105 protein-coding genes and 1 pseudogene (2 of these 106 cut by a window edge) are annotated in these 115,343 nt (G+C 48.8%); 16 read left to right on the top strand and 90 right to left on the bottom strand.

The genetic code is table 11. From position 1 onward, the window contains the following. Both NO352_RS03620 and hppD read right to left on the bottom strand, forming a co-directional pair. A protein-coding gene (locus tag NO352_RS03620; RefSeq protein ID WP_005547723.1) for a flavin reductase family protein crosses the window boundary here: on the bottom strand, nt 1–298 show its 5' portion. 314 nt of this gene lie to the left of the window's left edge; only the first 298 of its 612 coding nucleotides appear in the window; the start codon lies at nt 296–298; its stop codon lies off the left edge, out of view. Nucleotides 299–328: 30 nt separating this feature from the next. Beyond that, entirely contained in the window at nt 329–1,441 is a 1,113-nt protein-coding gene (hppD, locus tag NO352_RS03615; RefSeq protein ID WP_005547721.1) for a 4-hydroxyphenylpyruvate dioxygenase, read from the bottom strand. 319 nt (nt 1,442–1,760) lie between these two features. Between hppD and NO352_RS03610 the strand changes: the two genes are divergently transcribed. Continuing rightward, nucleotides 1,761–2,054 carry a YerC/YecD family TrpR-related protein gene (locus NO352_RS03610; RefSeq protein ID WP_005547719.1) on the top strand — a complete coding sequence of 98 codons (294 nt, stop codon included), beginning with the start codon at nt 1,761–1,763 and terminating at the stop codon, nt 2,052–2,054. 213 nt (nt 2,055–2,267) lie between these two features. Here the strand turns inward: NO352_RS03610 and NO352_RS03605 are convergent, their stop codons facing one another. The 16 genes and pseudogenes from NO352_RS03605 to NO352_RS03530 all read right to left on the bottom strand — a co-directional run bounded on the left by NO352_RS03605 (nt 2,268) and on the right by NO352_RS03530 (nt 18,919). Continuing rightward, entirely contained in the window at nt 2,268–2,732 is a 465-nt protein-coding gene (locus tag NO352_RS03605; protein ID WP_005547717.1) for a GNAT family N-acetyltransferase, read from the bottom strand. A gap of 155 nt (nt 2,733–2,887) precedes the next feature. Next, the gene (pckA, locus tag NO352_RS03600) at nt 2,888–4,468 is read right to left on the bottom strand and encodes a phosphoenolpyruvate carboxykinase (ATP) (protein ID WP_005547715.1); all 1,581 of its coding nucleotides are present in this window, start codon (nt 4,466–4,468) and stop codon (nt 2,888–2,890) included. A gap of 333 nt (nt 4,469–4,801) precedes the next feature. Further along, complete coding sequence (locus NO352_RS03595) at nt 4,802–5,566, bottom strand: LamB/YcsF family protein (RefSeq protein ID WP_289354916.1); 765 nt, start codon at nt 5,564–5,566, stop codon at nt 4,802–4,804. Between the two features lie 15 nt (nt 5,567–5,581). Continuing rightward, nucleotides 5,582–6,559, bottom strand: a complete 978-nt coding sequence (locus NO352_RS03590) for a 5-oxoprolinase subunit C family protein (protein ID WP_289354915.1) — start codon at nt 6,557–6,559, stop codon at nt 5,582–5,584. Next, nucleotides 6,544–7,239, bottom strand: a complete 696-nt coding sequence (gene pxpB, locus NO352_RS03585) for a 5-oxoprolinase subunit PxpB (protein WP_289354914.1) — start codon at nt 7,237–7,239, stop codon at nt 6,544–6,546. The genes NO352_RS03590 and pxpB overlap by 16 nt, the downstream gene beginning before the upstream one ends. 200 nt (nt 7,240–7,439) lie before the next feature. Then, nucleotides 7,440–8,741 (bottom strand): pyrimidine-nucleoside phosphorylase, encoded by a 1,302-nt coding sequence (locus NO352_RS03580; RefSeq protein WP_289354913.1) that lies wholly within the window; start codon nt 8,739–8,741, stop codon nt 7,440–7,442. A gap of 150 nt (nt 8,742–8,891) precedes the next feature. Continuing rightward, nucleotides 8,892–9,599 (bottom strand): purine-nucleoside phosphorylase, encoded by a 708-nt coding sequence (gene deoD, locus NO352_RS03575; protein ID WP_005547680.1) that lies wholly within the window; start codon nt 9,597–9,599, stop codon nt 8,892–8,894. Between the two features lie 25 nt (nt 9,600–9,624). Next, the gene (deoB, locus tag NO352_RS03570) at nt 9,625–10,806 is read right to left on the bottom strand and encodes a phosphopentomutase (protein ID WP_289355168.1); all 1,182 of its coding nucleotides are present in this window, start codon (nt 10,804–10,806) and stop codon (nt 9,625–9,627) included. An 80-nt stretch (nt 10,807–10,886) separates the two neighbouring features. Next, complete coding sequence (locus NO352_RS03565; protein ID WP_005547676.1) at nt 10,887–12,065, bottom strand: NupC/NupG family nucleoside CNT transporter; 1,179 nt, start codon at nt 12,063–12,065, stop codon at nt 10,887–10,889. Between the two features lie 91 nt (nt 12,066–12,156). Next, nucleotides 12,157–12,573 (bottom strand): annotated as a pseudogene (locus NO352_RS03560) (cytidine deaminase); the annotation flags it as partial. A gap of 64 nt (nt 12,574–12,637) precedes the next feature. Then, the gene (gene deoC, locus NO352_RS03555; protein ID WP_005547674.1) at nt 12,638–13,303 is read right to left on the bottom strand and encodes a deoxyribose-phosphate aldolase; all 666 of its coding nucleotides are present in this window, start codon (nt 13,301–13,303) and stop codon (nt 12,638–12,640) included. A gap of 254 nt (nt 13,304–13,557) precedes the next feature. Continuing rightward, on the bottom strand, nt 13,558–14,490 hold the full coding sequence (locus NO352_RS03550; RefSeq protein ID WP_040735988.1) for a DNA-binding transcriptional repressor DeoR: 933 nt from the start codon (nt 14,488–14,490) through the stop codon (nt 13,558–13,560). Nucleotides 14,491–14,800: 310 nt separating this feature from the next. After that, complete coding sequence (locus NO352_RS03545; RefSeq protein WP_289354912.1) at nt 14,801–15,400, bottom strand: TetR/AcrR family transcriptional regulator; 600 nt, start codon at nt 15,398–15,400, stop codon at nt 14,801–14,803. A gap of 83 nt (nt 15,401–15,483) precedes the next feature. After that, nucleotides 15,484–17,022: a DHA2 family efflux MFS transporter permease subunit gene (locus NO352_RS03540; protein WP_289354911.1), complete on the bottom strand. Its 1,539-nt coding sequence runs from the start codon at nt 17,020–17,022 to the stop codon at nt 15,484–15,486. Nucleotides 17,023–17,210: 188 nt separating this feature from the next. Beyond that, on the bottom strand, nt 17,211–18,056 hold the full coding sequence (locus tag NO352_RS03535; protein ID WP_268620163.1) for a DUF4097 family beta strand repeat-containing protein: 846 nt from the start codon (nt 18,054–18,056) through the stop codon (nt 17,211–17,213). 152 nt (nt 18,057–18,208) lie between these two features. Continuing rightward, the gene (locus NO352_RS03530; protein WP_005547661.1) at nt 18,209–18,919 is read right to left on the bottom strand and encodes a 4'-phosphopantetheinyl transferase family protein; all 711 of its coding nucleotides are present in this window, start codon (nt 18,917–18,919) and stop codon (nt 18,209–18,211) included. Nucleotides 18,920–19,350: 431 nt separating this feature from the next. On the opposite strand from NO352_RS03530, the gene NO352_RS03525 reads away from it, so the two are divergent. Continuing rightward, nucleotides 19,351–19,965: a TetR-like C-terminal domain-containing protein gene (locus tag NO352_RS03525; protein WP_289354910.1), complete on the top strand. Its 615-nt coding sequence runs from the start codon at nt 19,351–19,353 to the stop codon at nt 19,963–19,965. 223 nt (nt 19,966–20,188) lie between these two features. Here NO352_RS03525 and NO352_RS03520 read toward each other — a convergent pair whose 3' ends face one another. From NO352_RS03520 to NO352_RS03385, 28 genes are all read right to left on the bottom strand, one after another. Further along, entirely contained in the window at nt 20,189–20,956 is a 768-nt protein-coding gene (locus NO352_RS03520) for a DODA-type extradiol aromatic ring-opening family dioxygenase (protein WP_005547657.1), read from the bottom strand. A 144-nt stretch (nt 20,957–21,100) separates the two neighbouring features. After that, a complete protein-coding gene (locus tag NO352_RS03515; RefSeq protein WP_005547655.1) occupies nt 21,101–21,736 on the bottom strand; it encodes an NAD(P)-dependent oxidoreductase in 636 nt (211 codons plus the stop codon). Nucleotides 21,737–21,919: 183 nt separating this feature from the next. Then, the gene (locus tag NO352_RS03510) at nt 21,920–22,357 is read right to left on the bottom strand and encodes an Rrf2 family transcriptional regulator (RefSeq protein ID WP_005547654.1); all 438 of its coding nucleotides are present in this window, start codon (nt 22,355–22,357) and stop codon (nt 21,920–21,922) included. A gap of 715 nt (nt 22,358–23,072) precedes the next feature. Next, nucleotides 23,073–23,927 (bottom strand): phenylacetic acid degradation operon negative regulatory protein PaaX, encoded by an 855-nt coding sequence (paaX, locus tag NO352_RS03505; protein WP_289354909.1) that lies wholly within the window; start codon nt 23,925–23,927, stop codon nt 23,073–23,075. Between the two features lie 125 nt (nt 23,928–24,052). Beyond that, a complete protein-coding gene (locus tag NO352_RS03500) occupies nt 24,053–24,475 on the bottom strand; it encodes a thioesterase family protein (RefSeq protein ID WP_005547650.1) in 423 nt (140 codons plus the stop codon). Between the two features lie 52 nt (nt 24,476–24,527). Further along, the gene (locus NO352_RS03495) at nt 24,528–25,727 is read right to left on the bottom strand and encodes a thiolase family protein (protein ID WP_005547648.1); all 1,200 of its coding nucleotides are present in this window, start codon (nt 25,725–25,727) and stop codon (nt 24,528–24,530) included. Continuing rightward, nucleotides 25,705–26,475 carry a 3-hydroxyacyl-CoA dehydrogenase family protein gene (locus NO352_RS03490; RefSeq protein WP_005547646.1) on the bottom strand — a complete coding sequence of 257 codons (771 nt, stop codon included), beginning with the start codon at nt 26,473–26,475 and terminating at the stop codon, nt 25,705–25,707. The genes NO352_RS03495 and NO352_RS03490 overlap by 23 nt, the downstream gene beginning before the upstream one ends. After that, on the bottom strand, nt 26,465–27,343 hold the full coding sequence (locus NO352_RS03485; protein WP_005547645.1) for a 3-hydroxyacyl-CoA dehydrogenase family protein: 879 nt from the start codon (nt 27,341–27,343) through the stop codon (nt 26,465–26,467). Before NO352_RS03485 ends, NO352_RS03490 begins: the two co-directional genes overlap by 11 nt. A 3-nt stretch (nt 27,344–27,346) precedes the next feature. After that, nucleotides 27,347–28,153 carry an enoyl-CoA hydratase-related protein gene (locus NO352_RS03480; RefSeq protein WP_040736060.1) on the bottom strand — a complete coding sequence of 269 codons (807 nt, stop codon included), beginning with the start codon at nt 28,151–28,153 and terminating at the stop codon, nt 27,347–27,349. Nucleotides 28,154–28,167: 14 nt separating this feature from the next. Beyond that, entirely contained in the window at nt 28,168–28,950 is a 783-nt protein-coding gene (locus tag NO352_RS03475) for an enoyl-CoA hydratase-related protein (RefSeq protein ID WP_005547642.1), read from the bottom strand. Further along, nucleotides 28,947–30,302 (bottom strand): phenylacetate--CoA ligase family protein, encoded by a 1,356-nt coding sequence (locus NO352_RS03470; RefSeq protein WP_289354908.1) that lies wholly within the window; start codon nt 30,300–30,302, stop codon nt 28,947–28,949. Before NO352_RS03470 ends, NO352_RS03475 begins: the two co-directional genes overlap by 4 nt. A gap of 11 nt (nt 30,303–30,313) precedes the next feature. After that, complete coding sequence (locus NO352_RS03465; RefSeq protein ID WP_157266909.1) at nt 30,314–31,126, bottom strand: enoyl-CoA hydratase-related protein; 813 nt, start codon at nt 31,124–31,126, stop codon at nt 30,314–30,316. Nucleotides 31,127–31,298: 172 nt separating this feature from the next. Continuing rightward, nucleotides 31,299–31,730: a PaaI family thioesterase gene (locus tag NO352_RS03460; protein ID WP_005547636.1), complete on the bottom strand. Its 432-nt coding sequence runs from the start codon at nt 31,728–31,730 to the stop codon at nt 31,299–31,301. Beyond that, nucleotides 31,727–32,029, bottom strand: coding sequence for an EthD family reductase (locus NO352_RS03455; protein WP_005547634.1), 303 nt, complete (start codon nt 32,027–32,029; stop codon nt 31,727–31,729). The genes NO352_RS03460 and NO352_RS03455 overlap by 4 nt, the downstream gene beginning before the upstream one ends. A 66-nt stretch (nt 32,030–32,095) precedes the next feature. Then, nucleotides 32,096–33,556 carry an NAD-dependent succinate-semialdehyde dehydrogenase gene (locus NO352_RS03450; RefSeq protein WP_005547633.1) on the bottom strand — a complete coding sequence of 487 codons (1,461 nt, stop codon included), beginning with the start codon at nt 33,554–33,556 and terminating at the stop codon, nt 32,096–32,098. Nucleotides 33,557–33,862: 306 nt separating this feature from the next. Continuing rightward, a complete protein-coding gene (paaD, locus tag NO352_RS03445) occupies nt 33,863–34,351 on the bottom strand; it encodes a 1,2-phenylacetyl-CoA epoxidase subunit PaaD (RefSeq protein WP_289355167.1) in 489 nt (162 codons plus the stop codon). A 27-nt stretch (nt 34,352–34,378) separates the two neighbouring features. Next, nucleotides 34,379–35,212, bottom strand: coding sequence for a 1,2-phenylacetyl-CoA epoxidase subunit PaaC (gene paaC / locus NO352_RS03440; RefSeq protein ID WP_005547631.1), 834 nt, complete (start codon nt 35,210–35,212; stop codon nt 34,379–34,381). A 1-nt stretch (nt 35,213) separates the two neighbouring features. Beyond that, nucleotides 35,214–35,555, bottom strand: coding sequence for a 1,2-phenylacetyl-CoA epoxidase subunit PaaB (gene paaB / locus NO352_RS03435; protein ID WP_289354907.1), 342 nt, complete (start codon nt 35,553–35,555; stop codon nt 35,214–35,216). Then, the gene (gene paaA, locus NO352_RS03430) at nt 35,552–36,535 is read right to left on the bottom strand and encodes a 1,2-phenylacetyl-CoA epoxidase subunit PaaA (RefSeq protein WP_268620172.1); all 984 of its coding nucleotides are present in this window, start codon (nt 36,533–36,535) and stop codon (nt 35,552–35,554) included. Before paaA ends, paaB begins: the two co-directional genes overlap by 4 nt. After that, a complete protein-coding gene (gene lpdA / locus NO352_RS03425) occupies nt 36,528–37,970 on the bottom strand; it encodes a dihydrolipoyl dehydrogenase (protein ID WP_289354906.1) in 1,443 nt (480 codons plus the stop codon). Before lpdA ends, paaA begins: the two co-directional genes overlap by 8 nt. Further along, entirely contained in the window at nt 37,971–39,299 is a 1,329-nt protein-coding gene (locus tag NO352_RS03420; protein WP_289354905.1) for a dihydrolipoamide acetyltransferase family protein, read from the bottom strand. Nucleotides 39,300–39,321: 22 nt separating this feature from the next. After that, complete coding sequence (locus tag NO352_RS03415; protein WP_005547621.1) at nt 39,322–40,305, bottom strand: alpha-ketoacid dehydrogenase subunit beta; 984 nt, start codon at nt 40,303–40,305, stop codon at nt 39,322–39,324. Further along, entirely contained in the window at nt 40,302–41,393 is a 1,092-nt protein-coding gene (pdhA, locus tag NO352_RS03410) for a pyruvate dehydrogenase (acetyl-transferring) E1 component subunit alpha (protein ID WP_241752119.1), read from the bottom strand. Before pdhA ends, NO352_RS03415 begins: the two co-directional genes overlap by 4 nt. A 101-nt stretch (nt 41,394–41,494) precedes the next feature. Further along, on the bottom strand, nt 41,495–42,283 hold the full coding sequence (locus tag NO352_RS03405; RefSeq protein ID WP_005547619.1) for an ABC transporter ATP-binding protein: 789 nt from the start codon (nt 42,281–42,283) through the stop codon (nt 41,495–41,497). Beyond that, nucleotides 42,270–43,220 (bottom strand): ABC transporter permease, encoded by a 951-nt coding sequence (locus NO352_RS03400; protein ID WP_289354904.1) that lies wholly within the window; start codon nt 43,218–43,220, stop codon nt 42,270–42,272. Before NO352_RS03400 ends, NO352_RS03405 begins: the two co-directional genes overlap by 14 nt. A 27-nt stretch (nt 43,221–43,247) precedes the next feature. Further along, nucleotides 43,248–44,249 carry an ABC transporter substrate-binding protein gene (locus tag NO352_RS03395; protein WP_289354903.1) on the bottom strand — a complete coding sequence of 334 codons (1,002 nt, stop codon included), beginning with the start codon at nt 44,247–44,249 and terminating at the stop codon, nt 43,248–43,250. Nucleotides 44,250–44,927: 678 nt separating this feature from the next. Beyond that, nucleotides 44,928–45,452 carry a hypothetical protein gene (locus tag NO352_RS03390; protein ID WP_289354902.1) on the bottom strand — a complete coding sequence of 175 codons (525 nt, stop codon included), beginning with the start codon at nt 45,450–45,452 and terminating at the stop codon, nt 44,928–44,930. 107 nt (nt 45,453–45,559) lie between these two features. Then, nucleotides 45,560–46,321: a DUF3891 family protein gene (locus tag NO352_RS03385; protein ID WP_289354901.1), complete on the bottom strand. Its 762-nt coding sequence runs from the start codon at nt 46,319–46,321 to the stop codon at nt 45,560–45,562. 140 nt (nt 46,322–46,461) lie between these two features. On the opposite strand from NO352_RS03385, the gene NO352_RS03380 reads away from it, so the two are divergent. Together NO352_RS03380 and trhA are read left to right on the top strand one after the other, a co-directional pair. After that, nucleotides 46,462–46,638, top strand: coding sequence for a hypothetical protein (locus NO352_RS03380; RefSeq protein WP_005547609.1), 177 nt, complete (start codon nt 46,462–46,464; stop codon nt 46,636–46,638). Nucleotides 46,639–46,772: 134 nt separating this feature from the next. After that, nucleotides 46,773–47,420: a PAQR family membrane homeostasis protein TrhA gene (gene trhA / locus NO352_RS03375; protein WP_005547608.1), complete on the top strand. Its 648-nt coding sequence runs from the start codon at nt 46,773–46,775 to the stop codon at nt 47,418–47,420. A gap of 88 nt (nt 47,421–47,508) precedes the next feature. On the opposite strand, the gene NO352_RS03370 is transcribed toward trhA, so the two are convergent. Then, the gene (locus tag NO352_RS03370; RefSeq protein WP_262866985.1) at nt 47,509–48,708 is read right to left on the bottom strand and encodes a GntR family transcriptional regulator; all 1,200 of its coding nucleotides are present in this window, start codon (nt 48,706–48,708) and stop codon (nt 47,509–47,511) included. A 199-nt stretch (nt 48,709–48,907) separates the two neighbouring features. Continuing rightward, nucleotides 48,908–49,465, bottom strand: coding sequence for a GbsR/MarR family transcriptional regulator (locus NO352_RS03365; protein WP_289354900.1), 558 nt, complete (start codon nt 49,463–49,465; stop codon nt 48,908–48,910). A 325-nt stretch (nt 49,466–49,790) separates the two neighbouring features. On the opposite strand from NO352_RS03365, the gene NO352_RS03360 reads away from it, so the two are divergent. The 3 genes from NO352_RS03360 to NO352_RS03350 are packed head-to-tail and all read left to right on the top strand — an operon-like array spanning nt 49,791 to nt 52,835. Further along, on the top strand, nt 49,791–51,074 hold the full coding sequence (locus tag NO352_RS03360; RefSeq protein WP_289355166.1) for a quaternary amine ABC transporter ATP-binding protein: 1,284 nt from the start codon (nt 49,791–49,793) through the stop codon (nt 51,072–51,074). Further along, nucleotides 51,055–51,894 carry an ABC transporter permease gene (locus NO352_RS03355; RefSeq protein ID WP_005547600.1) on the top strand — a complete coding sequence of 280 codons (840 nt, stop codon included), beginning with the start codon at nt 51,055–51,057 and terminating at the stop codon, nt 51,892–51,894. The genes NO352_RS03360 and NO352_RS03355 overlap by 20 nt, the downstream gene beginning before the upstream one ends. A 5-nt stretch (nt 51,895–51,899) precedes the next feature. Then, complete coding sequence (locus tag NO352_RS03350) at nt 51,900–52,835, top strand: glycine betaine ABC transporter substrate-binding protein (protein WP_289354899.1); 936 nt, start codon at nt 51,900–51,902, stop codon at nt 52,833–52,835. Nucleotides 52,836–53,058: 223 nt separating this feature from the next. Here NO352_RS03350 and helD read toward each other — a convergent pair whose 3' ends face one another. After that, nucleotides 53,059–55,356, bottom strand: a complete 2,298-nt coding sequence (gene helD, locus NO352_RS03345) for an RNA polymerase recycling motor HelD (RefSeq protein ID WP_289354898.1) — start codon at nt 55,354–55,356, stop codon at nt 53,059–53,061. Nucleotides 55,357–55,435: 79 nt separating this feature from the next. After that, nucleotides 55,436–56,095: a pyroglutamyl-peptidase I gene (pcp, locus tag NO352_RS03340; protein WP_005547593.1), complete on the bottom strand. Its 660-nt coding sequence runs from the start codon at nt 56,093–56,095 to the stop codon at nt 55,436–55,438. Between the two features lie 84 nt (nt 56,096–56,179). On the opposite strand from pcp, the gene NO352_RS03335 reads away from it, so the two are divergent. The 3 genes from NO352_RS03335 (at nt 56,180) to NO352_RS03325 (ending at nt 61,179) form a co-directional block, all read left to right on the top strand. Beyond that, nucleotides 56,180–56,632, top strand: coding sequence for a DUF441 domain-containing protein (locus NO352_RS03335; RefSeq protein ID WP_005547591.1), 453 nt, complete (start codon nt 56,180–56,182; stop codon nt 56,630–56,632). A gap of 653 nt (nt 56,633–57,285) precedes the next feature. Continuing rightward, nucleotides 57,286–59,022: an ABC transporter ATP-binding protein gene (locus NO352_RS03330; protein ID WP_262866984.1), complete on the top strand. Its 1,737-nt coding sequence runs from the start codon at nt 57,286–57,288 to the stop codon at nt 59,020–59,022. Nucleotides 59,023–59,040: 18 nt separating this feature from the next. Next, complete coding sequence (locus NO352_RS03325; protein ID WP_289354897.1) at nt 59,041–61,179, top strand: ABC transporter ATP-binding protein; 2,139 nt, start codon at nt 59,041–59,043, stop codon at nt 61,177–61,179. Between the two features lie 77 nt (nt 61,180–61,256). On the opposite strand, the gene NO352_RS03320 is transcribed toward NO352_RS03325, so the two are convergent. The 12 genes from NO352_RS03320 to NO352_RS03265 form a co-directional block, all read right to left on the bottom strand. Next, on the bottom strand, nt 61,257–61,445 hold the full coding sequence (locus tag NO352_RS03320; protein ID WP_005547588.1) for a hypothetical protein: 189 nt from the start codon (nt 61,443–61,445) through the stop codon (nt 61,257–61,259). Nucleotides 61,446–61,777: 332 nt separating this feature from the next. Further along, nucleotides 61,778–61,915 (bottom strand): hypothetical protein, encoded by a 138-nt coding sequence (locus NO352_RS03315; protein WP_262866983.1) that lies wholly within the window; start codon nt 61,913–61,915, stop codon nt 61,778–61,780. A gap of 102 nt (nt 61,916–62,017) precedes the next feature. Beyond that, nucleotides 62,018–62,818 (bottom strand): ABC transporter ATP-binding protein, encoded by an 801-nt coding sequence (locus tag NO352_RS03310; protein ID WP_289355165.1) that lies wholly within the window; start codon nt 62,816–62,818, stop codon nt 62,018–62,020. Nucleotides 62,819–62,820: 2 nt separating this feature from the next. After that, on the bottom strand, nt 62,821–63,732 hold the full coding sequence (locus NO352_RS03305) for an ABC transporter permease (protein WP_005547583.1): 912 nt from the start codon (nt 63,730–63,732) through the stop codon (nt 62,821–62,823). Between the two features lie 217 nt (nt 63,733–63,949). Next, the gene (locus NO352_RS03300) at nt 63,950–65,005 is read right to left on the bottom strand and encodes an ABC transporter substrate-binding protein (protein ID WP_289354896.1); all 1,056 of its coding nucleotides are present in this window, start codon (nt 65,003–65,005) and stop codon (nt 63,950–63,952) included. A 395-nt stretch (nt 65,006–65,400) separates the two neighbouring features. Then, nucleotides 65,401–65,541, bottom strand: a complete 141-nt coding sequence (gene sda, locus NO352_RS03295) for a sporulation histidine kinase inhibitor Sda (protein ID WP_081505748.1) — start codon at nt 65,539–65,541, stop codon at nt 65,401–65,403. Between the two features lie 10 nt (nt 65,542–65,551). Beyond that, a complete protein-coding gene (locus NO352_RS03290) occupies nt 65,552–66,988 on the bottom strand; it encodes an NAD-dependent malic enzyme (RefSeq protein ID WP_005547579.1) in 1,437 nt (478 codons plus the stop codon). Nucleotides 66,989–67,027: 39 nt separating this feature from the next. Then, on the bottom strand, nt 67,028–68,164 hold the full coding sequence (locus NO352_RS03285; protein WP_268620183.1) for a M20 family metallopeptidase: 1,137 nt from the start codon (nt 68,162–68,164) through the stop codon (nt 67,028–67,030). Nucleotides 68,165–68,177: 13 nt separating this feature from the next. Beyond that, entirely contained in the window at nt 68,178–68,996 is an 819-nt protein-coding gene (locus tag NO352_RS03280; RefSeq protein WP_262866981.1) for an ABC transporter permease, read from the bottom strand. After that, a complete protein-coding gene (locus tag NO352_RS03275) occupies nt 68,993–69,856 on the bottom strand; it encodes an ABC transporter permease (RefSeq protein WP_289354895.1) in 864 nt (287 codons plus the stop codon). Before NO352_RS03275 ends, NO352_RS03280 begins: the two co-directional genes overlap by 4 nt. Before the next feature lie 3 nt (nt 69,857–69,859). Continuing rightward, a complete protein-coding gene (locus tag NO352_RS03270; RefSeq protein WP_268599135.1) occupies nt 69,860–70,969 on the bottom strand; it encodes an ABC transporter ATP-binding protein in 1,110 nt (369 codons plus the stop codon). Nucleotides 70,970–71,009: 40 nt separating this feature from the next. Continuing rightward, nucleotides 71,010–72,104 carry an extracellular solute-binding protein gene (locus NO352_RS03265; RefSeq protein WP_268620185.1) on the bottom strand — a complete coding sequence of 365 codons (1,095 nt, stop codon included), beginning with the start codon at nt 72,102–72,104 and terminating at the stop codon, nt 71,010–71,012. 234 nt (nt 72,105–72,338) lie between these two features. On the opposite strand from NO352_RS03265, the gene NO352_RS03260 reads away from it, so the two are divergent. Then, nucleotides 72,339–73,088, top strand: coding sequence for an IclR family transcriptional regulator (locus NO352_RS03260; RefSeq protein ID WP_005547569.1), 750 nt, complete (start codon nt 72,339–72,341; stop codon nt 73,086–73,088). Between the two features lie 137 nt (nt 73,089–73,225). Here NO352_RS03260 and NO352_RS03255 read toward each other — a convergent pair whose 3' ends face one another. The 5 genes from NO352_RS03255 to NO352_RS03235 all read right to left on the bottom strand — a co-directional run bounded on the left by NO352_RS03255 (nt 73,226) and on the right by NO352_RS03235 (nt 79,950). After that, nucleotides 73,226–74,758 carry a copper amine oxidase N-terminal domain-containing protein gene (locus NO352_RS03255; protein ID WP_289354894.1) on the bottom strand — a complete coding sequence of 511 codons (1,533 nt, stop codon included), beginning with the start codon at nt 74,756–74,758 and terminating at the stop codon, nt 73,226–73,228. 343 nt (nt 74,759–75,101) lie between these two features. After that, nucleotides 75,102–75,965, bottom strand: coding sequence for a hypothetical protein (locus tag NO352_RS03250; RefSeq protein WP_289354893.1), 864 nt, complete (start codon nt 75,963–75,965; stop codon nt 75,102–75,104). A gap of 152 nt (nt 75,966–76,117) precedes the next feature. After that, a complete protein-coding gene (locus NO352_RS03245) occupies nt 76,118–77,740 on the bottom strand; it encodes a UDP-glucose--hexose-1-phosphate uridylyltransferase (RefSeq protein WP_289354892.1) in 1,623 nt (540 codons plus the stop codon). Nucleotides 77,741–77,753: 13 nt separating this feature from the next. Beyond that, the gene (gene galE, locus NO352_RS03240) at nt 77,754–78,740 is read right to left on the bottom strand and encodes a UDP-glucose 4-epimerase GalE (RefSeq protein WP_289354891.1); all 987 of its coding nucleotides are present in this window, start codon (nt 78,738–78,740) and stop codon (nt 77,754–77,756) included. A 4-nt stretch (nt 78,741–78,744) separates the two neighbouring features. Beyond that, nucleotides 78,745–79,950, bottom strand: coding sequence for a galactokinase (locus NO352_RS03235; protein ID WP_289354890.1), 1,206 nt, complete (start codon nt 79,948–79,950; stop codon nt 78,745–78,747). Between the two features lie 181 nt (nt 79,951–80,131). Here NO352_RS03235 and NO352_RS03230 point away from each other — a divergent pair, with 181 nt between their 5' ends. Both NO352_RS03230 and NO352_RS03225 read left to right on the top strand, forming a co-directional pair. Further along, nucleotides 80,132–81,085, top strand: coding sequence for an AraC family transcriptional regulator (locus NO352_RS03230; protein ID WP_005547556.1), 954 nt, complete (start codon nt 80,132–80,134; stop codon nt 81,083–81,085). Between the two features lie 42 nt (nt 81,086–81,127). Then, complete coding sequence (locus NO352_RS03225; RefSeq protein ID WP_268599138.1) at nt 81,128–81,343, top strand: hypothetical protein; 216 nt, start codon at nt 81,128–81,130, stop codon at nt 81,341–81,343. A 90-nt stretch (nt 81,344–81,433) separates the two neighbouring features. Here NO352_RS03225 and NO352_RS03220 read toward each other — a convergent pair whose 3' ends face one another. The 4 genes from NO352_RS03220 to NO352_RS03205 all read right to left on the bottom strand — a co-directional run bounded on the left by NO352_RS03220 (nt 81,434) and on the right by NO352_RS03205 (nt 87,476). Then, nucleotides 81,434–82,918: an FGGY-family carbohydrate kinase gene (locus NO352_RS03220; RefSeq protein WP_005547553.1), complete on the bottom strand. Its 1,485-nt coding sequence runs from the start codon at nt 82,916–82,918 to the stop codon at nt 81,434–81,436. Between the two features lie 4 nt (nt 82,919–82,922). After that, a complete protein-coding gene (locus tag NO352_RS03215; RefSeq protein ID WP_262866980.1) occupies nt 82,923–83,702 on the bottom strand; it encodes an NAD-dependent protein deacylase in 780 nt (259 codons plus the stop codon). A 432-nt stretch (nt 83,703–84,134) separates the two neighbouring features. Further along, the gene (locus NO352_RS03210; RefSeq protein ID WP_005547546.1) at nt 84,135–86,441 is read right to left on the bottom strand and encodes a thiamine pyrophosphate-dependent enzyme; all 2,307 of its coding nucleotides are present in this window, start codon (nt 86,439–86,441) and stop codon (nt 84,135–84,137) included. Between the two features lie 24 nt (nt 86,442–86,465). Further along, entirely contained in the window at nt 86,466–87,476 is a 1,011-nt protein-coding gene (locus NO352_RS03205) for a 2-oxoacid:acceptor oxidoreductase family protein (RefSeq protein ID WP_289354889.1), read from the bottom strand. A 995-nt stretch (nt 87,477–88,471) separates the two neighbouring features. Here NO352_RS03205 and NO352_RS03200 point away from each other — a divergent pair. Both NO352_RS03200 and ilvD read left to right on the top strand, forming a co-directional pair. After that, nucleotides 88,472–89,563 carry an acyltransferase family protein gene (locus NO352_RS03200; RefSeq protein WP_289354888.1) on the top strand — a complete coding sequence of 364 codons (1,092 nt, stop codon included), beginning with the start codon at nt 88,472–88,474 and terminating at the stop codon, nt 89,561–89,563. A 296-nt stretch (nt 89,564–89,859) separates the two neighbouring features. Continuing rightward, entirely contained in the window at nt 89,860–91,545 is a 1,686-nt protein-coding gene (gene ilvD / locus NO352_RS03195; protein WP_005547541.1) for a dihydroxy-acid dehydratase, read from the top strand. Between the two features lie 174 nt (nt 91,546–91,719). Here the strand turns inward: ilvD and hcp are convergent, their stop codons facing one another. From hcp to NO352_RS03150, 9 genes are all read right to left on the bottom strand, one after another. Next, complete coding sequence (gene hcp / locus NO352_RS03190; protein ID WP_289354887.1) at nt 91,720–93,012, bottom strand: hydroxylamine reductase; 1,293 nt, start codon at nt 93,010–93,012, stop codon at nt 91,720–91,722. 165 nt (nt 93,013–93,177) lie between these two features. Next, on the bottom strand, nt 93,178–95,109 hold the full coding sequence (locus NO352_RS03185) for a fructose-1,6-bisphosphatase (RefSeq protein ID WP_289354886.1): 1,932 nt from the start codon (nt 95,107–95,109) through the stop codon (nt 93,178–93,180). A 340-nt stretch (nt 95,110–95,449) separates the two neighbouring features. Further along, nucleotides 95,450–96,001 carry a dihydrofolate reductase family protein gene (locus NO352_RS03180; RefSeq protein ID WP_268620188.1) on the bottom strand — a complete coding sequence of 184 codons (552 nt, stop codon included), beginning with the start codon at nt 95,999–96,001 and terminating at the stop codon, nt 95,450–95,452. 178 nt (nt 96,002–96,179) lie between these two features. Next, nucleotides 96,180–97,148, bottom strand: a complete 969-nt coding sequence (locus NO352_RS03175) for an ABC transporter ATP-binding protein (RefSeq protein WP_005547531.1) — start codon at nt 97,146–97,148, stop codon at nt 96,180–96,182. Beyond that, the gene (locus NO352_RS03170; RefSeq protein ID WP_005547529.1) at nt 97,145–98,128 is read right to left on the bottom strand and encodes an ABC transporter ATP-binding protein; all 984 of its coding nucleotides are present in this window, start codon (nt 98,126–98,128) and stop codon (nt 97,145–97,147) included. Before NO352_RS03170 ends, NO352_RS03175 begins: the two co-directional genes overlap by 4 nt. 9 nt (nt 98,129–98,137) lie before the next feature. Further along, on the bottom strand, nt 98,138–99,058 hold the full coding sequence (gene opp4C / locus NO352_RS03165) for an oligopeptide ABC transporter permease (RefSeq protein ID WP_005547527.1): 921 nt from the start codon (nt 99,056–99,058) through the stop codon (nt 98,138–98,140). 16 nt (nt 99,059–99,074) lie between these two features. Beyond that, nucleotides 99,075–100,031 (bottom strand): ABC transporter permease, encoded by a 957-nt coding sequence (locus NO352_RS03160; protein WP_005547525.1) that lies wholly within the window; start codon nt 100,029–100,031, stop codon nt 99,075–99,077. Between the two features lie 84 nt (nt 100,032–100,115). Continuing rightward, the gene (locus NO352_RS03155; protein ID WP_005547523.1) at nt 100,116–101,846 is read right to left on the bottom strand and encodes an ABC transporter substrate-binding protein; all 1,731 of its coding nucleotides are present in this window, start codon (nt 101,844–101,846) and stop codon (nt 100,116–100,118) included. 520 nt (nt 101,847–102,366) lie between these two features. After that, a complete protein-coding gene (locus NO352_RS03150) occupies nt 102,367–103,740 on the bottom strand; it encodes a polysaccharide deacetylase family protein (RefSeq protein WP_483311813.1) in 1,374 nt (457 codons plus the stop codon). 189 nt (nt 103,741–103,929) lie between these two features. On the opposite strand from NO352_RS03150, the gene ytvI reads away from it, so the two are divergent. After that, nucleotides 103,930–105,078 carry a sporulation integral membrane protein YtvI gene (gene ytvI, locus NO352_RS03145; RefSeq protein ID WP_005547519.1) on the top strand — a complete coding sequence of 383 codons (1,149 nt, stop codon included), beginning with the start codon at nt 103,930–103,932 and terminating at the stop codon, nt 105,076–105,078. A 42-nt stretch (nt 105,079–105,120) separates the two neighbouring features. Here ytvI and NO352_RS03140 read toward each other — a convergent pair whose 3' ends face one another. The 10 genes from NO352_RS03140 to NO352_RS03095 all read right to left on the bottom strand — a co-directional run. Continuing rightward, nucleotides 105,121–106,941, bottom strand: a complete 1,821-nt coding sequence (locus NO352_RS03140) for a peptidoglycan D,D-transpeptidase FtsI family protein (protein ID WP_289354884.1) — start codon at nt 106,939–106,941, stop codon at nt 105,121–105,123. A 228-nt stretch (nt 106,942–107,169) separates the two neighbouring features. Beyond that, nucleotides 107,170–108,510, bottom strand: a complete 1,341-nt coding sequence (locus NO352_RS03135) for a peptidase U32 family protein (protein WP_163977365.1) — start codon at nt 108,508–108,510, stop codon at nt 107,170–107,172. Between the two features lie 17 nt (nt 108,511–108,527). Next, nucleotides 108,528–109,463, bottom strand: a complete 936-nt coding sequence (locus NO352_RS03130; protein ID WP_289354883.1) for a peptidase U32 family protein — start codon at nt 109,461–109,463, stop codon at nt 108,528–108,530. A gap of 17 nt (nt 109,464–109,480) precedes the next feature. Beyond that, nucleotides 109,481–110,542, bottom strand: a complete 1,062-nt coding sequence (gene mltG, locus NO352_RS03125) for an endolytic transglycosylase MltG (RefSeq protein WP_289354882.1) — start codon at nt 110,540–110,542, stop codon at nt 109,481–109,483. A gap of 96 nt (nt 110,543–110,638) precedes the next feature. After that, nucleotides 110,639–110,938 (bottom strand): DUF1292 domain-containing protein, encoded by a 300-nt coding sequence (locus NO352_RS03120; protein ID WP_005547511.1) that lies wholly within the window; start codon nt 110,936–110,938, stop codon nt 110,639–110,641. Next, the gene (locus NO352_RS03115; protein WP_005547509.1) at nt 110,935–111,234 is read right to left on the bottom strand and encodes a DUF1292 domain-containing protein; all 300 of its coding nucleotides are present in this window, start codon (nt 111,232–111,234) and stop codon (nt 110,935–110,937) included. The genes NO352_RS03120 and NO352_RS03115 overlap by 4 nt, the downstream gene beginning before the upstream one ends. A 9-nt stretch (nt 111,235–111,243) precedes the next feature. Then, the gene (gene ruvX / locus NO352_RS03110) at nt 111,244–111,660 is read right to left on the bottom strand and encodes a Holliday junction resolvase RuvX (protein ID WP_005547506.1); all 417 of its coding nucleotides are present in this window, start codon (nt 111,658–111,660) and stop codon (nt 111,244–111,246) included. 56 nt (nt 111,661–111,716) lie between these two features. Continuing rightward, nucleotides 111,717–111,977: an IreB family regulatory phosphoprotein gene (locus NO352_RS03105; RefSeq protein WP_005547503.1), complete on the bottom strand. Its 261-nt coding sequence runs from the start codon at nt 111,975–111,977 to the stop codon at nt 111,717–111,719. Between the two features lie 156 nt (nt 111,978–112,133). Then, nucleotides 112,134–114,770, bottom strand: coding sequence for an alanine--tRNA ligase (alaS, locus tag NO352_RS03100; protein WP_005547501.1), 2,637 nt, complete (start codon nt 114,768–114,770; stop codon nt 112,134–112,136). A gap of 443 nt (nt 114,771–115,213) precedes the next feature. Further along, nucleotides 115,214–115,343 carry the 3' portion of a SwmB domain-containing protein gene (locus tag NO352_RS03095; RefSeq protein WP_289354881.1) on the bottom strand. 3,209 nt of this gene lie beyond the right edge of the window, so only the last 130 of its 3,339 coding nucleotides appear in the window; its start codon lies beyond the right edge, outside the window — the gene reads right to left on this strand; the stop codon is at nt 115,214–115,216.

Raw genomic sequence — 115,343 nt, 5'->3', positions numbered from 1 at the left:
CGGCCGTTTCATTCATCGGTTCGACGATCTGTTCTCCAACAATATTGACCACGAATTCGCCGGTCGCTTCAATATTGACAAGGGTGTCCTTCTTGCACCCGTCCGTCCCTCGGCGCATTGGGGCAAAGCAGATCAAGAGCGGCTCCGCGCATATTGCCGTGAAAAAGCTGAACGGCGCCAGATTCGCCGTTCCGTTCAGATCGATCGTGGACACAAAAGCAATTGGACGCGGCAGGATGGAGCCTATCATCAGTTTGTAAGCGTCTCTCCAGTGCAGCTCATGCGGTGTAATATCCATGCGGCTTCTACTCCTTCCTGCGGCGCTGGACTACAAGTTGCCGCGGCGTTCTTGCTCCCGTTCAATCGATTCGAACAAGGCCTTGAAATTGCCTTCGCCGAAGCCAATAGCTCCTTTTCGTTGAATGATTTCGAAAAACAACGTTGGTCTATCTACAAGCGGCTTCGTGAAGATTTGCAGCAAATATCCCTCATCATCGCGATCGACCAAAATTTTTAATTCCTGAAGCTTGGCAATATCTTCATCAATGCTTCCAACCCGGTCCGTCAGCATTTCGTAATAGGAATCCGGCGTACTTAGGAACTCGACACCGTTTTCGCGAAGCGCCGTCACGGTTGCAACAATATCGTTTGTCAGCAGAGCCAAATGCTGCACGCCCGGTCCTTTATAATATTCCAGATACTCCTGAATCTGCGATTTGCGCTTGGCAGTCGCCGGCTCGTTAATCGGGAATTTAATTCTGCCGCCATTATGCATCACTTTGGACATCAAGGCCGAATATTCCGTACTAATATCCTTGTCGTCGAAATGAATCATTTGCTTGAAGCCCATCACGTTTTCATAGTAAGCTACCCATTCTTCCATTTGTTCCACGTTGCCGACGACATGATCGATGCCGATCAGTCCGGCAGATTGATGCGGAAGAGTGTCTTCGATCGATTTGTAGCCCGGCAGGAACAATCCTTCGTAATTATCCCGCTCGATCAGCGTATGAATCGTATCGCCATATGTGCCGATGATTGCCTTTTTGACCTTACCGTGCTCATCCGAATATTCGGCCGGCTCCATAATGGCGATTCCGCCGCGTGAGACCGCATCCTTGTAAGCCTTTTCAACATTACTAACCCGCAATGCAACATCCTTGACCCCGTCCCCGTGCAATTTGACGAACTCGGCAATCGGATGGTCATCAGAGAGAGCGCCGGAGAGAACGAACCGAATTTTATTTTGTTCAAGAACATACGATACTTGCTCCCGGTTGCCGGTTTCCAGCCCAGAGTAGGCAATAGGGCGGAATCCGTACCCTTTGACGAAATAGTGCATCGCTTGCTTCGCGTTCCCTGTATAAATTTCAATGTAGTCGATTTCTTGGATCGGGAAAATCTCTTTCTCCGTTATTTCGAAAATCGCTTGTCTTTTCATTCCAACATCCTCCTACACTCGCATTGATTGCTTCCACTGAGAGTATAAGACGGATGCCAATATCTAGCAAAAACGTACTAAACCGCGCTTATGCTCCAACGCACGGTGGATGAACCGCGGCTGCACTGGCACGCACAACTTCAGCATAAAAGAACTGCATAAACGCACTATCGTAGTGAAGCAGCAGCGAGTGAAGCAATCTGAATTGAATTTGTGAATTTTTTTCGAACAAACAGGAGGAAATAGAAGGCCCCTTGTCAAAAAGTAAATGGAAGGCGCATTCATGGTATTCATTTCGGAATGGAGTTGATAGGACGATATGTGTGCCAAGCGTTCCGGCGACCCGGCAATTGAGCAATTGCTGGAGGCCATCATCAAGCTGCAAAGCATCGAGGAATGTTATGATTTTTTCGAAGATTTGACGACACCTAAGGAATTGCAGGCGCTGTCCCAACGGCTGGAAGTTGCCAAAATGCTGTTGAACGGCAGCACGTACATGGAAATCGAAGCGGAAACCGGCGCAAGCACGGCCATTATTTCGCGCGTCAAGCGAACCCTGCACTTTGGCAACGGAAGCTATCGACTCATGCTTGGCAGATTGGATCAGCAGTAGCAGCAATAACGGAAATCAAATATGCATCACTCCATTTTCTGCATAACACAAACAGAGGCCAATGATTAGATGGCCTCTGTCCATTTTCTATAATAAAGATTTCTAAACAGTGAAGTGCACGCGAAATGATATTATTTCTTAAGAAAATCGAAGCTATCTTTTTACCCTAGCAGACCTTTAGATAGCTTCGATTTAGATATACTATTTTTTCAACTATGCAGTGCCATCACTAGACTGTTCATACACCAAATTATAAAACCCATCTTCATCCGCTTCCTCTTCCTTACTCAAATAACCAAGAGACTTGAAGCAAGCCAGACATGGCATATTATCTTCTTCGATGCCTGCTACCCATGTCTTTACAGATTCCATTTCCGGGAGCGCCATCACTTCGCGCACCATCGCTTTGCCGATTCCTTGGGAGCGAAGAGCCGGCTCCGTCATGAGTCCAATATATGCCGTTCCATCCTCCAATTCGACAAAGATGGCTCCGACAGGCTGCTCCCCGCGATAAGCCATCCATGCAAAGTACATGACATTGTCCGTCATGTAATCGAACCATTCCTGTAATGGAAGCATCCCGTCCATGCGTTCGCGCACTTCCGAATCTTCAAACCATGCCTCTAGAATCGGCAAATGGCTGTGGTTAAAAACATCCAATCGTTCAATTGACGCCATCAAGACTACACCTCACTTCATTCCCATTTTAGACAATTTCAATCCTTTTCCATCATAATGAAATGCTTTTCTATAAATTATTCTTCGCGCCAAATGAAACGAGGCCGCCTCTGCGTTATATTCATAACACAAGGGCAGCCCCTTCTCACTTATAACTATAGACGCGGGCCGGCAAGCTTGATTGATTCCGCTACATCGCTGAATTTTTCGAAATTGTGAGCAAAAATCTGCGCCAACTGCTTCGCCTTACGATCATAGGCCGATTTATCCGCCCACATATTTCTCGGATCGAGCAGTTCATGGGGAATGAATGGCACCGCATCAGGGGTAAGCATGCCGAATATAGGATGAGGAATGAAGGACGCCTTCTCGATACTTCCATTTATAATCGCCTTGACCATCGCTCGTGTGTGCGACAGATTTATCCGCTCGCCTATCCCATAGGGACCGCCGCTCCATCCTGTATTGACCAAATAAACCTTTACACCGTATTTCGTGATCTTGTCGCCGAGCATCTCTGCGTACACATCCGGTCTCAATGGAAGGAACGGCCCCCCAAAGCACGCCGAGAATGTCGCTTCCGGCTCGGCTACGCCGCGTTCCGTACCCGCCAGCTTAGACGTATATCCGGACAGGAAGTGATACATTGCCTGCTCCTTCGTCAGCTTGGATACTGGAGGCAGCACACCAAAAGCATCTGCGGTCAAAAAGATAATGACATTCGGATGGCCTGCAGTACCGGGGATGATCGAATCTTGAATATAATCAATCGGATAAGCTGCCCGCGTATTCTCCGTCAGTGCATTACTATGGTAGTCAGCCACACCAGTTACGGCATCAATCCACACGTTTTCCAGAACAGAGCCGAACCGAATCGCATTCCAGATTTGCGGCTCTTTCTCCTGCGACAGTCCAATGCATTTCGCATAGCAGCCGCCTTCGAAATTGAATACACCCGCATCGGACCAGCCATGCTCATCATCGCCGATGAGGCGGCGTTCCGGGTCAGCCGACAATGTCGTCTTGCCTGTTCCCGATAATCCAAAAAACAGCGCCGTATCTCCATCCTCACCTACATTCGCCGAACAGTGCATCGGCATGACGCCGCGGAAGGGCAGCAAATAGTTTAAAACGCTGAAAATCGACTTCTTTATCTCGCCCGCGTAATGAGTACCGCCGATAAGCACAGTCTTTCTTTCGAAGGAAATGGCAATGAACGTCTCGGAATTCGTTCCGTCGACAGCCGGATCCGCCTTCATGCCTGGCATTGTAATCACAGTAAATTCAGGTTCATGCGTTAACAACTCATTCGTTGTTGGACGTATAAACAATTGCTGAACGAATAAATTTTGCCACGCGTATTCATTAATGAAGCGAACAGGCAAGCGATAAGCCAGGTCTGCCCCTGCATATCCATCGAACACAAAGAGCTTGCGGCTCTTCATGTAATTGATCGTTTTGTTATACAGCGAGTCGAATTGCTCTGAGGTGATAGCCTGATTCACCTCTCCCCAAGCGACATGGTCAGCCGTGCCCGACTCTCTGACGATGAACTTATCCTTCGGGGAACGCCCCGTATATTTGCCTGTTGTGACTTGCAAAGCGCCTGTCGAAGTTAAATGGCCTTCTCCATTGCGGAGAGCAGACTCCACAAGTTTGGCAACAGCCACGTTTCTTTGAGATTCATCTACATACAGACCAGCCAATTGAGTACTTTCCTTATTTTTCGCGATCACGGTTATCCTCCCTATTCCACTGTTACCGAGTTCTTGTTCTATCCCGACTCCAAACAACAAGAAAATGTATATTTTATCCTTTTCAATTAATGTATAATATAAATAAATAATACGCAATATATAAAAACATATTGACTGAATCTAATTATTTATTACGTCATTTTGAAAATGTTTTCACAAAATCGACAAATAAAAAAAGGTGTCAATGCTTTTCTAAGAGATGAACTCTCTAAAAGAGAAGCATAAACACCTTTTTCCCATTTAAGGCCAATTCGCCTGTCTCCTATAACACTATCTCTTCTAGAGTACAAGATAGATAAATTGAATAAACTCCTACTTTGCTAAAACGGATTGCATAACAATCCCTTCCTCACTCAATCGCTGCCGCAAGCTTTGGGCAAAAGCGAACGCGTGCGCACCGTCGCCATGAATGCATACTGTATCGGCTTGTATCGCCACATCAATACCCTGAACAGCGTAGACAACCCCTTCTTTTACCATGCGAATGACCTGCTGAACCGCTTCCTCGGTATCTGTAATCAGCGCATTGGCTTCCCGACGCGGCGTCAATGAACTGTCCCTTTGGTACGTCCGGTCTGCGAATACTTCATGCGCACAACGGAGTCCAACGGCTTGTCCAGCCTTTATGAGTTCACTACCCGACAGCCCGAACAACACCAGCTCTGGATTCAAATCATGGACAGCCCGGGCAATCGCCTCTGCCAGTGCATAGTCGCTTGCAGCCATATTGTATAACGCACCATGCGGCTTCACATGCTGCATCTGTCCACCGGCCGCCGTAACAAATCCGTACAGTGCCCCGACCTGATAGACAACCATATCATAAGCTTCCTCAGGAGTAATATCGAGGTTTCGCCTTCCGAATCCAGCTAGATCAGGCAGTCCTGGGTGGGCCCCAATCGCTGCCCCGCGCTCAAGTGCTGCCGCTACAGTCCGCCTCATGACGGTTGGATCGCCGGCATGGAAACCGCAAGCAATATTCACGGACGTCACGAACGGCAATATGGCCTCATCTGAGCCAAGCTGATATGCGCCAAAGCTCTCTCCCATATCGCAGTTTATATCGATTCGATGCATAATACCTCTCTCCTCCTAACGCATCCGCAGGGACAGCCCCTGCCGGAATTGGGCAATTTCTTGTTCCCGCTTCACATACAATTCTTGCGCTTCTTCTTGTGTTACCTCTGTAAATCGAATGCACCCGCCTGGTCTCACTTGGGCGATAAGCGGCAAATCCACACTAATTACATGAGCGATTCGAGGATATCCGCCGACCGTTTGCCGATCCGCCAACAACACGATCGGATTGCCTTCCGGCGGTATTTGAATCGTGCCCATGCTAACGGCAGACGATATCATTTCAACAGGTGCTGCCACAGCAAGCGGCACATCTGCGAGCCGATAGCCCATCCGATCCGACTGTGTCGTGACACGGAACGGTTCCGTCCATAAACGCTGCTTGCTCTCTGCACTGAATTTGTCAAACTCAGGACCACGGACGACGCGAATCACCGGATTCTCTTGGTATGCAGGCCGAATCGAATGACCTGCCCCCCACGGCATGACGACTGTTTTATCGGAGCATGTTTTGAACCATTCCACAGATTCACCTGTTTCCAGCACATCTCCAGCCTCAAGCGCTCGACCATGCACTCCGCCTATTCCTGCCCGCAAATAAGTGCTGCTGCTCCCCATTGCCTTCGGAACGGCAATCCCGCCGCTTATTGCCAGATAGGCTCTACAGCCCGATAAGACTCGCCCGAAATTCAGTGTGCTTCCCGCAGGAACATACACGGGGCGCCAGAGCGGAATGGCCATTCCATCAATGCTAGGAGACAGGTCGCCTCCCGCTAAAGCGATCACGGCTCCCTTTTCAAATTCAAGCTGTGGCCCAAGCAGCGTTATCTCCAAAGCCGCCTCGCCCTCTTCATTGCCTGCCAGCAAGTTCGCCATCCTTAGTGCCGCCGCATCCATTGCACCGCTTATAAGTACGCCATACTTTTGCAACCCAAAACGGCCGAGATCCTGAACCGTCGTCAACATGCCCGCCGCTTTTACCCGGATATACATGTCCCGTGCCCCTCCCATTTCTTGTATTCCTCTTCTGTAATCGGCAAAAAGCGTACACTATCCCCTGTCCTAAGCAAGGTTGGAGGATTCATGTCTGGACGAAATAGCGGCACTGGCGTGCGTCCGATCAATTGCCAGCCGCCAGGCGTAACGATTGGATACACTCCTGTTTGCATACCGGCAATCCCGACCGTTCCCGATGGAATCGCAAGCCTTGGTGTGGAGCGCCTTGGTGTGGAAATCCGCTCCGACATGCCGCCCAAAAACGGAAATCCTGGCGCAAATCCAAGCAAATAAACAACATATTCACCGCTGCTGTGAATACGAACAACTTCATCCGGTGATAGCTCGTTATGCGAAGCGACCTCCTCCAAATCGGGTCCAAAGCTCCCGCCATAACATACCGGAATGTCAACAGTTCGAACATTGCCTTCAAGCTTCATTTGTAACGATTGGGCTGCGGCGCTTTCTAACGCTTTTTGCGCCTTTGAATACCGCAGTAATACCGGATTATAAAATACCGTAACAGTCGTAAAAGCGGGAACATATTCAATCATTCCATACATCGGATGCTCATCAAGGTAAAGCGACAACAACCGAACTTGATCATGAGTGTCCGATCCGATGACGGTACCAAATTCAACGACGATCGCTGTATCTCCAAGCGGAAAAAATCTCATGCAGTTCCCCCTTACGATATTGATGAGTTCATCATAGCATGATTTCAATTCCACTATCCACGCTGGGTACATATTGGGAAAGGTGTTCAATGTTAAAGTTTTTAATAAAATGTACACGCAATTACACCAAAAAGCAGTATAAAAAAGAGCAGGCGGCAAGGCATCTGTGCCCGCATCCTGCTCTTTAATGAAACTTATATTTATTCCGTTACGATATTATGGACAAGCACCGGTGCCTCAGCATGATCGCTAATCCGAATGTTCTCGTAAATTTTTGCAATGACGTCATCCACATTTTCACGATTCGTATGGATTGTTACCAAAGACTCGCCTGCCTTAACAGCATCGCCAATCTTCTTGTTTAGCATTAAGCCTACTGCAAGATCGATTTCGGATTCCTTCGTTGCACGGCCTGCTCCCAGCAGCATTGCTGCTGTCCCGATCTCGTCAGCAATGATTTCAGCAACTACGCCGTCTTCACGCGCCGGAACTTCGATCTTGTATGCCGCTTGCGGCAGCTTGTTCGGATCGTCGACAACTTCTGGATTGCCGCCTTGGTTCGCAATGAACTCCTTGAACTTCTCCAATGCCTTGCCATTGTGAATAACTTCCTTCAGCTTCTCTTCTGCTTCTTCTAAAGAGGAAGCCTTGCCAGCCAAGAATACCATCTGTCTGCCGAGCGCAAGGCAAAGCTCTTCCAAATCCTCAGGTCCATGTCCGCGCAGTGTATCAATCGCTTCCTGTACCTCAAGCGAGTTGCCGATTGCCCGGCCAAGCGGCTGGCTCATATCGGAAATAACAGCCATTGTCTTACGGCCGACATTGTTACCGATGCTTACCATCGCGTGAGCTAGTTCCTTTGCATCCTCTGCTGTCTTCATGAATGCTCCTGCCCCAGTTTTCACATCAAGCACGATAGCGTCAGAGCCGGCAGCAATCTTCTTGCTCATAATTGAGCTGGCAATGAGCGGAATGGAGTTGACAGTCGCTGTTACATCACGCAGTGCATACAGCTTCTTGTCTGCAGGCGTAAGGTTGCCTGTCTGACCGATAACTGCAATTTTATGATGATTAACAAGGTTCACAAACTCATCCTTGGTAATTTCCACATGGAACCCTTCGATTGCCTCAAGCTTATCAATCGTGCCGCCTGTATGTCCAAGTCCGCGCCCGGACATTTTGGCAACTGGAATATCCAATGCAGCAACTAGCGGCGCCAGTACAAGCGTTGTCGTATCGCCGACACCACCAGTCGAGTGCTTATCCACCTTAACGCCTTCAATTGCGGAGAGATCAATGGTTTCTCCGGAGTTGACCATTGCCATCGTCAGATCTGCCCGTTCACGCTCCGACATATCCTGAAAATAAATGGCCATCGCAAAAGCACTGACTTGATAATCCGGGATATCCCCCTTTGTATAGCCTTCAATAACAAAGTTGATTTCCTCTGTTGTCAGTTCCTTGCCGTCACGCTTCTTCGCAATCAAATCCACCATTCTCATCGTTGAATCTCCTCGCTCTCCATTGGATATTGGTTAACTTGCTGATATCAGTAACGAAGACTATTCTCTTCCTTTGTAAACGAACTTACTCAGAACATGCAGCAATCTATTTCCTTTTACTGATTCCTAGTGACAATTTGAGATTCCTTCTTACAACGAAATAGCTGTCTCCAACGCTACTTCCATCATGTCGTTGAACGTTGTTTGACGCTCTTGCGATGTCGTTTCTTCACCTGTCAGCAAGTGATCACTCACGGTCAAAATTGTCAGTGCGTTGACACTGTATTTCGCAGCCAGCGTGTAAAGCGCCGTAGTTTCCATTTCTACCGCCAATACGCCATAGTCCATCAGCTTCTGAACTACGGACTTGTCGTCGCGATAGAACATATCGGATGTGAAAATGTTGCCGACATGTACATTCATGCCCTTCGCAACCGCATTGTCATAAGCGTTCTTCAACAATGAGAAGCTGGCAATTGGGGAGTAGTCGTATCCGCCAAATACGTGACGGTTCATGCTGGAATCCGTACAAGTTGCTTGAGCAAGCACGACGTCGCGCACATGAACGTCCTTCTGCATCGCGCCGCATGTGCCTACACGGAACAAATTCTTTACACCATACTCATTGATCAGCTCATTCACATAAATGCTTGTTGTCGGAATTCCCATGCCTGTACCTTGTACAGAGATGCGCTTGCCTTTATATGTCCCTGTAAAGCCGAGCATCCCGCGAACCTCGTTGTAGCAAGTAATATCCTCCAAGTACGTTTCTGCGATATATTTCGCGCGCAGCGGATCTCCTGGCAGCAATATCGTTTCTGCAATTTCGCCCTGTTTCGCTCCAATGTGTACACTCATAACTATGTTCCTCCAGTAAGATGAATTATTTCAAATCCGTTAAAAAGCTCTTGCCATAAGCAGGCGCTGCAACAGCAAAGTTTTCTGCCACCGTTGCCGCGATATCCGCAAACGTGCCGCGCAGCGGAAGTTCCTTACCTCCTGCTGCAAAGCGTGGAGAGTAGGCAATCAACGGAACATACTCTCGCGTGTGGTCTGTGCCCTTGTAAGTTGGGTCATTGCCATGATCCGCAGTAATAAGAAGCAGATCGTCGTCTGTCATCTTCGCGAATACCTCTGGCAAGCGCGCATCGAACTCTTCCAACGCGTGTCCATAGCCTTTTGGATCGCGGCGATGCCCGAACAATGCATCAAAGTCCACAAGATTCAGGAAGCATAATCCCGTGAAGGACTCATCCAATGTTGAAATAAATTTATCCATACCGTCCATATTAGACTTTGTTCGAATCGCCTTTGTAATTCCTTCACCATCATAAATATCCGAAATTTTACCCAATGCGATGACATCAAAGCCTTGATCCTGCAGTTCATTCATCGTTGTGCGGCCAAATGGCTTCAGCGCATAATCATGACGATTCGCTGTTCGCGTAAAGTTTCCAGGCTCTCCTACAAATGGACGAGCGATGATCCGTCCAAGCATGTATGGATCATCTCGGGTAATCTCGCGACAGAACTCACAAATCTCGTACAGTTCCTTCAATGGAACTACCTCTTCGTGTGCTGCAATTTGAAGGACAGAATCCGCAGATGTATAGATAATGAGTGCGCCTGTCTTTACATGCTCCTCGCCAAGCTCATCGATAATTTCGGTTCCGCTTGCCGGCTTATTGCCAATTACCTTGCGCCCTGTCTTCGCCTCAATACGCTCAATCAGCTCAGCGGGGAATCCATCAGGGAATACGCGGAACGGGGTATCAATATAGAGACCCATGATCTCCCAATGACCTGTCATCGTATCTTTGCCGCGGGAGGTTTCTTGCATTTTTCCATAATAGCCCAGGGGACGCTCGGCCACCTCTATGCCAGGAATCGAACGGATATTGGACAAGCCGAGTGCTGCCATGTTGGGCATGTTGAGCCCTCCGCATTCCTGTGCAATATGTCCTAATGTATCTGAGCCTACGTCATCAAATTGTGCAGCATCAGGAGCTTCTCCGATGCCTACAGAGTCCATTACGATAAGATGTATTCGTTTAAATGTTGTCATCATGTCGTTCTCCTTCCCCAAGGTACGATAATAGATGCTTACAACGTCCACTTAACCAGAAGTGGACGTTGTGAATACTTTTATAAGAAAATACCTGCAACAATCGCAGACAATACGCTTACCATCGTGGCGCCGTACAACAAACGCAGACCAAAGCGAGCTACAACGTTGCCCTGCTTCTCATGGAGTCCTTTCACCGCACCAGAAATGATGCCGATCGAGGAGAAGTTAGCGAATGATACTAAGAATACGGATACAATACCCGTAGTGCGCTCAGACAAAGTAAGCTTACCAAGATCAAGCATAGCGACGAATTCGTTTGCAACCATCTTCGTTGCCATAATACTTCCCGCATCGACCGCTTCCTTCCAAGGTACCCCCATTAGGAACGCGAACGGTGCGAACACATAGCCAAGCACTTCCTGGAATGAAATTCCGAAGATACTGCCAAAGATGCCATTGATAAGTGCAATCAAGGCGACGAAACCGATCAGCATTGCAGCAACTGTAATCGCTACTTTAAAGCCGTCCATTATATACTCGCCCAGCATTTCGAAGAACGACTGCTTATGCTCTTCCTGCACTTCCAAAATATCTTCTTCCTTCGTCACCTTATATGGATTCAAAATTGAAGCGATAATAAATCCGCCAAACAGGTTAAGCACGAGCGCGGTTACTACATATTTAGGCTGAATCATCGTCATATACGCACCGACAATGGACATCGACACAGTCGACATCGCAGAAGCACACAGTGTATATAAGCGGCGTTCCGGCAACAGACCAATTTGCTTTTTCACCGAAATAAATACTTCGGACTGACCTAGAATCGCGGATGCAACTGCGTTATACGATTCCAGCTTTCCCATACCGTTAACCTTGCTAAGTGCAAGACCGATGTACTTAATAATGAAAGGCAAGATTTTCGTGTATTGCAAAATTCCAATCAGCGCGGAAATAAATACAATCGGCAGCAACACGTTTAAGAAAAATTGAGTGCCTTGGCTATCATTCACGATTCCGCCAAATACAAAGTTGATGCCTTCGGCTGCATAACCTAGCAATGATTCAAATATAGAAGCAAACCCCCGGATTAAGGTTTCTCCTACCGTTGTATTCAATAACACAAATGCCAAAATAGCCTGCAACACAACCATAATGGCTAGTGGGCGATAACGAATGTTGCGACGATCCTTACTTGCGATATAAGTGAGTCCAAATACAGCTAGCAGACCAATGATCGCAATGACAAATTTCATGTAATGTTCCTCCCATGCTTAAGCATGTATAGATTTATTAAATTGGCAAGTTTTCTTGTTACCGCTTTCAAAATGAACGGAATGCTATAGCTTATTCACTGTCCTTTTCCATATCGGCACCAGAGAACGCGCCAGGAAGCAATTGGGACATTGTCCATTCCTCAATGTCGCCCTTGAGATTCGTCAAGTATATCTTCGTACCGCCATCGCAGAACTCTGCTAACACTTGGCGGCAAGCTCCGCACGGAGACACAGGCCCGTCCGTATCAGCAACTACTGCAACAGCTTCCACCTTCGTCTTGCCTTCCGATACAGCCTTGAATACCGCCGTTCGCTCTGCACAATTCGTTAAGCCATAAGATGCATTCTCTACGTTGCAGCCGCGATAGATAACTCCATCTGCCAATATAGCCGCTCCAACCTGGAAGTGAGAGTATGGTGCATACGCTTGCTTGCGGGCTTCCAACGCTTCTTGAATCAACTGATCTTTCATGGGCTGATCCTCCTCATTGAATGTTGAATCATTCCGTCATGAACGTAACGTACCCTGACGGAATGATTCCGTCTCTATTTTAATAAGAAGATGTTGATGTTAGGCCTTTCATGATGCTGACACCGGAACTCGCACCGATACGGGTTGCCCCTGCTTCAATCATGCTGTTCACATCTTCCAAGCTGCGCACGCCTCCAGATGCCTTCACACCTGTTTGTTGTCCTACCGTCTTGCGCATGAGGGCAACATCTTCACGTGTAGCACCGCCTGTCGAGAAGCCTGTAGATGTCTTAACAAAGTCGGCCCCTGCCTTAACAGCCAGTTCGCAAGCACGAACCTTCTGTTCATCTGTCAACAGGCACGTTTCAATAATGACCTTTACAAGCGCTTTTCCTGAAGCCGCTTTCACAACTGCCTCAATATCCTTTTGCACGAATTCATCGTTGCCTGCCTTCAGCTCTCCAATATTAATAACCATATCGACTTCGGTTGCACCATTGGCAATCGCATCTTGCGTTTCCAATGCCTTGACAGCAGAAGTAGATGCGCCGAGAGGAAATCCGATAACCGTGCATACCTTAACTTCTGTACCGGCTAGCTGCTCTGCACAGTAAGATACCCAAGTCGGGTTGACGCATACTGAAGCGAATTGATACTGCTTTGCTTCCTCAACCAGCTTGGCAATATCCGCTTGAACAGCGTCTGCCTTCAACATCGTATGGTCAATCATACGCGCTATGCTCATGCTGTACACCCCTTATATACTTGTGTCATTTGTATTTAGGTAATTCTAATATTGATTTCATGGGTATCATAACACGCGATCTGAACAGATGTAAAGTTAGCTTTGAAATTTTGTTCATTACAATATCGTGAACTGCTTTCTTACAATATTTTGAACAAAAAGGATATAAAAAATCCCCATCGAATAAGCCGTGAGACATGAACGCCACGTACTTACTCTAAGGGGAAAGCGGGTTTACCGCATGGCGGTAATTATTACATTAATGCTTGGGCTGTAAATTGATCCGTAACAAGTATATTTGCATACCTTCCTATAAGCGCAGCTCGGATCGCTTCTATCTTTCGCTGTCCACCGGCTACTAGTATTGACTTTTCCTTCTCCCGCAAATCTGATAGGTCGATGCCCACAGTGCGATCATTGATCCCTTCGCTGCATATATTTCCTTGTGCATCGAAGAATCGCGAACATATGTCTCCTACACCACGGCTCTGCAGCAGCTTCTTCTCTTCGTCGCTGAAATAACCCAGTCGAAACAAAAGTGCATCATCATTTACAGTACCTACAGTGAACATCGCAATATTGGCCTGCTTGCCAAGCTGAATAATCCGGCGAATATGCCGATCCTCCTCCACCATCTGCTTCAGAGCAACACTGTCGAATATTACGGGCAACGGCAAATAGCGGGCAATCGTATGGTATGCTGCCGCAAATAAATTCACGGTTTCCGCTGCATACGTATTTACATGAGAGTGGCTAATGCCTCCCTTGAGCTGTACAACCTCCACGCCCCGAATTTGCTTCTGCTGAAGCTGCAACGCTACGGCATGCATTGTTCGCCCCCATGTCACCCCGATAATATCCGAGTCTTGAACGGTTTCGTACAAATATTCGGCTGCACGCTTGCTAATATGCTTTTGGATTTCTTTATATTCATTGACAGGCGAATAACAGACGAGCGCCGTATCCAGTCCATATTTATGTCGGAGTCGTGCTCCCAATGCATCGAGATCCTCAAGCGGATCGACAATATCAATCCGGACATATCCTTGCTCCTTCGCATATTGCAGCAGCCGGGATACGGTCGGACGAGACACCCCTAGTTTGGAGGCAATATCCATTTGGCTATAATCCGATAAATAATACAGTCTTGCCGCTTCAATACTCAATCGCTGTTTTTCATGATCCATGTCTACAACCCACTTCTTGTGAAATGATTCTATGAACATGCTGTTATTGAAACATCTAGCTACTGCAGCATTTCGCACTTTAAGCCGCTGTTAGGAACGTACACATGATAAGGCTTACTCGCTTCCTTCTTTGAACCTATACTACCATATTATGAAGAGATGTAAACGCTCACGAATAAAATTAGAGACCCTCCTTAAACTGGGAACACAAACCTAATTACCTGCTGCAACACGGATTAGTCCCCCATCTAGGCCAAGTCTCTATCACTTATCTGCTATTCATTTTTATTTAGCTGTGAAACATGTCCAACTACTTGAACAGGCGAACAATCATATCTGTGTCAGGCATACTGAAATACTCCCCCGCTTCAATTTTCATGAGCGCTAGGCCTTGAATCATCGACCAATAAAGCGTCGCCAAACGCTTTGCATCCTCAAGTCGAATGATTCCGTCCCGTTGCCCGTCCTCGATGAATTGAAGCATATGCTTCATTGGGCTTGATATATCCTGCATTTGTGTCTTAACCGATTCCGGAATGGAAGCAAAGGTCGACGCTTGAAGCACAATATGGTGATAGTATACAGCTTCTTCGTTATGAATAAACGCTCGTAAAATTTCTTGCGTCATCCATTCAATTTTGTCCAAGCTGCTCCCTTGTTTCTCTGCGGCAAGCAGCGTCAATTGATTTGAAGATTGGAGCGCACGCTCCACTAATGTAGCAAAAATTTCATCCTTTGATTCAAAATAATGATAGACAAGGCCGTGACTGAATGAAGCTTCCTTGGCGATATCACTGATTTTGGTAGCTACGAAGCCACGATTTGAAAAAACCTTTAACGCGCTATTCAGAATCTGCTCTCTTCGTTCATCCCGAATTAACTTATTTTGATCCGCATTTCTAGGTGACATATGTATACAGCTCGCCGTACGGAGCTTCCTTTATCGCCCCGATAAAACTGAGCCTCCTCCTTTTTTCCAATATAGAAAGATGTCTATACGGTTGACTGATCCGTTTGTTGAGAACAACATACTTCCTTCGTTATGCGGAAGCGCTCGTTCCCCATGAAAAAGGCAAGAGGAACCGCCACTGCCGCTGCCAAAGCAAGAAAACAAAAGCCATAATGAATAGATTCTACAAGTGAAACCCGTACTGCCAGGGCTAGATGCTCAGGTATCATTCGATTCGCTCCAATAAGCGTTTCAGCCTTGCTGAATTTCTCTAGTAATGCTGGATCCAGCTTCAAAAAAGAAGCTTGGCGCAGAAGTTCAACAGCTAGACGTTGGTTCACCAAAGTACCCGTAATGGATGCGCCTATCACACCGCCAATTGTGCGAAAAAAGGAGACCATAGAAGTAGCCACCCCTTTGAACCGCTCAGGTGCAGCAAGAGTTGCTGCTGTCTGTGCATTCGGCATTAAGATTCCAATCCCAATACCTATTAAAGCAGTGTTCCCCCTAACATACCACATATTTACCCCAAGCGGCAGGGACGAAAATAAGAATGAACTTATCCCCATAAGGCATATAGCGAGCAGTACCGATCCTCTCCAACTCATTCGTTTCATAAGCATCGTTCCTATAACCGTTCCCACCATAACCGAGAACATCATTGGAGTTAGTGCATTTCCCGCATCTCCTATATCTCCTCCTAGTCCCGCCTGAATAAAAAAAGGAATGTAAAGCATAGCTCCGTACATGATCATCCCTTGTATAAAAGAAGCTGCCGAGACTCCGGCAATTGTACGATTGCAAAACAATTGCAGAGGGATAATTCCCTCGACTGCTAGAAGCTCTATGACAATAAAGAAAATAAGAGCTATCCCCCCGCTTGCCAGCATGAACACTACTTGCCACGAGGCCCAACTGTATTCTCCGCCTGCCAGTTTGAACGCTAATAAAAGAAAAACCGTTGTTAATATGAGAAGCACTGCACCCGCATAATCCACCTGTCTGCTGCTCTTCTCATTGCGGGATTCGACTAACGAACAGCTTACAATCAAAATAGACGCGATGCCAAAAGGGATATTAACGAAAAAGTTCCAGTGCCAGTTCAATTGTTCGGTTATAAATGCCCCAAGTGATGGCCCAACAACGGAGGAAAGTGCATAAACACCCATGAATAACGCCTGGAACTTGCCAGCTTTCCCTTGCGGAAGAATCGTGAAAATTAATGTAAATGTAATTGGCATAAGAAAACCCGCTCCCAATCCCTGAATTCCACGGAAAGCAATAAGCTGGGGTATTGATGCGGCAAAATCGCATAATAAGGAGCCTGCAGTAAAAAGAATCAACCCGGAAATAAAGAAGCATTTGCGCCCATACATATCGGACAACTTGCCTACCACCGGCATAATTGCTGTTGAAGCGAGCATGTAAATTGTAAAGACCCATGATACCGAATCAAGCCCCCCTATCTTCTGAACAATGGAGGGCAGAGCAGTAGATACAATCGTTTGATCCAAGGAGGAAAGAAAAATGCTTAACAGCAGCGCTCCTATCGTCCAATTTCGTTTATACGGATCCAACTCCATACGAATTTTCCTTTCTACAATGGGATAAATGCCTGCGATGTTTTTCTATTGACTAATTATTCAATCAAAGAAATTTTAATCTTACTATTACAAATAATCAAGCATAAATTTAATCTCTTTCCTTGTTTTGCAAATTCATAAAGACAACAAAAAAGCTTCAGCACGCAGCGCTGAAGCTTTTTCTAACTTTATTTTATTTTTTCTAAGATCATTTTCCCGGATGAAGTCGTTACATCCAACACAGGCGACTCAGAGGTTGCCTGATTGACGCTAGCTTCAAATTTGCGTTTTCCTTCTTTTTGCTCTAGCGTAACCGGAATGTTGAGATCCGCACGATCCAGCTTCGTATCCGCCACAATGCGGAACACAGCATCAGAACGTACCCGAATCGTGGCATTACCGGAGCTTGTATGTACGCGAACCGATTCATCAAAGGAATCAATCGCCATATCTACGTTGCCAGAGGAAGCCTCGACACTTCCTTTTCCCGTCATTTTTCCAAGGTGAATATTGCCGGAGCTTGCAGCCACTTGATATTCTTTGCCCGAATAGCCCTTCACATTGATATTCCCGGAAGAAGATTGAGCAGACAACTTGCCTGCTTCAACTTTGTCAGCTGTAATATTTCCGCTTGATGCCTCCAGCTTCAACTCATCATATACCTTCGCAGGAACTGCAACCTCTACAGTGAGAGACGTATTAGTCCATACTTTCCCCTCTACTGGCCCTACTTTGATCGCTAACTGTCCTTGCTCCAATGTCGTGTTAAGCAGTTCATCCATCTCATCCTCATTGCCGTCGAATTTGCCATTCACTTGCACTTGAATGTGCTCACCGCTGCCAGCTTTTAATTGTACATTAGCCGCTTTCGTCCGAACATCAATGCGAGACACCTCTGCTGCTGCAAATGACCGTTCAACATGAACTGGCGTGCCAGGTACAGAGACAACATTTGATATTCCTTGATTACATGCACTTAAACCGATTAACAGTGGAATCAATGAAAAAATTGTCAAGCAACGTTTTGTATTCACTTTATCCGATCCCCTTTATGCCATTTCATGATTGTGGAAACTTTTGAAAGTAAGACGTTTGTCTTCGCCCCTCTACTTCAATATATGAAATCTTGTATGCATAGAATTCTCACAAACACCGTCTTCCCACATATAGTAGTAAGATTCATTATCTAAACATGAATATACTGATCTCGGAATTGCTGCAAAAAATCTGAGGCTCTCATCACAGCACACACATCCGGCAATGCCTCATACGATGAACATGCCGTCAATTTATAATCAGGATGAATGGAATAGGACTTCCAATAAAAAGGCTTTTCGCTAGGTGACGCCAATTGCCAGGCAACCTCATCAGCGTGACACGAAGTGAAAGCGCATAAATCTATTGGCATAGATAATCCCATACCTGTTGTTTTTACATAGCTTTCCTTGTATGTCCACAGCTCAATGAAGCGCTCTTTCCTTTTGCTCGCTGGCAAAGAATCAAGCACCCGTTTCTCGTTTATAGACAAAATGCTTGCAAAGTTTCCTACTTCCAAATCCTCATCAATCTGTTCAATATCGATCCCAACGGGATGCCCCTTATCGTTCGCAATACCGACAACCCATATACCAGAATGAGAAACATTGAATTGAATATGCTTGTACGGTTCACTCACAATAGGCTTGCCGAACTGATCCGCTTGAATGGCAATCTGTTCAGTAGTGCAGCCTGTCATCTCTACTAGTAAACGCTTGGCGACGAGTTCACTTAACATGGAGCGAATGGAGTCCATCTCTCGATAGAAGCGTCCCACCTTCTCTCTTCGTTCCGGCGATAAATAAGGCAGCCACTCGTCCAATCTGATCATGCTGTCGATCCGAACGGCAATTGCTTTCATGATGTTCTCCTTCTAAATACTTCCTGTTATATGACAAAAATTATACACTCAGCCCTCTTAATCTACAATATTTTCCTGTTGGTCTCAACCTACATCTACGTTACTCCTAAAAAACCAACATTCATAGGTTAGGCACAAGTGCTCAAAGACGATGAATCAATCTTATTGATTCCCTATATACCTTAGCAGCCAATTCCCTACTAGAACTATGGAAAAGATTACAGCCAGCATATTTCAATACCAAGATGAATGTATCCAAATCCTCTCTCTCCATTTGGTTGTTTTTCTCGCAGCACAAAACAAACCCTATTATTGTATTAACTAATATTGTTAGTTATAATATAGCCAAAAGCAGGAATCTCTCTATAACGCAGACTCCATTTGCACGATAGCAATAATAAAAAAATTACGTACACAGAGGAGCAATGATCATGTCACCTAGAGTTGGTTTAAACTCCACAACAATACGAGAAGCCGCTACCTATATAGCAGATACCCAGGGCTTCGAAGCGGTTACGCTTGCTTCGCTTGCACAGCAGTTGAAGGTGCGCCCGCCCTCTCTCTACAATCATGTTGATGGCTTGCAGGGCATACGCCAATTATTATCCATTCATGGACTCGAACAATTAGAATACACCATGTCACGCGCAGCAATAGGACGAGCAGGAGATGAAGCTGTTCGCGCGATTGGTAAAGCATATGTCGCCTTCGTCCGCAATCATCCTGGTCTCTATGAAGCTACGCTTCATGCACCTGATCCGCATCATGAGAAAGTACAGCAGATCAGCAATGATATCGTCGATCTCGTTATTCAAGTCCTTCAAGCATATGAGCTATCTGGCAATGCCGCTATTCACGCCGCACGCGGCCTCCGAAGTTTGCTGCACGGGTTTGCATCCTTGGAGCAAAAAGGGGGCTTTGGCATTCCTCTTGATCTCAATGTCAGCATGGAAATACTTATCAATGCTTTTATCGCTGGCATTCATACGATCAAAGAAAATTCAGATTCAGAGCGATCAACAACAGTCACCGAAGATAATAAATAGAAAATATGTCCAACCCACAAGAGACGCACAAAAAAGAATGACAATAGCTCTTCGACAAATCAAGCTGGGGCAGCGGCAATAACTCCAATTCCTCGGGAGGATTGTCTTGGCCTTTGTTAGCAAAACATAATATGCTGCGCTCCCTAGACCATCCTTGCCTAACAAGAAAGAGAGCTATCTACCCGCATCATGCGCGGAGGATAGCTCTCTTTTGTGTCAGAAGTTAATTGAAGGACAAGCACATGTAACTTAGTGTCCCTAATTCATAACTGCGATGGATAACTTTCGGATTCAAGCCATCCCCTGCGCTCCCAAGTGCAATAAAGAGGGGAACAAAATGCTCTGCCCGTGGAACAGCTAGTGATGCATGAGGAGCATGTTCCTGATAGGAGGCCAACTCACTCCATTGCTTTTTCTCCAGCTTTTCAATTAGCCAGTCGTCGAACTGGACAGCCCAAGGTTCAGGCTCTGTCTGTTCCCATTTCAACATGCGCAAATTATGAACGCTCGCTCCGCTGCCTATTAGTAGAATGTCCTCATCCAGCTCACTAAGAGCCTCTCCGATTAGCAGTTGTTTCTCTGGAGAAAGGAATGGATTTACAGATATCTGTACAACTGGAATATCAGCATTCGGATACAAATGCTTCAGCAGCGACCATGAACCATGATCAAGACCACGTGATTCATCACGGTTTACAGAAATACCATGCGCAGCGAAACTGCGTTCTACTTCAGTTGCAATCTGTGTGGAGCCCTTCGCAGGATACTGTACCTGATACAATTCATCAGGGAATCCATAGAAGTCATAAATCGTCTCATACGTCCCATCATGGAAAGATACTGTTAACTCCTCGCTTTCCCAATGGGCACTGAACAGTACGATCGCCTTTGGCTTCATACTTGCTCCGAGCTTAGTTAAAAATCGAGTATATTCATTATCCAATACAGCAATCATCGGCGAACCGTGACTGAGAAAGATTGATTTTGGCATCGCGATTCTCCTTTATGTTCAACATAGCGGCTGTCCAAGCGATATCATGAGCAGCGCCATGCAGTGTGTCCATGAGATGTTCTTAAAGGATCACACAGAATGTACGAATGAATTGTTTCTATGCATTTGCAGCCAAAATCGTGATTAATAAGCTGCTGTAAAGCGGCGGCCCGAAAATTGCGGATTCTCCACTTCATCCAGAATTGCTACAGAGAAGTCCTCAGCTGAAATGCGGCTATTGCCTTCAGCATCCACAACCAATTGGTCTGTTCCAGTACGATATTGTCCAGTGCGCTCACCTGGCTCAATCAAAGCAGCAGGGCTCACGTTCGTCCATGCCAGCGTAGATTCATGGCGGTACACATCAAGCGCGTCGCGATGTGCTAGCGCGATTGGCTTCCAAGCATCAGGGAAGTCTGGTGTGTCCACAACTTGAACGCCTGGCGCCACTTCAAGGCTTCCTGCTCCGCCAACAGAGATCAAACGTCCTACTCCAGCCTGCTTTACACCAGCGATCAATGCTTGTGTTGCTTCCACAAGTGTAGATTCTTCTCCCATCTTAGGCCCAAAAGCACTAACGACAACATCATGACCCGCTGTACGCTCAGCCACGCTTGCGGAATCGAGAATATCGCCAGTCGCCACTGTCAAATTGTCATGAGACTGCGCTACGCGCGAAGCATCACGAACGATTGCCGTTACTTCATGACCTCTTGTCAAAGCTTCATTCACAATACGTTGTCCAATTGTACCTGTAGCACCATATACCGCGATTTTCATAATAAGTTCTTCCCTTCTATAGTAAAAAGTTTATTTATTATTTCCTTCTGGTAAGGACAGCAATCCACGCTTAGCAAATTACTTTAATGTAATAAAGAATGTTACAACTAGCGTACGAAAAACTCCATGAAACATTGGAGTCATTCTTATTCAAATTGTAGACCGCCTGCACTCTACTATGAATCACGCATCCTCCTGCATTCGATCCTTCAAATCTCCTGCTAACTGATCCAGCGTCACTTCTGCCAGCACCTTCTCCATCGCAGATTGTGCACGCAGCATAACAAGCTGTAATACAGATTCAATATTTGCGCCTATTGGACACTTGGGATTCGGATGTTCGTGAAATCCGAACAATTCCCCTTCCTCAACCGCCTCAACTGCGCGATATACATCAAGAAGATGAATATCACTAGCTGGCTTGCACAAGGTTGCTCCCCCTGTACCAGGACGGACATCTACGAGTCCAGCCTTCTTCAGTTGGGATGTTACCCGCCGAATGACAACAGGATTCGTGTTGACGCTGCCTGCCATCCACTCCGACGTATGATGGGCATTTGGTTCAAGCGCCAGCAAAGATAGAATGTGGACGGCTACACTAAAGCGGCTGCTTATCTTCATGCTGCTCACCCTTTCATGTAACCATTATAGTTACAACTAGATTGAATTGTCAAGCTTCCTTTTTCCACTTGCAAATGAATAGCGGTCACGCCGTTTGATTCATGGCGAATACCGCTATCTCGCCTAGTAATATTACACCTCGTTCACCCGCAATTCCCTATATGTCCAAGCTGCCTATGTAGAAATTCGCATTCTCTCGCTACCCAAACCATTTCACCGCATCATGATAAAAAAACACCTCGCACCGGGATAAAGTTACTATGATCACAGTACCGATAATGAAAAGAAGAATTCAAAAAGTGCGCAATGGAAAGATAGTACAAATCGTAAAAGCGAAGCGCTTATCTTTTATGTGCAAATTGAAATGAAGAGCTATTTGTACGTTTCCCCATCAATCAAATTCGAATTCAACGAAATGCTTCCGCAAGCGGGGAAGCTGTGACATCAGAATTTTTTACACAAACATACAAGATAAGATAAGGAAACAAGTATACGCACAGGATGAGACAAGTGATAAAAAGGCGCCTTGGAATCATTGAAATGCTGTGCACTCCATAGCTTATAACTCGCAAAAGCCTCCTCAAAAACACTCAACGGCAACACGACCCTACGTTAAAGCACAGAAGCAAAAATGCTATAAAGAGCCCTTAAAAATCAAATCCACCGCAGTTCATATGCCCCAAAATAAATACTTATCGCGAATGTTCCATAAGTGTTATGCATGCTCGATATTGCGAAGCGGAAGCGCATCAGGTGAAGGTTCATATACTTGTTCAAAAAAACGACTAGCTCCTGTATGAAGCAAATCATAGTAGTTCTGGAACAATTGATCCGCTTCCTTGCCTAACCACACATCTGGCAACAGCTCTTCAGGGAAGTCCGGATCAATGAATAAGAACTTCCGATACCAGTGAACCAGCTTGCTCTTCTCTACGAAGCAATAACCGTCAGGCATAGCATTCTCCTGCTGAATCATCGCGAGCAATTTTTCATAACTTGGACGGTATACCTCAATAAATTCAGCATAAGCAGCATTAATCTCATCGATGTTCCAGCATTTCTGTACCAACTGCTTAGATTTGCTCCAAGCAATATGATCCGCCTTGAAAATTTCCACATATCCGGAAATTCCGCGTGATTCCACGATGTCCCTCACCTTGTCAGTCAGATCGTTAGGACTGATCCAGGTGCTCGTCGTCAACATGCCGAAGCCGAGCCATGCCAGCTCCTTGCGCAATTGATCCCTTATGCCCCGTTCCTTTTCGGGAATGTTGTAGCTCGCAATGCACCATTTGCCGTCCCATGTATCCGACTCCTGTTTATAAATGCGGGCCGCCGCCTCATCCAAGCGCCGCTTGCCGCGCGAAGACATTGAATAATAGCTGCGATTCCCCACCTTGCGCGACTCCAGCCAGCCTTGGCGCAGCATGCGCGAGATTGCGGCCCGTACGGCCTGTTCAGTCAACCCGAATTCCCCCATCAGGGCGGTCAGGCTCCCAACCCAGATTTCGCTTCCATAATGACGTACATACTCGCCGTATATGGTAAACAGCATCGATTGCGGCCTCATGTTCACCACTCCTAGTCGATCATGTGATTTCCAAATGTTGCATCTCGTCAAATTGTATCACTTGCCTCTCCATAGCTCAAGCAAAATGGAGGACATGTCGGAGTGGAGGAACCGCCGCTCAATTGTCAGGACAGCTTCTGCTCTTCTTCCGTCTTGCAACGCAAAGCCGTAAGACGCTCTGCCATCGTTTTCTTATCGAAAATCGCCTGCGTAAACGTTCCTTTTCCGACTAGATTGATTCTCGTCTCCGCCGTCACCTCGCAGACAATGCGCTTCGCCCCCACCTCGGTACAAACAGCTCGGAACGTTACCTCCTGCCCGTCAACCGCAGGCCCTACGTGCTTGATATCGAGAGCGAACCCCGAACCCTCTTCCTCTTCCTCCAAAAAAGGAACGATCATCTTTCGTCCTGCTTTCTCCATATAGTAAATCATGGTGACGGTAGACATCACTTCGTGTATGGTTGTGCCGTCAAAAGCAGGATGCATATCCGGTGTAACAGTCACAGAAAAAGATATTTCGGCGCCCGGAGCCAATCCTGGCTTCACTTCGATTCCTCCTCGCCAGAAAAAATACCATGTCCTTCAAGATAGCGCCTGATCATATTCGCTCAATTACAGTGGCGATGCCTTGACCCACGCCAATACACATCGCGGCCAATCCGTATCGCACCTCCCGGCGCTCCATCTCATTGAGTAGTGTTGTTAATATGCGAGCCCCGCTGCACCCGAGCGGATGACCGATCGCGATTGCCCCACCGTTCACGTTCACTCGTTTCGGGTCGATGTTCAACTCTCGCATGCTAGCTATCGCCTGAGCGGCAAATGCTTCATTCAGCTCGACCAGATCGATGTCCCCGATACTTAACCCAGCCTGCTGGAGCGCCTTGCGCGCGGCCGGCACGGGGCCGATTCCCATCACGGACGGATCAACGCCTGCAGATGCAGCAGCAACCACGCGGGCGCGTGGCCGAAGACCGAGCGAATGAGCGGCCTCCTGTTCCATTATGAGCAGCGCCGCTGCTCCGTCGTTAAGACCCGATGAGTTCCCAGCCGTCACGGTTCCCCCATGCTTGAAAGCCGGCTTGAGCTTCTGCAGTTGGGCCAGGGTCGTCTCAGGACGAGGATGTTCATCCTGCTCGATCTTCGTGATCTGGCCCTTGCGCCCAGTCACCTCCACCGGAACAAGCTCTGCGTCAAACTTCCCGGCAGCCTGAGCCTCAGCATATCTCCGTTGGCTGGTGAACGCAAACTCATCCTGCTCTTCCCGGCTGACACCGTATTGCTCCGCCACGTTCTCTGCCGTCTCTCCTAGACTGATTGGCGGATATAGGGCAGCCAGCTTGTCATTAGTCATCCTCCAGCCCAAAGTCGTATCATAGATCTGCTGGTGCCCGCGCTGAAAAGCAGCCTCCGGCTTCATCATCACAAAAGGGGCACGCGTCATGCTTTCCGTCCCGCCGGCAATATACACTTGCCCTGCCCCTGCCATAATTGCATAGGCGCATTGCTGAACGGCTTCCATGCCGGATCCGCACAGACGATTTACCGTCACTCCCGGCACCTCGACCGGCATTCCCGCCAGCAGCAGCGACATGCGCGCCACATTGCGGCAATCCTCCCCCGCCTGATTCGCACAGCCGAAGATGACGCCGTCCACCCGCTCCGGGGCGACCGGATTCCGCTCCAGCAGGCTGCGAATAACGATCGCGCCCAGATCATCGGCGCGCACATCCTTGAGCGCTCCGCCGTAGCGTCCGATCGGCGTCCGTACTGCATCAATGATTACGGGTGTTGCCATCTTGTTTCCCCCCAATATCATAGGAATAGAAGCCTTGGCCGCTGCGGAAGCCTAACCGGCCTGCCAGCACGAGCTTGCGCAGCAGCGGAGCCGGGCGATACCGCTCTTCACCCAGATCTCGGTGGAGCCCGCTCAGTACCGCCAGCACATCATCCAGCCCGATTCTGTCTGCCCATTCGAGTGGGCCGTACGGATAACTAGTTCCCAGCTTCATAGCCGTATCGATATCCACAGCGGAAGCCGTCCCTTCCATTAGAGCGAAGGCGGCTTCATTTACGATTAAGGCGAGAATGCGCGGGAAGACGAGACCAGCTTCATCCTGCACGATTTCTACCTGCTTACTTAAAGAGCGGAACAGTTCCTCCATGCTTTGAAGGGTTTCCTTTGATGTCTGCAAGGCAGGAGCCACTTCAATCAACTCGCGTTCTTCCAAGGGTGCGAGTGTACCAAAGCCGCATATTCGCTTCGGCTGAGAAGCCCATGATGCGATCTCGGTGGCTGATAGAGCTAGCGAGGTAGCCGCGATTGGTGTTTCTGGCGGCAACAGCCGATCCATTTTTACGATGTTCGCCTGCTTTTCAACCACATCATCATTGGTTACTTCCACACCGTACCGAACTGAGAGGGCCGAACCGCATTCCTCCGCCTCTTCCAAGGAAATGATCTCAAATCCGCTGCGTTCCAGCAGCACATGAAGACCTTCGCGCAGCGGGCTGTTCCCAACCAATAGGATTGCGTTATTGGTCATATGAATAAAACCCCTCTCCTGTCTTCCTGCCCAAGCTTCCTGCCTGCACCATGCGCTGCTGTATCCGGCTCGGCTTGAAGCGGCTCTCATGATTGAACCGGGTATAGACCGATTCCGTTGTCGCCAGATTCACGTCGAGACCAATCATATCCTGCAGCTCGAACGGCCCCATTTTGAAACCGCCAGCCTGGTTCATAATGCGATCAATTTGCTCCGGTTTAGCTACCCGGTCGCTTATGATGCGCAGTGCTTCATTATAGTAAGGTCGGGCGACGCGGTTGACGATAAAGCCAGGCGAGTCCTCCGCCAGCACAGGCACCTTGCCCAGCTCCTCCGCAAACCTGCGAGCAGCAGCTACGCAGGCGTCTGCCGACTTGTGGCCGCGAATGACTTCCACGAGCGGCATAACCGGCGCAGGGTTGAAAAAATGAAAGCCTATGATGCGCTCCGGATGAGGCAAGCCCGCTGCAAGCTCCGTAATGGAAAGGGAAGACGTATTACTCAACAGCAGCGCATCACTCCCACAAAGCTCTGTTAAGCGAACGAACACAGAACGCTTCAACTCCAGCTTTTCGGGGATCGCCTCGATGACGATCGAGCACGAGCTTACTGCTGCCATGTCCTGCACCAGCTCAATAAGCTCATGTGTCGACCGCTGTTCCTCCACCGAGATTTTCCCCTTCGCAACGTCCTTCGAAAGAACCGAACCTATATAGGCTTGCGCAGCATCCAGCACCTCTGGCTTAATATCCTGCAATCGAACACGGCGGCCCCGCCGGGCGCATACAAGCGCGATCCCCGCTCCCATCGTGCCGGCACCGATAATACCGACCGTTCCGAGGCTTCCTCCGGAAATATAGTCTTCCATCGGCTATACCCCCTTGAACGTGGGCAGCCGCTTATCCAGAAAAGCCTGCATGCCTTCCCGGTGATCCTCCGTGCGTCCGGCGATCTCCTGGGCATATGCCTCCTGCTCCAGCGTCTCCGCCAGCCCCTTTTCCAGTCCCCGGTTCATTGTCTGCTTCATCAGCCATATCGCTCGCGTCGGAAGCTGAGCCAGCTTGGCTGCAAGCTCAGCTGCTTCCTCATCCAGCCGTTCGGCGGAGCATACGCGATTGACCAAGCCTATCCGATGCGCCTCTTTCGCCGTAACGCGATCCCGAATCGTGGCAATTTCCATCGCCTTGGCCAAGCCGACAAGGCGCGGCAGGAAGTAGCAGCCCCCAGAGTCGGGAACAAGCCCAATATTGATGAATGCGCTGACAAAATACGCCCGCTCGGACATCACACGCAGATCGCAAGCGAGGGCGAGGCTCATTCCTGCTCCTGCCGCTACGCCATTCACGGCTGCGATAACCGGCAGCTCCGTGTTGCGGATTTGCATAATGAGCGGATTGTAGCGCGAACGCAGCATGTCGCCATGATTTGCGGCTCCGGTCTGCCCGGCCACATCCTGCCCGCCAGCTCCCGCCACATCACCCAGATCCTGCCCTGCGTTGAATGCTTTGCCCGCTCCGGTCAGGACGATGCAGCGCGCCGCAGCATCTTTGCCTGCTTGGCGGAATGCATCGATCATCTCGGCGATCATCTTCCCGGTGAAGGCGTTGTACTTATCCGGCCGATTCATTGTAATCCGGGCTACGCCTGCTGATACTTCGTATAGAATCGTTTCGTACACAGCCATGGTTCCTCCTATCTGCCCTTGAATTGGGGACTTCGCTTTTCTTGAAAAGCAAGCATGCCTTCCTTCTGATCCTCGCTCGCGAACAGCAGATGGAAGTATTGCCGCTCAAAATCGAGTCCTTCGGCCAACGAGAGATCCTGCGCTTTGCGAACGGCCTGCTTAATAAGGGCAACAGCCAGTGGCGGCTGGTTGGCAATACGCCGCGCAAGCTTCAGTGCTTCCTCCAAATAGAGCTCAACTGGAGCTACCTTGTTAATTAGACCGCAGCGGAGAGCCTCTTCCGCGGGCATCGCATCCCCGGTCAGCAGCAGTTCCATCGCCTTGCGCTGCCCCACCGCCCTGGTCAACCGCTGCGTTCCTCCTGCGCCGGGCATAACGCCAATGCGAATTTCCGGCTGCCCGAAACGTGCCGTATCCGAAGCAACAACAAGATCACAGTTCATCATCAGCTCACAGCCTCCACCGAGCACATATCCGCTCACAGCAGCGATGATCGGTTTAGCGATGCCGCCGATACGATCCCAGACATCGAACTGCCGCTTCAACAGCAGCGATACAGCGGATTCATCCGCCATTTCCCTAATATCCGCTCCTGCGGCGAAGGCCTTATCATTCCCTGTAATAACAAGCACCTTCACAGCATCGTCCCGATCCATCCGTTCGAGTTCGGCCACAAGCTCCTGCATCAGCTCGCGATTCAAGGCATTCAACACGTCAGGCCGATTCAGGGTAAGCACACCTACCGCGCCGTCCACCGACACGGCCACATAACGACTGCCAATCTTCGTCATCCCGCCTCCACTCCTTCACTTGCTTGAACGGCTGCCGCTCGCTTGCGGTTATCGACAATGCGTACTGCTTTGCCCTCGCTGCGCGCAATCGAACCCGGCTCATTCACATGCAGCAAAACCGAGACGCCGAGCGAGCATTTAATCGCTTTGCCGATCTCCTTAACCAGTTCGGCCACCTCGTGGCTTTCCTGAACACTGTCTACCTGACTCCAGAATTCCGGTGTAATCTCGCAATGAATCTCGAAGCGGTCAAGTGCATTGTCCCGCTCAATGACGACTTGATAATGGGGCGCAAGCTGGGAGAAATTAAACAGCACGGCCTCCAGCTCGGTCGGGTAGACGTTGACACCGCGTATAATCAGCATGTCATCTACTCTTCCTTTAATTCGGGACATCCGCATCGTCGTTCGGCCGCATTTGCAGGTACCGGGGTAAAGCGACGCAATATCGCCCGTCCGGTATCGGATGACCGGGAACGCTTCCTTGGTCAGTGATGTAAACACCAGCTCGCCTTCCTGCCCATACGGCAGCGGTTCACCCGTCTCGCGATCGACCACCTCCGCCAGGAAATGATCCTCGGCAATGTGCAGACCATCCTGCGCTTCTTGGCATTCGATGGCGATACCTGGCCCAAGCACCTCACTCAAGCCATAAATATCAATCGCCTTAATGCCAAGAGCATCCTCCAAATGGCGGCGCATTTCCTCCGACCAAGGCTCTGCGCCGAAAATGCCATACTCCATGCTCGTTGCCCGCGTATCGATGCCCTGCTTGCGCATTTCCTCCACCAGATTCAAAATATAGGACGGCGTACCTGACAAACCGCGCGGCTTGAAATCCTGAATAAGTGTAATTTGGCGCGGGGTATTCCCTCCTGATACAGGCACAGCCACTGCGCCCAAACGCTCGATGCCATAATGAAGGCCCAACCCACCTGTAAACAAGCCATATCCATACGCATTATGGAAAATATCCCCGGGCTGACCGCCCGCGCAGCAAATGGCGCGTGCTACAATCTCTGCCCATGCTTCAACATCCCGCTTCGTATAGCCTACAACGATCGGTTTGCCTCTCGTGCCGGATGAGCCGTGGATACGTACAACTTCGCTCATCTCGGTCGCGAACAATCCGAAGGGGTAATAATCACGCAGATCGGATTTCTTCATAAACGGCAGGCGGCGGATATCCTCCAAACTGCGAATGTCCTCCTGAGCCAGGCCCGCCCGATCTAACGCAGAACGATGAAAAGGCACTCGGTCATATGCCCGCTTGATGGCGTGGCGGAGTCTCTCCAACTGGAGCGCTCGCATCCGTTCGTGCGGCATCGTTTCCATCTCGACATTAAATATCACGCGCTACCCTCCTACTCCCCGCGGAAGACAGGCTTTCGTTTGTCTGCAAAGGCTGCCAATGCCTCTACCCGATCCTTCGTTGGGATAATCATCTCATAGGCTTGTGCCTCAACCGCCAGTCCGGAGTACAAATCAACATGGCTGCCCCGGTTTATGGCATATTTGGCCTGATAAACCGCGAGCGGCGCATTAGCAGCAATTTCATTCGCCAAGTCAAACGTCATGATGCGAAGTTGGTCTGCGTCATCGGCTATTCCGTTCAGCAATCCGTATTGCAGCGCATCTTGGGCGTTAATTTTCCGCGCAGTCAGGATGAGCTCCTTCGCCCGCGCTGATCCGATAAGCCGCGGCAGCCGCTGCGTTCCACCCGCACCGGGAATGATGCCCAGACTCACCTCGGTAAGTCCCATACGAGCATCCCGAACAGCCAAGCGCAAATCGCAAGCCAGCATTAATTCGAAACCGCCGCCAAACGCAAATCCGTTCACCGCTGCTATCGTCGGCTGCGGAAGCTCCTCCACGGCGGTGAACACATCTCGGATCGCACGCACGTTGCGTCTCACCTGCTGCTCATTCAGCGTGCGCCGTTCCTTTAGATCGGCCCCTGCGCTGAAGGAGCGGCCCGCGCCCGTTACGATGACAGCTCGAATCTGATAACGATCTTCCCTGATCTCCGCGACGATTTCTCCCAAGCGCACCAGCGATTCATAATTAAGGGCATTTAAGTCGGCAGGCCGATTCAACGTAATGACGGCAACATTACCGTGACGATCCAGCTTCACTGACTGTCCCGAATCATGCTTCTGGAACGGTTCCTGCCCCATATTCAGATTCAGGCCTTGTTCCTGATTCTGTTCCGGTGCCTGATACTGTTTCGGTGCCTGAGCCTGCACCGGCGTCTCCCTCTGTTCCTGCCTCTCCATCGATTCGTTCAGCCCCCTCTTTTCCGCTGATTCAACGGCTCGACATCCTCCACTGCCATTTACTCCATTGACCTTACTCCTGATTCGTGGACGGCAATTCCTTACCTAGTCCCCTTCGTTCCGGGCTGACGCGCGCGTATGTCCCCAATGCGACGGCAACAAGCTTCCCATCGCAGGTAATGCGCGCATCCGTCACAATTAAATTGCGCCCGCGCTTCAGCACCCGGGACTCCGCAACGAGAAGTTCGCCGATGGCTGGAGATAAATAATTGATCTTGCTCTCTACGGTTACACACTGCTGCACCCCGTCAATCGGGGGTGCAGCCGCATGACCCATGGCGGCGTCAGCCAACGTGTTCGTCACGCCGCCATGCACGAAGCCTTCGATACTGTTATGAAGATTGGGGTGGGTATGCAATTGCATAACGCAGCCATCTTCGTCCAGCCGAACGACCTCGATTCCAAGCAAATCATTAAACCGGTTGCGATGCGTCGGCTTGCTCACTCATGAACCTCCGCCATATGCATGGATACCAATTTGCCGGCAAATCCCATCAAATCCTTACCTGACGCCTTGCCCTCAGCGGATGACATGGCTGCCTTCAAGGCCTCCTTCGATTCAAAATACATCTCGCAAATCAGGTGCAGATCGCTCTCGCCCATTGGCGTTCCATAGATCGTTCCTACCTCCATCTTCACGAGTCCAGGCATTTTCGCCGCCAATGGAGAATGGGTATTGAAATAATGCTCGTTGAACGCCTCGACATCTTCCGGCTTTCGATAGATCGCTATTAATTTGACCATGTAAAAAATCCTCCCTTATCTCTCAATATTCATTCTTAAAATCTATCAAACAATGATTACATCCCATTACACCCCAAACGAGACAAATTTCGTTTCCAAAAATGCATCCATTCCGTAACGTCCGCCCTCCAGGCCAAGTCCGCTTTCCTTCCAGCCGCCGAATGGCGCCTGAGTCTGTGTCGGCGCGCCGTCGTTAATACCTACGATGCCGTATTCCAGCGCCTCTGCCAGACGGAAACAGCGACTGCTGTCGCGCGTATAGGCATAGGCAGCCAAGCCATATGATGTGTCGTTCGCCATTTGGATTACGTCAGATTCATCCGTGAAGGTCATCATTGGCACAACTGGGCCGAATGTTTCTTCGCCTGCAATCTCCATCTCCTTAGTCACGCCCGTAATCACGGTCGGCTCGCAATAGAAGCCTTTGCCGTATTCCCCCTCTGTCAAACGCTTGCCACCGAATACAACTTCCCCGCCTTTTTCTTGTGCATCCTGAATATGGCGCAGCACTTTATCAAGCGCCCGTTGATTGACGAGCGGGCCAATTTCCGTCTCTTTGCTGCGGCCATCGCCTACCTTCGCCTTGCTCAACCGTTCGATCAGCTTGGCGCTGAATTCCTCCACCACAGACTCGTGGACGTACAGGCGGTTCGTGCAGATGCACATTTGCCCCGAATTGCGGAACTTGCTCTCGAACAGCCCCACAACCGCCGCGTCCAAATCCGCATCCTCGAACACAATAAACGGCGCATGGCCGCCTAATTCTAGGCTGACCCGTTTAACGTGCTTGGCTGCCCCTTCCATTAACAGCTTGCCGACACGCGTTGAGCCGGTGAAGGCAATTTTGCGAACCTTTGGATTGTCGAGCAATTCCTGGCCCACCGTCTCCGGCTGGCCGATGACCAGATTCACGACACCGGCTGGGAACCCGGCTTGTGCAATCAGCTCGAATAACTTAATTGCGCTTAGTGGCGTGCTCTCGGCTGGCTTCAAAACGACAGTGCACCCTGCGGCGAGCGCGGGCGCAATCTTCCGCGCGACCATATTAACCGGGAAGTTCCATGGCGTGATCGCTCCGACGACGCCGACCGGGTGGCGGCTGACCATAATCCGCTTGTTCGGCACGGAGGATGGAACCGTCTCGCCATACACCCGCTTCGCTTCCTCCGCATACCACATGAAGTTGTCGGCCGCTCCCAGTACCTCGCCTTTTGCCTCCCGCAGCGGTTTGCCCATTTCGGCCGAGATGATACCCGCCAGTTCATCACGATGGCTGCGCACCAATTCATATAATTGGTACAAATATTTTGAGCGCTCACGGGCAGTCAAGCGAGACCAGCCTGGGAATGCCTGGTGGGCCGCATCGACGGCCGCTCTTGCGTCCAAATGGTCACCATAGCTTACCGTCCCTACCTCTTCTCCAGTTGCCGGATTAACGACGCGGAGCATACCGCCGCCTTGTGCTTGCGTCCATTCTCCGTTGATGAACATCGACTTCAATTCAACAGTCTGCATGCTTTTTTCCATCGTAATCGGATACCCTCCCTTGGCCTCTGCAGCTTACTCCGCCCCCAAAGGCCGCACAAATGTGCATAATAGTTTTTCTTGCCTTCCTTGTCGCTGCTTGCAAAATGGCTTGATCAACCCTTACAGAACCTTGTAACACCATACAAAAAACGCAATGCAACAAACCAAACGTCTTACAACATCACAGTCTTGCAATGACTACAGGTATTAACCTTAGAGCCTTAGATAGAGCTTAAGCATTAAGTATTAAGTATTAAGTACTAGGAACTAGAGCATTAAAACATTACGAACCATACAATCCTAGCCTCACAACACTTTCAAGGCTTCGAACGGATTTTTACAGTGCCTGCAATATAAAATGCTGCGGCAAGCCGCCGGACCGAACATATTGTCCATGCGAGTGTACGGAGAATCGCAGTAGGGACACCGCACCTTCCACTCCTCGCCCGTCGTACAACCACGCGGCGGCGCAACGATGCCAAACGAACGCAGCTTCTCTCGGCCTTCGTCGCTAATCCGATCCGAGGTCCAGGCTGGCTCCCGCAGGAAGCGGACGATCACCTCGCACACTTTCTGGATGGAGAGCAGCTCCTCCTGAATTTTGCTCTTCATCAATTCCAGAGCAGGACAGCCAATGAAGGTCGGCAGTACCTCCACCTCAACTACACTCTCGCTTACAACCACCCTGTGAATCATCCCCATCTCAATCATGCTGATAACGGGGATTTCCGGATCCTTGACTTCCTGCAGCAGTGCCCAAATTCGTTCCTCAAGCCCCCTTGGCATCTGCCGCATAATCTGTGTCACGATGAACCACCTCCTTCACCAGCCCGCCGCCGGGTCAATCCGATACACCTCCGACAAGATGGCGACGACCTGCGCCAGATCGTCGGTATGCTGCCCGTCTCGTCCAGTCCCGATAGGACTTATCCAATCTCCCGGCCATGCGAGCCCGCTCGCTTCGAACAAGCTCTGCGCCGACATCTTCCAGCGCCGTGCCAATTCATCGCTGCCTATGCTCAGACCGAAGCGGACAATCGCTTCCTCCTCGCTGCCTAGCGGGAACAGGCTGCCGACATCGTTCCACGCCTGGGCTACGGCCGCATTCAATCGGGAACGAGCTTCGTTCGTGCCGCCTGCCAGCCGCGTGAACCAGGAGCGCCAATACCGGATATGGTACTGATGCTCGCGCAGCATTTTGCTGGCCTCCTGCGTCAGCGGCACATACGAAGAACGGGTCAACGCTTCCAGCCGGACTTCCTTGAATAGGCCGTACAGGCAGCAGCGGGCAATCGCGAAGGCCCAGTCATAATGCGGCTCATCCGCATATTCGCCTGGTCCGTTCGGTCGCTCGAGCAGAATGGCATTGCGGAACGCCTCTGGGCTGCGCAAATGCGCCAGGTCATCCGCCTTGCCGGCTCCTAGCTCCTCCAGCATCCCGTACAGCATCGCCGCATGCCCCATCATGTCCTGCGCCATCGAGGAGAAAGCGACATCTTCTTCGATGTGAGGGGCCAGCCCAAGCCATTCCGATCCCCGGTATGCCAAAATATAGTCATCGTCTGCAATCTGCAGCAAAAGCTCCTGCAGCGCCCGGGTATAATCGGGGCGGCGCTTGGCCTCTTCCGCAGCCGCTACTTCGATATGCTCCGACATTTCACCCCTCCTTCCGTGTGGTATCCGCCTTGCCCTCGTACGCTTCCTTGTGGCGCCGCCACCTCGATTGAATGTCGCCATATCCCTTTGTTTCGCGGTAGCTTTTGTTGTCCAGCCGTTCGAGACTCGCCCGTTCCTCCGGCGTCAGTCCGTGAATATCGTCACGGTTCACAACCCAGATATTGATGCAGGGCTCGCGGCGCATAAAGTTCTCCCGCGCCATCAGGAGCGCAGCTTCCGGATTGGGCGCAAGCAAGCTGAACTGGTGCATAAAGCCAGCAGACGGGCTTTTCTGGCTGAACACCTCATAGACGGAAAATTTCTCTTTCGACTCGCTGCTCATATGGCCCCTCCCGCCGCATAGGATGCGCAGGGCGCAAGCATCGCTTCCCGCACCCATTTCGCTTCTTCGTAGGATGTTTTCCGCAGCCGCAGCCGCTGGGCCGAGCAAGGTCCGTTTCCGCGCACAATTTGTACAAAGAGATCCCAATCGGGCTGCTGGTAATGCCAGACGCCCTCCGCCTCGTCGAAACGAATCGTATCGTCCGGAAGCGTCAAACCCAGATGATAGATCCGGTTCACGTATTTATGGAAAAAGACCTGCCGCAGCTCCTCGTTCGTCTGTGTGCGAATCTTGTACCGCATGTTCATTTGCTGGTTGCTGGATACAGTTCCGCCTTCTGGCGGACCAAAGAACATCAGCAAGGAAGGCCACCAGCGGTTTACGGCCTCCTGCAGCATCCGGCGCTGCGCCGGCGTTCCTTCGGCCAGCTCCAGTACGATGCTCTCGCCGTGCTGAGCATGGAATTTCTCTTCTGCGCATATGCGCTGGAGCGCGCGGGCATAGGGCGCGTAGGATGTCTCAAGCGACATGGACTGGGTAATGATTGCGGCGCCGTCGACGAGCCAGGCAATGACGCCAGCATCGGCCCAAGTGGGCGCCTCCATATGGAACACGTTGTGGAATTTCAGCTTCCCCGAGAACAGATTGCGCAGCAGATCCTCGCGAGTCTGGCCGAGCGGGGCCATTAAGTCCTCCGCGACCCGCAGCAGCAACTGTCCATGTCCCATCTCATCCTGCACCTTCGCCATAATCGCTAGTTTGCGCCGCAGCGTCGGCGCCTTCGGAACCCATTCCTTCTCCGGCAGCGCCCCCATTATTTCACTAACGCCGTGCATCGATATCAGCTTAATTAACTGGTTACGGTAATCGTCTGGCATCCAATCGTCCGCTTCAATCTTGTCTCCCCGGTCAATTCGGTGCAGAAAATGCGCCAAACGCTCGCTGTCCAGCGATCCATCCAGATCCTTCCGATTACTCATCTTCCATCCTCCTCTCATTCACAATGTGTATGGCATGCCCCAAAGCGGCGGCGGCTGCTTCCAGCCAGCCTTCACTAAGCGTCGGGTGCGGATGCACCATCATAGCCAAATCCTCCGCTCTCGCCGCCATTTCGAGGGCGAGGACGCCCTGGCCAATCAAGCTGCCGGCATCCGCCCCCACTGCATGCATGCCCAGCAACAAGCCGGAATCCTCTTCGACGACTACTTCCGCAAAACCGTCTGTCTTCCCGGCCGCCAGTGCGTATCCGTTGGCACGGAAAGGGAAGCGGCCCGTCTTCACCTTCATGCCCTGCCGCTCGGCTTCCGCCCGCGTCAATCCCACTCCAGCAATTTGCGGGTCAGAAAAAATAACGTACGGCACATAAGGCGAGTCGAAAGCGCTCGGCAGTCCGCCGATCACCTCCGCGGCGACCGTGCCCTGCTTCGCAGCGCGATGAGCGAGAGCAGGCCCTGGCGTAATATCACCAATGGCAAAAATGTGGCGCACATTGGTTCGGCATTCCGCATCAACTGGAACATAGCCGCGCTCATCCATTCGTATCCCCGCCTGACTGAGACCGAGTCCTGCCGTGTTCGGCATGCGTCCGACCGTCACAAGCACCTTGTCGCAGAGGACGCTTTCCTCCCCTTTCTGTTTCGATTCGAGTCGAAGCTCAACATAATTGTCATTCTCCATAACCGCGCGCACTTCCGTGCCCGTCTTGATGACCATCCCCAGCTTGCCGGCACGCCGCTTTACTTCCGCAGCGAGACTGCCTCCCACAAGCGGGAGAATCCGCTCCTCGCGCTCAATAAGCGTAACGCAACATCCAAGCTTGGCGAATGCCATGCCTAATTCGATGCCGATATAGCCGCTCCCGATAATTGCTAGGCGCTCCGGCATACTGTCCGATTCTAGCGCTTCCGTAGAAGTAAGGATGCGGGAACCACCTGCCGCTGCAAATGCCGGGAGATGTGGTCGCGATCCGGTCGCGATAATCGCCTGCTTGAACTTGTAGGTCTCGAAGCCGGATTCCGTCTCTACCCCGACGCGGTCGTCGGACAGGAAGACTGCGCTCCCCTTCACGACCGTAACCCCGTTGGCGGCGCAGAGCTGCGCCACTCCGCTTCCCAGCCTGCCGACAATGCCGGACTTCCACAGCTGCCATGCGGACATTTCGAAGGAAAGAGCCCCAGGCTCTATCCGCAATCCCAGCTTGGAGGCCGATCTGGCTTCGTCATACAATCCGGCCGCATGAATCAGTGCCTTGGACGGAATGCAGCCCGAATGAAGACAAACTCCTCCGAGCTCCTCTTTTTCCACCAACACGACCGATTTGCCTAACTGACCCAGTCGGATCGCCGACGTATAGCCGCCGGGCCCGCCACCAATGACAACAACATCCGTTTCTACTGCAATTTCACCGACGACCATCTATACCATCTCCGCCCATAATAAGTCAGGCTGCTCTAGCAGCCGCTTGATCCGATTCGTGAATCGAATCGCCTCCGCCCCATCGATAAGCCGATGGTCAAAGGAAAGCGCCATATTCATCATGAGGCGGATAACACCTTCCCCATTGCGGACGACCATGCGCGGCTCCATTTTGTGCAGCGCCAGGATGGCCGCCTCCGGATGGTTAATGATCGGCGTTGCGAGCAGGCTGCCAATCGGGCCGACGTTGCTGATCGTGAAGGTACCACCGGTAATTTCCTCAAGCTTCAGTTTTCCTTCTCGCGCCCGTTCCGACAGCTGCCCAATTTCTTCTGCCAGCTCAAAAACTGTCTTCCGGTCGGCATCCCGGATAACTGGGACGATAAGACCGTCCGGTGTGTCGGTCGCAATCCCGATGTGATAATAACGCTTCAATACAATTTCTTTCGTCTCGTCGTCAAGCGAAGCGTTGAAGAATGGGAATTCCTTAAGCGCGATGACAATTGCCTTTATGAAAAACGGCAAGTATGTCAGCTTCACCTGCCGTTCGGCCGCTAGCGGCCGAAGCCGCTCACGCAGGGCCTGCAAGGCATCGGCTTCCAGTTCATCCACCTGCGTGACATGCGGGATGGTGGTCACTGCCTTAACCAGCCTCTCGGCGATCTTCAAGCGAATGCCGCGCAGTGGAAGCCGTTCCTCTATGCAATCAGAAGCCGGTGCGGCTCCCCGCGGCCTGACAACACCCTCGCTTTTCTCCCTCGCAGGCGGAGCCGCCGTATTTATGCGCGGCAGGTCAGCCCCTTCCGCTTCCTTAGTCGTGTCCGCCGAAGCATAGCGCCGCACGTCCTCTTCGGTTATGCGCCCGGCGGCTCCACTTCCCTTCACCTGCTCGATGTCGACATTTAGCTGCCGCGCAAGCTGGCGAACATAGGGGGCTGCGCGCACTCTTCCCGCAGGTAATCCAGCAGACGCCGGCGGCGATGCCGTAACAGACAATGGTAAGGCCGCTGCAGGCGATGACGAAGGAGCATTGACAACCGCTGCCACTGAAGCCGCCTGTTCCGCCTTGCCCGCTTCCATCGCTGGAATGCGCCCCTCCGCTTCGAGAATGAACAATACCTCGCCTACTCGAACTCCGGCACCCTCGGCGAACATCAGCTTGCGCACTACGCCGGCCGTCGGAGCGGTCAGCTCGGCGTTCACTTTGTCCGTCTGCACCTCGACGATCGGCTGATCGCAGGCCACCCATTCCCCTTCCTTAATGAGCCATTTTCCGATCTCCCCTTCGTGGATGCCTTCTCCTACATCGGGAAGCTTGAACTCTATCATTCGCGTTCCTCCTTCTGAACGGTCAGAACTGTATCGCTGCAGCGATTCCTTCTCTTACCCGCCCGACCGTCGGAACATAGACATCCTCGAGCGAGAATTGCGGAACTGGAACATCAAAACCGGTAATCCGCTGAATCGGAGCCCGCAAATACATCAGCGCTTCGTCATTAATCAACGAGACAATTTCTGCACCGACGCCGGCCGTCTTCTGCGCCTCATGAACAATTAGCGCGCGGCCCGTTTTCTTCACGGATGCGGCAATGGCATCCCGATCAAGCGGATACAGCGAGCGGAGATCAATGACTTCACAGGACCAGCCTTTCTCCTGCTCCAACTGCCGCGCCGCTTCAAGCGCCACCCGCATCATGGCCCCCCATGAAATCAGCGTAACATCTGTTCCTTCCCGGACGATGTTCGCCTTGCCTAGCGGAATGCGGTACATCTCCTCCGGCACTTCTGCCTTGAAAGCACGGTAAATCCGGGCCGGTTCCAAAAATACGACCGGATCGGGATCCTCGATGGCGCTAACAAGCAGACCCTTGGCATCGTAAGGATTGCTCGGTACGACCACCTTAAGCCCAGGCGTATGAACGAAGAATGCTTCCACACTCTCTGAATGAAGCTCCGGCCCTCTAATTCCCGCGCCATATGGCGCGCGGATAACAAGCGGAACATTGTACTGTCCCCGCGTCCGATACCGCATGCGGGCTGCATGTGTGACGATCTGCTCGAAGCCTGGATAAATGAAGGCCAGAAACTGAATTTCAACGACCGGAATGAAACCATTCAGCGCCAGCCCGATTGCCGAGCCAATAATGCCGGCTTCAGCCAGCGGCGTATCCACAACCCGCTCCTTGCCGTACTTTTCGAACAGCCCTTCCGTTGCCCGGAATACGCCACCGTTGACGCCAATGTCTTCTCCTGTCAGCATGACGCGCTGATCGTCGGCCAGCTTCTGATCGAGCGCTTCGTTAATCGCTTGCAAGATCGTTAGGTTCCGACTCATGCTTCACCCTGCCTTTCCACATACAGGCCGCACTGTTCCCGCTGCTCAGCCACGGGCCACGGCATATCAGCGCTAACGTGCATGAACATATCTTCAGGCCGGGAATTCGGATAGCTCTCCGCCTCTGCAACCGCGGCCTCGATAAGGCCGCTGATCCGCTCCATCAGACATTCCTCATGCTCCTGGCCCCAAATTCCCCTATTTACAAGATACCGCTTCAAACGCTCTATCGGATCGCGCTGCTCCCTCCATTCGGCAGAGAGCCGGGCCTGATCCCGATATTTGCGCGGATCGTCACTGGTCGTATGCGGCCCATAACGGAACGTGACTGCCTCGATCAGCGTCGGTCCGCCGCCGTTCAAGCCGCGTTCAATCGCTTCACGCACAGTCAGCCAAACGGCGAACACATCGTTGCCATCCACCCTGACTCCTGGCATATCATAAGCCGCCGCACGCTGGGCGATCGTCCGAGAAGCAGACTGCGCATGGAACGGCACGCTGATCGCGTACCCGTTATTCTGGCAGAAGAATACAGTAGACGTCTGATATACCCCTGCAAAATTCAAAGCCTCATGGAAGTCGCCTTCCGAGGTTGCTCCTTCGCCGAAGTACACAATGCTCGCCTGCTTCTCACCCTTCAGCTTAGCGGCCCACGATGTGCCTACGGCATGCGTCAAATGCGTGGCTATCGGCACGCACGGCGGCATAATATGGCGGCCTTCCGGACTGATCGATCCTTCCATATGGCCCATCCAATAAAGCAGCACCCTGCTGAGCGCCTGCCCATGCGTAATCGCAGCAGCATGATCGCGATAGCTGGGAAACAGCCAATCATTGGGGGACAGCGCCAGTGCGCTCCCAACCTGGGAGGCTTCCTGGCCCTCATAAGGGGCGTACGTACCCATTCGGCCCTGCCGTTGCAGGTTGACAGCCTTCCGATCGAACATTCTTGCCAGCATCATGCTCTCGTACATTTTTATTGCCAGATCCTCGTCAATGGCTCCCTCTGTAGGATGGCGAAGCTCTCCGTCCGGCGCCAGCACCTGATAGGGCTCAAGCACTTGATACGGCTCTAGCAGCCCGCGCATATCTTCATACTGCGTTTTCTTTCCTGCCCTCTCTTTAACTGGCGAGGCAGACGGATGCCCCTGACTTTGAATCATCATTACCGCTCCCTTTCCTTTTTTAGCTATCCCAACAGCAAGCGGTCATCCGCGACTCCCTTCAACTGGGCGAATTTTTTCAACAATACCTCAATCGTCAAATGCTTCTTTTCCTCTTCCGGCACATCCAAAATAATCTGGCCTGCGTCCATCATAATCAGACGGTTGCCGAGCTCGATGGCTTGCTGCATATTGTGCGTTACCATCAGTGTCGTGAAATTGGAACGCTCGACGACTTCCTTCGTCAGCGCTGTAATCAACTGAGCCCGCGCCGGGTCAAGCGCGGCCGTATGTTCATCCAGCAGCAGCACCTTCGGCTGCGTGAAGGTCGCCATCAGCAGGCTAAGCGCCTGCCGTTCTCCGCCTGACAGCAGTCCGGCCTTAGCTGACAGCCGATTCTCGAGGCCTAGATGCAGCGAGGCCAGACTCTCACGGAACAGATCCTTCCGCTTCTTGTTCACACCCCGGTGCAGGGTGCGTCTTTTGTCGCGCGAGAAAGCGACCGCAAGATTCTCCTCAATCGTCATCGTCGGCGCCGTGCCAGCCATCGGGTCTTGGAACACGCGTCCAATCTTGCGCGAGCGCTCGAATTCAGAGAGGCTGGTCACGTTCTCGCCGTCGATTTCAATGGTGCCGCTATCTGGGGTCATCCCTCCCGAGATCATATTCATCAGCGTGGACTTGCCCGCCCCATTGGAGCCGATAATCGTTACGAAATCACCCTCGCGAAGCGTCAAATTTAGATTTTGCAGTGCAATTTTCTCACTCGCCGTCCTGCGGTTGAACACTTTCCGAATCCCCTCAAGTTTCAGCATGGCTTCCCCCCCTTGCTCCGTGGTCGATGGACAGGTGTGGAACATCATCTTGCAAGGACTTCATCCGCCTTTCTTTCCACGTTGCTACAATCCGCGTCATGACGAGGGCGGCAACCACAATGACAGCAGTTAGCAGCTTCAGGTCATTCGGATTCAACCCGATGCGGAGTGCCAGCATAATAATGAGGCGATAGACAATAGCTCCTCCGATTACGGCTAAGGTCGCTCGTCGAATGGAGGCATGGCCGAACACAGCTTCCCCCATAATGACGGAGGCCAAGCCGATGATAATAATGCCGATTCCCATCGAGACATCCGCAAATTCCTGATATTGGGCGATAAGCGCGCCGGATAGCGCTACCAATCCATTTGACAGGCTCAGCCCGACAATTTTCATATTGTCGGTATTCGCGGAAAGGCTGCGGATCATTTTCGCATTGTCGCCGGTTGCGCGAATCGCCAAGCCAATCTCTGTATCCAAAAACCTGTCAATGGCCCATTTGATGAGCAGAACGAATAGTCCAAAGGCCGCCAAAATCGCTAGCGGCTGCAGACTGGACAAGAAGGAGTTGATCTGCGTAAATAGAGTGCTTTCCCCCAGCAGCGACGTATTCGCCGTGCCCATAATCCGCAAATTGATCGAATATAATGCAATCATCGAAATAATGCCGGACAGCAGCGTATTAATTTTCCCTTTCGTATGGAGCAGTCCAGTTACGGTACCCGCCACGCATCCTGCCAGCAACGCGCCCAATGTAGCGAGCAGCGGGGAATAGCCGGACGTAATCATGACCGCCGCCACGGCTCCGCCGGTGGCAAAGCTGCCATCGACGGTCAAATCGGGAAAGTCGAGAATCCGAAACGTTACATAAACGCCCAGAGCCATCAACGCGTAAATGACCCCTGCTTCCAAAGAACCTGTCAGCGCATATAGCACGATAGCATCCTCCTAATTTGGAACGACTTATTTCTCTATCAGGATTGCGCCTTGTGTCATCTCTTCGGTCAATTTGATTCCTTGCGCCTCTGCCGCTTTCGGGTTGATCATCAGATCCAGCTTCTTGGAGACCTCAACGGGGATGTCTGCTGGAGATGTACCCTTCAGCACCTTTACAGCCATCTCGCCTGTCGCATATCCCAGATCGTAATACTTGAATCCGATCGATGCGAACGCGCCTTCTCCAACTGATTCACTGCTCTCGCAGAAAAGCGGAATGTCCTTGTTATTGGCTACAGATACGACCGAGCTCAATGCTGAAATGACTGTATTATCAGATGGGAGATAGATGATATCCGCGCGGCCTACCAGCGAATCAGCGGCCTGCTTCACCTCCGAACTGTTCGTAACGGTGGATTCAACCGTCTCCAATCCGCCTTCTTTCAGCACCTGCTTCACGTTGGCAATGTTGACGACAGAGTTCTGTTCCCCAGAATTGTAGATAACGCCTACCTTGCGGGCCTCAGGGAAAAACTTCTTAATCGTCTCCATTGTCTTCTTAATCGAGTCAGGATTCGTGTCGCGCGTGCCCGTCACATTGCCTCCAGGCTTTTCAAGACTGCCGACCAGCTTCGATGCAACCGGATCCGTCACAGCCGTGAACAGTACGGGAATGTCTTTCGTCGCCTTCACAACCGCCTGCGCGGTCGGTGTGGCGATTGCCAGAATGAGGTCATTTTTATCGCCTACCAGCTTTTGAGCGATCGTAAGATTGTTGTTCATATCCCCCTGCGCATTGTGGAAATCAACTTGCAAATTGATATTTTCCTTGTACCCAGCGTCCTTCAGTGCCTGCAAAAAGCCTTCTCGCGCCCCATCCAGCGAAGGATGATTCGCGTACTGCGCAATGCCGATTTTAACCATCTTATTGCCGTCGCCATCCTTGCCCATGTCCTTCGGCTCGCCCGAGTTCCCACATGCCGCCAGCAACAGTGAGCAAACCATAAAAATCGGAAAAAACAGTTTCATCCAACCTCGCTCCTTTGCAACAATAATTGGTATTGATTGCGCTTTCATTATAGTGATTAGATAAAAAGCGTATTGGCGAGTTGTTTGGCATAAGGTTTTCAAGGTTTTCTTGCGATATCGAGACATGTTATGTACTCACTCTGCTGCTTCATAGAAAATTCGTTCCTAGACTGTGTGATGTGTTCATCTGGAAGGATAATGTGAATGCGCTCGTCCTCGCGGTTTAGCGCTGCTGCCTGTTGGCTTAGATGTGGAGATTGTTGCGTATGCGTTGCAAAGATCGTGTAGATGCACAGTGCCGTGCTGAATGCTGGAGTTTTTCAATCCAAAATCAATGAGTTATTCCGGATTGTTGAGCATTTATAATACGTTTTTTTCATGGTGCGTTATTTTAACGTTATATTATCATATCGTCATAATCGATGTCAATATTTGGACACATTTTTAACTAAATTGTGTGATCTATGTTATATCTTATATCATAAAACAAACCGAAACCTAAAAGCACAAGGCCATTCAAGGTGGATGGAACACTTATGCGAGCCTTTCACTATTTTTTCCTGGTCAAAAAAATGAAGCGGTGACACCGTGATCATCAGATCATCAGCGTACACCGCTATCCTGTATTTAGGGATTCACTCCCCTATCTTTTATAAGCAAAACATTTTTATGTACATGTTAAAAATCCGAAATCTCCGGTTTTTTGTACAGCATCGCTGATCCACCCATAATAAGAAACGCTGCGAATGCAATCCCGATTAGGGAAGAGCTTGCAAACATACTCAAGGAAAAGACGGCAAAGAACAAAAGCGATACGCAGGTCAGAATACTAATCGGAATGAGAAGCCATTTATTACGGTTCCCCATGATATAAAATTCAAATAAGCCGAAGGCCACCGCAAGCGGAAATCCAGGCCATACCGTACCGAATGCATCGAACAGCATCCCGATTTGACATACCACACCGCTGACGATCAAAATTCCGCCAGGTATGAGCAGCCCCGCTGCGCGCCCCTTGGTAACAAAGAAGAACATAAAATGGAAAAATAATCCGAGTGGGATGACAAACAATGTCGGCCAAAAATAACCAAATATGCTTCCTGCAGTTGCAAACTTATCGGCGCCCCATCCGCTCCATGTAACCAGCATCAGCAAAATGCCTAAGCCGATTAAGGAGAGAGCCTTAATACTTCTGCTATTCAAGCTCCTCTACCTCCCTTTCCTTCCCCATAGTTTCCCCTATATCGTTCTCATACTCCGTATTCTAGGACGACACTCCCTACGCTCCCCCCTTCATCACTCATGAAAAATTACACGAAATGAATGACCTGCTTTCTCCGTTCAGCCTCCTTATAGGCGCTCGCAATCCCTATCTTGCGTATTCGCTCCTTGGCTACAACTTTATAAGATAACATGGCGGTAAACGGTTCCGTAAATGGAGTTGGAGTTACCCGAATCGCCCTGTCATCCAGCCACTCGGCTTGTAATTGCTCACCTGATTGTACATTAAAAGGTTCTGTACGCTCGAAGCCGTCCTGATACCAAGGAAACTCTTTATCTTTTGACACTCCTGGCTCATTTAAGCACACATACAGGGACAGATCATCGCAAAATTGAAGCATTCGAAAATGATTGGCTATTGTCAAATCCGGCAAATCCACAAATTGTTCCCTTATTCGCCGCTGACGCTGCCGTTCATGCTGAAGAAATTCGATTACGTCCTTCTGCTCCTCTATATGAAAGAAAGAAGCGAAATGCTTACTGCATAATAGGCTGGCATATGGATTGACTTTCTCGATATCGTCCAGCCCCTTTCGATAGAATGCAAGCCTTAAGGGCATCGGATAATCCATGAATGTATACGGCTCCTGCTGTGCGTCATTCCAAATGGGTGTATCATCAAGTCCGATCCAGCTGCAATCATGCTCATAGGCAGCATATACGGCATCCTCATATCCGTCACGTGTACCAAGCAATTCCGTTCGGAACTTCGAAGCGATTTCGCCTGATAGATATCCATGGTCATGTTGTGCAATGAATACGATTTCATCTTTCCTCGTCCGAATAATCATTTCTATACAGCTCCTTTGGCTTCGTATCGTCCATATAAGGAGAAGGAAGTGCCCCCTTAATCCTAATTAGGACTTACGGTTATTGATTTTTCCATTGGCAGCGGTTATGCTGTGTGAGATAAACATATAGGAGGGATACCATGAGCAAGACATCCAACAAGCGCCGCAAGTTAGAGCGCGCAGGACAACTCGACCCTAGCTTGCTGCGAGGCAGCTGGACCCGAAAGCCGTATACACAAGTAGTACCGAATAAGAAAGCAGAGCAGCGCCGAAGCCTATGCCGGAAACGGATAGATGACGGCGCTGTTGCTATGTAACGGCCTCTACGTTCCTCTGTTTGTTACCTTTTTGAAAAGTATTATGGATCATTTGCAGCACCCTTCCCACTTCGTTACAATAGAAGTAACTAGATCCGCATGAACGGATCCAATAGAAAGGAAGGTGCCGCCGTATGGCTAATACTCACACCTACTCGCGCGGCGAAGAAATCGCTAACGCGATCACTCATGGAATTGGCGTGGTCATGAGCATATCTGCCTTGACGCTATTAATCGTATTTGCCGCCTTGTATGGACAGCCCATTCATGTCGTCAGCTTTACAATCTATGGCATATCCATGCTGCTCCTGTATACCTCATCAACATTGGTGCATAGCTTCCCCGAAGGCAAGGTTAAGGATCTGTTCGAAACATTCGACCATGCGTCCATCTATTTATTTATTGCCGGCACCTATACACCGTTGGTTTTAATCGCACTGCCTAAGCTTATTGGGTGGACACTATTCACGATTGTATGGACAATTGCTATCGGAGGCGTAGTATTCAAAGCATTCTTCACCAAACGATTCCTCTTTATGTCCACACTGCTCTATATTGCGATGGGCTGGCTCATCGTGTGGGCGTGGCATCCACTGACAGAAACTATGCCATCCTTCGGTCTGACCATGCTGGTCATCGGCGGCATCCTGTATACGCTGGGTACGATTTTCTACGTATGGAGAGGTTTCCCCTTCCATCATATGATATGGCACCTATTCGTGTTAGCGGGCTCTATTGTTCACTTCTTCTCTGTACTCACTTTGGTTGAAATTCGGGTGTAGCTCTATTTATGAATTACCCTGTTTCATGATTCCGCCAATCTCCGCATATACGCTGAGATTGGCGGTGATGTGAAGTATAATGTGGGGGTTACTGTTCAGACTGACATGGCCCAGTTGAACGTCTGTTTACGAACTGAGGCTCAAGAATAACTTTATGATACACTTCCTTGCCTGCTGCACCGTCCTGCTCCGGACGATCCATAATATCGGCCAGAATCGTAGCCGCTCGGCGGCCAATCTGCGCTTCATTTTGATAAATATGACTGAAAAATGTCTCTCTCTCTTCCAGATGCTCTGGATCATCGAATGTCACTATCGAAATATCCTCGGGAACACGCAGTCCAGCCCGCTTCGCAATTTGGTGCATACGCATGCCTAATTTGCCGTGCAGGGCAATATATGCAGTAGCTATCCCGCTCCTCATATACCGAGCCAAAACAGAATCATCCGCTTCCTCGCCGACAGGAATTGTGAAATCAGTCAAAATAAGCGCCGGATTAATCATGGCACCCCTTCTCTGATATTCATTCATATATCCAGCTATGCGATCCTGCACGCTGACGCAATCCCGAAATGCATCCGTACATATTGCAATATTGCGATGTCCCAGCTCCCACAAGTGAGCGACAGCCATTTCAGCCCCTAGGCGATTGTCCGAGCACACATAATGCGTATCCACTCCAGGCAAATAGCGATCAATAAGCACGAACGGGAAGCCATTCACCTTCAATGACAGAATTTCCTCGTTATACATATCTTCATCCACCGGAAACAGCAGCAAGCCCGCTATGCCCATCTCCAGCATCTCTCGTATTTGCTGTTCCTCCCGATCCTTCGAGCCTCCACTGAATGCAACGATAAGGGAATAACCTCGCTCATTCAGCGTTTTCTGAATGGAATTTATTAGTCTCATCGCAAAATAATCATCGAGCGTAGGCATGACGAATCCCACGACTTTCTTTCTTCGTTCACGTCCGGCAAATCCTGACACGCTGCTATCTCGCATTTCATTTGTATTTGCGTTATTCGACTCTTCCTGGGCCATGATCATTTTGCCCATAATCTGCTTTGAGACAAAGCTTCCTCTCCCCGGAACTCGATAGATCAACCCTTCCTTCACAAGTGCTGCAAGCGCATTCACAACTGTAATGCGGCTTACTTGGAACTGTTCCATCAGCTCCTTCTCTGTCGGAATTCGATCATTCGGCTTCAGCTGTTTATTTTGAATCATATCCTCAATATATCGCTGTACTTGCAAATATAGCGGCGATCGAGAATCATAGCTCATTCGTATCATCCTTAATTATTAATTTAATATATATAATATAGCATTTAGGAAAAAGAGACAATGTTCAGGGAAAAACCGGAAGAAAAAAAGGACGGTTGGTTACCGCCCTCTTCAAGCTTACTAAAATAGTTAAAATTATTAAAACTAGTGAAATTAAATTATGCGGATCATTGCAGCTAGTATCAAGCTGTTCACTCGTTTATTGCTCTCGTTTCGGCACAAGTGAAAAAATATCCCCGGACTCGAGTGCATCAATCAATCGGTCAAGCCATTCGTAGTAGGCTTCCGCCTGCCTCATCTTGGAAAGATCTAGAGAGATGACAGCAGCAAGCTGATCATCATCCGAGCTGCTGCGCAGCGTCTCCAACTCCCTCATCGAGCGTCGGATGGCGGACATATTCATCTCAACCGCTTTTCTCCACTTCAGGCCAAAATAGTCGGTAAAGGTCTGATACCAATCCTGCTCCGCCTCATATAGATCCTTGCGCGTCCCCTTCTCCCACACTTTGTACACCATTTTCATGTCCACAAGAGTTCGCACGCCCGTACTCATGCTAGTCTTGCTCATTTCCATTTCCCGCTTCATGTCATCCAATGTCATCGGATGATCGCTGAAGAACAGCAAGCCGTACAGATGACCTGTCGAATGGGTCATTCCATACAAGTCCATATTTTGTCCGATCGCTTCAATGACACGATTGCGAGCTTTCTCGACAACGCTCTTCTGCTCCTGTGTCAACTGTGCGAACGTAGCCATGTGTCATTCCTCCTGTGCCGAATCATGTCTGTGCGGCCACTGCCGTTCGATTCGAAACCGTCCCGTATATGTATTAGTGAACGCTGGTGGGTATACTCCTTCTCCATGTTCAACGAACACATTGTAAGAGAACAGGAACAAATTGTAAAGGAGCAAATGGAATAGCAAATATTAGCATCTGCAAGCATATGAAAGCATAAGTTTATAAAGTTTTTTCTGAACGTTTTTTACGAACAGTTTTAATAGTTGTTATCTAATTTTTCCAAGGGTTAAAATGGATATATCTTTCATGCACAAGAATCCATACGCAAAAGGGGTGACAGGATTGTCCATGATCAAGGTCAGCCAAGTGACTAAAATATTTGGACATCACGAACAAAAAGCACTCGCTCTGCTGCAGCAAGGATGGTCAAGAGAACGGCTAGCCAAAGAAAAACAAGCAACCGTAGCTGTTAACCAAGTGTCCTTTGCCGTGGAACAAGGAGAAATATTCGTCATCATGGGCCTATCCGGCAGCGGAAAGTCTACACTCGTCCGCATGCTGAATCGTCTCATCGAACCGACCTCCGGTGAGATCTGGCTCAAGGATCGTAACATCTCCAAGCTGAACACAACTGAACTGCGGGAGGTTCGACGCCGAACCATTGGAATGGTATTTCAGAAATTCGCGCTCTTCCCCCACCGCAGTGTGCTGGACAATGCCGCATATGGCCTCGAAATACAAGGACTCTCCAAAGAAAAACGCTACCGCAAAGCTGCCGAAGCACTCCGTCTCGTCGGTCTTAACGGCTGGGAGGACAAATACCCGGATGAATTGAGCGGCGGCATGCAGCAGCGAGTCGGCTTAGCACGCGCTCTAGCCAACGATCCAGATATTTTGCTTATGGACGAAGCATTCAGCGCGCTCGATCCGCTCATCCGACGCGACATGCAGGATGAACTGCTTGCCCTGCAGCAAAAAATGCACAAAACGATCATTTTCATCACGCATGACCTGGATGAAGCGCTTCGCATCGGCGATCGCATCGCCCTGCTAAAAGACGGCATGCTGATCCAAATCGGAACTCCTGAGCAAATGTTGATGCAGCCGGCAGACGAATATGTAGAGCGATTCGTTGAAGGCGTAGACTTATCCAAGGTACTCACCGCCGCGCATATCATGCGCAGGCCAGAGACGATATCCCAAGATCGCGGCCCTCGTGTAGCGCTGCAGTTAATGAGGGATATTGGAATTTCCACACTGTTCGTGGTCGGGAAGGATAAGTCCCTTCAAGGAGTCGTTACAGCCGAACAGGCAAGCGAGGCTGCACGCAGCGGGTTAACGTTACAGGAAGCCATGCACACAGAAGTTCCAACTGTATCGCCCACTGTTGTTCTAAACGAATTGTTCGCCTTGTCTGGCGAGGCCAAGCTGCCAATAGCTGTAGTTGACCCAGATGGCAGGCTGCTTGGCGCGATTGTCCGAGGAGCTGTGCTTGGAGCGCTTGCAGGCAATCTGCCCGATTCCCCACCCTCATCCCAATCCCAACTAGAGCTCTATTCTGCCTCAGTCACTGATATCAGTTTTGCAGCGGAAGGAGTGTTAAATCATGCAGCTGAGCATCGGTAATTGGGTCGAACATGGTGTTGATTGGCTAAGTACGAATGCTGACGGATTGTTCCAACTGCTCTCCAAATGGATTGAGCATAGTGTTGAGGCAATATCAAGCCTTTTTCTCATCATGCCGTCTTACTTGTTCATTGTTGCGGCCGCTTTGCTCGCATTTTTGCTGGGCAGATGGTCACTCACTCTGTTAACCGCTATCGGGTTGCTCATCATCGACTGGCTGGGTTATTGGATACCCACCATGAACACACTTGCACTAGTCATCGTTTCCACTGTAATTTCCATCTTTATCGGCATCCCGCTAGGCATTGCCTGCGGCAAGTTCAATAGGCTATCTCGCCTTGTGAAGCCTATTCTTGATTTCATGCAGACCATGCCCGCATTCGTCTATTTGCTTCCTGCTGTATTTTTATTCGGTTTAGGCATAGTTCCGGGTGTAATTGCCTCTATCATTTTTGCAGTCCCTCCTACCATACGCCTAACCGAGCTTGGCATCAGGCAGGTTCCCCATGACATGATTGAGGCTGCTTCCGCATTCGGCTCCACATCCATGCAGACGTTATGGAAGGTGCAACTCCCCGTCGCCATGCCAACCTTGATGGCTGGTGTGAATCAAACGATTATGCTGACCCTCTCTATGGTCGTTATCGCCTCGATGATCGGAGCGCAAGGCATCGGCACCGAGGTCTACCGCGCTGTCACCATGCTCAAAATCGGCAAGGGCTTCGAGGCAGGCTTGTCTGTCGTACTATTAGCCATTATTTTAGATCGTTTCTCTCAACATTCGCTTAAAAACCGGAAAACGAACAAACAAGGAGCGTGATGAATATGAGACAAAATCGCACGAGGTACTGGATGTTAATCGGTCTGATTGCCGTATTGGGATGGACGGTGGCTGCTTGTTCATCTGCTTCAGGAGGTAAATCGGACAGCCAAGAGGAAGGTGGAAGTGGTGGTTCGACCAGCGAGAGCATTGGGAAACAGGTTGACTATAAGATTATAGGAATCGATGCCGGAGCCGGAATCATGCAATCCACCGAGAAAGTGATTAAGGAATACGGGTTAACCGACTGGAAGCTCATTGAAGGTTCAGGGGCTGCTATGACCGCGGCTCTGGATAAGGCAATCAAGAAACAGGAGCCTATCATTATCACGGGCTGGACACCGCACTGGATGTTCGCAAAATATGATCTGAAATATCTTGAGGATCCGAAGGGGATCTTCGGTGGTGACGAGCAAATCCATACCATCGCTCGCAAAGGCTTAAAGGAAGAGGAGCCCGAGGCATACAAGACATTGGATCAATTCAAATGGGTTGCTGACGATATGGCTCAGGTGATGGTTGCTATCCATGACGGCCAGGAACCGAACATCGCGGCCAAAGCTTGGATAGAAGCCAATGCGGATAAGGCCGCTGCTTGGACGAACGGCATAGATAAAATCGAAGGAAAGAAGCTGAAACTCGGTTATGTGGCTTGGGATTCTGAGATTGCAAGCACAAATGTTATCGCAGCGGTGCTTGAGGAGAAGGTCGGTTACAAAGTCGATCTTATTCAAGTAGAAGCCGGCCCCATGTGGACAGGTGTCGCAAATGGTGATGTCGATGCTATCGTAGCAGCTTGGCTGCCAAAGACTCATAAGGATTACTACGATCGATTTAAAAATGACGTGGATGATCTTGGCCCGAACTTAAACGGAACGAAAATTGGCCTTGTCGTTCCGTCCTATATGCAGATTCAGTCGATTGAAGATATGACGAAATAGAGCGGATGGTCGTTCATGGAGCATAAGATATCATTCCCCCTTTGCAGATGATTAAATTCAAGCTACAAAACGATGGATATCGATCGTACACAAATGAACGAAATCGAATCTATCACAACATAAGCCCCCAATAAAAAAAGCGCCGGCGGCACTGCTCGGAGGTTACATCCGAACCCCGTGCCATCAGGCGCTTTTCCTACTTAGAATATCCATGCTGTGAAGATTAAGCTCTTTCTCCGCTCCATGCATCGAGGAACGGCGTTACTTGACCTACAGCCAGCAGTGCAAGACGATGCATCGCGCGAGTACACACCGTGTAGAACAGCTTCCGATCTGCTTCATGACCATACGCTTGCTCTTGCGCGTCAAATACGATAACCCCGTCGAATTCTAATCCCTTAGCAAGGTAGGAGGGGACAACCCATTGTCCGGTAACGAACTGCTTTGTATGCTTCGATACCCGCTTCAATTGCGGGAAGCTATGCTGCAGCTGATTATGAACCCGTTCCGCGGTAGCTTCATCCTTTGTAATAATTGCAATAGAAGCAAGATTGTTCTCTGCTGCCCATGCCGCCAGTTGCTCACCAGCCTGCTTCATTTGCTCTTCTTCGTCCTCGCAGCGAATGATAGTGGGCTCTTCTCCTTCTCTGCTGAACGGTTCTACCTGCTCGCCATTCGGAAGAATGCTGCTTGCCAGCTCCATGATATTGCGAGTAGAACGATAGCTTTTGCGTAGTGTAATCACGCCGGCCTTCTTCTCCGTAAATACATTTTGCAGCGCTGCTGCTGAGCCCATGCGATTCGATTCGTAGATCGCTTGATTCCAATCACCCAATATCGTGAACCGGCTGCGTGGAAATAACCGTGTCAGCAGTGCATATTGGAATGGAGAATAGTCCTGCGCTTCATCAATGACAACATGGCGAATATGGTTGAAGGTGTCGAATCCTTCTACACTTTCAATTAGGTACAGCAATGGAGAGGCATCCTCGAATGGAATAATTCCCGCTTCGAACTGCTCTACTGACCGCAGTCCGATCGCACGTATCGTTTCCACATCCACGGTATCATTTACGTTCGTGATGGTCGCGGCCTGTTTCGCCCAATGCTCAAGACTGCGCATGCAGTCGCAATACATCTCTTCCCACTCGACAAAACGAAGTTCCTTCGCCTGCTTGCGGAACCGCTTCAACCACTTGTTCACCTGCTTGCGGCTCATATCGCGAAGCTCTTCTTCCGTCCCTAAGTAATTTGGCTGCTGCTGCAGCTTCCGGTATATGCGCTTCTGCTCCTTAACTGCCCAAGTCCGGAGCTGTTCCAGCAGCCAGTCTCTTAGTTTGTCCATTCTAGCCGGCAAGGACCAATCCGCAAACTGAACATAGAATTGTTCTGCAAGCTGCTCAGCGCTAATAATTGTTCGCTTTGGTGTACCAAAGCGGATAAAGCGCACGCCTTCCCGCTGTAAAGAGTCGATATAGCGATCCAGCACCTGCTGATAGCCGGCTGAAGCCTTCCATCTGGCAGCCGCAGCCTCGACTCTCGCTTCTCTCGAGGCTGTCCAGCGATCCATGCCGCACATAAGGCGTTCAGTCTGATCATAAATATCCTCAATGCTTCGCTCTGTAACGAGACGGTGCTCAATATAAGACTGGAACGTCGTCTGCGTCATATTTTCCTCGCCAAGCTCCGGCAAAATATTGGATACATAGTCATTGAACAAATCATTTGGCGAGAACAAAATAATCTGCTCGGATCGCATGCTGCTGCGGTACTTATACAGCAAATACGCGATCCGCTGCATCGCCGCAGACGTCTTCCCGCTTCCAGCAGCCCCCTGTACGATTAGCACGTCGTGCAAATCATCCCGGATGATGGCATTCTGTTCGCGCTGAATCGTGCTGACGATGCTCTTCATCTTCGTATCCGCGCTTCGCTTCAGCATTTCCTTCAGCATATCGTCGCCGATTTGAATGCCAGTATCAAAAACGGCCTCCAAGCGGCCATTACGGATGAGGAACTGACGTTTGAGCGTCATCTCCCCCTCAATAACACCCGCTGGCGTACGATACTGAACCGGTCCAGGCGCGTAATCATAGAATAAACCGGCAATTGGCGTACGCCAATCATAGACGAAATGCTCACCGCTTTCCTCATCCGTTACAGACATCAGTCCGATGTAAACCGGAAGCGTCTCCGTATCCCCTGCCTCTATAAAATCAACGCGTCCAAAGTACGGCGCTTGGATATGCTTGCGGAGCTTGTTCAGCCATTTGGCTGCATGCTTCTGTACACGCTCATGACTAGCCAAATCCTTCGCTTGCTGCATGATGCTTACATACGTTTCGAACATCTCGTCATTATCGACTGTGACCTCATCCCAGAAATGACGCTTCATTTCTACAATTTCAGCCTGCCGCTCCTCAGCGGTTGCTTCCAATGCAGCGATCTGGCGATCCATCAAGCGAAGCACGCGTGTCAGATATAATTCTTCCTCATCCTTCATGGAAGGTTGTTCGTTCACCTTGCAACTCCTTTCCGCCTACCGGCCGATTCGAATTCCCTATAGGATTTATTTCGAAAAGTACTATTATATCCTAAACTTAGGCGCCATGTAACGTCCCCGCGCTGTCGCTTGTATTTTCCACATCATTCAAGTGAACAATAACCGTCTCCAGCGCCTTCACCACATCATTAATCGACATGGAAGACATATTGGAATAACGAGCAGCCTGTACGGGCAAAAATGGGATATGAATAAATCCGCCGCGCATTTGTTCACTGCCTTCCTGCTCAGCCAGCCTGTTCATTAACCAATAAAATATTGCATTGCATACGAAGGTACCCGCTGTATAGGAAATGGAACAAGGGATGCCGGCCTCCAGCACGGCGGCGCGAATCGCTTTCAGCGGCATTCGTGCCCAATAAGCAACAGGCCCGCCCTCAACAATAGCTCCATCTGTTGGCTGCGCTCCATCATTATCCGGAATGCGCGCATCCTGCAAATTAATTGCCACGCGCTCAAGTGTAATATCCGGTCTGCCTCCGGCTTGTCCGACACAAATCACAGCATCCGGCTTGATTTGCTCCATCGCTTCACCAAGCACCGCGCCCGCGCGTTCGAATGAGGTCGGAAGCTGAACGGCATGAACGTTGTAATGACCGATTGTACGTCCATGAAGCTGCTTCACGGCTTCCCAAGAAGGATTAATGGCTTCATCCCCAAATGGGTCAAATCCTGTTATCAATAATGTGTTGCTCATCTATGCAGCACTCCGATCTGTTTTATTTTCAATACATAGGAAATATGCTATTCTTGTCAACGAATGTGAAAGGAGATACATACCATGTCACAACTAGATATTTCATCCCTCATCCTTCTCGGATTTGCGGGGCTAGGCATCGTGAGCGGCAATTCTACCGTTACCATCGCAATGGTCGTTCTATTGCTGCTCCGCGTGACGAATATGCAGAGCCTGTTCCCTTGGATCGAGAAGTACGGGCTGACCGTAGGCATCATTATATTGACAATCGGGGTCATGGCACCTATTGCGAGCGGCAAAATGTCCATTGATACGATCGTACAGTCCTTCATGAATTGGAAATCCCTTTTAGCTGTAGCCGTCGGCATGCTCGTCGCCTATTTGGGAGGGCGCGGCGCTCATTTAATGACCCAATCCCCCACCGTTGTAGCAGGTCTACTCGTCGGTACCGTTCTGGGCGTTGCCTTGTTCCGCGGTGTTCCTGTCGGCCCCCTGATTGCAGCAGGCATACTGTCGCTGCTGCTTGGAAAATCATAAGGATATAATCAAATCATCTACATCATACGATGATTCCCTATGTACGGCAAACAGTTCGCAACTACATTCGGATGCTGTGCCATTCATACACAAATGCCCTCCCTCATCTAAAGTTGCCGCTTTAGCAGCAAGAAGCGGCAATTGGGGATGTGGCTTTGTGAAAAACGAGAGGCAATCATCGCTATAAAGTCAGATAAGTCAAGTGTTAATTTTGTGCAATAAAATGATTGACAATGCTTTATCCGCAGTGCTAGAATCAACAAGCAGACAGGACGATCACGATGTCGTCCAACTAACTTTGACAGAAAGGCAGGCGAACTCCATGTTAACAGTACAATTGCTAAACCTACATGTGGATAACACAACACATGCAATTTCATATCAATGGAGCCCTGCTGAACCGAGCGATTTGACTTATTCTTAATTCAGATCGAACGGTAAAATGAATCCATTTCGATTGATCATGCTCTCCTGATACGAGTATTCGATTCAGGAGCATTTGTAATCGTACAATGGAATCAACCATCGGACAACGGGCGGCCACCGCTCGTATATATGACCTTACTCATCAAAGGGATATCGTTTACGAACGGTATGCCCTTTTTTTATTGTCTTGATATCAATCTGCACCAAATGACAAAGGATGTGAGTGTATGTTTTCCGTACTAGGAAAGCTCGGCTGGTTCTTCAAAGAACACAAAACGAGATACTTAATCGGGGTAACCCTACTTATTGCAGTAGGTGTGCTAGAACTGCTTCCTCCCCGACTGCTAGGCAATGCTATCGATGATATCGTAACGGGGACGATTACTTGGCAGTCCCTTTCGAAGTACTTATTTTACATTTTAGGTTCCATGGTGATTATTTATGGAATTACGTACGTATGGATGTATCAGATCTTTGGAGGAGCCAACCTCGTAGAACGCAAGCTGCGCTCTAGGCTGATGCGCCATTTCCTGAAGATGACACCTCCGTTTTTTGAAAAAAACCGTACTGGTGACTTAATGGCACGTTCAACGAATGACCTGCGTTCTGTCGCAATGACAACAGGCTTCGGCATGCTCACCTTAACAGACTCGACCGCTTTTTTGGCTACTGTACTTGTCGCTATGCTCCTCATGCAGTGGAAATTGACTCTGGCGGTTCTGCTGCCTCTGCCATTCATCGCAATTGCCATGAAGATCTTCGGCAAGATGATTCATGAGCGCTATACCATTGCGCAGGACGCATTCGGCAAGATGAATGACCAGGTGCTTGAATCGGTTGGCGGTGTGCGCGTCCTTCGCGCTTACGTACAAGAGAAATCAGACGAACAGCACTTCCGCAATATCGTCCAGGACGTATATGAGAAGAATGTCGCGGTTGCCAAAGTCGACGCGTTGTTCGACCCAGTTATTCGCTTATTTATCGGGCTTAGCTATATGATCGGGCTTGGATTCGGAGCTTATCTGATTATTCATAATGAGATGACACTGGGAGAACTGTTGACTTTCAATATGTACCTTGGGTTCATGATCTGGCCAATGTTCGCTATCGGCGAGCTCATTAATGTTATGCAGCGCGGAAATGCCGCAATGGATCGGGTAAACGAAGTTCTCCATTATACACCAGATGTACAGGATGCAGTACAGCCGAAGGAAGTCGAAGTTCCTGCAACCTTCACTTGGAAAAATTATAAGTTCCAGTATCCATCGTCTACGGTGCCTAATCTGGAGGACATCTCACTGACGCTGCGCAAAGGCCAAACGCTGGGCATTGTCGGACGTACCGGCAGCGGCAAGTCAACATTCATTAAACAATTGCTGCGGGAGTATCCAATCGGGAATGGTCAGTTCTTAATTAATGACGTGCCGCTTGATCAAATTCCAATGGATCAGCTCCAAAGCTGGATTGGTTATGTGCCACAGGAGCAAATTCTGTTCTCCAAGACCGTGAAGGAAAATATTCTATACGGTTCCGAACACGGTACGGAACAAGATGTGATGAATGCGATTGATACAGCCTCCTTCACACATGACCTTCCTACCTTGGTCAACGGTATCGACACCATCGTTGGGGAGAAGGGGGTTGCACTGTCTGGCGGGCAGAAGCAGCGTGTGTCTCTGGCACGCGCCTTCATAAAAGACCCAGAAGTGCTTATTTTGGACGACGCTCTATCTGCAGTAGATGCACGGACAGAAGCGAATATTATTAAGAACATTCGCGAGCAGCGTGCCGGTAAGACGACACTCATTACGACGCACCGTCTCTCCGCCATCGAACATGCGGATATGATTATCGTCATGGATGATGGCCGCATCGTCGAGCAAGGTACGCATGAGCAACTGCTTCAGCAGGGCGGCTGGTATAAAGAACAGTATGACCGCCAGCAATTGGAGTCGGGATTGTAAGAAGGGAGGAAATACTACGTGGAAATCGAACAACCAAAAGCAGCACCCCGTCATGTAGGCAGACGATTGTGGCGCTATGCGTTGAAATATAAAGGCACGTTCATACTTGCCTTACTGATGTTAGCGTTAGCCGTGGCAGCCGAGCTGTCCGGACCATTTATCGCCAAGACGATTATCGACAAACATATTTTAGGGATAGAAAAGCCCTATTATGAAGCTAATTCTTCAGCAGAGGGAACCATCACATATGAAGGGCGTACCTTAAAGCGTGAGGATCGCTTTGAGCCTGGCGAGGAGAAAGGCCCAGAAGCGCGCATTCTGCAAGTCGGATCCCAGTTCCTATTCGTGAATGGTCACATTCCTGAGCAAGCGACGGGAGAACGGTCATACAAGGATGGAACCCTGACGATTCGTACTGGCGATCAGGCTTGGTCTTCCCCTGCTGCCGTTATGTCCTTGCAGGACATACTTCGATTCTATGAGCCGGAGATTGCAAGCATTGTGAAGCTGATGGCTCTCTATTTCGGATTGCTTGTCGTCAGCATCTTCATGAGCTTCGGCAAGACGCTTGGCTTGCAGACAGCGGCGAACCGCGTTATCCGCACACTTCGCGGCGACGTATATGCACATGTGCAGCGACTGCCTATTCCGTACTTTGATAATTTGCCTGCAGGTAAAGTAGTCTCGCGCGTTACCAATGATACAGAAGCAGTGAAAGACTTGTTCGTCTCCGTTCTTGCTAACTTTACGTCAGGAATTATTACGATATCCGGGATTTATGTAGCGCTCTTCATACTGGATGTGAAATTGGCATTCGTCTGTATGTTCGTGCTGCCGCTAATCGTATTATGGGTCATCCTTTACCGTAAGTTTGCAACCCGCTATAACAAGATCATTCGTTCACGGCTTAGCTCCATCAACGCAATGATCAACGAATCTATTCAAGGAATGCCTGTTATTCGTGCATTCGGCCGTCAACGGCAAACGATGGATGAGTTCAACGCCATGAACGACGAATATTTTACGTATCAAAATAAGATGTTGAATTTGAATGCATTCACCTCGCACAACTTGGTGAACGTATTGCGTAACATTGCATTTGCGGCTGTACTCTGGTATTTCGCAGGTGCTTCCTTGAACGGCTCCGGGATCATCACGCTCGGTGTGCTGTATGCATTCACCGACCTGTTGAACCGCTTGTTCCATCCGATTATCGGAATGGTGAACCAACTAGCTAATCTGGATTCATCCCTGGTATCGGCTGGCCGCGTATTTGAGCTGATGGATGAGTATGGAGAGGAGCTCGACGAAGGTTCCATGCCGCGCTACAAGGGTCATGTTGAGTTCGACCGCGTATCTTTCGCATACAAGGAAGATTACGTCCTGAAGAACCTCAATTTCGAAGCAAAGCCAGGACAAACAGTTGCTCTCGTCGGCCATACCGGATCCGGCAAGAGCTCGATCATGAACCTGCTCTTCCGCTTCTACGACCCGCAAAAAGGGGAAATTCGCATTGATGGCACGCCTATTACAAGTGTACCGAAGCAGTGGATTCGGGAGCATATGGGAATCGTTCTGCAAGACCCGTTCCTCTTTACAGGAACAATTGCAAGCAATGTAAGCCTTGGCGATCCGCGCATTTCCCGCCAGCAGGTGGAGGACGCCTTGAAGGCCGTTGGTGCAGACCGAATATTGAAGCAGCTTCCGCATGGGATTGATGAGCCTGTGATTGAGAAAGGAAGCACACTTTCTGCCGGACAGCGGCAGTTGATTTCCTTTGCCCGTGCACTTGCGTTCCAGCCTTCCATTTTAATCTTGGATGAGGCGACAGCGAACATTGATACCGAGACAGAGGCATTGATCCAGGAAGCGCTCGATGTATTGAAGCGTGGGCGTACTACATTCATCATCGCCCACCGCTTGTCGACGATTCGCAGTGCAGATCTGATTCTTGTACTGCATCGTGGAGAGATTGTAGAGCAGGGTTCACATGACGAACTCATGCAGCTGCAAGGACGATATTATAAAATGTACCAGCTTCAGCAGGGTTCAGTGGCTTCACCTCTTGAGCAGCCTCCTGCACATACAGTGAATGCTTTGGATACAACCAATCCGAAGCTTAAAGCAGATACATCAACGGCCGTTTCTGCAACCTAATTGGCCACAAGAAAAAAGCGTTCACCTCGTCTGCATGTGCAGGCTTAGTGGACGCTTCTTCTTTTAGGCATTATTGATTAACGCAGGGAGCACTTATTTTTAATAAAGTGAATTTGATTTTCTACTCGATTGATTTCCTGCTCCAGATCATAAGACATTCCTCCAATCGCCTTCGTGCGAAGCGATTCGAGCTCTGCCTTAAGCTGGGGGAGATCAGAACTTGCCTGAGAACAAGAATAATCGCTCTCCAGATTCAGATGGTCCATTGAATTGGCATCCTCCTTGAAAGGCGTTTGACATAGAAGACATGGAAGAAATACTTATTCCTCCATGTAAGAGCTTAATACGTTATAAACTAGGATTATTACCGGTTGAAGCCAAATATAATGGCCTTCGTTTTACTTATTCTTACCTTTTGCGTTATTGGCATCTGATGTACGAGTCGTCGTATTTTGACGGGAATGCCCTTGCTGTTTGTGTGCCATTGTCTACATCTCCTTTGTCATCTCTTATTCATGAGGCTTACCAAAGCAGCAAAAGCTGTCCCCAACTCCTAAGTACGAGGCATCAGGCAATCTGTCATTAATGGATTATCCCTCTAGCCTTGCTGCTTTGGAATTTGGTTCAAGCTTGCTGCACGGTGGGCAATCTTGCCGGTTTTCGGAGTTACTTGTTCCTCCATAATGCTGGCTTGATTACGTTGATGATGAATTCGCTGCGGTTTGTTATGCGGCATATCAATCACCTCCACCTTTAGACTTCCCGCTTCCACCTGAATTATAACGACTCGAATCGATCTAATTCCTGTAGGATGTTTCGTGCTGGGTGGCGAAAATTGCTATTCCCCCCCAAGCACTACCCGATCATCAACAAACTTCTCTCCACGAACTCGCTCGAATTCACGGAGCAGTGAATCTATTGTGAGTGTCTGCTTCACCTTAGCAGGAATATCGAGCACAATCTTCCCTTTATCCATCATTATAAGACGGTTGCCAAGCCGAATTGCCTGCTCCATATTGTGCGTTACCATCAGAGTGGTTAAAGAAGAAGCATGTACAATTTCATCCGTCAATCGGGTAATCAGCTCTGCACGGCCTGGATCAAGCGCTGCAGTATGTTCATCAAGCAGTAATATGCTAGGCTGTGTAAATGTGGCCATAAGCAGGCTCAATGCTTGGCGCTCTCCGCCAGACAGCAGACCAACCTTGGCATTCAATCGGTTCTCCAGACCGAGCTTAAGCCTTGACAGCTCCTCCTTAAACAAAGCCCGGCGACTCCGCGTAACACCTATGCCAAGCCTTCGTTTGGCGGCTCGTTTCAGTGCAATAGCCATATTTTCTTCAATCGTCATATCCGGAGCAGTTCCGGCCATTGGATCCTGGAACACTCGTCCAATCCAGCGGCTGCGGCGATGCTCTGGCATATACGTCACATCATGGCCATTTATAGATACACTTCCTACATCAGATGTAATCATACCGGAAATGATATTCATTAAGGTCGACTTCCCTGCACCGTTGCTGCCGATGACTGTCACAAAATCACCAGACTGCAGATGAAGCTGGATGTGTGACAGCGCCATTTTCTCATCCGCTGAGTTCGCATTGAAAAACTTGCTTACCTGATTGACATGCAGCATCTTCATTCACCGCCCTTTTCAATCGTCTGGAACGCACGCAACCTGCTTGCACGCCGTTGATGTAACGTTTTGCGTATCATTGGTATCGTTAAGGCAACAATAACGATAATGGAAGTCAACAGCTTTAAGTCGGTTGCATTCATTTGCAATCGCAAGGCTACTGCAATAATGATCCGATACAGAACTGCACCTAATACGACAGCAAACGTAGCGCGCAAGATCGTACGGTGACCGAATATCGCTTCCCCGATAATTACGGATGCCAGCCCGACGACAATCATGCCGACGCCTGACTGGATATCCGCAAATCCTTGTGATTGCGCCACCAGCGCTCCTGATAAGGCAACCAGTGCATTAGAAAGGCTGACACCGAGAATAATCGTATTGTCGGTATGCACACCAAAGCTGCGAATCATGCGTGAATTGTTCCCTGTCGCACGCAGTGATAAGCCGATCTCGGTGCGCAAAAACCAGTCCAGACCGAATTTAATTAGCATCGCAAATGCGCCCATTACAATCAACAATGTAAATCCATGCGATATAGGGGTAAGCAGCGTTTCTTTTTGCATGAGGCCGATATTGGCTTTGCCCATAATTCGCAAGTTAATAGAGTGCAGCGCAATCATCATCAAAATTCCAGATAAGAGGGCGTTGATTTTCCCTTTCGTATGAATAATACCTGTAATCATGCCAGCGATTCCGCCCCCAACGAAAGCGAGCAAGGTTCCTAGCCATGGTGACATGCCTGATGTGATAGATAATGCAACGATCGCAGCTCCTGTTGTAAAGCTCCCGTCTACCGTAAGATCAGGAAAATCGAGTATGCGAAAGGTCAAATATACCCCTAGCGCCATAATGGCATATAGTACACCCAACTCGGCTGATTTCAGCATTGCTAATCCAACTCCATCCACAAGCGATCGCTCCTCTCATCTTCAAAATAAATGAACGGCCCGCATCGAAAGCAGTACGCACCACCGTTACAGTGAACTACGAACCGTCATCGTACAGGCCGTATGTATTCCGCCGTCTGCAGCTTAACGGATAAATTATGGTTAGGTAGAGGCTGCATAGAAGTACATTATGCTTGTTCAACGCTCGTACAGCTAGCTGTACCTCGCACTCAGCATGTTATTGGAACAAATTTTCCGGCTTCACCTGCTGCTTCATCGCATCGGTAACTTCAAATCCTTGTGCTTCTGCTGCCTTCAAGTTCAGCGCCAAGTCAAGGGATTCAGGAATGCGGGCAGGAACCTCCGAAGGTTTTTTGCCATCCTTTAAGATTTCAACAGCCATCTTTCCTGTCGTATAGCCCAGGTCGAAATATTCAAAACCGAAGGAAGCAACACCACCGTTTTTCACGGAATCTTTCTCAGCGACAAATACCGGAATCTTATTGTCATTGCCTACACCGATGACCGAGTTCAATGCACTTACTACGGTATTGTCAGAAGGCACATAAATAGCCTGAACCTTCCCAATAAGCGATTCCGCTGCCTGCTTCACTTCAGAGCTATTTGTAACAGGTGCCTTCACAACAGATAATCCAAGCTTCGTCAAGGATTCTTCTGCCTTCTGAACATTGACTACTGTATTCTGTTCTCCTTCATTCGCAATAATGCCTACTGTAGTCATATTTTTAATACTATTCTTAATGAATTCCATCAGCTTCGATATTGCCTCCGGATGAAGGTCTGTCGTTCCGGTAACATTACCGCCTGGGCTCTCCATACTCTGGACAAGACCTGCCCCTGCCGGATCCGTTACAGCCGTGAACAGGACAGGGATATCCTTCGTTTCCTTCGCCGCCGCTTGTGAGACAGAGGTTCCAATGCCTAAAATGAGGTCAACTCCGCCAGTTGCGAACTTCTGAGCAATCGTAGCTGCATTTGTCTGATCCCCTTGTGCATTTTGATAATCCAGCACCAGATTTTCCTCTTCAACATAGCCACTATCCTTCAAGGCCTGAACGAATCCTTTGTACGCTTCATCGAGGGATGCATGGTTGACAACCTGCGTAATGCCAATCTTCACTTTTTTCCCTTCTGCAGACTTGGAGCCGGTCGATTCTCCGCTTCCTTCGCTGCCGGAGCTATTGGAAGCCCCTCCATTGCCGCATGCGGCTGCAAACAGTATAAGCAGCGACATCATCGCAGTCATAACCAGATGGCGACGTGATTTCTTCATGACTAACACACCCTTTCTTTTTCGATTGATCTCATTAACTGCCTACTAAACTGTCTAATTACCACCTCGTTACAGAACCAAGCTGATTGGATGTTACATCATCAGTGGTCAATTACCGCCCAAATATTTTACTACATAAAAGCTTAAAAGCATGATCTGAGTAACGTATTATAGGCATATTGTACCTGCATATTCCATATCGTCAATAATAACGTTTGATAAATATGTTATAAATTAGCACTTTATTTCATTTTTTTGTCTTTTTTCAGTTGAAATCGCTTCCCATCAAGCAGAACAGCCACCCTTTCAGACATTGCTGTTGAAAGAGTGGCTGGCACAAAATCTATGTTGGGATTCCTATACGTACTGCGCAATTGTATCGCTTACCATCACCATCAAGTCGCATCCATACCTGCCTGCTTCTTGCGAAATTCAATTTCAGCATGAAGCATATCAACAAATAATGTCTCTAATTGCATGCGAACGGCTTCCTGATAAGCCTCCTGAAGTGATTCGTCAGTCAATAACATATACATGACACGTAGATTATACCCCTTTGTTCATCGCGTCTCTGTAGTCACGTCTCCGTGCCACACCATCCGCATAGGCCGCATCCACGACCGCATCACGAACCTTCGGCACAACTTGTGCATTAAAGACGCTTGGAATAATATATAGTTCGTTCAATTCTTCTGCGGGTACAACTTCAGCAATCGCGTTAGCCGCTGCCAGCTTCATTCTCTCCGTCACCTTTGACGCACGGCAGTCGAGCACGCCGCGGAACAGACCTGGGAAGCAGAGAACATTATTAATTTGGTTCGGATAATCGGATCGGCCTGTTGCGATAATGCGGGCGATATCTTCGATTTCATCTGGATCAATCTCCGGAGTCGGGTTAGCCATAGCAAATACAATCGGATCGGAAGCCATCGTCATGACATCCTCTCTCTTCAATACGCCTGGTCCAGATACTCCAATAAATACATCGGCACCTCGGATCACATCACTCAGCGAGCCTCGTTCTAAGTTCGGATTCGTCTTTGCCGCATATCGATTCCATGCGTCATTTTCATATACCGTATCTCGAACAAGTGCTCCTTGACGATCCACGCCAATTATATTTACAACGCCAGCCGTCAACAGCATTTCTGTACATGCCATGCCGGCCGCACCGACACCGCACAGTACAATCTTGCAGTTCTCAATTGATTTTCCAACAATACGAAGGGCATTGAGCAGCCCTGCAAGCATAACGACAGATGTGCCATGCTGGTCATCGTGAAAGATTGGAATGTCTAATTTTTCACTCAGTCTCTGCTCAATTTCAAAGCAGCGCGGCGCGGATATGTCTTCCAGGTTAATGCCGCCAAATGCCGGAGCAATCGCTTCAATGGTACGAATAATCTCATCCGTATCCTGCGTATCCAGACAAATTGGAAATGCATCTACATTGGCAAATTGCTTAAACAGCATCGCCTTTCCTTCCATAACCGGCATAGCTGCCAGCGCACCGATGTTGCCAAGCCCGAGCACCGCCGTTCCATCCGAGATAACAGCAACCGTGTCACGCTTGATCGTAAGCGTATAAGCACGGCTTGGATCCTCGTGAATGGCCATACATACGCGTGCTACACCTGGCGTATATACGCGCGACAAATCGTCACGGTTACGAATCGGCACCTTCGGGGTCATTTCAATTTTGCCGCCGAGATGCATCAAGAACGTCTGATCCGATACGTTTACAATCGTAACACCCTTGAGCTGCTTCAGCCGCTGTACGATGCGGTCACCAACACTGCCATCATACACATTGACTGTAACGTCCCGTACGGTAAATGCCGGAGTGCCGCGAATAACGTCTATCGCAACAATATCCCCGCCGCTCTCACCGATTGCTGCTGCAATCTGAGCAAATGTACATACATGCTTGTCAATTTCCATCCGGATAATAATATTCGTGCTAGAACCTAGTGACTTGGCCATGGATTGCACTCTCCCCTGAATCAACTGCTTCCTTCAACGTTACAGACGTTCCAGTATACTAGCCAACAATGCAGTTCGACGCGGCAGTTCATGCAGCCAAATAAATTCTGATGGCGAATGCGCGCCGTCTCCGCGCACACCTAACCCATCGAGAGTGGGTGTTCCACACGCTGCTATGAAGTTCCCGTCGCTTACACCGCCCGTGCTCGTTTCCTCCAACTCCAAGCTCAATTGTTCCATCGCTGCTTCTCTAGCTATCTGATACAGCTTGGCAATCGAATCGGTTCGCTCCATAGGCGGACGATTCATGTCTCCAGTCAACTGAAGACGTACATCAGGATGAATCGAAGCAAGTCCGTGAATCAACTCCACAAAACGATCGAAATCCTCCATCGTTCGGACGCGCACATCAATCTCTGCCTCGGCATAATCGGCTACTACATTTGCTCCAATTCCACCACTAATTTTTCCGACATTCACATGTATGCCGCGTTCTGCATTCGACAACCGGTGAAGACGAATAATTTGTTGAGCCAACTCTTCAACAGCAGAGACGCCAGACTCGGGATTGACACCAGCATGAGCGGCTCGTCCAATTACTGACAGATGAAAACGACCACTTCCCTTGCGAGCTGTCTTCAATGCTCCAGAAGGCTCCATTGGCGGTTCGAGTACGAAGGCCGCCTCGCTGTCTCTCGCAAAGGATTCAATCCATTTCCGTGAAGTAGGACTTCCAATTTCTTCATCACTATTAATTAATAACATAATTGATAGCTTTTCGGGAAGCCTGTTTGTAAATTGTAGAATTTTTATCGCAAATAAAGCTTGAATCAAGCTCGCCTTCATATCATATACGCCAGGCCCGTAAGCCCGTTTGCTGTCTACTTGAAACGGTCTTCTCTTCGTTTCTCCCGCAGGCCATACCGTATCCGCGTGGCCGACGAGCAATACCTTCCTCGGCCCACTCCCAACGCGAACAACGAGTCTATCTCCATACTGAACATTTGGCACACGTTCAACTTCAGCCCCGAGTTCTTCCTTGAAGCGCTCCTCATACCAGTCGATCATTCGATCGGTCAAACCTTTGTTGGCAGACGGAGAATCCATGTTCACACTCTGCTCCAGCAGGGCAAGCATTTCAGGCATCCACCGCTCTAACTGCTCCAGGTATTTCATTATTCTACCTTCCTTAATGGGATTGCGAATTGGAACCGAACAGCCGATCCAATCCATAGACCCGTTCTAGGATAAAAATAAATACGAGACTAAGCAAAATCATGATGGAAGAAATCGATGCGACAAGCGGAGTTAAAGACTCCTGCATATAATTGAAGATTGCCATTGGAAGTGTAGTCGTAGATGGAGAGATTAAAAATAAGGATACAGTTACATTATCGAACGATGTTAAGAACGCAAATACCATTCCTGAAAAAATAGCAGGTCGGATGACAGGAAGCGTAATATCCCAGAATGTTCGTACCGGATTTGCCCCAAGAATCGCTGCAGCCCGCTCCAACGTATAATCGAAGGAGCTTAAGCCGGTCAGCACAAGCCGCACAACATACGGAACTGATATTAAAATATGAGAGAGCAGCAGGCCAGTAAACGTCCCCGCCAATCCAATTCTTGTAAAAAACAGCAGTGCAGATATCCCGATAATGAGAGACGGCACTGTCAGCGGCGACAAGAGCAGCGCATTGATCGTCCCGCATCCCGGTGGCTTGTATTTGTGAAGAGCGAATGCGGCCAATGTGCCGATAATTGTCGCAATGACTGCGCTAATGGACGCCAGCTTCACACTAACCCAGAACGATTCGATAAATTCAGGCCGATCGAAGATTTTTACATACCATTGCAAAGAAAAGCCCTCAGGCGGAAAGCGAAGCACCCCTGTCGAGGTGAACGAGGTAGGCACGATAATAAGGAGCGGTGAAATAACCATGAGAACAACGAAAAAAGTAATTATGCCGAGCGGCGTAATTCGAAATCGTCTCGATTCGTTTATCATGACGAGAACACCTCCTTGTATCGTTTCGTTTCAACCATTCGGGTAAACAGAGCTACGAGCCCAAGCGTGGATCCGAGCAGCAAAAAGGCAAGCGCTGCACCTAACGACCAATCATATGCTGCCATCATCTTCTCATAGGCAATAACCGGCATCACCTTCACAGATGTGCCCCCCATCAGTGCAGGCGTAACAAACGCGCTCATGGCCAAACTGAACACAAGCGTCGTGCCAGCGAATATGCCAGGCATGCTTAACGGCAGTGTCACACTGAAGAACATCCGCGAACGTGATGCGCCTAATATTCCTGCCGCCTTATAAAGCGAAGCATCCACTGCATACAGACTCGTTGCGACCGCAAGCACCATATAGACAATTAATGAATCTGCGAGACCGATAACGACACCGAGCTCGTTGTACAGCAGGCGCAGAGGCTTCTCGATTACTCCCAGCGAGATAAGGCTGTTGTTAATAAAGCCATCGTCTCCTAAGATGACGACCCAGCCAAAGTTTCGGATGACGACACTAATTAAGTGTGGAGATATAATTAAGAACGTGATGAAGCCCCGCATTTTCGGCGTTGCCTGCGCCATATACATGGCAACCGGATAACCGAGCAGCAAACATACGATTACCGTGTACAGACTTAGCTTGATTGTCCGCCACAGCACTTCCAAGTAATACGAATCCTGAATGAAGAGCCGGTATTGTGCCAGCGTATACGCCCCCGCACCTCCATCTTCACGAATACTGATCACGAACATGTACAGCATTGGCAACACAAATACACCCAAAATAACGATAAGACTGGGAACGAGCAGCAGCATAGCCGCCCAAGCCTTGCTTCGTGCGGGCTTCGCCATCTGCTACCCCTCCTTCCGCGGGAATACGACGACGTCTTGCTCAGCCCATGCCAGCTTTACATGCTCTCCGTCTGAGACATGATGATGGCGCCGCTGAGAATGTGTTCGTACACTGATCGAGCCATCTGCTGTGAGCACAACCATTTCTCCATACGAGCCAAGGAAGGATACTAGTGAAACGATCCCGGACATGTTATTGTCTTCATCCGCAGAATCTCCACCGGCCGACATTGCAGCCTCCATACGTATATGCTCAGGACGCACATAGGCTAGCACCTGCTCTCCTTCCTTGAACGGATATTTCTTACGTTGAGCCTTCAGCTTCATCCCCCCGGCTGTACGCAGCTCGCCCCATTGCTCATGTACAGCAACGACAGTAGCCTCAAAGCGATTGGATTTCCCGACAAATTCATGTACAAATGCCGAGGCTGGCTCATGATAGATCTGCTCAGGTGTCCCGATCTGCTCTACAGCGCCGTGATCAAGCACGACAATTCGATCAGAGAGATACATCGCTTCCTCCTGATCATGTGTGACAAATATCGTCGTAACGCCAATTTCCTGCTGCAGACGCTTCATTTCCTCCCTCAATTCCTCTCTCAGCTTCGCATCGAGATTGCTTAAGGGCTCATCAAGCAGCAGCAGTGATGGCTCCGTAACAAGTGCACGAGCAATCGCGATTCGCTGGCGTTGTCCTCCAGACAACTGCTTCGGATACCGGTCGCCCACATGTGGAAGCTTAACAAGATCAAGTACCTTCTTCACGCGATCCGTCATTTCTGACTTCGGCGTCTTTCTCAGCTTCAAGCCGTATGCAACATTTTCCCCGACCGTCATATGCGGAAATAGCGAGTATGTCTGAAATACCATACCCAAGTCCCGTTTATTTGCCGGGACGCCGCGCATGGATTTGCCTTTAATTCGCAGTTCTCCTCCATCCGGTTCTAAGAAGCCGGCGATCATATTCAATGTCGTCGTCTTCCCACAACCCGAGGGACCGAGGAAAGTAACACACTCCCCCCGCTCCACTCCCAAGCTGAAATTGTCAACGACGACCGTTCCACCGAAGCACTTGTGAACGCTCTGCAATTCTACGTCGTACGTGATCGTCATGAGCCTATCCTCCATCCTATTTATCTGTAAGTTATTTAAGTTATTGGCCAACAAGCGGCGCGACTTCCTTATTGAATTGATCCAGCCATTTCTTTGTATTGTCGCTAATGACACCATAGTCGAATTTCACGATCTTGCTTTTATCAAAATCAAGCAGCTTCGCCGTATCTTCTGGCAGCTTCACATTGACCGCCGTATTGTAAAAGAGCTCCGTTGCATACAACGTCTGTACGTCATCGGTCAGCAGGAAATCGATGAATGCTTTCGCTGCGTTCGGGTGCTTGGCGCCTTTGACTAAGGAAGCAACGTTTGGCACAATGTTGGCCCCTTCCTTCGGTATAACGAATTCCAGCTCCACACCTTGATCCTTCTGCACGATGCTGCGTGCCATTGTCCATGCTGTATAGGCTGCCGTATTATTTTGCAAATTCTGCTGCAATTGAGCTGCTGTCTTCGCAAATGTCGGCATATAGCCCGCTATCGTCTTCAGCTTATCGAAGCCTGCAGCCATATCTTTTTCAGAGCCGCCATTCGCATATGCGAGCATAATTGCTGCTGAACGTCCGAAGTTGCTCGACATTTCAGTTAATATCAGATTGCCCTTCATTTCTGAACGAGCCAGATCATTCCACGACTCCGGTACAGGCAATCCCTTCTCCTTCACCAGCTTGGCATTGTATGAGATGCCCATTGGGGTGTAGTTGACTGTTACGCCGCTGTTATCATTGATTTTAAGTTGTTCGTCAACTTTGGACATGTTCGGAATCTGAGCAGGAACAAGCGCCTCCCACAGCCCCTTGATACTACCAGCCTCCTGCTCGCCGCCTTCAATTACGGTTACATCGATTTGCGGAGATCCCTGTTGAGCTGTGACCTTGGCCACAATATCCGTTGATACGCCCGATACATAGGACAGCTTCACATCTGGATATTTTTCATTGAATTTCTTGAAAATCTTATCCTTCATCAAAGTCTCTACGGTTGCGCCATTCCCTGCGATAACCAATTCACCTTCCAGCCCTGAATTGGAACCGCTTCCATCTTTGATGCTGGAACTAGACGATCCACAAGCTGCCACCAAAGATCCAATCAAGGCTAAAGTTAATATCAATGATGCCCAGCGACATGCTTTCATTGTATTCCTCCCCATTATTATGTTCACTATTTGTGAACATTGTTTATAATTGGTGAATCTTGGTTTGATTTTAGCATAGGGTCATGGTATGTTCAATATAGAACCATGATTTTTGTCACATTTTAACACATCATTTGTATTGTAGACGTACAATTGCTTGAACAATGCCAACCTATCAGCTTCATTTTTTTCATTGATGAAAATATCGGATACACCGAACTTAGGAGAGAGAATATGGAGCACTATCTGTCATCCGTCCAGAAATGCTGTACACTGCTGAAGCTGTTCCTACACGGGGCCAAGGAATGGGGCGTAACGGACTTAAGCCGTGAATTGCAATGGTCCAAGGGGGCTGTTCATAAGATGCTGACTACCTTGGAAAGTGAAGGGCTGATTAAGCAGCATCCCCGAACGAAGCTGTATTCATTGGGCTATACTCTATTAGAATTAGGCAATAAGGTGAAGAATGACGATGATATGGTCAGCTTTGCTAGACCTTATTTGCAGCAGCTTGCAGACTTGACAAAGGAATCGGTATGTTTATGCATTCGCGATCAGCAGGATGCAATCTATGTAGACAAACTGGATTCTCCGCTGCCGATTCGCTTTATCATTGATGCCTATCGACGATTCCCGCTTTATGCGACAAGTGCCTCGCGCGTCATTCTGGCTTATAGTCCGGAGACGCTGCAGGAAGCAGTGCTTGCTGAACCAATGGCTGCTTTCACGAACTACTCCATTACAGATCGGGAGCAAATGAGCCAGCGTCTTGCGAGCATCCGGCAGCGCGGCTATGAGATGAGCTCGAACATGCGTAATATTGGGGTGACTGGCATTGCGGCCCCGATATTCTATGGGGACGGGAATGTTTCCGCAATTAGCTTAATCGGGCCTAGTGATCGAATGGAGCCCCACCTCGAACGCTGGATTAGCATACTGCTGCAGGTCACACAGGAGATGTCGCGCCTGCATGGCTTTAATTAGGCACCGTATATCTTATACGGAATGCATCGCCTGACATAACATAAGGGAAGCCAGATTGAAGAGGAATCACCCCTTCAACCCGCTTCCCTTATTGTTGATCTAGCGATCAGATAATTATAATATGCACAATATACGTCTTATTCGCGGTTCATTTCGAGCCACTGAGTCCCGTCAGATTTATTGATCGTAAACGTGAAGCCCAGCATTTGCGCCAGCGAACGAAGTGGAACATATAATTGCCCATCCTTCTCCTCTGGTGCTAACGGCATGTCAATCGTCTGTCCGCCAACCTTAGCCTGCTTGCTATTCATCGTCAGCTCGGTTACGACCCCCGTAATATCATCGATAATGGTCAGCTTTGACTTGCCTTCCCACTTCAACTTTGCATCGAATTCATCCGTGACGACGCGCAGCGGCACCATCATAGTTCCATTTTTCGTATACGTCATTGCCATTCCCTCATAGAACCACTCATCATAGTTCGATGCTGAGACAGGTATTGTTGTCCACTTCTTCGTGATCCCCGCCTGCTTCAGCCATTTGTGCGCGACAGATGAAGAATCGAAGTGTCTCAGCCATTTCCCTGGGGTCATCTCGGGATCTGTGAGGGATACATAGGAAGAAGTTGCTTCCCATTCATCTGCCTTCACAGTTCCATTCACATTGCTGTATTCCGTGGATTGGTTGATCGTAACCTTAGTGAACGGAGCTTCAGCAGAAGTAGGAACGGCAATCGCTAGCGAAGCTTTTGATTTCCGAACATTCATGTTCTGATCCACGTACAAATCCAAGACAAGCTTGGTCTCTCCGCTAAGCAGTGCCGTCAAACCCGAATTGTCCTTCAACCATGTGTCATTGCTGCGCTCCAGCTCCGAAATGATTGCAGGCGCCTGTTCCTTGAACATCTTGTAAGCCGTTAAGCCGAGCAGCTCGCCATCTTTTAGCAATGCGGGAATTTCTCCCTCCATCTCATGTCCAGCTTGCGCAATCGCAGCCGTAATCATAGGCGCATACCATTTGCCCATTTCCATGAACCAGGCCTTCAATCCTTCTTCATCCTTCAGAGCGGATTGAAGCAATTGTTTCAACCAAGGAATCAACTCATTGCCACCGAATTCAATATGAACCTGCGAAAGTGGGAGCGACTGTCCCATGACCTGCTCTGTCACCTGCTTCACAGATGCATTTGCAGGATTCGGCGCATGTTTGCCGAGCAGGGCGAATGTCGATTCGACAAAGGCCTTCATCTGCTTCGTGGAAGGCTGTACGATAGACAGCATTGTTTTCATTTCTTCGCCAATTACGATCGGAGATTGAGCGCCTTCCACCTTAATCACCGTCCGATTGTCCTTCAAGCCAATTGTGAACGGAACTTCATCGCTCGCAACCTTCAGCTTGCCAGTCATCGAGAAATGCTCTGGATCCTGTGCCTTCACTTGGACAGTCAGCAGCGCATCATTGAACGCCTTCATCATTGCAGCGTCCTCATCCTTCAGCTTGCCTGAGGCGGGTTCAAAATGAATGCTCATTGTCTGCTGCGCTTCGTAAGCATGAATGTCGAGCTGCTTCTTCAGCACCTTCGTCACATCAATACCGCCGATGGATTGGCAGCCTGTCAACATCACTAGCACAATTGCCATACATAGGGCTAACCATTTGTATGTTCTCATGTCCTCTATCCCCTCTTCCCATTTGGATAAGTTCTTACCTGAACCCACTTTACTCCCATTACATTATGTAAGTCGCTAGTTTGTTCATGATCATTATGAATGACTTCGGAATACGGTGTAAAGAAAAATAATTGCAACAAAATGATGGCAATTCCTTACTGTCTCATCTCCAATCAATTCATTGCAATGCACAAACTACAAAAGCGCCCCGCTATATACAAATACAGCAGATGGCGCTCATGAATATAAGTTTATACGATTATTATTCAACGATAAGTTCGAAGATCAAGCTCATCAATGAGTCATGACTCATGGCAGTAAAATGAATACCCCCTGTGGTTGCTCAGACCTTCACATCCGATTGCAGAGCTAAGCTCCATACCTCTTGATGAGTTGCCACTGCATTCGGTTCCAGCGTAACAAGCGGCCCAAGCGACTCTAGCTCCAGAATATGCTCGTTCGTGTACAATTCCAAGGAACAGCCTCCATCTGGATACGTTGCTCCATGTACAGGCTCATAACGTTTCTCAAATACGATTCCGTTGCGGATATAGGACGCCTTGCCCTCTTCTTGAAGCATACCGAACTTGAAGGCTTGTGGAAGATGAGCTAACTGCTTCACCTCGATATGGCTCTCTCCCCACGACACTCGCTCGTCATTCATCGCAGCATACGGCCACAGCGATATCGAACGGTTCGGCAGCAAGCCGGTATCTCTCGTAATTTGAGGGACAATCGCCGTTCCTCCCGACGCCATAACCGTAATGGCCCACGGAGCCAGTTGGATCGGCCACGCTCCCTTATTCGCAATCCGGTGCACTACGACGACATCTGCTCCTCGGAAAATGAGCTCAATCTCTTTGGCACATTGGGTCCATTGCTCTACGGGAGCGATAAACTTGACACCAGACGCTGTACGCACATATTCAATCGGTTTATCATCCGGCGTATAGGTCCGTGGATAGGATTCTGGACTAGCCCATAACCGATGGCCTCCGCGAAGCTGCCAGCCTTCGCTGCCAAAGGCTTGGAAGGCCTCACCTTCCTGCCGTATCGACCCTTCGCGATCCTCGAACAGAATGTTTTCATGGCCGCATAAGCTAAAATGCATAATCCGGATGCCAAATGTGAGCGGCACGATTATCTCATAGATTCCATTGTCCAGATGCAGGCTTTCTCCCCAACGTTCATGTTGTATTGTATTCATTTGCAAAGCAGCCACCATCGTTTCCCCTTCCGTTTACTCCCTATTTCTATTTATCTCTATCTGGACTGCTGATCGCACGCCGAGCTGTTGTACCGCTGCTTGTACTGCCGCATACCGCATTGACTGCCCGCTACGCAGCACTTTGGATCGTCTTACATGGCTGAAGGTATTTCTACACGCTGATAGCCGCATGCAGCCGCGAAACGGCAGAAGGCGTCCCGACCTTGAGCGTTATTTTTGAACACTCCCGCCTGCCAAAGTATGGACACGAACTTGTTGCCAATCTCGTGCAGAATGACCTGCTTCGCCTTGTCAGCTGCCATAATTCCATACTGATTCAGCAACTGATCCACCCACGCACGGTGCGGATACAGGCTGTCCGTTTCTTGCAGTTGACTCCGCGCTTCCTCCCATTGTCCATGGTCGGACAGCAGCATCGTAATTCGCTCAATATCTTGCTTCAGGCGTCCCGGTAGAATCGCAAGCCCCATCACTTCGATCAATCCGATATTTTCCCGCTTAATATGGTGATGCTCACGGTGAGGATGGAAAATGCCTTCTGGATGAGCCTCATCCGTGCGATTGTTCCGCAGTACCAAATCCATCTCAAATAACGAGCCGCGTCGCCTTACAATTGGCGTGATCGTATTGTGCCGAATCGATTTGTCTCCGTGATTTGTGATAGCCGCAACCCCAACACTTTCATCGCTGTACCCTTTCCATTGTTCATACAATTCGTCCGCGCATTGCAGCAGGACATCCGGCTGTTCACTCTGCAAGCGCAGCACCGACATCGGCCAACGAACAATTCCCGCCGTTATGCCAGGGTATGCAGGATGCACAAACTGGACATCAATGGGTGCCCGCTCAATCGGAAACGTATGTTTTCCCGCTTGAAAATGATCATGACTGAGAATGGAGCCGCCGACAATCGGCAAATCTGCATTCGACCCGATGAAATAGTGCGGAAACTGCTCTGTAAAGTCCAGCAAGCGAGCAAATGTGTTCCGTGTCAGCTTCATTGGAAAATGCTCTTTGTGGAAAATGATGCTGTGCTCGTTATAGTACACATACGGTGAATATTGAAAATACCAGTCTTCCCCGTTCAGCTTTATCGGAAGAATGCGTAAATTTTGACGTGCAGGATGATCAAGTCTGCCGGCATACCCTACATTATCTGCGCACAGCAGACATTCGGGATAGTGGGACGCTGTCAACTGTGCTGCGAGCGCAATTTCCTGCGGGCTCTTCTCCGGCTTCGACAAATTGATCGTCATTTCCATTTCACCGAACTCGCTCCTATGAAGCCAATATTCATTATTGCGGACACGATCGGTACGAATGTAATTGCACTTTTGATTGATGCGATAAAAATCAGTTGTCGCGCGCTCGATTCCTTCTGCCTCCTGAACACGCTGGAATCGATTCTGCAGCTCAGAAGGACGCGGCATCAGCATACCCATTATTCGTGCATCAAGAAGATCTCGCTGCGTCACTGTTCGATCCGGAATCAGCCCGCTCTCATAGGCACAATCAATCAGTTCTTCGAGTATATGATGCGGCTCCTCAGGAATGGCTTCCCACTGCTCTTCCCGATATGCTGAACACGGTTCAGAGATGTGGAACAATTCTAACAATTGATTGCGAACATAAGGCATATCAAGCGGGGCCATCATCTCATGATGCACGGCATATCGAATCAAGGCTTCAATTGCGAAGCTTGCCCGCTCGACAGATATTTGTGACAGCGCTAATCCTTCTACACCTTGTGCCATCTCGCACTCCTCCTCAGCTATCGTATCCGGTCGGACGCGCCTGATGCCAGTTCCAAGCGCTTTGGATCAGCACATTCAGGTCGTCCCGCTTCGGACTCCAGCCTAGAACAGACTTCGCCTTGTCTGCCGAGGCAATTAACACCGCAGGATCACCTGCTCTACGCTCTTCCGTTACTGTCGGAATGCTACGCCCTGTTACCCGTTCTGCTGTCTGAATCACTTCCAGCACCGAAAATCCATTGCCGCTGCCCAAGTTGAACACATCGCTCCGGCCGCCGCCGCGCAAGTACTCGACTGCCAGCACATGAGCATCAGCCAAGTCGCTGACATGAATATAATCCCGGATGCATGTACCGTCAGGCGTAGGATAGTCGCTGCCGAATACCTTCATTTCCTTCCGCTGTCCAAGTGCGGTTTGCAGCACTAACGGAATCAGATGGGTTTCCGGACGGTGGTCTTCCCCGATCTTGCCGTTCTCATGAGCGCCCGCTGCATTGAAATAACGCAGCGAAACATAGCGAATCTCATGCGATTGATCGAACCACCGCATCATTCGCTCCATCGTCAGCTTCGTTTCCCCATATACATTCGTTGGGTTCGTCGCTTCTGTCTCTTGAATCGGAGTACGCTCCGGCTCCCCATACGTAGCAGCCGTTGATGAAAATACGATGCGGGATACATGATGCTTGCGCATTGCTTCGAGCAGCACAAGCGTGCCATACACATTGTTATCGTAATATTTCGCTGGATTGCTCATGCTTTCGCCTACGAGTGAATAGGCAGCAAAATGAATAACCGCATCAATGGAATGCTGCGCAAATACAGAATCGAGAAATGCGCTGTCTCGAATATCGCCAATATGAAGCGTCCCCCCAAGCACCGCCTCTTGATGTCCCGTTTCGAGTGAATCTACAATAACAACCTCTTCTCCGCGCGCCAGCAATTCCGCAACGGTATGCGAACCGATATAGCCTGCTCCACCTGTAACTAATACTGCCATGCTGTTACCCCTCCTTATCAATTTTCGCTGTCTTCGCCAATGGTGCAAGCTCCCGCACACCATCTCCTACTCGACAAATATAAAATTCCGGGTGCAACCCGGTTTGCTCCTCGTACGCAGCGCCTACCCGAACTACGAATTGTTCAGCCGCATCCTCACGAACGAGTGATACCGTACAGCCGCCGAACCCGGCTCCTGTCATTCGAGAACCGAGCGTTCCCTCTATGCATCGAGCTTCCTTTACCATAATGTCCAGCTCCTCGCAGCTGACTTCATATAAATCGCGCAAAGAATCATGGGAAGCATTCATCAATTCGCCAAACCGAATCAGATCATTGTTCTTCAATGCATCAACCGACTGCTTAACACGATCATTCTCTGCAATCACATGTGCAGCTCGCGCACGAACCGTGTCATCTGCAATCTTGTCAGCCTCCGCCTCAAATTGCTCCGCCGTAAGATGCGCAAGCAGGGTCATATGCGGATATGCAGCCTGCAGCGCACGCACTGCTTCTTCACACTGTGCCCTGCGCTCATTATATTTCGAATCCACTAATCCACGGCGCTTATTCGTATTGCCGATGATCAGACAATATCCATCCGTCTGAAACGGCACATGCGTATATTCCAACGTATCGCACAACAACAGAATGGCATGGTCAAGCTTGCCCTGTGCTACTGCGAATTGATCCATAATGCCGCAGTTCACACCGACAAATCGATTCTCCGCACGCTGAGACAACAAAGCGATGTCCGTTCGATCAATGTGATGCCCCTCCAGTGTAAGCAGCGCATAAGCGGTCACCACTTCTAATGAGGCAGATGAAGACAGCCCTGCGCCATTCGGAATATCCCCATGGAACAGTAGCTCATATCCTTTTGTCAGCCCTCGATCCGACTGCTGCAACTGATACATAACCCCAATTGGATAATCGGTCCATTGATCCTGCTTCGCATCTGCAAGTGCGCTCACATCTATTTCAAGCTGATATTCAAAATTCGTCGTCGCCAATCGCACACAATGATCCTCACGCTCACGGATGAGCAGCGTAGTCCCAAATTCCAATGCCGCAGGGAGCACATATCCTCCATTATAGTCAATATGTTCACCGATCAAATTCACTCTGCCTGGAGCATGGAAAAAACGAACCGGCGCTGGGCTCGCTCCATATTGTTGCTCGAATCGTGACAGCAGCTTGCTTGCTTCCATTACAATGACCTCCCATTGTTTCAACGTGAATATGATACCGTTACATCAATCATACGGATTTCCTCTTGCCCCCGTAATATATCGATGTGCGCTACATATGGACTAATGTGACTCTACCATCATTTTCATGCTACAATACAACTATTGGACATGCAAGATTGGACGCGCAAGGAGGTACAAAATGACGGACTCCCCCGATTTTCAGAATGCACAAGCACAATCCGAACAGATAACAACCGAGAATGATTTAGTCAAAATACTAGAAACGTACACGGTCGCTTCGAACCCAACTTACGCTGAACAAGAAGGGATACGAGTCTTATTCGCAGGAGAAAGCCAGACCGTTCCCTCTCACAAGCTCGGCCCCAAGCTGTACGACTACTATTTGCTTCATCATATCATAGACGGTCAGGGGGCCTTCTCAACAGAGACCCATACCTATCATCTGAAAACAGGAGATGCGTTCCTCATTGAACCAGGCCGACTCGTAAGCTATGAATCTGATGCTGTCCAGCCGTGGAGGTACTGCTGGATCGCTTTTCAAGGCATTCACGCGAATGACCTTATATGCCGTGCCGGATTCTCAGCCGCCAATCCGATTCTACATGCAGGTGATCAAATCGAGGTTCCCTATCAGATAAAGCAAATTACAGCGGCATTTCAAGAAAGAAGCGTGGCAGCAGATTTGATCGCGCACGGCTGCCTCCATCTTATTTTGGCGAAGTATGCCGGCATGCAGCAGCACATGGAAGAGGCGAATAGACTGCGGCCCGAATCAGAAATGCAGCAGACTGTACGTCAGGCCATCCAGATGATGTCTACGCAGTATGCGCATCCGATGTCCATGGAGCAAATTGCGGAGAGCTTAGGCTACAGCAGGGCGTATTTCTCCCGCATATTTAAGCGCATTACGGACATGACGCCTGTCACCTTCTTGCTGAAGCTCCGCATTGATAAGGGACGGCAACTGCTTCGAGAACGACCGGATTTGACTGTCGAGCAAATTGCAGCTTCAGTCGGAATTCCTGACGCATTGTATTTTTCCAGACAATTTCGACGCTTTTATGGACATCCCCCTACTGCATATCGCAATCAAGTCATGCAACCCGATCATACATTCCAACGTAATTCTTAGTATAGGCTTACGCTGACAATCAAAATTAGGAGGGCATTCCGCATGAAACGTCTGAACATCAAGGAAGAATGGCAGCAGCAGGCACGCATTGTTGAACAAAGCCGTAAGGAAGCAGCTTCAAAATCCAACGCCGAACTTATCCAGGATGTTGCGACTGCAGGTGGGGTGTATATGCAATGCCACAAGCAGACAAGCGCAGTTGCAGAGCTGTTCCGGCGCGCAGTCGATAAGGTGGCAGCAATCAACAAGTCTAAATAACTTTACATAGCAAAAAGGAGCGGGCACTTCACAGAAATATGCGCCGCTCCTTTCTATATCACAGTCGATAACCTTCATCCCCGATTGGGATTACAACTCACGAAGCACTTTTGCTACAGGGATATAGCGTGTGTCGTACACCTGCCTATACTGCAAATGACGTTCCGCATTAGGCTGGTAAGTCTCAACACCACGGCTTTGCATCGCTTGGCGCACTTCATCTGCATCGGCAAAATATCCGCCACCTAGCGCAGCGGCGCAGGCAGCGCCGAGCATCGTCGCTTCCTCAATAGGCGGTACAATGAGTGTTGCGTTGGAGATATCCGACTTCATCTGCAGCCAAGCCGGCAATCTCGTCCCGCCGCCAACCGCACACATGTTGCGAATGGCATGCTCCGAATTGCGTTCTGCACTTTGACGAATCATTTCCAACTGATAGGCCGTACCTTCAAACACCGCCCGCAACATTTCCTTCTTCCCGTGTTCCTTAGATAATCCGATAAACGCGCCGCGCGTCTTTGAATTCGGATATGGCGCCCCGCATCCCGACAAGTACGGGAAAAACATCGCTTCTCCTGGCCCATCGTTCACATTGTTCATCAACTGCTTAATGTCATCATAAGATAAGGCTTCGTCCGCCAGTTGTCTGCGAATCCATTCGACTGATCCTCCTGAAGAGGCATTACCGCCCATCCAGAAATGGTATCCAGGCACAACGTGGTACCCGTAGGATAGCCCGGTATCGAACTCTGCTTGCCCGAGCGGCCGCTTCGAGATGGTTCCCACAAGCGTCTCCGCTGTTCCCATGGATACATAGACATCTCCCGGATGAACAGCCCCAACCGCAAGCGCTGCACAGACATGATCATGCCCGCCAATGGCAACACGTGTATAGCTGGACAGACCGAGCGCTCCCGCTGCATCCTTCGTCACTGTCCCAAGCGGCGTCCCGCTTGGCAGAACTTCCGGGAAGATGTGTTCATCTAGTCCAAAGTGTCGAATCCATGGTACATCCCAACTATCACTATACATGCTGTATGCAAATGTTCGAGTCGCAAGCGAAGGATCAAATGCCATAACTCCAGTCAAGCGGTAAGCAATATATCCGGATACGGACAGCCACACTGCATCCTCGAACATCCCAGCATTCTGATCCTTTAGCCAGAGCAGCTTCGGTAAACCGTGCTTAAATGAGAGATGCAGGCCTGTACGCTGGAACAGCTCCAGCGGCGTCCCTTCCTGGCGGATCCGTTCCGCTTGCTCAGAGGAGCAGGTCTCAAACCACGGTAGGAGCGGTGATTGCACCTTGCCTGTATGCCGATTTACGAGCAGTCCGCTTTCCGCCATGCTCGTAATTCCAATGTAATCGACGGGAACATCGTTATGGGTATTCATAAGCTCACGGATCATCGTCGATACATCATCCCACATCGCGTCTGGATCATAGACGACATACCTTGTGTTCGAATCAACGGTTACCGTCGGACGGCTCGCTTGGCCGAGCAACTTGCCCGACTCATCGAATAGGCCAACCTTGCGGTTCGTTGTCCCGAGATCGATTCCGATCATGCGCATATAGCTATACCTCTTTCCCTGTTAACTTGTAATAAGCAGCGGCGAACAATTCACCCATCGGCTCACGATATACCGCATCTGCACGGCCATCCATGGTCGTTGCCGTCCGATTCATCAATACCAGCTTCGCCTTTTTCGCCAGTTGAACAAAGCTTGCTGCCGGGTGCACAGTAAGCGAGGTTCCTCCTACAATGAGCAGATCCGCCTCTTGAATGCGTCCGATTGCCCCTGAAATCACTTTATCGTCCAGTGATTCTTCATAGAGAACAACATCCGGCTTTAGTGTTCCGCTGCATTGCTTGCAGGATGGAATGATCTCCTCACTCTCCAGCACTGCATCCAGTCCATGTATAGCTCCGCATCTCGTACAGCGGTTCCGGTGTACCGAACCATGCAGCTCCCACACTTCCCTGCTACCTGCTGACTGATGTAGACCATCAATATTTTGAGTCACAACCGCGGACACAATGCCATCCTCTTCAAGCCGCGCCAACGCCCGATGTGCAGCATTCGGTTTCGCAGCAGGATGCAGCATCTTCGCCCGATAGAAGCGATAGAAGGTTGCCGGATCACGATCATAAAAGGAGCGGCTGAGCATCACCTCCGGGGGATAACGGAATGCTTCATCATCCGCAAATACACCATTGTCCGAGCGGAAATCAGGAATCCCACTCTCCGTCGATGTTCCTGCCCCGCCAAAAAAAACAACATGCTTGCTGCTGCGCAAAAGATCTGCCAGCTCCTCTGCATGAGCATGATGGTTACGGTTCTTTTGTTCTGTCATCGTCGTCGCTTCCTCCCTTTTCCACAAATATGAGCCTATCCTTTAGTATACCTTAGCTGCACCAACAGGGAAAGAATTCAGAGGATAGCAAGCAAGTACAAGCGCTTAGCGTTCTGCCTACAGCGTTGCCTTGATCGGCCAAATGGGTACTGCATCACTAGCAGTTCATGGAGACTTAGCGGTAATTCAGCAGTGATTCAGCAGTGATTCAGCAGTGATTCAGCAGTGATTCAGGGATAAATTTAGCAGTGATTTAGAACTGTGAAGCATTTAGCGCATTTTGACGGAGACTCAGCCTTAGCCCAGACTCCTAGAATAATCGAACTTCATTGCTATGAACACAAAAAGCCTGAGAACCTATCCCAACGGATCGTTCTCAGGCTTGAATAAATAACGACTCCAAGAATTGTGAATCGTTAAATAACGATAAGATTATAAATGCGGATGTTCACTCTTCGCTTTAAGTGCATTCCAGCGGCGCTCCACTTCCCGTTCGAACGTCTGCAGCGCTTCCGCATTCTCCGCCTTGCTCAAATGCTTCGTCTTGCCCATCATATTTAACCAGTCGAGAAGCGGAACTTTCTTATTCTTCTCTTCCGGATTATACGTAATAGACGTAATCCCATGCTCCACTTCATACAGCGGGAAGAAACAAGAATCTACGGCCGCATTAACAATTTGTGTGCCCATCTTATCTTCAGACAACCAGTTGAGCGGACAAGTAATTAAGATTTTGCCGTAAACAAGCCCTTCATTCTGCGCATACCATTGCGCTTTGGCCGCCTTTTTAAGCAAATCCTGCGGAAATGCTTCGCTGCCCGTGAATACATACGGAATGTTCGTTGCCGCCATAATTTGCGCTGTATCCTTATGATGGAACATCTTGCCTGCTTGCACCTTGCCAACATTAGATGTTGAAGTGCGGTGACCTAGTGGGGTAGAGTACGACAATTGCGCTCCCGTATTCATATAGCCTTCATTATCGTATTCCAAAATAATCATCTTATGATTGCGCAGTGCCGCACCTATTGCCGGCCCCATGCCGATATCCATGCCGCCATCGCCCGTAATCATCACGAACGTAAAATCATCCGGCAGGTTCAATTCATCCAGCTCTCCGCGGCGTTTACGTTCCCAGAACATTTCCACGACACCGGATAGTGTTGCCGCACCGTTCTGGAACAAGTTGTGAATGTATGTCGCCTTATGAGCTGAATATGGATAGCCTGTTGTCACGACCATCGCGCAGCCCGTATGGAACAACGCTACGATATCCCCCTCAATGCCCTTGAAGAACAGCTCGAGACCGGAGAATATGCCGCAGCCCGGACATGCGCCGTGGCCTGGAGCAATTCGCTTCGGCTTCTTTGTCAATTGGCGCAGCGGCGGAACACGAACACTTAGCTTTCCGGACTCCTCATCCTGCTTCACCGTAATAAGCCCTGTCTTCAAATCCTCATGCTTCATCGGCTCGATGACGCGCTGCGGAGCCTTGGATGGATCACCAGGCGTATGACCGTGATAATCGAACGGCTTCTCGACATAGCCCTTCTGGGCCGCCTCAATGGCGCACTCGAACAGCGCATGGCCATCCTCAGAATAGAAGTCCTTGCCGCCAAGACCATATATGCGGCTAATGATCATCGTATCGCGGTTGCCGTGCGTGAACAGCGCCGCCTTCACCTCGTTGACCATATTGCCGCCATGACCGCCGTACGAATCGGCGCGATCTCCAACCGTAACGACCTTGATATGAGCAAGCGCGTCTGCGATCTCCTTCGCCGGGAATGGACGAATGATGTTCGGAGAAATGGAGCCCGCTTTAATCCCTTGCGCGCGAAGCTGATCGACGACATCCTTAATGATTTCCGCTGCGGAATTAAGCAGGAATACAGCTACCTCTGCATCCTCCATCCGGTACAAATCCAAAATCGGATAATCTCTTCCGGTCAGCTTGGCATATTCCGTACGGATGCGGTCGAATACCTCTTCTGCCTTGTACATGGCCATCGACTGCTGATAGCAGTTGTTAATATAATCCGGCTCATTCATATACGGCCCGACTGTTATGGGATTATTGCGATCCAAGGTATCCGCGAATCCGCGTACAGGCTGCTCTCCAATGAAGCGATGCACATCCTCACGATGGGCAAAGGTCTGGACTCGACGCTTCTGGTGCGACGTGAAATAGCCATCGAATGCGACCATCACCGGAAGCCGAACCTCTGGATCCTCCGCAAGCTTCAATGCCATAATATTCATATCGTATACAGCTTGTGGATCACGACAGAGCAATATCGGCCAGCCGGTATTAAGCGCAAAATATAAATCCGAATGATCACCATGAATATTCAACGGACCAGATACGGAACGGCACACTAGATTCAATACCATCGGGAATCGTGTTCCTGATTGAACAGGCATTTGTTCAAGCATATACATATAGCCATTCGCACTTGTCGCATTGAACACACGTCCGCCTGCAGTTGAAGCCCCATAGCAGATTCCTGCCGAACCATGCTCGCCGTCCGCCGGGATAAGCTTAATATCGTGCTGCCCGTTCGCCTTCATTAAATCGAGGAATTGCGCAACTTCCGTCGATGGTGAAATCGGATAATAGCCCATAATATGATAATTAATTTGATGTGCAGCATAAGCTGCCATCTCGTTGCCTGATTCATACACCATTCGCTGCTCAACCGTGCCGTGAGTTATTTCTTTCTCATACTCAATTGCCATAGCCCTCATCCTCCTTACCTTCCATCAATGGTGTGCAGTCAGCTCGAACCGATGCGGAACACGGTGCTCTTCCGCATATCCGTCTTCTTCCCGTTCATCCGTTAATGCCTCAGTTGGACATGCATACACACATTTCAAGCAGCCTTTGCAATATTGATAGTCAATGCCTTGCAGGAACATTTGCGGCCGCCCCTTCTTGTCCGGCTGCTCTTCCCACACAAAGCAAAAATCAGGACACACGTTATCACATGCCGCGCAATGAATGCACTTATCGGAAGCAAAATGCGGCATCATGCCGGCACGGGAGATACTCAGATCCTTCAAGATGGAGTTGCCTGGATTTACGACCATACCGCCAATGGGCTGCGTCTCATAGCCTAAAGCCGTTGTATCCCAGCGAATTGGCTTCGGCATCTGAATGCCCTCAGGGAGAGAGAACGACTGAAACTTCACTTCGTCATATCCTCTTTGGAACGTATTCAGCGCTGGCTGAACAGCACCTGGATATTTTTTCTCCAAAGATTTGCGTATGACGCCCTTCATATGCTCCGCATCCAGGAAGTCGCATAAGCGGAACAGTGCGCCAAGCATCGCCATATTTACGCGGTTCTTCTCTTCAAGCGCAATTCCAATCGCATCGACCACCGCAATCGTTCCGCCAGGCAGCTTCAGCTTCTCCTTTAACTCCTCTGGAGTCTTGGCCGAATTAACGAGAACGAGGCTGTCTTCATATATGCCGCTCGTTACATGTACAGATTTATATAAGGATTCATGGAAAATCCCGACGATGTGCGGCCGTTCCACCGGAGTTGTATCCCGGATAAGCGTTCCCGGCAAGCAGAACCGGATATGTGCTTTAACAGGAGACCCTTTCTTCTCAGATCCATACGATGAAAAGCTGACACCATTCAACTCGCTGCCAGTAACACCGGCTTCTGCCAGCATTTTCCCAGCCAAATTTGCTCCAAGCCCCCCGATTGATTCCAACCGGATTTCAAAGAAACCTAGTTCATTTACTTTAGGCAGTGTAACCATTTCGGCACTCCTTTCCTAACTGACCCTGTCTTCTGGCACACAAGGCGCCGTGAGTAGATCAATTGTCATTATGTGCAGCTGTCTTGCAGACAGATCGAACCGAATTGCAATATTGCTTACAACATCTCAATGGGGAAGTAAACATACGGAATTCGCATCCGTAACAGCATAATAAAATGGTAAGTCTGATAGACGGTGCGTAGTATGATTTATGTCACTATTCGGAAAGGGTAAATTGACTAGTAGGTGAAATTTGAATGAATGCAATCTAATAGAATGAAGAGACAGTCTAGGTGAGAATGGAGCTGTGCATTGTAAAATCTGATAGATCATCCATGAAGAACAAGGTTTGAACGGCGATGTAATGCCATAAGAAGTTGATCCGTTCCATTTTAATAGGTAGAAAAAGACAACGCTCCAAAAGAGAGTTGCAGAGTGTGTCCTGCTTACAGGCCCCTGACATTCGCTTATACACGAATATGCTAGAGGTCTACTATGTGTATGACAACCGAGGCTCATTCATGCCAGATTGCACGAGTAGCCCTATATTCGCTGAAAGAGGAGACAGCGTCTATCGATATTGGGGAGATAACACGTAATATTACTACTATTCTATACAAATCTGCTAGGCAACGTTTGCCTTGATTTCGAATCCTTGTTACGGTCATAACATGCAGCTATATTGAATGCTCTATTCCTTTCATTGACAGCGTTTGCAATCCTCATCCCCCTTCTTTCTTGCCACAATATACTCTATTACGGCTAATCATAACCCTACATTTACCAACTCGTCAACAAGGAATAGCCGTCCGAAAAGCCTTATCAGAACAGCATGCAAACAAAAGGCACAATTGAAAGCGTTATTCGTGATTAAAATCACAATATATGCAAACATTCTATGTTACGTTGAAGCTATAACAGACAGCTAACGAGCGAATCGGCTTATTCTAGATAAATAAAGAAGCCGGCTATCGCTTAGGTAAGGAGGGAATATCATGCGGGAGCAAGCAAGCAGCCCCACTGCCCCCGGATGCCAACTGTCGACGTCAACCAGGAGTGGAGAGACGTTCGGCTTGAATTTACGCTTCCTCTTAATTGTATGCGTATTTGTCGGCAATGCTATTGAGCCGCTTATTATGCGCATGCCTGAGATGAAAGCCATTTTTCTATGGATTTTTACATTTCATATGCCTTTATTCGTATTTGTTACAGGCTATTTTGCGCGCAGCAATTTAAATGGAGCAGCGGGCCTTCGTATATTGAAGCAGATTGCGCTTCAATATGTGATCTTTCAATCGATCTATTCCCTGTTGGATTATTTCGTATTCCGCGTGCCTGGCATTACTCATTCATTTTTTATTCCGTATTTACTGCTGTGGTTCCTGGTCGGCCATCTATTTTGGAGACTGATGATGCTGATGTTCACACGATTCTCTATTCGCCACCCACTGCTGATATCAATTGTTCTAGGATTTTTAGTAGGCTTTCTGCCGCTGCAGGGTGCTTGGCTCGGCATTTCTCGCTCAGTCGTCTATTTGCCATTCTTCGTCATTGGGCACACGTTCTCCTATGATCGCTTTCGAGAGCGGCTGACACCAACCGTACGCTATGCAGGAGCCGCTATATCCATGGGACTTCTTGTAGTGCTTTATTTCATGTCTGAGCCAATCAATCCAATCTGGTTCATGAACCATATGACCTTCCATGAGCTTGGATGGACACAGTCGGGATGGTTTGCTCTATTGAATCGAACGATCATCTACTTGACCGAGATCGTTGCTTCACTGGCCTTTTTGACATGGGTGCCTATGCGCAATACACGCATTACGAACCTAGGTAAACGAACCTTGTACGTATTTTTGCTTCATGGGCTGATTATACGATGTGTGGTTTTGTCTGGCGTGTACGCTTACATCTCATCAGGGTGGAGCGCAGCCCTGCTCATCGCAGCCTCGATTGCCGGTGCGGTTATACTGGCACAGCCGCAGGTCAGTGCTTGGTTCCATCCGATTATTGAGCCCAAGTGGGACACCATATCGGCATGGATACGCCACAAGCTATTCCGAACGAAAATAGAGCATAGCTGATAGATTGTGTATGCTGTCATATTACGAAAATACGATATACATTCCGATTCGATTATTACAAAAACACCGCACAAAATGGCGTTATCGCTTATCATTTTGTGCGGTGTTTTTGTCCATGCAACAGCGTGTTCGCCTAGAATGGATTGGTAGAAAAACCCGAACAGTTGTGATAGACTACTAAGAAACCTATTGGCAAGCATAAGAAAAAGCCATTCAGAAGTTCGATTTTATGCATGATGTAGAAAAATAGAACTCGTCCCGTGCGACGGGAAGGACATGAGATGGAGGTTCACCATATGACAGCCAAAAAGATGCGCTCAGACATGATTAAAAAGGGTTTTGATCGTGCGCCTCACCGCAGCTTGCTGCGTGCCGCAGGTGTTAAAGAAGAAGATTTCGACAAGCCGTTTATTGCAGTATGCAACTCGTATATCGATATCGTTCCCGGTCATGTACACTTGCAGGAATTCGGCAAAATTGTGAAGGAAGCCATTCGGGAAGCCGGCGGTGTCCCATTTGAATTTAATACAATCGGCGTTGATGATGGGATTGCCATGGGTCATATCGGCATGCGCTACTCGCTGCCAAGCCGTGAGATTATCGCGGATTCCCTGGAAACGGTCGTATCCGCACACTGGTTCGACGGTATGGTGTGCATACCAAACTGCGACAAGATTACACCGGGCATGATTATGGGCGCCCTGCGCGTCAACATCCCGACTGTATTCGTCAGCGGCGGGCCAATGAAAGCAGGTAAGGACTCTAACGGCCGCTCGATATCGCTTTCCAGCGTGTTCGAAGGTGTTGGCGCATACCAAGCCGGCAAGATTGACGAAAAAGGTCTACAGGAATTGGAACAGTACGGTTGTCCAACTTGCGGATCATGTTCCGGCATGTTCACAGCCAACTCCATGAATTGCTTGGCGGAAGCACTTGGCATCGCGCTTCCGGGCAACGGAACCATCCTTGCTGTTGCTCCTGAGCGGCGCGAATTCGTCAAGCGCTCTGCGAAGCAGCTGATGAGTCTGATTGAGCAGGACATTAAGCCGCGTGATATCGTCACAATGGAAGCCATCGATAATGCCTTTGCCGTAGATATGGCGATGGGCGGTTCTACAAATACGGTGCTTCATACGCTTGCTATTGCAAGAGAAGCCGGCTTTGAATACCCAATTGAACGTATTAACGAAGTAGCAGCACGTGTGCCTCACTTGGCCAAGATTGCTCCTGCTTCCGATTATCATATTGAAGACGTGCACAATGCCGGCGGCGTGAGTGCCGTGCTGAATGAGCTATTCAAGAAGGAAGGCGCTCTCCACGGCGAATGCCTGACGGTAACCGGCAAGACATTGTATGAGAATGTGGCGGACAGTCCAATTCTCAATAGCGATGTTATTCATACCCTGGATAACCCGCACAGCGAACGCGGCGGCCTGGCCGTACTGTTCGGCAACCTGGCTCCGGAAGGCGCTATCGTCAAGGTCGGCGCGGTTGATCCATCTGTTGGTGGACATCACATGGGCCCAGCAATCTGCTTCGACTCCCAGGATGAAGCATTGGCCGGCATTGCGAACGGCAAGGTAAAGGAAGGCCATGTTGTGGTTATCCGCTATGAAGGCCCTAAGGGCGGTCCAGGCATGCCCGAAATGCTCGCTCCTACCTCACAAATCGTAGGTATGGGCTTAGGTGCCAAGGTAGGTCTGATTACAGATGGACGCTTCTCAGGCGCTTCCCGCGGCATCAGCATCGGTCATATCTCTCCTGAAGCGGCGGAAGGCGGCCCTATCGCCTTTGTTGAAGACGGTGATATTATCGAACTTGACCTTAACAACCGCAAGATCGAGCTTAAAGTATCCGATGAGGAGCTTGAACGCCGTCGTACAGGCTGGAAAGGATTTGAGCCAAAGGTGAAGTCCGGCTATCTCGCTCGCTACTCCAAGCTCGTTACGAATGCAAGCCAAGGCGGAATTTTGAAGATCTAAGCGATTAGATATAATGTTAGACATTTTATTAGTGAAAATAGAAATGGATAGAACGTTCAGAATACATCTGAATCTCTATCCATTTTTTTGTTCATTTACAATGACATCATGAGTTCGTAAAAAGTATTAGCTATTATCAGTGAAACTCCGTACATACTTTACCCCATTCACCATCTAGACGAGACGGAGCATTGCCTTCATATCTTCCTGCGCATTTCCGATAAGCTTCAGGCCGAACAGATCGGTCAGCACATTCATCACGCCTTCCGAGATGAATTCCGGTGGCTTCGGCCCGATGCGAATATCACGGATGCCCAGACTGAACAGGCCAAGCAAAATCGCAACCGCCTTCTGCTCGAACCATGAGAGTACGATTGACACCGGCAGTTCGTTGACACTGCAGCCAAAGGCGTCCGCAAGCGCAGCCGCGATCTTGACCGTGGAGCCGGAATTATTGCACTGCCCCAGATCGATATAACGTGGAATGCCCGTATCCGCCACCGTACCGTAATCGACATCATTGAATCGGAACTTCCCGCACGAGGTCGTCAATATAACAGTATCGTTCGGCAGTGATGTCGCGAGCTCCCGGTAATACTCGCCGCCCTTGCCTGGCGCATCGCAGCCCGCGATGACGAAGAACCGCTTGATTTTTCCATCCTTAACGGCCTGAATAATTTCCGGCGCCAGCCCTAGCACCGTCTCGTGATGATATCCCGTTGTCAATGTCTGCTCGCTCTCCACATCCGCCGCAGGCAGCGCCAGCGCACGATCAATCAGCGGAGAGAATTCGTCGTTCACGATCTTGGTCACGCCCTCGAGCCCGGCCACGTCATAGGAGAAGAACCGATCGGCATAGGTTCCCTTAATCGGCATGACACAGTTCGTCGTTGCAAGAATGGCGCCAGGATATTGCTCAAACAGACGGCGCTGGTCATACCAGGCTTTGCCGATATTGCCTTTCAAATGCGGATATTTCTTCAATGCCGGGTAGCCGTGCGCCGGAAGCATCTCGGAATGAGTATAAATGTTAATGCCCTTACCCTCCGTCTGCTTCAGCAATTCCTCCAGCGCATACAAGTTATGCCCTGTCACGATGATAGACTTGCCCTCTATCTTGTTCTGCGGGACGGTAACCGGCACCGGAACGCCGAAATGCTCCGTATGGGCCCGATCCAACACATCCATAATGCGGATCGCCGCGCCCCCTACCTTCATCGCCATGTCCAGATGTTCCTGTAAGTTGAAATTGGAGTTAGTCAACGTCATATAAAGCGCTTCATGCGTAATCGCGTCAACCTCTTCATCGACATAGCCCAACTGCCGCGCATGCGTCGCATACGCCGCGATGCCTTTCAACGCAAACACGATCGTATCTTGCAGACTGGCAATCGTCTCGTCCTTGCCGCACACTCCTACAACCTTGCAGCCGCCCGTCGGCGTCTGCTCGCATTGATGACAGAACATTTGCGCTTCCCCCTGTCAAAATGATTTTCTATTTCCAACATACTAAATGGGGAAGCACCTTCGAGTGCGTACGATCACAACAAATATTTCAAAATCTTGAATATCGCGTCAGCTTCACAATTTCGCCTCATGTCACAAAAAAACTTATTTCTTTTAGCAGTTGATTCATTTCATGTAGCGATACTCCAGGAGATTCTTCAAATTGGAGATTTTCTGCAGCAACTTCTCCCCGACATTGGTTTCCCTCACCAGCTTCCGCTCCAGTTCTTTGTCCACCAGTCTTTTTACAGATAATACGTCCGTTCCATTACATAACACATCTTCTTTTGAATTAAATTTCTTATGGGCGACGAGCTGCATGCCAAAGGAATTATACAACAAGGTATATCCGGCGATACCCGTTGTGGATTGATAGGCTTTGGAAAAACCGCCGTCAATGACGACCATTTTCCCATTTGCTTTAACGGGGTTCTCTCCACGAATTTCTTTAACCGGAGTGTGCCCGTTAATGATATGTCCATGATCCGGATTCAAATCAAACTCTTGCAGGATTTTCCGGCAGATCTCCTCATTTTCTCGCAAATGGTAGTATGGGTTCTTTCTCTCCTTATGGGTTTCTTTATCTTGGATAAAGTACCGCTCAAAGGTGGTCATTTCTCTCTTTCCAAAGAGCGAGGAACATTTCCCTGCCCAGATGTACCATACCATATCCGTAGCCAGATCATCCGTCTCTTCTGGATTCGCAAAGGCGTAACGCAAATAATATTCAAAAACATCGATCAGCTGACGGCCTGAATATGTCGTATCTTCAATCTGCATTTCTTCCATGTTTCCTTCTTCATCCAAAGGAATGCAGCCGTGGATTAACAAATTCCCGTTGTATTTTAAATAAAGGCTGCCCTTCTTCATAAGAAAATTCATATGTCTGGCCAGCTTTTCGGAATGCTGAACGGAGAACAGCAGCTTCTCCAACACCTGTTGTTCTTCCTCCAGCAATTGTTCGGGCTGCTGCGGATTTACGGTAGCGAAACAGGTGTTTTCCAGCGGGTGAGTTTTTCCGCCGATCTTGATTTCATTTTTGTCGTAATCGATCTGCTCAAGCATAAGCCTTTCAGACATATGAAAGTAAGGACGTCTCTTGATAATCGGGATTTCAAGCTTAAACTGGATTATGGCAATGGCTTGATGGATTTTGGTAATCTGCAGGATTTCCTGCTCCGATACGTTATGGTCGGCCTGCAGCTTAGGTCTGAAGGCCGGATTGTCATCATAGTATTTCTCTGCCAAGTTCAGCAGTGGGCGAAGATTGATTCCGTATACGTCTTCAATGATGTCCAGATTGTCGTATCTGGCGCAGATCCGGATAATATTTGCAAGGCAGACCAAGGAACCCGCATAGGCGCCTATCCACAGGACATCATGGTTCCCCCACTGGATGTCTACAGAATGGTGGTTGATCAGCGTGTCCATAATTTTATCGGGGTCCGGCCCGCGGTCATAGATATCTCCGACTACATGAAGATGGTCAACCACCAGGCGCTGGGTTGTATAAGCAAGGCCGATAATGAGCTTGTCCGCCTGGCCCAAGGAGATAATTTGGCGGTATATTTCCTCATAATAAGGATCCTTATTGTTGGTCAAATCCGTCTTGTATAGAAGCTCTTCTACAATATATACAAACTGCTCCGGCAGAGCTTTGCGCAATTTCGAGCGCGTATATTTAGAAGAGGCATAAGAAATGAGCTTAAGCATTTGTTCAATTGTTTGTCTATACCACCTGTTCAAGGCTTGTTCATTGCACAGGTCTCCTTTAACCAGCTGTATTTTTTCTTCCGGATAATACACTAAGACCGCAAAATCATTAATTTCTTTATCCGTCCAAACCTCACGGAACAAATCTTTTATTTTCTCTTTTACAGTACCAGAACCGTTTCTCAGTACATGCTGAAAAGCCTGGAACTCCCCATGCAAATCACTGACAAAATGCTCAGTTCCCTTGGGGAGATTGGAGATCGCTTTAAGATTGATGATTTCTGTTACGACTTTTTCTTCCGTATCATATTTCTGGGCCAATAAATCTAGAAATTGCGCATCCAAAACAGTAGTCCTCCTTCAAGGAAACGGTGATATCTTGCCGGGTGTACTTAGAAGCCCTATGGCCTTTTAAGAGGTTTTTTAATTGGGGCTAGCCGCGTACCTTCAAACTTAGTCTAAACAGTAAAGGGAAAAAACCTTAGGTTTCCGAGGTTCCCTTTGGTGTTATACTAACAACTTCGCTTTTGGTGCATTAATTCCTCTTTCGATAGCACTCCATCCTTATGTAACCGTAACAGTTTCTACAGTTCATCTGCTACTGAATGGAGTGGGCTCCTTGATTTAGTGAAAATAACAAAAACCAACCAGCGTAAGACCATAACTTGAAAAATAGAATCTTAGACTATCGCTGCATCCTGTAGATTAACTGCACAACGCCGGAGGTAAATGTTCTTGTATGAACCATATTCAAATTTAACCTCTGTTTTATATCAATAAACAACGGTTTTCCTTCTCCTAAAATAACAGGGTGGACAGATAATCTAAATTCATCCACAAGCCCTAAATTGATAAAAGTTGTAATAAGACTTGCTCCACCATACAGCCAGATGTCCTTACCAGGTTTATTCTTTAATTTATTTACTTCTTCATGAATATTATCATTTATGAATATTACTTTATTATCAGCTCCTTGCTGAGTTTGTGAAAACACATATTTTTTTTTACTATGGACTAATTTCCACATTTCTTTTTCTGTTTCCGTATTTTCACTTCCTGGGGTGAATTCTCCCCATAAATCATAGCTTTTTCTTCCATACAAAATTGTATCAATTTGATTTAGGAAATGAGAAAAACCCATCTCAGAGTCCATAATGCACCAATCAACTTCCCCATTTTTCCCTTCAATATAACCATCTGCCGTAACTGCTAAATCTAAAATAATTCTTCGTTCCATAAACGGCCACTCCTTTCATTAAGCTTTCCCTCATTATAGACCCTAATTATGTCATCCTATGTCATATTGATAATAGAAGGAGCTTCTTCTAAACCATTCAGTCCTTCTTAATCAGCGCACGCAAAACAGGCTGCCTCATCTTAATGAGACAGCCTGTAAATTACGCATAAGATTCAAATTAGACCAAGTGGCAGGCAACGTGATGTCCGCCGCCCATATCACGGTACTCCGGCACCGCCTGCTTACAAATATCTGTCGCGAACGGACAGCGTGTATGGAACTTACAGCCAGATGGAGGGTTTGCCGGGCTTGGAATATCCCCTTGCAACACGATCCGCTCAGGCTTGCGTGTTGGATCCGGTACAGGAACTGCAGACAACAGCGCCTTCGTATATGGATGAAGCGGATTGCGGAACAGCTCATCACGAGGAGCCATCTCAACGAGCGACCCCAAGTACATAACCCCGATCCGGTTGCACAAGTGCTCTACGACTGACAAGTCGTGAGAGATGAACAAGTACGTCAGGTTCTTCTGCTCCTGCAAATCACTCAGCAAGTTGATAATCTGTGCTTGAATCGATACGTCGAGCGCCGATACCGGCTCGTCAGCTACAATAAATTCAGGGTTCAGCACCAAAGCGCGCGCAATCCCGATACGCTGGCGTTGTCCACCAGAGAATTCGTGCGGATAGCGATCGATATGATACGGAGCCAAACCACAAATCGTCAAAATCTCTTTAACCCGATCACGCACTTCGCTCTTCGAAGAAATGCCGTGGTCAATCAAGGCTTCGCCGATTGCATCGCCAATCTTAATGCGCGGGTTCAAAGAGCTGTATGGATCTTGGAACACAAGCTGCATCTTAGGACGCATATTGCGCAGATCCTTTTTTGACAGATCATGAATTTCTACACCGTTGAACAATACTTGTCCTTCGGTCTTATCGAGCAAACGAAGGATGGTACGTCCCGTAGTTGATTTCCCGCAACCGGATTCTCCTACAAGACCAAGCGCTTCTCCTTTATTCAAGTTAAAGGACACGCCGTCAACCGCACGAACATGGCCTACCGTTTTTGAAAAAATGCCGCCTTGGATGGGGAAGTATTTTTTCAAATTGTCTACTTGCAACAACGGTTGTTGACTCATTGTACGTCCCCTCCCTTTTCATACAGCCAGCATGCTGCCTTATGTTTGTTGTCATATACTTTAAGCTGAGGCTGCTTATCCGTACAAATGGACATACAATGCTCGCAACGATCATTGAAGTAACAATTCTCTCCAAGCTCTACAGGGTTCGGAACCTGTCCTGGAATCGTATATAAACGCTCCATACGCTCATTGATGACTGGTTTCGCCTTCAAGAGACCTTGCGTATACGGGTGCTTTGGATTTTTGAAGAGCTCCAGCACAGGAGCTTCTTCAATCACTTTACCTGCATACATAACGACAACATGGTCTGCCATTTCCGCTACGACACCAAGGTCATGCGTAATCATCATGATCGCAGTATTGAATTCCTTCTTAATGTTGCGCATCAAGTCCAAGATCTGTGCTTGAATCGTTACGTCGAGCGCGGTTGTCGGCTCATCCGCAATGAGAAGCTTCGGATCACAGCTAAGCGCAATCGCGATCATGATCCGTTGACGCATACCACCGCTAAGCTCATGCGGATATGCATCGAAGATTTGTGCCGCGCGTGGAATGCCGACCAGTTCGATCAGCTCGATCGCGCGCTTTTTAGCTTCCTTCTTCGTAACGCCTTTATGCAACAGGATAGGTTCTGTCAGCTGTTCCCCGATCGTAAATACCGGGTTCAGGGACGTCATCGGCTCCTGGAAGATCATCGCGATTTCATTACCGCGGATCTGACGCATTTCACGTTCCTTCAAGCCAAGCAAGTCTTTGCCATTATATAAGATCTGACCGCCCTCCACTTTACCTGGAGGAGAGACAAGACGCATAAGAGACATCGCTGTTACGCTTTTTCCGCATCCGGATTCACCAACAACACACAGCGTTTCTCCTTCTTTAATCGAGAAGCTGACATCATTGACCGCTCTTACGACGCCACTGCTAGTATAGAAATTCGTCCGCAAATTGCGAAATTCGATCAAGTTATTTGACATAACGTATCCCTACCTCTTCATTTTCGGATCGAGGACGTCTCGCAAGCCGTCACCAATGATGTTAATCGAAATTACTGTCAAGAAAATACATACGCCCGGCGGAATCCACAACCATGGACGCTTCTGGAAATCAATCAAGTTGTTCGCCGCTGTAATCATGTTCCCCCATGATGGTGTCGGCGGTACTACCCCTAGACCCAAGTAACTCAATACCGACTCTTGCAAAATAGCACCCGCAACTGTCAATGTAGCTACGACAATAATGATCGGAATTGTGTTCGGCAGCAAGTGGCGGAAGATTTTGCGGCGGTCACGCAGACCGAGCACTTCTGCCGCTTGCATGAACTCTTGCTCACGAAGCATCAAGATCTGTCCGCGCACGAGACGGGACAAGCTCGGCCAGCTCATGAATCCGAGCAAGAACATAACGACAAAAATCCGCTTGTCCGGTGGAACCTTCATATCCGAAAGTACCGCGCCGAGAATAATGAGAAGCGGCAAGCTCGGAATCGACATCATAATATCCGCTAGACGCATGATGATGGAATCAACCCATCCGCGATAGTAACCTGCAAGTGCGCCAAGCGTACTACCGATTGTGACAGAGATAATCATAGCAACGAGACCGACGATCAAGGATACGCGTCCTGCGAGCATTACCCGCAGCAGGATGTCGCGACCCAGGTTGTCCGTACCAAGCCAGTGTGTAGCGGAAGGGCCTTTATTTTTCATCGGGCCCATCGTATCCAATGTATATGGCGAGAACAGCGGACCAATAAAGCAAATGACGAACATCAATAGTACAACGACAAGTCCGCCCATTGCGAATTTGTTTTTGCTAAGTTGCTTAAATGCCAACCTCCACGGGGAAGCAGGCTTCGTCTTCGAAGCAGCTGTTGCAGCTGCAGAGTTAGTAGCAGTTTGAGACACGAGCTTTTTCCCCTTTCTATTTCATGCGTACACGTGGATCGGCCACGCGGTACAGCACGTCAGCTAAGAAGTTACCGAGCACAGTGAGCAATGCCAAGAACATTGTGAAGCCCATCAACAGGAAGTAGTCACGCGACGTGATTGCTTCCAAGTTAATACGGCCGATACCCGGCCAGTTGAAGATTTTCTCTGTAATCATTGCGCCACCGAACAATCCCGGAAGCTCGATGCCCAACAACGTAATTGCAGGCAGCATTGCGTTGCGAAGCGCGTGTTTGAAAATAACGGTTCTTTCTTTCAAGCCTTTCGCACGTGCAGTTCGGATGTAATCCTGACGAATAACTTCCAGCATGCTCGTACGGAAATAACGAGTAAGTGAGCCTACACTCAGTGCAGTCAATACGATGACTGGCAGCATTAAGTGATGAATCAAATCCCAGAATTGCGCCAATCCGGTTGCATTGCTTCCGGAGGTGTACATTCCGCCTACAGGGAATATTTTGAAGTCGACAGCTAACGCTTTTATTGCATATAAGCCAACAAAGAATGATGGCAATGACATTAAAGCAAAAACGAGAAACGTAACTACTCCATCAAAAAAGGAATATTGCCTGATAGCAGAAAATACACCGACTAAAATTGCAATTGCCCATGATAGAACTAATACGATTGCAGCAATCATAAAGGAATTCCACATATAGCGATTGAGTACAGTTGTAACCGGTTGCTTATGCTGTATCGACATCCCCAGGTCTCCCTTGAGTGTATTGCTAGCCCAAGTGAAGTAACGTTCTGTTAGCGGCTTGTCCAAACCGTGAATCGCTTTAAGTTCAGCAGCGCGTTCTTTGGAAATCGTCGGGTTCGAATCGATAAAGTTACCCGGTGCCAATGCAAATACGGCGAACAGGATAACGGATACCCCTATTATCGTAGGAACCAATTGTAACAGCCGCCGGATGGCGTATTGCTTCATAATTATTCCTCCTAGCTTTATATAAGCCTAAATGCCCAGCCCGAAGGCTGAGCATTTTGCAGGCACTATTCATATGCCTTGCGGCTATTGAATTTGCAATTGTGGCAAGCTGTACGTGAAGTTACGGTAAGGCGACATATCGAAGCCTTGCAAACGAGCATTGTTAGCCCACATGTCACGACGTTGATACAAGAAGATATATGGAAGATCTTCGTTTAACTCTTTATACAACTCTTTAAAGACTTCTTTACGCTTTTCTGTGTCTACCATTGCTCCAGCTTTTGTGAACAGCTCATCAACCTTCGGATTGGAGTATCCAACATCGTTCTGGGAACCGCCAGTCTTGAACACATTTTCCCCGGATTGTGGGTCTGGAGTTAAGGACCAAGCCAAGAACATCATGTCGAAATCGCCTTTTTTACGCTTGTCTATAGCTGCATTGAAGTCCATTTGCTCTGCAACGAATTCGATGCCAAGCTCTTTGTAGCTGGCTTGAGCAAGCGGAATGATTGCATCGTTTACAGGGTTAGGCGTTGTAGCTGTAAACGTAATCTTGAATTTCTTACCGTCTTTTTCACGGATGCCGTCTGCGCCGACTTTCCAGCCTGCTTCATCCAGCAGTTGTTTTGCTTTTTCCAAATCGAAATCGTACTTATTCACATCATCCGTGTACGCCCAAGATACTTTGGATTGCGGAACGTTCAGTACGTCTGCATAGCCTTGATATACCGCATCGACGATTTCCTTACGGTTCAAACCGTATGTCAATGCTTGGCGAACGCGCTTGTCTTTAAATTGATCATGCTTATGGTTGAATGCGATAAAACCGTATCCGTTAGTAGGGAACAAGTTAATATCAACAAACCCGAATTCTTTCAATTGCTCGATTGTATCTTTGTTAACATCGATGAAATCCATATCTGTTTCGCCAGCTTGCAGCAATTGGACATTCGTTTCCGATGTCGTGAACTTATAAATCAATTTATTGATTTTCGGCTTGCCTTGGTAGAAAAGCTCGTTCGCTACCAATACCGCTTCTTGACCTGGAGTGAACTTTTCAAGCTTGTACGGCCCATTGCCGACTGGATGTGTGAACAGATCTCTCATATAACCAAGGTTACCTTGTTTGTAATCCTTGCCATAGATTGCTTTAGGAAGCACGCCTACGGAACCAATAGCGGAAAATGCCAAAGCGTTAACTTCGGTCGTCGTCACTTGAATCGTGCGCGGATCCAACACTTTAATGCCTTCAATGGATGTCGCTTTTCCTTCTTTATACTCTTTGCCGCCCTTAATATGAGCGTCCTTGATAATGTCGGTAGGACCGTCATAAGACTTGTCGTGCAATACAGTCAAGCTGAATGCTACGTCATCCGCAGTCAACGGAGTATTATCACTGAACTTCAGGCCGTCACGCAATGTGAACGTGTATACAAGATTGTCCGGGGAAATTTCCCATTTCTCTGCTATGCCTTCCTTATAAGTACCGTCTTTGTTCACTTCGATCATACTGGTGAATATGGAAGTATTAATAAAGTTATCATATGATGTTTCACCATACAGCGGATTGAAAATTCCGCTTGGCGCTGAGATGCCGATAATCATGGTGTCCTTACGGTTCTTCGCAAGCTCTGGAGACATGGATGTATCCGAAGCTTTAATCAAGCCATCGGTTACCAATTCTTCAGCCGGTTGTTCTGTATTTTGCCCAGTAGACTTGTCCGCACCCTCAGAGGAACTTCCGCCTCCGCAAGCAGACAGGATAAGTGTCAATGACAACAATAAGCAAATCATAGTGCTAAGACTTTTCTTCACAACATTCTCCCCTTATTTCTCAGATGGCATTTATAAATAGTATAAAAGTTGTATACATATTACCTAGATTTAATAGAATGTTCGGCTATATCCTCTTTTATAGAACATTGGTCAATAAAATATGAAAGAATGACCAATTCCTCCGTAGGAAACGAATATTTTTTCATAATACTACTTGATAACTTCGTATTTGTAAATGCTTATGTCAGCTTTACCTTAAAAGATTTTAATTTTCGTTCGATAACTTTTTTTTATCAATGATAAGCAATTCGGCTTAAAAAATCATTTTTTTCATATCTAAAAACGGAAATCTGTTCCTAATTCACTATTTTGTTTCCTCTCAGTGGATAACTGTTCACATAGTCCTCTCAGAAAGTTCATTCCTCTGTTTTTATTCTTTTGCATAAAAGTTGCATAAATACTCAAAACGATTTTACACAAAAAAAATAGCTTTAAAAAATGGTCAGTACCATTTTCTAAAGCTATTAAACAAATGTAATTATATGGTATTATCGGTTGATTATAGTGGATGTGCCGCGTTTTCTACTTTCTGATCAACGAGTACGATTCGCTCAGAAGCATTCGCATCAAATGCATAATTTCTGTTTTTCCCATATCGCGACAGCAATGTTTCTGTAGACATAATAATCAACTTCGGAATCATCTGCTCCGCTTGCTGCTTCAAGCGATTCTGTCCTTGAGGATGAATAATGCTCATAAGGAGCCGTAAATATCTTCGGGTCACCCAAGAGAACAAGCCTCTTGGTAAATCCCGCACCGTAAACCCAAATTGCTCAGGGCCGCGATGCATCATACTTACTCCGTACAACGCCTTCACATTCGCCCGCAAATTATCATCGCTTAACAAATAATCTGCAAGCTCAGGTAATGTGCGCTCGACTGAGCGTATCATCTGGATTGCAATTTGCATTGAAGTCCGCGACCGATGACCGATATCATACAATAACTTATTGTCAAAATGCAGTTCCAACACAAGGTCATTGTGCTTCAGTTCTACCCCGTCATCCAACATGACGGCTTTGCCATGGTACGGGCGGACACGGAAGTGGAACACCGGTTGTTCACTGTTCGTTGTCTTGAGAGCAAAAACGGAGTGAAACCCTTTCTCGTAGAGAAACCAAAGACGCACAACCGTTCGTCTAAGCCAGCTTGGGTTCTCGATTCGGGCTTGATCAGTCAAGCGGATAAGCTCATCGATACGGACACAGCGCAGTTCTCGCTTCTCTGCTTCCTCCAGGAACCGTTCCAACGCCACAAGCATATTTGCTGGTGCTTCACGATCCGCTCCCAGCGTCAAGCCGCAATCATGCAGCAGCAGCACTTCTCCACCCCGACATCGTTTCATCATGCGTTGATATAAGCGTTCGGCGCCAAGCTTCTTCCGCCAATCCCCGAACAATACAGACCATAAAATAATTTGCAGGTAACCGAGGTTGCCATAGTCGAACAAATTAACGATTCCCCATGGGGGCCGATAATAATTCGTACGCTTGCCCGTTACTGATTGAATAATGTCTGACGTTTTGCGAATTTGTCGTTTCACCGTTTTTGGACGCATCAGCCAGTTGGACTTATGAACATAGTTGTGAATGCCGATAAGATGCCCCTCATCGTGCATTCGCTTCAGCAATTCCGGATGCTGCTCTGCATGTATGCCAACAACAAAAAATGTTGCCTTGGCATTATATTTCTTCAACAGGTCTAACAGTTGCGGCGTATAGATTGGATCTGGGCCATCGTCAAACGTCAACGCCAGCTCCCGTTCTGCACGTCCCTTCTGAAAGACACGAAATCCAAACAGGCGGCTGATTAAGCCAGGGAGAAACGCATAAAACGTCAGGATGTAAAACCCCCATAATAAAATGAATTCCACCATCCTAGTTCCCCGTTTCTTTTTACAAAATAAATGCGACATTCTTATACTTTACGAATTGCATGTACGTATGTATTACTCTACGTATGAACTGTTATTATTGTAACATAATGAACAAAGAATAGGCACGGGAAATCGTTTCGTGTACAATGGAAAGCATACTGTATTTGGTGAAAAGGAGTCTGTTCTATGATTGCATTTTACCGTAAGTATTGGCGTACGGCATTTGATATCGCATTGCTGATCGTAACCGCTTATTTAATCATGTATACGTTCAGCTATTTGTATTCAATCGCCGCCCCTATCTTCTTGGCTTTTGTGGTATTCATGTTCATCGAGCCGTTGGCCGCTTTTCTCAACCGACGAGGCATGAAGAAAGCAATCGCCTCGGCCATCTCTGTATTATTGTTCGTGCTGGTCATATTAGGAGCTATGTTCGGTCTTGGATTTATTGTCGTCCATCAAGCCATTGAATTGCAAGGTCAACTGCCCTCCTACATTAAGGCTGTTCAGAATGAACTGGTTAACATCGCCAACTACTTGCAAAATCGCTATGAGTCATTGCCGCCTGATGTATCTAACCGCATCAATGATTATGCGGGCAATGCTGCGAAGCATATTTCTGAATTTATCGCTGGACTGCTCGGCCTGCTTATTAAGCAAATTACATCCTTTTCAACATTTACGCTGAACTTTGCCATTGCTATTATCCTTGGCTATTTCCTCAGCATTGAAATTGATACGTGGCGCAGAGTTGCCCGCAACAAAACACCGCGTACTTTTCTCAAAGCGTACCTATTTTTAAAAGAAAATGTTTTAAAGGGATTATCTGCCTATTTGAAGGCCCAGCTGAAGTTGATTTCCGTAACCTTTATCATTGTTTTTATCGGTCTTCTTTTGCTTGGTGTGAGCAATTCCTTCCTTGTCGCCTTGTTATCGGCTCTCTTTGATTTGCTTCCCTTGCTTGGAATTCCATTTATCTTCATCCCTTGGATTGCCTACCTACTTATCATCGGCAATACGTCACTTGCAATTGGACTTGCTGTTGTCATGGGCGTCACACTTCTTGTTCGGCAAATTCTCGACCCTAAAATTACAGGAACATCACTTGGAGTGTCCGCATTTACCATGCTATCCTTCATGATCGTATCGATGTCATTGTTTGGGGTAATCGGTATCGTTATGTCCACCGTCCTGTTAATTTTAATTAAAGCCCTCTATGATCAAGGTTATTTAAAACGTTGGATTCGTATGCCTAAAGAAGAATTTGATTCTGGACATCCGTTTGACAGCACCAGAGAAGATAGCGGGGACAATAAGGATAATACCCCTTCTTGACTTACTAGCCGTTCCGTCCTCACATCCGTAAAGATGGAACGGCTATTTCTGTGCGTGCTGTGCCAGTACCTCCATAACTGCACCAAATACCTCTGTAGCTTTATGAGAAGCACTTGCTGGATCATTTTCACTTACTACACTTACCGCATATTGCGGCTTCTCTACCGGCCCATATCCGACAAACCAGGTATGTACGTTAGCCGTTCCATATGCTTCAGCCTGAGCCGTTCCGCTTTTCCCTGCAACATTCCATGAAACCTGCCTGAGCGACTGTCCTGTGCCGTACTGCACCACATCTACCATCATTTTTTGGACACTGCGGGCTGTCTCTAACTTCATAATCCGCTCCTTCTTCGCTTGTACAGCGAATCGAGCGAGCGGCATTCCCGTTGCATACTGCACCTCCTGAATTAATCGCGGGGAGCCGTAATTTCCATCCTGCAGCAGTGTCACAACAAAATTGGCTGCTGCCAACGGTGTTATTCGAACATCCCGCTGACCAATTCCTGATTGTGCCCGTACCCCTCCCGACACATCCACTGGCTGCACACCGTCTGGAAAAACACGACTTTCTTCTTCACCCTCGAAGTGATGCAAATTGCGATGCCCCATGCCATCATCAGATATCATGCCAACAAGCCCGCTCACTCCCATCCTCTGCGCATAGCTAGCTAATTGCTCTCCAGACAAACGCTCTCCCAGTTCAGCAAATACTTCATTGCACGATTCTGCCAACGCTTCCCTCAGCGTAAGCATGCCATGTCCTTCCGGCAGCCAACATGCCAACCCATACTTTCCGTAGTGGCCGTCGCACTGGAAGCGTTCATTCAGTTCCGTCAATCCCGCTTCCATAGCAGCAGCTGCAATGAATAGCTTATATACAGAGCCTGGAGGAAGAGCCTTAGTCGCTCGGTTGTTCCATGATCCCTGTTCAGGTTCAATATGATAGGGATCTGCGGATGGGCGGGATACCATCGCTATTACATCTCTTGTTGCAGCATCAAGTACGACGACGGAGCCTTTTGCAACCTTGAACCGATCAAGCACTTGTTCAATGGCAGCTTCGATCATCTGATCGGTTGTTGTAGTTAGCCGCAAAGGATAATACGGATTATCAGGCCGTCTTATGCGAACATGAAGGCCATTTAGCGGATGTCGCCCAGCATCTGTATAATGCACAGCCGTCGTTGCTCCCAAGCCCTTCAGCAGCGGCCCAAAGGATCGCTCCAATCCCGATATGCCAACAACGCTGGAAACCGCATTGTTTCTATTCCTTTTAGAAGTGATTGTGTTAGCAGAGCCCGCCAAATCTGCGATTGCTCCTACCCATTGCGGGGTATGCTGACGCAGCGGATACCGAATCGTATACGGAAGCGCGCTAACTCCCTCCCAGTCGGACGATTGTATCTGAGCCGCTTGATCCGCGGTAAGCTCGAAGGGCAGCTTATCATCCTTCTCATTCGGCCAAATCAAAGGCTCCGCAAGCTTCTCCCATCGTCTGCTGACCTCTTGTTCCGGCAAATGCAGCCATAGCGCCAAGCTGCGAACCGCGTCTGTGCTTATCGTATTTTTATTCACAGGAAAGAGAACCAGAGCCGTAACGAGTTGACCGGTATACGGTCGCCCTTCCCGATCAACAATCGTTCCGCGTCCATCATCCAGCACCACAGCACGGGCACGCTGAATAACCGTACGCTGCATTACCGTATAAGTGCTATCGTCTACCTTACTGTGAACGAACAGCAGTTGAAGCCAGCCCAGCCTTACAATATAAATACCGATAATTACCGTAATGACACATGCTAACAAAGCAAGCCGATTGTTCATGAGCCGCTGCCGCTTAGAACGTTGGCGTGACAACACTTTCACCCACCACCTTCACAACAATCGAGATTTGAAACATCTTTTTAGTATCATTACTGCCCACTTCCCCATTCTCATAACCACGATTACGGGTACTATCCAACAGTCTACTTCTTATTAACGGTGATCCAACGTTATTGCAGAACAAAAAAGCCCTCGCCATCTTCTGGCAAGGGCTTAAAACGACTGCTGATTATTACTGCTCTTATTTAATTGCTGATCTATGTTTTACGCTTTTGCGTTCTTCTTGCGCATCATATCGAAATACGTTACCGGCTGATCAACCTTCATGCGTACGAGCTGCAGCGGATGGCGAGCTGCATCCAGCTCATTGCCTTCTGTATCCCACAGCTTATCCACCGTTTGCTTGAAGAACGTGTTGTTCGGGCCAAAGAACTCAACCTCAGCTCCCACCTTGAAGTGATTGCGCTGTTGGATCGTCGCAATGCCAGTATCGGCATCGTAATCCATAACCAAACCAGCAAAATCATAAGGTGCCGGCTTGTCTTCCGGCTCGTAAATATGATCCTCATGATCCGGCTCTTCGTAGAAGAAGCCAGTATTAACAGGACGGTTAGCCGCCTTATAAATCTCATCCAACCATTCCTGCTTCAGCTCATAGTTGTCTGGATCGGCCATATAAGCATCAATGGCTTTCCGATATACGTTTACTACCGTGGCCACATAATGAATCGACTTCATACGACCCTCAATTTTGAAGCTGTCTACCCCTACATCGATAAGATCCGGCAAATGCTCGATCATGCACAGATCCTTCGCGCTCATAGCGAACGCATTGTCATTCTCATCGAACAACGCCTTCTGATTCACGCCCAGACGGAACTGCTCCAGAACAGAAGAACCCGATGCTTCCTGTTCGCTGATCATATCCATTGCATCTGCACGGTCATCCTCGAACAGATCGTATTTCCAGCGGCATGATTGGCAGCAGCCGCCACGATTGGAATCGCGGTTTGTAAAGTGGTTGGACAACACGCAGCGTCCGGAATAGGAAGAACACATCGCTCCGTGAATAAAGGCCTCAATTTCGATATCGACATGATTTTTCATCTCCTGGATTTCATCCATGCTCGTTTCCCGAGCCAAGACGACGCGAGGCATGCCTTCATTTTTCCAAAATTGAATCGTTTGCCAGTTGGCGATCGACTGCTGGGTGCTTACGTGAACCTCCAGCTTCGGTGCCACACGCTGTGCCGTTTCAATAATGAATGGATCTGCGGCAATAATCGCGCTAATGCCTGCATCCTCCAAATTGCGAAGATATTCCTCTAACCCTTCGACATCTTCATTATGCGCATAAATATTCGTCGCAACGAACACCTTTGCGCCATATTTTTTAGCAAACTCCACACCTTCACGCATTTCTTCAAAGCTGAAATTGTCTGCATTAGAGCGCAAACCGTACTTCTGACCACCAATGTATACGGCATCCGCACCATAATGGATGGCGAACTTCAACTTCTCCAAATTGCCGGCGGGAGCGAGCAGTTCCGGCTTGTCCAAGCGATATCGCTTGCCGTTATATTTATGTTTTGTTTGTGTGCTCATCGTTGTACGCCCCCTCCTTAATACATTTGTTCTTTATAGAAAAATCCGAATGACAGCTCTCGCTCAGGATCCTGAACAGCACGGATGCGATCCATCCATTCATCCTTCATGACATACCCTTCAGGATCGGCGATATAGGCATCGATTGCTTCACGATACACGCGAACGACGGTTTCATTGTATGCAATAGACTTCAATATTCCTTCGATTTTGAAGCTGTCGATACGAGCATCAAGCAGTGACTTAAAATCTTCAATGAAGCAAATATCGTCAGAACTCATGATGTGGGTTCCGTTGGCATCTTCATACATCGGGAACTTCTCATCCTGACGTTCCCGCTCAACGAGGAAGAGCTTCTGATCCATGCCCACTTCATACGTACCTTCCTCTTTACCAAGATGATGCATGTAATGATGAACTAGGTGACGCTTCGAATGATAAATATTAGTCATGCCATGAATTTGCACTTGGACTTCCATGTCAGGAAGCTGATGTTTCATCTCTACGACTTGCTCCAAGTTCAGCTCACGGGCAGCAACAATGCGACTTGCGCCGCGCTTCTGCCAGTATTGAGCTGTCCGGTAGTTCGTGGATGTCATCTCGGCATTCCATTGCAAACGAAGAGATGGTGCCGCAGTTTTTGCAACCATCAGCACAGCCGGATCACCATAGGCAATCGCATCGACTCCAAGATCCTCCAGTTGTTTCAAATATTCAGACAAATCCGTTAAATGCTCATTATGCATAATATTATTAACTGCAACATACAGCTTGGCGTTATGGCTGCGGACGATCGGCAGGCTTGCCTGAATATCCGCGATTGTCATTTCACCCGGCATGCGCACGCTATATTTTACTTCCCCGACGAGGACTGCATTCGCACCAGCCTGAAGCAGACGCTCCAGTTCCTCAACACTGCCTGCAGTAACAAGCAATTCCGGTTGATAAGTCATATTCATTTCACCACTTTCTATTGACCTGCCGTTTTCTTGCTCTGTTCGATATTACGCTCATGCTCTGGAAACGTTTTGGCGAACAGATGCGTTTGGGAGCCGTCTTTTTTGGTCACATAATACAAATACTCTGAAGCCTCCGGCTTTAACACTGCTTGAATGGAGGCTGTACTTGGACTAGAAATAGGGCCCGGCGGCAATTTATCTATTTTATACGTGTTGTATGGACTATCGATTTCCAAATCTTTATAATACAAACGTTCCTTCGGCTTGTCCAGTGCATATTGAACGGTAGCATCGATTTGCAGCCGCATGCCCTTGGCGATTCGATTATCAATGACGCCCGCAATCAACGGACGCTCTGTATCAACGACAGCCTCTCGCTCGACCAATGAAGCCAGCGTCATCATTTCATGAAACGACAATCCACGTGTCTTCAGGTCAGCCTCCCAGCTTGGTGACGCTTGTGACAAACGCTTCTCTGTTTCCTGCACCATTCGAGTAATAATGTCTTCCTCGGAGCTTCCCTTCTTCAGTTCATAAGTCTCAGGGAACAAGTACCCCTCAAGTTTATGCTTCAGCTTAACACCATCAGGAATATGCGTAACAAGCGGCGCTGACTGCTTGAGCCAAGACGTATCATCCGTCAGTTTCAGGAAACGCTCCTTGTCCACAATGCCGTCCTTGCTTAGTTTGTCCGCAATCTGTTCCACGGTATAACCTTCAGGGATCGTGAAGCGCACCATTTCTTCCGCAACAACATCACCGCTGTTCAGCTTGGCAATAATGTTGTCATAGGTAGAACCTGGACGGAATAAATATTTCCCCGCTTGGAAACGGCTGCCCTCCCCGTTCCATTTCAGATACACTTTGAATATGAGTGCATTGCGAATAATTCCCTGCTCCTCCAACTGCGATGCGATCGCTGCTGTTCCAGAGCCTTGCTCGATTACAACCGGGATATCCCGCTCCCCTTGCGCAGAAGGACGCATTTCGCTCCATATATAACCAATCCCGACCCCGGCCACAAGCAGAATCACAAGGCTGATCGTCAGATAAATCTTCAAGCCTTTCCTCATCCACACACTCTCCTACATGGAAAAAGAGCGGATTTCCGCCCTTTTTCCGTAAAGTATCAGTTAGCTGATGCCGCGTATCACTCAACAAACTACAAATTAAAATTCGTCTCGATACGTCAGTTCATCATACAGTTCGGCTACTTCTTCCCACTCATCATCGTCTTCAATCGATTCGAGTTCCCAGCCTTCTTCTTCACTTCCGATAATGCGATACAGTTCCTGCTCAGATTCCTGAGCACCTTCTGGAAGCAATACGGCATAGGCTTGATCGTCAAGTCGGAATTCAGCGATTAGCGACAGAACACGGCTGTTGCCAGCGTCGTCCGTCATTTCAACGAATTGACCGAAAGCATTCTTCAGCTGCTCTGTCAATTGAAGCTCCACTCGTTCGGTCACCCTTCATTCTCCTCGTCTGCGGTAAATAAAGTATTGAACGTTTCCTCAACGATGTTCCATTCTTCTTCATCCGTGATGGTAAACAGCTTCAAGTCGTCTTCGTCTTCCTCATAACGGAACGCGTACACTTCGTCGGAATCATCATCGTCGGATTCAACAGGTACGACCATCATATATTTTTTGTTCGTGCCATCTACATCGAACTTCATAATGACTTCGAATTCTTCCTCGTTGCCCTCGTCGTCCGGAATATAAATGATCTCCGGTTCTTCTTGCAAATGTTCATCTCGTGTCATAGTAACCCCTCACCTTCTTGATTGATAGTCAAGATATGTTTGTAATATAATGGTTGCCGCCATCTTATCGATGACTTGTCGACGCTTCTTGCGACTGACGTCAGCTTCCAGCAATGTGCGTTCTGCCGACACCGTACTCAAGCGTTCATCCCACAGGTGAACGGGCAATCCGAACGACTGCTTCAACTGTTCTGCAAATGACATGCTTAGCTCGCCCCGAGGTCCGACTGTGCCATTCATATTCTTCGGCAGTCCGAGAACAATGGCTTCCACGCCGTGTTCCTTTACAATGTCACCAAGTCGCTTCAGATCATCCTCTGGTTTGCGGCGTTCAATGACTTCCAGCCCTTGCGCCGTCCAACCGAAAGCATCGCTAATCGCGACACCGATCCGTCGATCTCCGTAATCCAAGCCAAGAATCTTCATTCATTCTCTCCCAGTGCTGTGTGCTTCTTCATCCGTGATACGTTCATCTTCGCGACTTAACGGTGATGATTCAAGTAGAAACGAACCAATTCTTCTATCAGTTCGTCCCGCTCCTTCTTCCTCACGATACTTCGAGCATTGTTATGCCGCGGGATATAAGCGGGATCCCCGGATAGAAGATAACCAACGATCTGGTTAATAGGATTGTATTCCTTCTCGAGAAGCGCATCATAGACAGACAACAGGATATCTTCGTTGGAAGCTTGCTGTTCCTCCGCTTTTACATTGAACTTCATCGTCTTATCCATGGAATTCATCGCTAACACCTCGCTTTACTCTTATCATAACACATACCCGAACAAACTAGAAAATATTCCGCTTCATAGCTTGGCATTGTTCACAAATTTGACGACAATGCGACACTTAATGGAATCGGATCAAGGAGCCCTATACAACAGGGCTCCTCTCTTATATTATACGCCAAGCTGCTTCGTAACAAGCTCTTCTACAAGAGCCAACGCCGCTGGAAGCTTGGAAGCGTCCTTGCCTCCCGCCTGTGCCATATCCGGTCGGCCACCGCCTCCACCGCCGCATACAGAAGCAAGCTCCTTAATCAGCTTGCCGGCATGAAGCCCCTTCTTCACAAGCCCAGGAGCAACTGCAACGACAAAGTTCACCTTGTCTTCGTTCACTGCACCGAGCGCGATAATAGCTTCTGGCAGCTTCGCCTTTAGCTCGTCCGCTGTCGTACGAAGCGCATCCATACCGCCAGCATCAACTTGTGCTGCCAATACTTGAACGCCAGCAACGGTTTTTACCTGATCTGTCAATTGTCCTGCTTCAATGCTGCTCAACTTGCCCTTAAGCGATTCATTTTCACGGGAGAGCTCTTTCTCGCGGGTAAACATCGCTTCAATACGCTTCGGCACATCGGCCACATTTGATTTAAGCAATGAACCAGCTTGCTTCAACAGCTCCAATTGAGCCTCCATATATTGATACGCATGACGTCCAGTTACGGCTTCAATTCTGCGTACGCCAGAGCCAATACCGCTCTCGCTTACAATTTTAAAGAGGCCAATTTCCGAAGTGCTGCCAACATGGCAGCCGCCGCACAACTCAATGCTGTAATCGCCGACTTGTACGACACGCACAACATCGCCGTACTTCTCGCCGAACAATGCCATTGCGCCCATTTCTTTTGCTTCATCAATCGATTTTGATTCGATGACGAGCTGTGTGCCTTTCCAGATTTGCTCGTTGACACGATGCTCAATGTCAGTAAGCTCTTCTTCACTAATGCTTCCTAAATGAGTGAAGTCAAAACGAAGGCGATCAGGCTGAACAAGAGATCCTGCTTGGTTCGCATGCTCGCCCAATACGAGCTTCAGCGCCTTGTGAAGCAAGTGTGTTGCGGTGTGATTCTTAATAATATCCTCGCGGATCGCACGATCAACCGCAGCTTGTACCTTCATGCCAACGCGAAGTGATCCTTCTTCCACGCGAACAACAGCAACATGCTGGCCATGAGGCGCCTTCACTACATCTTGAACCTTTGCCTTGAACCCGGCTGCTGTAAGCAGACCGCTGTCGCTTACCTGACCGCCGCTTTCTGCGTAGAATGGCGTACGATCAAGCACAACTTGGCAAGTCGTATCTGCTTGTGCTTCCTCAGCCATGTTGTCGCCAACGATTATCGCCAACACACTGGATTCCGTTACCAACTCATTATATCCAACGAATTCGCTTTTAGTCGTGAAATCAGCAAGCGGTCCGCCTTGCACCTTCATGCTTCCTGTATCTTGACGAGCTGCACGAGCACGATCACGCTGCTCTTGCATTGCTTGGTCGAAGCCTTCACGGTCTACCGTCAACCCATGTTCGGAAGCATAATCTTCCGTTAGGTCGAATGGGAAGCCATACGTATCATACAGCTTAAACGCTTCTTGCCCACCAATTTGCGTACGGCCCTCCTGCTTCGCAGCAGATGCCAAGCTTTCTAATATCGCCAATCCTTCGACAAGCGTTTCGTGGAAACGTTCTTCCTCGTTCTTAATCACTTTTTCGATAAATTCGCGTTTTTCAACGATCTCCTTGTAATGCGCACCCATTACTTCACATACCGTTTGTACCAGTTCTACCATAAATGGACGGTCGATGCCGAGGATTTTCCCGTAGCGAACCGCACGGCGCAGCAAGCGGCGGATAACGTATCCACGACCTTCATTCGATGGCAATACGCCGTCGCCTACTGCGAATGTTACCGTACGAACATGGTCAGCAATAACTTTCAAGGCAACGTCGAACTCTGGACGTTCATTATATTTCACGCCTGCAATGCGGCATGTTGCTTGAATGATCGGCTGGAACAGGTCAGTATCGAAGTTGGAGTCTACATCCTGCAAGATCGATGCAAAGCGCTCCAAGCCTGCGCCTGTATCAATGTTTTTGTTCGGCAGCGGCGTGTAACTGCCGTCCTTGTTGTGGTTGTATTGCGAGAATACATTGTTCCACACTTCCAAATAGCGCTCGTTCTCACCGCTTGGATAGCATTCTGGATCCTCTTCCAATGTTCCGTACTTCTCTCCGCGATCGTAGAAGATCTCAGTACACGGGCCGCAAGGTCCTTCCCCGATATCCCAGAAGTTATCATCGCCTGTCTTTACGATGTGGTCAGCAGGAAGGCCAATTTTCTCGTTCCACAGCTTGTACGCTTCTTCATCCTCGTTATGGACGGTAACATAGAGACGGTTTGGATCAAACCCAATCCATTCTTTGCTCGTCAAGAACTCCCAAGCCCAAGTAATTGCTTCTTCTTTGAAATAATCGCCGATGGAGAAGTTCCCGAGCATTTCGAAGAACGTATGGTGGCGGCGTGTCTTGCCGACATTTTCAATATCGTTCGTGCGAATACATTTTTGCGAGTTTGCAATACGCGGGTTTTCAGGCTTCACGCGTCCGTCAAAATAAGGCTTCAGCGGGGCCATGCCCGCATTAATCCAAAGCAGCGATGGGTCATTGTGAGGCACAAGCGATGCGCTCGGCTCAATGTGATGCCCTTTGCTCTCAAAGAATTTTAACCATTTCTCGCGAATTTCACTAGCCTTCATGAATAAACGCCCCCAACTAAATTGTCATATAAAAATAAAAAATCGCCCCTGAAAATCAGGGACGATTCGTATATCGCGGTACCACCCTGGTTATCGCATACAGTCTTATCCAATCAATCAAGCCTGCACCATGATGCAAGCAACGGGTAAGACAAGCGTCTGCGATCGCCTTGACGTTGATAACGGGCACGTCCCGGTGAAGTTCCATTCACACTCAGAAATTAGCATTCAGCTGCTCTTCTCGGTGAAGATTCTTACAGCCAGCCGGCGTTCGCCGATCCGGAATCTTCTCTCTGCTCCCAGGGCTTCAGCTTACTTGAATTCGTCGTCGTTTTGTTCCATATATCTATCCAATTATCTAGTATAAGCAGCAGGCAAACAGTTGTCAAACATCTTTCCTTTGAACCAAGTCTGCCTGCACTGCGGATATGAATAAGAATCGTCTATCCTAGATATTCAATTTGCTCAAGCATGCGTTTCAGCATAACTGCAGCCTGCGCACGTGTCGCCGTAGCCTTTGGCTGGAATGTATTGGCGGTCATCCCTTGAACTATGCCTGTAGAGACTGCCTTG

This window comes from Paenibacillus sp. S-12 (assembly GCF_030363895.1).
Classification (GTDB): domain Bacteria; phylum Bacillota; class Bacilli; order Paenibacillales; family Paenibacillaceae; genus Paenibacillus_B; species Paenibacillus_B alvei.
Note: the sequence above shows the minus strand (reverse complement) of the source record. Positions and strands in the feature narration are given on the sequence as shown.

Bases quoted from the DNA above. Each gene is read 5' to 3' on its own strand.
- hppD (WP_005547721.1), bottom strand. From the start codon at position 1,441: ATGAAAAGACAAGCGATTTTCGAAATAACGGAGAAAGAGATTTTCCCG.
- NO352_RS03610 (WP_005547719.1), top strand. From the start codon at position 1,761: ATGTGTGCCAAGCGTTCCGGCGACCCGGCAATTGAGCAATTGCTGGAG.
- NO352_RS03605 (WP_005547717.1), bottom strand. From the start codon at position 2,732: ATGGCGTCAATTGAACGATTGGATGTTTTTAACCACAGCCATTTGCCG.
- NO352_RS03595 (WP_289354916.1), bottom strand. From the start codon at position 5,566: ATGCATCGAATCGATATAAACTGCGATATGGGAGAGAGCTTTGGCGCA.
- NO352_RS03590 (WP_289354915.1), bottom strand. From the start codon at position 6,559: ATGTATATCCGGGTAAAAGCGGCGGGCATGTTGACGACGGTTCAGGAT.
- pxpB (WP_289354914.1), bottom strand. From the start codon at position 7,239: ATGAGATTTTTTCCGCTTGGAGATACAGCGATCGTCGTTGAATTTGGT.
- NO352_RS03580 (WP_289354913.1), bottom strand. From the start codon at position 8,741: ATGAGAATGGTGGATTTGATTGCGAAGAAGCGTGACGGCAAGGAACTG.
- deoD (WP_005547680.1), bottom strand. From the start codon at position 9,599: ATGAGTGTACACATTGGAGCGAAACAGGGCGAAATTGCAGAAACGATA.
- deoB (WP_289355168.1), bottom strand. From the start codon at position 10,806: ATGACAACATTTAAACGAATACATCTTATCGTAATGGACTCTGTAGGC.
- NO352_RS03565 (WP_005547676.1), bottom strand. From the start codon at position 12,065: ATGAAATTTGTCATTGCGATCATTGGTCTGCTAGCTGTATTTGGACTC.
- deoC (WP_005547674.1), bottom strand. From the start codon at position 13,303: ATGAGCATAGCGCGTATGATTGACCATACGATGTTGAAGGCAGACGCT.
- NO352_RS03550 (WP_040735988.1), bottom strand. From the start codon at position 14,490: ATGGATCATGAAAAACAGCGATTGAGTATTGAAGCGGCAAGACTGTAT.
- NO352_RS03545 (WP_289354912.1), bottom strand. From the start codon at position 15,400: ATGTCACCTAGAAATGCGGATCAAAATAAGTTAATTCGGGATGAACGA.
- NO352_RS03540 (WP_289354911.1), bottom strand. From the start codon at position 17,022: ATGGAGTTGGATCCGTATAAACGAAATTGGACGATAGGAGCGCTGCTG.
- NO352_RS03530 (WP_005547661.1), bottom strand. From the start codon at position 18,919: ATGAAAGCAATTGCCGTTCGGATCGACAGCATGATCAGATTGGACGAG.
- NO352_RS03525 (WP_289354910.1), top strand. From the start codon at position 19,351: ATGTCACCTAGAGTTGGTTTAAACTCCACAACAATACGAGAAGCCGCT.
- NO352_RS03520 (WP_005547657.1), bottom strand. From the start codon at position 20,956: ATGCCAAAATCAATCTTTCTCAGTCACGGTTCGCCGATGATTGCTGTA.
- NO352_RS03515 (WP_005547655.1), bottom strand. From the start codon at position 21,736: ATGAAAATCGCGGTATATGGTGCTACAGGTACAATTGGACAACGTATT.
- NO352_RS03510 (WP_005547654.1), bottom strand. From the start codon at position 22,357: ATGAAGATAAGCAGCCGCTTTAGTGTAGCCGTCCACATTCTATCTTTG.
- paaX (WP_289354909.1), bottom strand. From the start codon at position 23,927: ATGAGGCCGCAATCGATGCTGTTTACCATATACGGCGAGTATGTACGT.
- NO352_RS03495 (WP_005547648.1), bottom strand. From the start codon at position 25,727: ATGGCAACACCCGTAATCATTGATGCAGTACGGACGCCGATCGGACGC.
- NO352_RS03490 (WP_005547646.1), bottom strand. From the start codon at position 26,475: ATGACCAATAACGCAATCCTATTGGTTGGGAACAGCCCGCTGCGCGAA.
- NO352_RS03485 (WP_005547645.1), bottom strand. From the start codon at position 27,343: ATGGAAGACTATATTTCCGGAGGAAGCCTCGGAACGGTCGGTATTATC.
- NO352_RS03475 (WP_005547642.1), bottom strand. From the start codon at position 28,950: ATGACGAAGATTGGCAGTCGTTATGTGGCCGTGTCGGTGGACGGCGCG.
- NO352_RS03465 (WP_157266909.1), bottom strand. From the start codon at position 31,126: ATGGGGCAGGAACCGTTCCAGAAGCATGATTCGGGACAGTCAGTGAAG.
- NO352_RS03455 (WP_005547634.1), bottom strand. From the start codon at position 32,029: ATGGTCAAATTAATAGCGATCTATCGAAAGCCGGAAGATGTCGAGGCG.
- NO352_RS03450 (WP_005547633.1), bottom strand. From the start codon at position 33,556: ATGGAAAAAAGCATGCAGACTGTTGAATTGAAGTCGATGTTCATCAAC.
- paaD (WP_289355167.1), bottom strand. From the start codon at position 34,351: ATGCGGCAGATGCCAAGGGGGCTTGAGGAACGAATTTGGGCACTGCTG.
- paaC (WP_005547631.1), bottom strand. From the start codon at position 35,212: ATGTCGGAGCATATCGAAGTAGCGGCTGCGGAAGAGGCCAAGCGCCGC.
- paaB (WP_289354907.1), bottom strand. From the start codon at position 35,555: ATGAGCAGCGAGTCGAAAGAGAAATTTTCCGTCTATGAGGTGTTCAGC.
- paaA (WP_268620172.1), bottom strand. From the start codon at position 36,535: ATGAGTAATCGGAAGGATCTGGATGGATCGCTGGACAGCGAGCGTTTG.
- lpdA (WP_289354906.1), bottom strand. From the start codon at position 37,970: ATGGTCGTCGGTGAAATTGCAGTAGAAACGGATGTTGTTGTCATTGGT.
- NO352_RS03420 (WP_289354905.1), bottom strand. From the start codon at position 39,299: ATGATAGAGTTCAAGCTTCCCGATGTAGGAGAAGGCATCCACGAAGGG.
- NO352_RS03415 (WP_005547621.1), bottom strand. From the start codon at position 40,305: ATGAGTCGGAACCTAACGATCTTGCAAGCGATTAACGAAGCGCTCGAT.
- pdhA (WP_241752119.1), bottom strand. From the start codon at position 41,393: ATGCGCGGGCTGCTAGAGCCGTATCAAGTGCTTGAGCCCTATCAGGTG.
- NO352_RS03405 (WP_005547619.1), bottom strand. From the start codon at position 42,283: ATGCTGAAACTTGAGGGGATTCGGAAAGTGTTCAACCGCAGGACGGCG.
- NO352_RS03395 (WP_289354903.1), bottom strand. From the start codon at position 44,249: ATGAAACTGTTTTTTCCGATTTTTATGGTTTGCTCACTGTTGCTGGCG.
- NO352_RS03385 (WP_289354901.1), bottom strand. From the start codon at position 46,321: ATGATTATTCGGACGAGGAAAGATGAAATCGTATTCATTGCACAACAT.
- NO352_RS03380 (WP_005547609.1), top strand. From the start codon at position 46,462: ATGAGCAAGACATCCAACAAGCGCCGCAAGTTAGAGCGCGCAGGACAA.
- trhA (WP_005547608.1), top strand. From the start codon at position 46,773: ATGGCTAATACTCACACCTACTCGCGCGGCGAAGAAATCGCTAACGCG.
- NO352_RS03370 (WP_262866985.1), bottom strand. From the start codon at position 48,708: ATGAGCTATGATTCTCGATCGCCGCTATATTTGCAAGTACAGCGATAT.
- NO352_RS03365 (WP_289354900.1), bottom strand. From the start codon at position 49,465: ATGGCTACGTTCGCACAGTTGACACAGGAGCAGAAGAGCGTTGTCGAG.
- NO352_RS03355 (WP_005547600.1), top strand. From the start codon at position 51,055: ATGCAGCTGAGCATCGGTAATTGGGTCGAACATGGTGTTGATTGGCTA.
- NO352_RS03350 (WP_289354899.1), top strand. From the start codon at position 51,900: ATGAGACAAAATCGCACGAGGTACTGGATGTTAATCGGTCTGATTGCC.
- pcp (WP_005547593.1), bottom strand. From the start codon at position 56,095: ATGAGCAACACATTATTGATAACAGGATTTGACCCATTTGGGGATGAA.
- NO352_RS03335 (WP_005547591.1), top strand. From the start codon at position 56,180: ATGTCACAACTAGATATTTCATCCCTCATCCTTCTCGGATTTGCGGGG.
- NO352_RS03330 (WP_262866984.1), top strand. From the start codon at position 57,286: ATGTTTTCCGTACTAGGAAAGCTCGGCTGGTTCTTCAAAGAACACAAA.
- NO352_RS03320 (WP_005547588.1), bottom strand. From the start codon at position 61,445: ATGGACCATCTGAATCTGGAGAGCGATTATTCTTGTTCTCAGGCAAGT.
- NO352_RS03315 (WP_262866983.1), bottom strand. From the start codon at position 61,915: ATGCCGCATAACAAACCGCAGCGAATTCATCATCAACGTAATCAAGCC.
- NO352_RS03310 (WP_289355165.1), bottom strand. From the start codon at position 62,818: ATGCTGCATGTCAATCAGGTAAGCAAGTTTTTCAATGCGAACTCAGCG.
- NO352_RS03300 (WP_289354896.1), bottom strand. From the start codon at position 65,005: ATGAAGAAATCACGTCGCCATCTGGTTATGACTGCGATGATGTCGCTG.
- sda (WP_081505748.1), bottom strand. From the start codon at position 65,541: ATGTATATGTTATTGACTGACGAATCACTTCAGGAGGCTTATCAGGAA.
- NO352_RS03290 (WP_005547579.1), bottom strand. From the start codon at position 66,988: ATGGCCAAGTCACTAGGTTCTAGCACGAATATTATTATCCGGATGGAA.
- NO352_RS03285 (WP_268620183.1), bottom strand. From the start codon at position 68,164: ATGAAATACCTGGAGCAGTTAGAGCGGTGGATGCCTGAAATGCTTGCC.
- NO352_RS03280 (WP_262866981.1), bottom strand. From the start codon at position 68,996: ATGATAAACGAATCGAGACGATTTCGAATTACGCCGCTCGGCATAATT.
- NO352_RS03275 (WP_289354895.1), bottom strand. From the start codon at position 69,856: ATGGCGAAGCCCGCACGAAGCAAGGCTTGGGCGGCTATGCTGCTGCTC.
- NO352_RS03270 (WP_268599135.1), bottom strand. From the start codon at position 70,969: ATGACGATCACGTACGACGTAGAATTGCAGAGCGTTCACAAGTGCTTC.
- NO352_RS03265 (WP_268620185.1), bottom strand. From the start codon at position 72,104: ATGAAAGCATGTCGCTGGGCATCATTGATATTAACTTTAGCCTTGATT.
- NO352_RS03260 (WP_005547569.1), top strand. From the start codon at position 72,339: ATGGAGCACTATCTGTCATCCGTCCAGAAATGCTGTACACTGCTGAAG.
- NO352_RS03255 (WP_289354894.1), bottom strand. From the start codon at position 74,758: ATGAGAACATACAAATGGTTAGCCCTATGTATGGCAATTGTGCTAGTG.
- NO352_RS03250 (WP_289354893.1), bottom strand. From the start codon at position 75,965: ATGAATACAATACAACATGAACGTTGGGGAGAAAGCCTGCATCTGGAC.
- NO352_RS03245 (WP_289354892.1), bottom strand. From the start codon at position 77,740: ATGGCACAAGGTGTAGAAGGATTAGCGCTGTCACAAATATCTGTCGAG.
- galE (WP_289354891.1), bottom strand. From the start codon at position 78,740: ATGGCAGTATTAGTTACAGGTGGAGCAGGCTATATCGGTTCGCATACC.
- NO352_RS03235 (WP_289354890.1), bottom strand. From the start codon at position 79,950: ATGGAAGCAAGCAAGCTGCTGTCACGATTCGAGCAACAATATGGAGCG.
- NO352_RS03230 (WP_005547556.1), top strand. From the start codon at position 80,132: ATGACGGACTCCCCCGATTTTCAGAATGCACAAGCACAATCCGAACAG.
- NO352_RS03225 (WP_268599138.1), top strand. From the start codon at position 81,128: ATGAAACGTCTGAACATCAAGGAAGAATGGCAGCAGCAGGCACGCATT.
- NO352_RS03220 (WP_005547553.1), bottom strand. From the start codon at position 82,918: ATGCGCATGATCGGAATCGATCTCGGGACAACGAACCGCAAGGTTGGC.
- NO352_RS03215 (WP_262866980.1), bottom strand. From the start codon at position 83,702: ATGACAGAACAAAAGAACCGTAACCATCATGCTCATGCAGAGGAGCTG.
- NO352_RS03210 (WP_005547546.1), bottom strand. From the start codon at position 86,441: ATGGCAATTGAGTATGAGAAAGAAATAACTCACGGCACGGTTGAGCAG.
- NO352_RS03205 (WP_289354889.1), bottom strand. From the start codon at position 87,476: ATGGTTACACTGCCTAAAGTAAATGAACTAGGTTTCTTTGAAATCCGG.
- NO352_RS03200 (WP_289354888.1), top strand. From the start codon at position 88,472: ATGCGGGAGCAAGCAAGCAGCCCCACTGCCCCCGGATGCCAACTGTCG.
- ilvD (WP_005547541.1), top strand. From the start codon at position 89,860: ATGACAGCCAAAAAGATGCGCTCAGACATGATTAAAAAGGGTTTTGAT.
- hcp (WP_289354887.1), bottom strand. From the start codon at position 93,012: ATGTTCTGTCATCAATGCGAGCAGACGCCGACGGGCGGCTGCAAGGTT.
- NO352_RS03180 (WP_268620188.1), bottom strand. From the start codon at position 96,001: ATGGAACGAAGAATTATTTTAGATTTAGCAGTTACGGCAGATGGTTAT.
- NO352_RS03175 (WP_005547531.1), bottom strand. From the start codon at position 97,148: ATGAGTCAACAACCGTTGTTGCAAGTAGACAATTTGAAAAAATACTTC.
- NO352_RS03170 (WP_005547529.1), bottom strand. From the start codon at position 98,128: ATGTCAAATAACTTGATCGAATTTCGCAATTTGCGGACGAATTTCTAT.
- NO352_RS03160 (WP_005547525.1), bottom strand. From the start codon at position 100,031: ATGAAGCAATACGCCATCCGGCGGCTGTTACAATTGGTTCCTACGATA.
- ytvI (WP_005547519.1), top strand. From the start codon at position 103,930: ATGATTGCATTTTACCGTAAGTATTGGCGTACGGCATTTGATATCGCA.
- NO352_RS03135 (WP_163977365.1), bottom strand. From the start codon at position 108,510: ATGAGCACACAAACAAAACATAAATATAACGGCAAGCGATATCGCTTG.
- NO352_RS03130 (WP_289354883.1), bottom strand. From the start codon at position 109,463: ATGACTTATCAACCGGAATTGCTTGTTACTGCAGGCAGTGTTGAGGAA.
- mltG (WP_289354882.1), bottom strand. From the start codon at position 110,542: ATGAGGAAAGGCTTGAAGATTTATCTGACGATCAGCCTTGTGATTCTG.
- NO352_RS03115 (WP_005547509.1), bottom strand. From the start codon at position 111,234: ATGACACGAGATGAACATTTGCAAGAAGAACCGGAGATCATTTATATT.
- ruvX (WP_005547506.1), bottom strand. From the start codon at position 111,660: ATGAAGATTCTTGGCTTGGATTACGGAGATCGACGGATCGGTGTCGCG.
- NO352_RS03105 (WP_005547503.1), bottom strand. From the start codon at position 111,977: ATGAATTCCATGGATAAGACGATGAAGTTCAATGTAAAAGCGGAGGAA.
- alaS (WP_005547501.1), bottom strand. From the start codon at position 114,770: ATGAAGGCTAGTGAAATTCGCGAGAAATGGTTAAAATTCTTTGAGAGC.